This window comes from Bradyrhizobium sp. LLZ17 (assembly GCF_041200145.1).
Lineage (GTDB): Bacteria > Pseudomonadota > Alphaproteobacteria > Rhizobiales > Xanthobacteraceae > Bradyrhizobium.
Window position 1 is genome coordinate 3,584,621 of record NZ_CP165734.1, and the last position, 115,343, is coordinate 3,699,963.

The 115,343-nt window shown below is 59.5% G+C and carries 86 protein-coding genes and 23 pseudogenes (2 of these 109 running past the window's edge); 40 read left to right on the top strand and 69 right to left on the bottom strand.

Features of this window, described 5'->3' with window-relative positions; all coding sequences use genetic code 11:
• The 3 genes from AB8Z38_RS17410 to AB8Z38_RS17420 all read left to right on the top strand — a co-directional run.
• A protein-coding gene (locus AB8Z38_RS17410) for an enoyl-CoA hydratase/isomerase family protein (RefSeq protein WP_369726249.1) crosses the window boundary here: on the top strand, positions 1 to 66 show its final stretch. 699 nt of this gene lie to the left of the window's left edge; only the last 66 of its 765 coding nucleotides appear in the window; the start codon falls outside the window, past its left edge; it ends in the stop codon at positions 64 to 66.
• A 169-nt stretch (positions 67 to 235) separates the two neighbouring features.
• Positions 236 to 727 (top strand): enoyl-CoA hydratase-related protein, encoded by a 492-nt coding sequence (locus tag AB8Z38_RS17415; RefSeq protein WP_369726250.1) that lies wholly within the window; start codon positions 236 to 238, stop codon positions 725 to 727.
• A 232-nt stretch (positions 728 to 959) separates the two neighbouring features.
• On the top strand, positions 960 to 1,112 hold the full coding sequence (locus AB8Z38_RS17420) for a hypothetical protein (RefSeq protein WP_369726251.1): 153 nt from the start codon (positions 960 to 962) through the stop codon (positions 1,110 to 1,112).
• 314 nt (positions 1,113 to 1,426) lie between these two features.
• Here AB8Z38_RS17420 and AB8Z38_RS17425 read toward each other — a convergent pair whose 3' ends face one another.
• A complete protein-coding gene (locus tag AB8Z38_RS17425) occupies positions 1,427 to 2,287 on the bottom strand; it encodes an acyl-CoA thioesterase (RefSeq protein WP_369726252.1) in 861 nt (286 codons plus the stop codon).
• 752 nt (positions 2,288 to 3,039) lie between these two features.
• Between AB8Z38_RS17425 and AB8Z38_RS17430 the strand changes: the two genes are divergently transcribed.
• The 4 genes and pseudogenes from AB8Z38_RS17430 (at position 3,040) to AB8Z38_RS17445 (ending at position 6,678) form a co-directional block, all read left to right on the top strand.
• Positions 3,040 to 3,915, top strand: a complete 876-nt coding sequence (locus AB8Z38_RS17430; protein ID WP_369726253.1) for a CmcJ/NvfI family oxidoreductase — start codon at positions 3,040 to 3,042, stop codon at positions 3,913 to 3,915.
• A gap of 662 nt (positions 3,916 to 4,577) precedes the next feature.
• Positions 4,578 to 4,880: pseudogene (locus AB8Z38_RS17435) on the top strand (IS256 family transposase); the annotation flags it as partial.
• Entirely contained in the window at positions 4,853 to 5,332 is a 480-nt protein-coding gene (locus tag AB8Z38_RS17440) for a hypothetical protein (protein ID WP_369726254.1), read from the top strand. The pseudogene AB8Z38_RS17435 and the gene AB8Z38_RS17440, both read left to right, overlap by 28 nt.
• A gap of 362 nt (positions 5,333 to 5,694) precedes the next feature.
• Positions 5,695 to 6,678: an IS630 family transposase gene (locus tag AB8Z38_RS17445; protein WP_369726255.1), complete on the top strand. Its 984-nt coding sequence runs from the start codon at positions 5,695 to 5,697 to the stop codon at positions 6,676 to 6,678.
• A gap of 461 nt (positions 6,679 to 7,139) precedes the next feature.
• On the opposite strand, the pseudogene dctA (AB8Z38_RS17450) reads toward AB8Z38_RS17445, so the two are convergent.
• The 4 genes and pseudogenes from dctA (AB8Z38_RS17450) to AB8Z38_RS17465 all read right to left on the bottom strand — a co-directional run.
• Positions 7,140 to 8,408 (bottom strand): annotated as a pseudogene (dctA, locus tag AB8Z38_RS17450) (C4-dicarboxylate transporter DctA).
• Between the two features lie 738 nt (positions 8,409 to 9,146).
• Complete coding sequence (locus AB8Z38_RS17455) at positions 9,147 to 9,467, bottom strand: hypothetical protein (protein WP_369726256.1); 321 nt, start codon at positions 9,465 to 9,467, stop codon at positions 9,147 to 9,149.
• Between the two features lie 45 nt (positions 9,468 to 9,512).
• Positions 9,513 to 9,836 carry a hypothetical protein gene (locus AB8Z38_RS17460; RefSeq protein ID WP_369726257.1) on the bottom strand — a complete coding sequence of 108 codons (324 nt, stop codon included), beginning with the start codon at positions 9,834 to 9,836 and terminating at the stop codon, positions 9,513 to 9,515.
• A 191-nt stretch (positions 9,837 to 10,027) separates the two neighbouring features.
• Positions 10,028 to 10,429 (bottom strand): annotated as a pseudogene (locus AB8Z38_RS17465) (IS256 family transposase); the annotation flags it as partial.
• A 634-nt stretch (positions 10,430 to 11,063) separates the two neighbouring features.
• On the opposite strand from AB8Z38_RS17465, the pseudogene AB8Z38_RS17470 reads away from it, so the two are divergent.
• The 10 genes and pseudogenes from AB8Z38_RS17470 to AB8Z38_RS17515 all read left to right on the top strand — a co-directional run.
• Positions 11,064 to 11,302: pseudogene (locus AB8Z38_RS17470) on the top strand (IS5/IS1182 family transposase); the annotation flags it as partial.
• A 103-nt stretch (positions 11,303 to 11,405) separates the two neighbouring features.
• Positions 11,406 to 12,254: pseudogene (locus tag AB8Z38_RS17475) on the top strand (IS256 family transposase); the annotation flags it as partial.
• Between the two features lie 78 nt (positions 12,255 to 12,332).
• A complete protein-coding gene (locus AB8Z38_RS17480) occupies positions 12,333 to 12,779 on the top strand; it encodes a transposase (protein WP_369726258.1) in 447 nt (148 codons plus the stop codon).
• On the top strand, positions 12,760 to 13,113 hold the full coding sequence (gene tnpB / locus AB8Z38_RS17485; protein ID WP_369726259.1) for an IS66 family insertion sequence element accessory protein TnpB: 354 nt from the start codon (positions 12,760 to 12,762) through the stop codon (positions 13,111 to 13,113). Before AB8Z38_RS17480 ends, tnpB (AB8Z38_RS17485) begins: the two co-directional genes overlap by 20 nt.
• Positions 13,114 to 13,238: 125 nt before the next feature.
• Positions 13,239 to 14,841: pseudogene (locus AB8Z38_RS17490) on the top strand (IS66 family transposase).
• 102 nt (positions 14,842 to 14,943) lie between these two features.
• A pseudogene (locus AB8Z38_RS17495) lies at positions 14,944 to 15,225 on the top strand (transposase); the annotation flags it as partial.
• Positions 15,226 to 15,418: 193 nt separating this feature from the next.
• Complete coding sequence (gene istA, locus AB8Z38_RS17500; protein ID WP_369726306.1) at positions 15,419 to 16,951, top strand: IS21 family transposase; 1,533 nt, start codon at positions 15,419 to 15,421, stop codon at positions 16,949 to 16,951.
• Between the two features lie 11 nt (positions 16,952 to 16,962).
• A complete protein-coding gene (gene istB / locus AB8Z38_RS17505) occupies positions 16,963 to 17,706 on the top strand; it encodes an IS21-like element helper ATPase IstB (protein ID WP_369726260.1) in 744 nt (247 codons plus the stop codon).
• 255 nt (positions 17,707 to 17,961) lie between these two features.
• Positions 17,962 to 18,156 (top strand): annotated as a pseudogene (locus tag AB8Z38_RS17510) (IS256 family transposase); the annotation flags it as partial.
• Between the two features lie 37 nt (positions 18,157 to 18,193).
• A pseudogene (locus tag AB8Z38_RS17515) lies at positions 18,194 to 18,328 on the top strand (IS5/IS1182 family transposase); the annotation flags it as partial.
• Between the two features lie 54 nt (positions 18,329 to 18,382).
• Here AB8Z38_RS17515 and AB8Z38_RS17520 read toward each other — a convergent pair.
• On the bottom strand, positions 18,383 to 18,985 hold the full coding sequence (locus tag AB8Z38_RS17520; protein WP_369726520.1) for a plasmid pRiA4b ORF-3 family protein: 603 nt from the start codon (positions 18,983 to 18,985) through the stop codon (positions 18,383 to 18,385).
• Positions 18,982 to 19,329, bottom strand: a pseudogene (locus AB8Z38_RS17525) (transposase); the annotation flags it as partial. The gene AB8Z38_RS17520 and the pseudogene AB8Z38_RS17525, both read right to left, overlap by 4 nt.
• 95 nt (positions 19,330 to 19,424) lie before the next feature.
• Between AB8Z38_RS17525 and AB8Z38_RS17530 the strand changes: the two are divergent.
• On the top strand, positions 19,425 to 20,708 hold the full coding sequence (locus tag AB8Z38_RS17530) for an IS256 family transposase (RefSeq protein WP_007606084.1): 1,284 nt from the start codon (positions 19,425 to 19,427) through the stop codon (positions 20,706 to 20,708).
• Between the two features lie 36 nt (positions 20,709 to 20,744).
• Here AB8Z38_RS17530 and AB8Z38_RS17535 read toward each other — a convergent pair.
• From AB8Z38_RS17535 to AB8Z38_RS17545, 3 genes and pseudogenes are all read right to left on the bottom strand, one after another.
• A pseudogene (locus tag AB8Z38_RS17535) lies at positions 20,745 to 21,974 on the bottom strand (IS66 family transposase); the annotation flags it as partial.
• 13 nt (positions 21,975 to 21,987) lie between these two features.
• Positions 21,988 to 22,410 carry an IS66 family insertion sequence element accessory protein TnpB gene (gene tnpB / locus AB8Z38_RS17540; RefSeq protein ID WP_369726261.1) on the bottom strand — a complete coding sequence of 141 codons (423 nt, stop codon included), beginning with the start codon at positions 22,408 to 22,410 and terminating at the stop codon, positions 21,988 to 21,990.
• Positions 22,411 to 22,473: 63 nt separating this feature from the next.
• Positions 22,474 to 22,770: a transposase gene (locus tag AB8Z38_RS17545; protein ID WP_369726262.1), complete on the bottom strand. Its 297-nt coding sequence runs from the start codon at positions 22,768 to 22,770 to the stop codon at positions 22,474 to 22,476.
• A gap of 77 nt (positions 22,771 to 22,847) precedes the next feature.
• Between AB8Z38_RS17545 and AB8Z38_RS17550 the strand changes: the two are divergent.
• A pseudogene (locus AB8Z38_RS17550) lies at positions 22,848 to 23,221 on the top strand (IS5/IS1182 family transposase); the annotation flags it as partial.
• 413 nt (positions 23,222 to 23,634) lie between these two features.
• Here AB8Z38_RS17550 and AB8Z38_RS17555 read toward each other — a convergent pair.
• The 11 genes and pseudogenes from AB8Z38_RS17555 to AB8Z38_RS17605 form a co-directional block, all read right to left on the bottom strand.
• Positions 23,635 to 25,122 (bottom strand): porin, encoded by a 1,488-nt coding sequence (locus AB8Z38_RS17555; RefSeq protein WP_369726263.1) that lies wholly within the window; start codon positions 25,120 to 25,122, stop codon positions 23,635 to 23,637.
• A 765-nt stretch (positions 25,123 to 25,887) separates the two neighbouring features.
• Positions 25,888 to 26,861, bottom strand: a pseudogene (locus AB8Z38_RS17560) (IS5 family transposase).
• A 642-nt stretch (positions 26,862 to 27,503) separates the two neighbouring features.
• Positions 27,504 to 28,718 carry an acyl-CoA dehydrogenase gene (locus tag AB8Z38_RS17565; RefSeq protein WP_369726264.1) on the bottom strand — a complete coding sequence of 405 codons (1,215 nt, stop codon included), beginning with the start codon at positions 28,716 to 28,718 and terminating at the stop codon, positions 27,504 to 27,506.
• Between the two features lie 111 nt (positions 28,719 to 28,829).
• Entirely contained in the window at positions 28,830 to 29,888 is a 1,059-nt protein-coding gene (locus AB8Z38_RS17570) for a phosphotransferase family protein (RefSeq protein WP_369726265.1), read from the bottom strand.
• Positions 29,889 to 30,230: 342 nt separating this feature from the next.
• Positions 30,231 to 30,371, bottom strand: a complete 141-nt coding sequence (locus AB8Z38_RS17575) for a hypothetical protein (RefSeq protein WP_369726266.1) — start codon at positions 30,369 to 30,371, stop codon at positions 30,231 to 30,233.
• A 48-nt stretch (positions 30,372 to 30,419) separates the two neighbouring features.
• A complete protein-coding gene (locus tag AB8Z38_RS17580) occupies positions 30,420 to 31,649 on the bottom strand; it encodes a CaiB/BaiF CoA transferase family protein (RefSeq protein ID WP_369726267.1) in 1,230 nt (409 codons plus the stop codon).
• Between the two features lie 704 nt (positions 31,650 to 32,353).
• Positions 32,354 to 33,217 (bottom strand): CmcJ/NvfI family oxidoreductase, encoded by an 864-nt coding sequence (locus tag AB8Z38_RS17585; RefSeq protein WP_369726268.1) that lies wholly within the window; start codon positions 33,215 to 33,217, stop codon positions 32,354 to 32,356.
• A gap of 638 nt (positions 33,218 to 33,855) precedes the next feature.
• The gene (locus AB8Z38_RS17590) at positions 33,856 to 34,905 is read right to left on the bottom strand and encodes a zinc-binding dehydrogenase (protein ID WP_369726269.1); all 1,050 of its coding nucleotides are present in this window, start codon (positions 34,903 to 34,905) and stop codon (positions 33,856 to 33,858) included.
• Positions 34,906 to 35,117: 212 nt separating this feature from the next.
• Positions 35,118 to 36,221, bottom strand: a complete 1,104-nt coding sequence (locus AB8Z38_RS17595; RefSeq protein WP_369726270.1) for a DUF2817 domain-containing protein — start codon at positions 36,219 to 36,221, stop codon at positions 35,118 to 35,120.
• Between the two features lie 121 nt (positions 36,222 to 36,342).
• Positions 36,343 to 36,864: a transposase gene (locus AB8Z38_RS17600; RefSeq protein ID WP_369726271.1), complete on the bottom strand. Its 522-nt coding sequence runs from the start codon at positions 36,862 to 36,864 to the stop codon at positions 36,343 to 36,345.
• Positions 36,752 to 37,132 (bottom strand): transposase, encoded by a 381-nt coding sequence (locus AB8Z38_RS17605; protein ID WP_369726272.1) that lies wholly within the window; start codon positions 37,130 to 37,132, stop codon positions 36,752 to 36,754. The genes AB8Z38_RS17600 and AB8Z38_RS17605 overlap by 113 nt, the downstream gene beginning before the upstream one ends.
• 985 nt (positions 37,133 to 38,117) lie before the next feature.
• Here AB8Z38_RS17605 and AB8Z38_RS17610 point away from each other — a divergent pair.
• Positions 38,118 to 39,727 (top strand): annotated as a pseudogene (locus tag AB8Z38_RS17610) (MFS transporter).
• Between the two features lie 187 nt (positions 39,728 to 39,914).
• Here the strand turns inward: AB8Z38_RS17610 and AB8Z38_RS17615 are convergent.
• From AB8Z38_RS17615 to AB8Z38_RS17645, 7 genes are all read right to left on the bottom strand, one after another.
• Complete coding sequence (locus AB8Z38_RS17615) at positions 39,915 to 40,646, bottom strand: SDR family oxidoreductase (protein WP_369726273.1); 732 nt, start codon at positions 40,644 to 40,646, stop codon at positions 39,915 to 39,917.
• 1,040 nt (positions 40,647 to 41,686) lie between these two features.
• Positions 41,687 to 42,517, bottom strand: a complete 831-nt coding sequence (locus AB8Z38_RS17620) for an ABC transporter substrate-binding protein (RefSeq protein WP_369726274.1) — start codon at positions 42,515 to 42,517, stop codon at positions 41,687 to 41,689.
• A gap of 47 nt (positions 42,518 to 42,564) precedes the next feature.
• On the bottom strand, positions 42,565 to 43,329 hold the full coding sequence (locus tag AB8Z38_RS17625) for an amino acid ABC transporter ATP-binding protein (RefSeq protein WP_369726275.1): 765 nt from the start codon (positions 43,327 to 43,329) through the stop codon (positions 42,565 to 42,567).
• Between the two features lie 15 nt (positions 43,330 to 43,344).
• On the bottom strand, positions 43,345 to 44,235 hold the full coding sequence (locus AB8Z38_RS17630) for an amino acid ABC transporter permease (RefSeq protein ID WP_369726276.1): 891 nt from the start codon (positions 44,233 to 44,235) through the stop codon (positions 43,345 to 43,347).
• A 1,001-nt stretch (positions 44,236 to 45,236) separates the two neighbouring features.
• Positions 45,237 to 46,052, bottom strand: a complete 816-nt coding sequence (locus tag AB8Z38_RS17635; protein WP_369726277.1) for an enoyl-CoA hydratase-related protein — start codon at positions 46,050 to 46,052, stop codon at positions 45,237 to 45,239.
• Positions 46,049 to 46,423, bottom strand: a complete 375-nt coding sequence (locus AB8Z38_RS17640) for a thioesterase family protein (RefSeq protein ID WP_369726521.1) — start codon at positions 46,421 to 46,423, stop codon at positions 46,049 to 46,051. Before AB8Z38_RS17640 ends, AB8Z38_RS17635 begins: the two co-directional genes overlap by 4 nt.
• 89 nt (positions 46,424 to 46,512) lie before the next feature.
• Complete coding sequence (locus AB8Z38_RS17645; protein WP_369726278.1) at positions 46,513 to 47,097, bottom strand: 3-hydroxyacyl-CoA dehydrogenase family protein; 585 nt, start codon at positions 47,095 to 47,097, stop codon at positions 46,513 to 46,515.
• A gap of 80 nt (positions 47,098 to 47,177) precedes the next feature.
• On the opposite strand from AB8Z38_RS17645, the gene AB8Z38_RS17650 reads away from it, so the two are divergent.
• Positions 47,178 to 48,734: an ISL3 family transposase gene (locus AB8Z38_RS17650; RefSeq protein WP_369726279.1), complete on the top strand. Its 1,557-nt coding sequence runs from the start codon at positions 47,178 to 47,180 to the stop codon at positions 48,732 to 48,734.
• Positions 48,735 to 48,840: 106 nt separating this feature from the next.
• On the opposite strand, the pseudogene AB8Z38_RS17655 reads toward AB8Z38_RS17650, so the two are convergent.
• From AB8Z38_RS17655 to AB8Z38_RS17675, 5 genes and pseudogenes are all read right to left on the bottom strand, one after another.
• Positions 48,841 to 50,413, bottom strand: a pseudogene (locus AB8Z38_RS17655) (IS66 family transposase).
• A gap of 52 nt (positions 50,414 to 50,465) precedes the next feature.
• Positions 50,466 to 50,816: an IS66 family insertion sequence element accessory protein TnpB gene (gene tnpB, locus AB8Z38_RS17660; protein WP_369726280.1), complete on the bottom strand. Its 351-nt coding sequence runs from the start codon at positions 50,814 to 50,816 to the stop codon at positions 50,466 to 50,468.
• Complete coding sequence (locus AB8Z38_RS17665) at positions 50,797 to 51,276, bottom strand: transposase (protein WP_369726281.1); 480 nt, start codon at positions 51,274 to 51,276, stop codon at positions 50,797 to 50,799. Before AB8Z38_RS17665 ends, tnpB (AB8Z38_RS17660) begins: the two co-directional genes overlap by 20 nt.
• A gap of 250 nt (positions 51,277 to 51,526) precedes the next feature.
• Positions 51,527 to 52,867 carry an aspartate aminotransferase family protein gene (locus tag AB8Z38_RS17670; RefSeq protein WP_369726282.1) on the bottom strand — a complete coding sequence of 447 codons (1,341 nt, stop codon included), beginning with the start codon at positions 52,865 to 52,867 and terminating at the stop codon, positions 51,527 to 51,529.
• A 791-nt stretch (positions 52,868 to 53,658) separates the two neighbouring features.
• A complete protein-coding gene (locus tag AB8Z38_RS17675; protein ID WP_369726283.1) occupies positions 53,659 to 54,852 on the bottom strand; it encodes a M20/M25/M40 family metallo-hydrolase in 1,194 nt (397 codons plus the stop codon).
• Positions 54,853 to 56,098: 1,246 nt separating this feature from the next.
• On the opposite strand from AB8Z38_RS17675, the gene AB8Z38_RS17680 reads away from it, so the two are divergent.
• Positions 56,099 to 56,743 (top strand): hypothetical protein, encoded by a 645-nt coding sequence (locus tag AB8Z38_RS17680; RefSeq protein WP_369726284.1) that lies wholly within the window; start codon positions 56,099 to 56,101, stop codon positions 56,741 to 56,743.
• Positions 56,744 to 57,796: 1,053 nt separating this feature from the next.
• Here the strand turns inward: AB8Z38_RS17680 and AB8Z38_RS17685 are convergent.
• A pseudogene (locus AB8Z38_RS17685) lies at positions 57,797 to 58,186 on the bottom strand (transposase); the annotation flags it as partial.
• Between the two features lie 229 nt (positions 58,187 to 58,415).
• On the opposite strand from AB8Z38_RS17685, the gene istA (AB8Z38_RS17690) reads away from it, so the two are divergent.
• Both istA (AB8Z38_RS17690) and istB (AB8Z38_RS17695) read left to right on the top strand, forming a co-directional pair.
• The gene (gene istA, locus AB8Z38_RS17690; RefSeq protein WP_369726522.1) at positions 58,416 to 59,927 is read left to right on the top strand and encodes an IS21 family transposase; all 1,512 of its coding nucleotides are present in this window, start codon (positions 58,416 to 58,418) and stop codon (positions 59,925 to 59,927) included.
• Positions 59,928 to 59,941: 14 nt separating this feature from the next.
• Complete coding sequence (gene istB, locus AB8Z38_RS17695; protein ID WP_369726285.1) at positions 59,942 to 60,694, top strand: IS21-like element helper ATPase IstB; 753 nt, start codon at positions 59,942 to 59,944, stop codon at positions 60,692 to 60,694.
• A 113-nt stretch (positions 60,695 to 60,807) separates the two neighbouring features.
• Here the strand turns inward: istB (AB8Z38_RS17695) and AB8Z38_RS17700 are convergent.
• From AB8Z38_RS17700 to AB8Z38_RS17720, 5 genes and pseudogenes are all read right to left on the bottom strand, one after another.
• Positions 60,808 to 61,971 (bottom strand): annotated as a pseudogene (locus AB8Z38_RS17700) (ISL3 family transposase); the annotation flags it as partial.
• 622 nt (positions 61,972 to 62,593) lie between these two features.
• Complete coding sequence (locus tag AB8Z38_RS17705) at positions 62,594 to 63,418, bottom strand: enoyl-CoA hydratase-related protein (RefSeq protein WP_369726286.1); 825 nt, start codon at positions 63,416 to 63,418, stop codon at positions 62,594 to 62,596.
• Between the two features lie 169 nt (positions 63,419 to 63,587).
• A complete protein-coding gene (locus AB8Z38_RS17710) occupies positions 63,588 to 64,352 on the bottom strand; it encodes an enoyl-CoA hydratase/isomerase family protein (protein ID WP_369726249.1) in 765 nt (254 codons plus the stop codon).
• A gap of 50 nt (positions 64,353 to 64,402) precedes the next feature.
• Entirely contained in the window at positions 64,403 to 65,611 is a 1,209-nt protein-coding gene (locus AB8Z38_RS17715) for a CaiB/BaiF CoA transferase family protein (protein WP_369726248.1), read from the bottom strand.
• 251 nt (positions 65,612 to 65,862) lie between these two features.
• Complete coding sequence (locus AB8Z38_RS17720; protein ID WP_369726287.1) at positions 65,863 to 66,888, bottom strand: CoA transferase; 1,026 nt, start codon at positions 66,886 to 66,888, stop codon at positions 65,863 to 65,865.
• Between the two features lie 495 nt (positions 66,889 to 67,383).
• On the opposite strand from AB8Z38_RS17720, the gene AB8Z38_RS17725 reads away from it, so the two are divergent.
• Positions 67,384 to 68,439 (top strand): extracellular solute-binding protein, encoded by a 1,056-nt coding sequence (locus AB8Z38_RS17725; RefSeq protein WP_369726288.1) that lies wholly within the window; start codon positions 67,384 to 67,386, stop codon positions 68,437 to 68,439.
• A 1,462-nt stretch (positions 68,440 to 69,901) separates the two neighbouring features.
• Here the strand turns inward: AB8Z38_RS17725 and AB8Z38_RS17730 are convergent.
• Together AB8Z38_RS17730 and AB8Z38_RS17735 are read right to left on the bottom strand one after the other, a co-directional pair.
• Positions 69,902 to 71,302: an aminotransferase gene (locus AB8Z38_RS17730; protein ID WP_369726289.1), complete on the bottom strand. Its 1,401-nt coding sequence runs from the start codon at positions 71,300 to 71,302 to the stop codon at positions 69,902 to 69,904.
• An 11-nt stretch (positions 71,303 to 71,313) separates the two neighbouring features.
• Positions 71,314 to 72,828: an NAD-dependent succinate-semialdehyde dehydrogenase gene (locus AB8Z38_RS17735; protein WP_369726290.1), complete on the bottom strand. Its 1,515-nt coding sequence runs from the start codon at positions 72,826 to 72,828 to the stop codon at positions 71,314 to 71,316.
• 151 nt (positions 72,829 to 72,979) lie between these two features.
• Between AB8Z38_RS17735 and AB8Z38_RS17740 the strand changes: the two genes are divergently transcribed.
• Together AB8Z38_RS17740 and AB8Z38_RS17745 are read left to right on the top strand one after the other, a co-directional pair.
• Entirely contained in the window at positions 72,980 to 73,456 is a 477-nt protein-coding gene (locus AB8Z38_RS17740; protein ID WP_369726291.1) for an Lrp/AsnC family transcriptional regulator, read from the top strand.
• A gap of 1,005 nt (positions 73,457 to 74,461) precedes the next feature.
• Positions 74,462 to 75,457, top strand: a complete 996-nt coding sequence (locus AB8Z38_RS17745; RefSeq protein ID WP_369726292.1) for a M24 family metallopeptidase — start codon at positions 74,462 to 74,464, stop codon at positions 75,455 to 75,457.
• A 942-nt stretch (positions 75,458 to 76,399) separates the two neighbouring features.
• On the opposite strand, the gene AB8Z38_RS17750 is transcribed toward AB8Z38_RS17745, so the two are convergent.
• Both AB8Z38_RS17750 and AB8Z38_RS17755 read right to left on the bottom strand, forming a co-directional pair.
• Complete coding sequence (locus AB8Z38_RS17750; RefSeq protein ID WP_369726293.1) at positions 76,400 to 76,645, bottom strand: hypothetical protein; 246 nt, start codon at positions 76,643 to 76,645, stop codon at positions 76,400 to 76,402.
• Positions 76,646 to 76,717: 72 nt separating this feature from the next.
• Positions 76,718 to 77,014 (bottom strand): hypothetical protein, encoded by a 297-nt coding sequence (locus tag AB8Z38_RS17755; protein WP_369726294.1) that lies wholly within the window; start codon positions 77,012 to 77,014, stop codon positions 76,718 to 76,720.
• Between the two features lie 420 nt (positions 77,015 to 77,434).
• Here AB8Z38_RS17755 and AB8Z38_RS17760 point away from each other — a divergent pair, with 420 nt between their 5' ends.
• On the top strand, positions 77,435 to 77,758 hold the full coding sequence (locus AB8Z38_RS17760; protein WP_369726295.1) for a hypothetical protein: 324 nt from the start codon (positions 77,435 to 77,437) through the stop codon (positions 77,756 to 77,758).
• A 404-nt stretch (positions 77,759 to 78,162) separates the two neighbouring features.
• Entirely contained in the window at positions 78,163 to 78,639 is a 477-nt protein-coding gene (locus AB8Z38_RS17765; RefSeq protein ID WP_369726296.1) for an Lrp/AsnC family transcriptional regulator, read from the top strand.
• Between the two features lie 435 nt (positions 78,640 to 79,074).
• Here AB8Z38_RS17765 and ald (AB8Z38_RS17770) read toward each other — a convergent pair whose 3' ends face one another.
• On the bottom strand, positions 79,075 to 80,187 hold the full coding sequence (ald, locus tag AB8Z38_RS17770; protein WP_369726297.1) for an alanine dehydrogenase: 1,113 nt from the start codon (positions 80,185 to 80,187) through the stop codon (positions 79,075 to 79,077).
• Between the two features lie 406 nt (positions 80,188 to 80,593).
• Between ald (AB8Z38_RS17770) and AB8Z38_RS17775 the strand changes: the two genes are divergently transcribed.
• The 3 genes and pseudogenes from AB8Z38_RS17775 to AB8Z38_RS17785 all read left to right on the top strand — a co-directional run bounded on the left by AB8Z38_RS17775 (position 80,594) and on the right by AB8Z38_RS17785 (position 81,966).
• Positions 80,594 to 80,986: an autoinducer binding domain-containing protein gene (locus tag AB8Z38_RS17775; protein WP_369726298.1), complete on the top strand. Its 393-nt coding sequence runs from the start codon at positions 80,594 to 80,596 to the stop codon at positions 80,984 to 80,986.
• 50 nt (positions 80,987 to 81,036) lie between these two features.
• The gene (locus tag AB8Z38_RS17780; RefSeq protein WP_369726299.1) at positions 81,037 to 81,240 is read left to right on the top strand and encodes a helix-turn-helix transcriptional regulator; all 204 of its coding nucleotides are present in this window, start codon (positions 81,037 to 81,039) and stop codon (positions 81,238 to 81,240) included.
• 95 nt (positions 81,241 to 81,335) lie between these two features.
• Positions 81,336 to 81,966, top strand: a pseudogene (locus AB8Z38_RS17785) (acyl-homoserine-lactone synthase).
• 334 nt (positions 81,967 to 82,300) lie between these two features.
• Here the strand turns inward: AB8Z38_RS17785 and AB8Z38_RS17790 are convergent.
• The gene (locus tag AB8Z38_RS17790; protein ID WP_369726300.1) at positions 82,301 to 82,519 is read right to left on the bottom strand and encodes a hypothetical protein; all 219 of its coding nucleotides are present in this window, start codon (positions 82,517 to 82,519) and stop codon (positions 82,301 to 82,303) included.
• Between AB8Z38_RS17790 and AB8Z38_RS17795 the strand changes: the two are divergent.
• Positions 82,513 to 82,682: pseudogene (locus tag AB8Z38_RS17795) on the top strand (IS66 family transposase zinc-finger binding domain-containing protein); the annotation flags it as partial. The gene AB8Z38_RS17790 and the pseudogene AB8Z38_RS17795 overlap by 7 nt on opposite strands.
• A 144-nt stretch (positions 82,683 to 82,826) precedes the next feature.
• Positions 82,827 to 83,072 carry a hypothetical protein gene (locus tag AB8Z38_RS17800; RefSeq protein ID WP_369726301.1) on the top strand — a complete coding sequence of 82 codons (246 nt, stop codon included), beginning with the start codon at positions 82,827 to 82,829 and terminating at the stop codon, positions 83,070 to 83,072.
• Positions 83,073 to 83,149: 77 nt separating this feature from the next.
• Here AB8Z38_RS17800 and AB8Z38_RS17805 read toward each other — a convergent pair whose 3' ends face one another.
• Both AB8Z38_RS17805 and ald (AB8Z38_RS17810) read right to left on the bottom strand, forming a co-directional pair.
• The gene (locus AB8Z38_RS17805) at positions 83,150 to 84,385 is read right to left on the bottom strand and encodes an acyl-CoA dehydrogenase family protein (RefSeq protein ID WP_369726302.1); all 1,236 of its coding nucleotides are present in this window, start codon (positions 84,383 to 84,385) and stop codon (positions 83,150 to 83,152) included.
• A gap of 772 nt (positions 84,386 to 85,157) precedes the next feature.
• Positions 85,158 to 86,264, bottom strand: a pseudogene (gene ald, locus AB8Z38_RS17810) (alanine dehydrogenase); the annotation flags it as partial.
• Between the two features lie 322 nt (positions 86,265 to 86,586).
• On the opposite strand from ald (AB8Z38_RS17810), the gene AB8Z38_RS17815 reads away from it, so the two are divergent.
• The 3 genes from AB8Z38_RS17815 (at position 86,587) to AB8Z38_RS17825 (ending at position 88,510) form a co-directional block, all read left to right on the top strand.
• Positions 86,587 to 87,309 (top strand): LuxR family transcriptional regulator, encoded by a 723-nt coding sequence (locus AB8Z38_RS17815; protein ID WP_369726303.1) that lies wholly within the window; start codon positions 86,587 to 86,589, stop codon positions 87,307 to 87,309.
• A 93-nt stretch (positions 87,310 to 87,402) separates the two neighbouring features.
• Positions 87,403 to 88,035 carry an acyl-homoserine-lactone synthase gene (locus AB8Z38_RS17820; RefSeq protein WP_369726304.1) on the top strand — a complete coding sequence of 211 codons (633 nt, stop codon included), beginning with the start codon at positions 87,403 to 87,405 and terminating at the stop codon, positions 88,033 to 88,035.
• Positions 88,036 to 88,099: 64 nt separating this feature from the next.
• Positions 88,100 to 88,510, top strand: coding sequence for a LysR family transcriptional regulator (locus AB8Z38_RS17825; protein ID WP_369726305.1), 411 nt, complete (start codon positions 88,100 to 88,102; stop codon positions 88,508 to 88,510).
• 221 nt (positions 88,511 to 88,731) lie between these two features.
• Here AB8Z38_RS17825 and istB (AB8Z38_RS17830) read toward each other — a convergent pair whose 3' ends face one another.
• Complete coding sequence (gene istB, locus AB8Z38_RS17830; protein WP_369726260.1) at positions 88,732 to 89,475, bottom strand: IS21-like element helper ATPase IstB; 744 nt, start codon at positions 89,473 to 89,475, stop codon at positions 88,732 to 88,734.
• An 11-nt stretch (positions 89,476 to 89,486) separates the two neighbouring features.
• A complete protein-coding gene (istA, locus tag AB8Z38_RS17835) occupies positions 89,487 to 91,019 on the bottom strand; it encodes an IS21 family transposase (RefSeq protein WP_369726306.1) in 1,533 nt (510 codons plus the stop codon).
• Between the two features lie 177 nt (positions 91,020 to 91,196).
• Between istA (AB8Z38_RS17835) and AB8Z38_RS17840 the strand changes: the two genes are divergently transcribed.
• A complete protein-coding gene (locus tag AB8Z38_RS17840) occupies positions 91,197 to 91,811 on the top strand; it encodes a LysR family substrate-binding domain-containing protein (RefSeq protein WP_369726523.1) in 615 nt (204 codons plus the stop codon).
• Here the strand turns inward: AB8Z38_RS17840 and AB8Z38_RS17845 are convergent.
• The 15 genes and pseudogenes from AB8Z38_RS17845 to AB8Z38_RS17915 all read right to left on the bottom strand — a co-directional run bounded on the left by AB8Z38_RS17845 (position 91,784) and on the right by AB8Z38_RS17915 (position 107,218).
• Positions 91,784 to 92,026 (bottom strand): DUF2274 domain-containing protein, encoded by a 243-nt coding sequence (locus tag AB8Z38_RS17845; RefSeq protein WP_369726307.1) that lies wholly within the window; start codon positions 92,024 to 92,026, stop codon positions 91,784 to 91,786. The genes AB8Z38_RS17840 and AB8Z38_RS17845 overlap by 28 nt on opposite strands.
• 5 nt (positions 92,027 to 92,031) lie before the next feature.
• On the bottom strand, positions 92,032 to 93,237 hold the full coding sequence (locus tag AB8Z38_RS17850; protein ID WP_369726308.1) for a TrbI/VirB10 family protein: 1,206 nt from the start codon (positions 93,235 to 93,237) through the stop codon (positions 92,032 to 92,034).
• Complete coding sequence (trbG, locus tag AB8Z38_RS17855) at positions 93,234 to 94,208, bottom strand: P-type conjugative transfer protein TrbG (protein ID WP_369726309.1); 975 nt, start codon at positions 94,206 to 94,208, stop codon at positions 93,234 to 93,236. The genes AB8Z38_RS17850 and trbG overlap by 4 nt, the downstream gene beginning before the upstream one ends.
• 2 nt (positions 94,209 to 94,210) lie before the next feature.
• Positions 94,211 to 94,891, bottom strand: a complete 681-nt coding sequence (gene trbF, locus AB8Z38_RS17860) for a conjugal transfer protein TrbF (RefSeq protein ID WP_369726310.1) — start codon at positions 94,889 to 94,891, stop codon at positions 94,211 to 94,213.
• A 47-nt stretch (positions 94,892 to 94,938) separates the two neighbouring features.
• Positions 94,939 to 96,153 (bottom strand): P-type conjugative transfer protein TrbL, encoded by a 1,215-nt coding sequence (trbL, locus tag AB8Z38_RS17865; protein WP_369726311.1) that lies wholly within the window; start codon positions 96,151 to 96,153, stop codon positions 94,939 to 94,941.
• 3 nt (positions 96,154 to 96,156) lie between these two features.
• Complete coding sequence (trbK-alt, locus tag AB8Z38_RS17870) at positions 96,157 to 96,534, bottom strand: putative entry exclusion protein TrbK-alt (protein ID WP_369726312.1); 378 nt, start codon at positions 96,532 to 96,534, stop codon at positions 96,157 to 96,159.
• Positions 96,534 to 97,268, bottom strand: a complete 735-nt coding sequence (gene trbJ, locus AB8Z38_RS17875) for a P-type conjugative transfer protein TrbJ (protein ID WP_369726313.1) — start codon at positions 97,266 to 97,268, stop codon at positions 96,534 to 96,536. Before trbJ ends, trbK-alt begins: the two co-directional genes overlap by 1 nt.
• A pseudogene (trbE, locus tag AB8Z38_RS17880) lies at positions 97,265 to 99,705 on the bottom strand (conjugal transfer protein TrbE). The gene trbJ and the pseudogene trbE overlap by 4 nt, the downstream one beginning before the upstream one ends.
• An 8-nt stretch (positions 99,706 to 99,713) precedes the next feature.
• Positions 99,714 to 99,978 (bottom strand): annotated as a pseudogene (locus AB8Z38_RS17885) (VirB3 family type IV secretion system protein).
• On the bottom strand, positions 99,978 to 100,304 hold the full coding sequence (locus tag AB8Z38_RS17890; protein WP_369726314.1) for a TrbC/VirB2 family protein: 327 nt from the start codon (positions 100,302 to 100,304) through the stop codon (positions 99,978 to 99,980). Before AB8Z38_RS17890 ends, AB8Z38_RS17885 begins: the two are co-directional and overlap by 1 nt.
• Positions 100,301 to 101,221: a P-type conjugative transfer ATPase TrbB gene (gene trbB, locus AB8Z38_RS17895; protein WP_369726315.1), complete on the bottom strand. Its 921-nt coding sequence runs from the start codon at positions 101,219 to 101,221 to the stop codon at positions 100,301 to 100,303. Before trbB ends, AB8Z38_RS17890 begins: the two co-directional genes overlap by 4 nt.
• A gap of 655 nt (positions 101,222 to 101,876) precedes the next feature.
• On the bottom strand, positions 101,877 to 103,172 hold the full coding sequence (dctA, locus tag AB8Z38_RS17900; protein WP_369726524.1) for a C4-dicarboxylate transporter DctA: 1,296 nt from the start codon (positions 103,170 to 103,172) through the stop codon (positions 101,877 to 101,879).
• Positions 103,173 to 103,715: 543 nt separating this feature from the next.
• A complete protein-coding gene (locus AB8Z38_RS17905) occupies positions 103,716 to 104,930 on the bottom strand; it encodes a TlpA disulfide reductase family protein (protein WP_369726316.1) in 1,215 nt (404 codons plus the stop codon).
• A 226-nt stretch (positions 104,931 to 105,156) separates the two neighbouring features.
• Entirely contained in the window at positions 105,157 to 106,404 is a 1,248-nt protein-coding gene (locus tag AB8Z38_RS17910) for a nitrate/nitrite transporter (protein WP_369726525.1), read from the bottom strand.
• Between the two features lie 151 nt (positions 106,405 to 106,555).
• The gene (locus tag AB8Z38_RS17915; RefSeq protein ID WP_369726317.1) at positions 106,556 to 107,218 is read right to left on the bottom strand and encodes a hypothetical protein; all 663 of its coding nucleotides are present in this window, start codon (positions 107,216 to 107,218) and stop codon (positions 106,556 to 106,558) included.
• A gap of 748 nt (positions 107,219 to 107,966) precedes the next feature.
• Here AB8Z38_RS17915 and AB8Z38_RS17920 point away from each other — a divergent pair.
• Both AB8Z38_RS17920 and AB8Z38_RS17925 read left to right on the top strand, forming a co-directional pair.
• Entirely contained in the window at positions 107,967 to 108,182 is a 216-nt protein-coding gene (locus AB8Z38_RS17920; protein WP_369726318.1) for a hypothetical protein, read from the top strand.
• Positions 108,183 to 108,328: 146 nt separating this feature from the next.
• Positions 108,329 to 108,535, top strand: a complete 207-nt coding sequence (locus tag AB8Z38_RS17925; RefSeq protein ID WP_369726319.1) for a hypothetical protein — start codon at positions 108,329 to 108,331, stop codon at positions 108,533 to 108,535.
• Positions 108,536 to 109,305: 770 nt separating this feature from the next.
• On the opposite strand, the gene AB8Z38_RS17930 is transcribed toward AB8Z38_RS17925, so the two are convergent.
• The 5 genes and pseudogenes from AB8Z38_RS17930 to AB8Z38_RS17950 all read right to left on the bottom strand — a co-directional run.
• A complete protein-coding gene (locus AB8Z38_RS17930; protein ID WP_369726320.1) occupies positions 109,306 to 109,860 on the bottom strand; it encodes an SDR family oxidoreductase in 555 nt (184 codons plus the stop codon).
• A 92-nt stretch (positions 109,861 to 109,952) separates the two neighbouring features.
• Entirely contained in the window at positions 109,953 to 110,138 is a 186-nt protein-coding gene (locus tag AB8Z38_RS17935) for a hypothetical protein (RefSeq protein WP_369726321.1), read from the bottom strand.
• A gap of 721 nt (positions 110,139 to 110,859) precedes the next feature.
• Complete coding sequence (locus AB8Z38_RS17940) at positions 110,860 to 111,321, bottom strand: CopG family transcriptional regulator (RefSeq protein WP_369726322.1); 462 nt, start codon at positions 111,319 to 111,321, stop codon at positions 110,860 to 110,862.
• A 10-nt stretch (positions 111,322 to 111,331) separates the two neighbouring features.
• Positions 111,332 to 113,312, bottom strand: a pseudogene (locus AB8Z38_RS17945) (conjugal transfer protein TraG).
• 1,305 nt (positions 113,313 to 114,617) lie between these two features.
• Positions 114,618 to 115,343, bottom strand: partial view of a relaxase/mobilization nuclease domain-containing protein gene (locus AB8Z38_RS17950; protein ID WP_369726323.1) — the final stretch only. The gene runs 1,002 nt beyond the window's last position; the window shows 726 of its 1,728 coding nt (coding positions 1,003-1,728); the start codon falls outside the window, past its right edge; its stop codon occupies positions 114,618 to 114,620.

Sequence of the window (115,343 nt, forward strand, 5' to 3'; positions counted from 1 at the left end):
GAGGATGGGAAGGAAGGACCGGCGGCCTTCGCAGAGAAGCGGGCGCCGCAATTCCGAGGCAAGTGAGGCGGCACCTTAGCCGCACGTCGCAGTCATCGTCGCCTTGGCTTCCGATCTCCCGCCGGATCAAGCATCGGGACGTCGGCAACACGAAACCTTAACGGTGGGCTCGTCCAAGGCTGGCAACCCTGGAGGCAAGTTGGTGGCCCTGCAGCAATGTACATGGAGAACAGGCATGTCTGAACCACTGGAAATCGATACGGGAACACATGAGTTGCTGGCGCAAATCCGCAACAGCGTAGCTATCGTCACGCTCAACCGGCCTGAGGCGCGGAACGCTTTTCCGAACCGCCTGCTTCCGGTAATGGGCAAGTTGATCGAACGCTTGGGCGAGGATCCGAAGGTTCGCTCGATTCTTATCACCGGTGCGGGGACCGCCTTCTGCGCTGGCGGTGATGTAAAAGACATGGGGCAGAGTTCGGCAACGCCCGAACCAGATTTCGAACAGCGCGTTATAGATCTCATCGTAGAAGGTCGAATGTTGACTGGTACGCTGGTCGCGACGAGGAAGCCGACTGTCGCGGCTATCCCAGGTCCGGCGGCAGGCGCGGGCCTTGCGCTAGCCCTAGCCTGTGACATCCGCATTGCCGCACAGTCCGCCTTTTTCACCACCGCGTTTAGCGCATCAGGCGATCGAGCAATCGCACAAGCGATTCTGGGACTGTGACTGGGCTTTGGACCTCGACATCCAAGGCTGTTCGACACGATCAATCATACCTTATCAGAGCGCGTCGGAAGCACTCTCAGGAGCCCTGGGTTTGCTCTACGTCGAACGATGGCTGACGGCTCCGGTAGAGATGCCCGATGGGACTATCCAAAAACCGAAAGCCGGAACACCGGTGGAGTGGTAAGCTCGCTGCTGGCGACTCTTTTTTCTGCATTACAGCTTCGATGCATGGATGCGTCGGACGTTTCCGCGCATTCCGTTCGAATACTATGCCGATGAGCCATCTGCCATTGCCGAACAGGCAGAACATCTCAAGGCAGCGTTGGAAAAGAGATTGGCCGAGTGCCATCTGATGCTACACCCGCAGAAAATCCAAGTGGTTTAGTGCAAGGACAGCAATCGAGGTGCGGCACATCCGCAGATCCACTTCATCTTCCTTGGCTTCACCTTCCGCGGCGAACAATCTTGAGGCAAGCTTCCTTCCCGCAGCTAGTCCGCAGGCGCTCGAGTGCATGCGGGAGCGGATAAGGAGCTGGCGCTTGCCACAGCACGCGCCACTTCATCCCCTCACCAAATACGACAGTGCTCGCCCATTCCCGGCTGCACGATCTCGCAAAAAAGAAGCTCATCGGCCGAAACCCCTCTTCCTCATACAAGATCCTTCGGAGTCTGCCGTGAGCAATCTGGGTGCGGATAACGTCAGCGTCGCTCGCGTAGCGAGCCTTCCTGCGCGACTGATGCTACCAGCGTTCCATCGGGTTTGAAGACTAGACCGCGTGTAAAGCCGCGTCCGTCTTGCGCACTCGGCGAATCTTTGGCGTATAGGAGCCACTCGTCGGCGCGGAACTGGCGGTGAAACCACATTGCGTGATCGAGACTTCCCGAAGTGATGCGGCCGTCGAACAACGTGCGGCCATAGCGCGCCATTACGACATCCAACAGCGAAAAATCCGAGGCATAAGCCAGCGCGCACATATGCAGCGCCGGGTCTTCGGGCAGCTTGGCGGCGCTCTTCATCCAGATATGAATCCGGCCGTCTTTGATCTTCTGACCGACATAACGGCCGACTTCGATGGGACGCAACTCGACGGGGCGATCAGTTTCATAGTAGCGATGGACAATTTCTGGCAGCTCTCGAAAGATCGGATGTTTGGACATTTCTTCCACGGAAACGTTCTCGGGCGGCGGCACATTGGGCATTATGTCCTGTTGGTCCAAAGGACTGCGTTCGTCAGCATGGAACGATACCATCAAAGAAGCGAGCGTGTTGCCGTGCTGGATCGCGGTTACGCACCGGGTCGAATACGTCATGCTCTCGAGCAGCCGGTCGACATGATAAATGATCGGGAACTGTGTATTTCCTGGCCGCATGAAATAGCAATGCACCGAATGAGGCAACCGGCGCTCTACTGTGCGGCACGCGGCGATCATTGCCTGGCCGATCAGCTGTCCGCCGAAAACCCGTTGCGAGCTGGTACTGGGACTATTCCCTCTGAATACATTTGCCTCGATTGGCTCGAGGTCGAGGATGGCGGAGACGTCGTTCGGGGTTTTAAACATTGATGTGTGTTCTGTGTATCATCGATGGATCGAATCTTTGGAGCCGTCTGGTAGTAATGCTATGAGCACTTCGGACCAATGTCTGCTGCTCTTTTTAGCAGGTAAGAAAGCGGCGACGCCGCAATCGGTGCGACTATCCTCGACACCGCGATATCTCATTGATCTAATGCGAGCAGTTTCGATTGAGCTATCAGACCGAGACAAGTTATGAGGAGGGGCGTACGTGTATGTCACGAAGCAATCGGCATGCCGCACACCAAATGGTCTTGGACCGGCCCGTAGGAGCGACAAACCAGGCGGTTTCATGGCGAGTCCGACGGGACACGACGAGCACTGTTGGGTACTGGACATAAGGCGTCCTCATCGGACTCAGGATGGGAACTTCGATGCGCAAAGGTCTGTTCTAGCCCAACGACAAGAATGCTCATAGAGCAGCATCTGGGAACGTACCAGAGGGATCTAGCTCGCTCCGGACGATTGAAGCTGTTGTCGCACGAGTGTCTCTCGGACTGTTCGTCCTACACGACATCTAAAGCATCGATGGGTAAGCGAGCGGAGACACTGAAACGTGATCTTCAAGGGGGGCCGTCTTGTCCATCGAATTGCCTCGCGGCTGCAAGCGAGCGTGATGTTGCATCCTCCCAAGAGTGGTAGTGAGATTATCTTACGTCTTGTTGTATTCTTCACGAACGTCTCGTGGGCGACAAAAGTGCGCTCACGCCACTCATCCCCTGATATCGAGACTAGCAGCCATGAGAAACAAAAAGCCAAGCGCACCATCAACGGAAGCAACTCGCGATTGCTTAGAGTACGTGAAAGGCCAGATTAATTTTGCTCGACGCACGTCCGATGAACCAGCTCCCGAAGCGGATTTGTTGAGACGCCTTCCAGACATGCTGTTTGGTCACATACACGAGCAGCCGCCGCTGCTCAGCTATGACATCACTATTCGCAATGCGCGTCCAATCGTGAACCAACTATCACTTGAGCGGGAAGGCTTCACCCTGGTTCAACGCGAGTTACGCTGTTTGACCGAACGTGATCCAGAGATTCTGTACGACAGGTATCTGGAAGAGATGGTTCCGTACATCAAAAAGTCCTTCGACGCCTCCTGGGTCGAGGTCCGCCGACAGACGCTCATTCTTCGTTCCGCCGCTGGGAGCTCCGCTCCCACAATGAAGGAGCCGATTGCGTTGGCTCATACTGATTACGCGCCGATCGCCGGCCCCGTCGTCGCAGCCATCGCGAGCCAATCGCAAGGAATTCCCGTGCGATCGTATTCTCGTTTGATGATCATTCAAACGTGGCATGCGTTGTCTCCGCCTCCGCAGGATTTCCCATTAGCGATATGCGATGGTGCCTCCGTTCGCGATAGCGATATCGACGTCGTGGACTACACGGTTCATAATTACAGTTTCAAGATGGGCATTGTGCGCTTCAATCCCGCTCAGCGTTGGTACTATTTTCCGGAAATGACCACGGACGAGTTCATCCTGTTTAAGAGCTATGATTCCGACGCAAGGTGCAATCCGCAAACGCCTCACTCGGCGTTCGACAACCGTCGCGCACATCCCAGTGCAAGGGCCCGTGAGAGTCTCGAGGCTCGGTTCTTCGTATACTACGCCTGACTGGAGCCACTGCCTCTGCCGTGAATTGTCAGACGGACTTTCCTAGGCATGGTTGCTTGGGTTCTTTGCTCTGTCCCGCGAACTGCCGAACGGTGATTCTGCCATATTCAACGCATTTCGCCATCATTTCACTTACCCAAAATACAGGTCTCTTTCCTGCTGCTGGGTTCAAGAAGCTGGCGGCTCGATCTCCCCAAAACTTGGACCGTTTAAGCGGCTTTTAGTTCCGTCTCGATCGAGCGCTATATCCGCCAAGGGCGGAACGGCCCCTGGTTCGTTCTAAAAGATCGAGGAGAGTCAAGAGCACTGGGTCAAAAAAGCTATCGGCTGGTTGCGTATCCGCGCGATCGTTCCACTGTAAACGGTACGAGAGGCCCACGGAGCGACGGACTTGGTGCGGACGGCCTACGCACCGCGCTTGAAGCGTATAGGCATCCAGAACTGCCGGAGGGCCTCGACGGTTGCTGGAATGTTGCGCCAGGCGTTTTGGATGATGGTTCCACTCGACTCATCCCGGCTCCAGCCTACCACGTTTACGCTCGTCGGCGGGAGCTATCGCCCAAAGTTGGTGACGGCGGGAATCGGGAAGGCGGCATATCGTGGGGGGCTTGACGCCTCCACTTCTCCACGAAGGAGTGATATGCCCTGTCTAACGACACGTCATCCAGCTGATTGAGCCAGGACTCTACGGCCATCAACTCACAGAAGTCTTGCGCGACGGGGCACCTGCCCTTCTCGCCAAGGCGATCGAAGCCGAGAGTGCAGACTTTCTCGGCCAGCATGCCGATTTGAAGACCGCGGATGGCCACCAGCGCGTCGTCCCCCATGGCCACCTGCCGGAGCGCGACGTCATGACCGGCACCGGTCCGGTCGCCGTCCGCCAGCCGGGGATCCAGGCTATCGCAACGACAGCGCCGGATCTGCCGCCAGTGCCGGCGTGTATGCGGCCTTCGCCCGCGATCATGAGTACAAACTTGACGGCACGCTCAGCCTGTTGGCGGCGATTGACCTGCTCACCATGAAGGTCCACGCGCTCGTCAAAAATCGCCACCGCAGCCAAGCGTTCATAGAATTCCTCAAGCTCCTCGATGCCGCCTCCGCCCACATATCGAGAGAAACCAGAGCCTGGCTCGACACACGACCGGCAGGCCCCTTTCTAGTTTACCTTCACGCCAGAGCACGGCTGCTGGCTCAATCTTTGGAGGGCTTCTTCTCCAAGTTCGCCCGCTCCATCCTGCCACATCCGGTTACATCAACTATGAACTCAAGGACCGCATCCGACAACGCCCCCCATCTCACCCTATCAACAGGGTGGCCGCCTTCCGTCGGAATCGGTGGCCGCTTTGCCTCGGATTCCGCACCTACAAACTCGTCGACGCCGCCTGATATGATTCGAACCAAGAAAACGCTGACCTAGTGAGCCACCAGGCGGATAATTCGCTCTCCATCAGAAAAGGATATATTCTCCCCAGTATCTGCAAGGTCGTCCGACAGTCGGTCGATCGACAATCGGCCATCCGGATGAGCATCACCTCGACGATTACCGGATCTTACAAATATCTGCGACCGCAAGCTCCAGCGCGGTCGAACCATACGCGCCCTGCGCAAGTTCGCCTCTAAATGAAAAGAATGGATCGTCACGATTGCGCCGCGCTGCTGAGGCGGCTTCGGCGCCTCATCTGAAGGTAAAAAAAGACAACCTCTCGCAACAAAGGGAATATGCCGTTCGCAGCCTAGTACCCCCTTTGCTTAGAGGGTGAGTCACGTTTCAAGATCGGGATGGTACCCGAAGCAAGAGAAGTCCACCCTTCGCGCAAAGACCGCAAGGTGCTTGAGGCGTGTTGTCGTTCACCGATGACGTTGGAGCGCGATTTGAAACGGGCGCGTATAGTTTTGTTGGCGGCGTACGGGCGCAGCACCCCGTCGATTGCCAAAGGAGTTGGAGTCCAGCCGCGGATTGGGAGCCTTTGGCGACACCGTTATGCCGATCATGGTCTTGAAGGGCTGCAAGACAAGCCGCGGCACCGCAAGCAGCCAATCTATACGAAGGCCACAGACGAGCGGATACTTAAGCAGCTGGACAAGCCAGCACCGCAAGGCTTTGTACGCTGGACCGGGCCACTGCTGGCCGAGGCGCTGGGCGATGTTGACGTCCAATATGTCTGGCGGTTCCTGCGCAACCACAAGATCGACCTCGTTGTTCGCAAATCCTGGCGCGAGAGCAACGACCCTAACTTTACGGCCAAAGCCGCCTACGTTGTCGGCCTCTACGTTGCCCCGCCCCAGAAGGATATCGTGCTCTGCGTGGACGAAAAAGGCTTTCTTGGAGCGAGCGCAAGGATATCTGAAGTTGCCCAATGGCCGCGCCTTGACCGGTCAGAGCCACGACTACAAGCGGCATGGCACGACAAGCTGTTTGCAGCGCTTGAGGTTGCGACCGGAAAGGTCATCGCGACGCATTCAAAACGGCGGCGCCGTGTCGAGTTCCTCGACTTCATGGACAGCATCACCGCGGTCTTTCCGGGTCGCCAGCTTGACCTCATTCTCGACAATCTCAATACCCATAAAAAGAACGAGCACTGGCTCAAACCCGCCCCCAATGTGGAATTTCATTTCACGCCGACAAGCGCGTCCTGGCTCAATCAGGTCGAGGTATGGTTCTCGGTCCTGCAGGGCAGTCCCTCCGCAGCGCTTCCTTCACGAGCCTTAAGCAGCTCCAGGAGAACATCGATGCCTACATCGACGCATACAACGAAAAGCTGAGCCCTTCGTCTGGACCAAGAAAAAAATTCGGCAGCGCAGATGATCCGGGTTTGCTATTTTACGTCTCTCGCCTGGCGATCTTTCCTCAGGCTCCGTTGCCCCTGAACCACTGTCGTTCGCTCACGAGTGCACGATTGAGATCCCGCATATTCTGAGGAAGGTCAGGCCCGGGATAGAGAACCACACCAGCCGGCGGGCTGCCGCAAACACCAATGCCGAAAGGCTCCGTGAGTGTTGCGCCCCTGCAGGACCATTTCTTGAATGAGGCCAGCCGAATACTGCACGACAATTGCCGAAGCAAATGCAGGAGTGCAACGAGTGATTTCTAGCCGCAATTGCAACAATTTGGGAATCTCAACGCCTTTATCTGTCGTTCCCGGACAGGATTAAACTGCGACTTTGCTGGCGCGCGGCATTCTGTCGGCCGCGGCGTTAGCCGTCGCCGAGCTGAGCTCGCACATCTACTTGAGCTGCGCGCGTAGCGAGACATGGTCGAGTTCGCCTTCCCACCAGGACACAAATACCACGGCAATACCATTCCCGATGATATTCGTAAGCGCGCGCACCTCGCTCATGAACTTGTCGATCGAGAATACGATCGCAATGCCCGGGACAAGCTCGGGACTGACCACCGTCAACGTTGCGGCCAGGGTGACGAAGCCGGCGCCGGTCACACCGCTTGCGCCCTTCGAGGTGAGCATTGCCCCAACGAGTATGGTGAGCTGCTGGCCAAAGTTGAAATCGACCCCGAGCGCCTGCGATGAACAAGGTCGCCAACGTCATGTAAATGTTGGTCCCATCCAAATTGAATGAGTATCCGGTCGGCACCACTAGGCCAACGACCGGCTTGGAACAGCCCGCCGTTCGAGCTTTTCCATCAACTGCGGCAGCGCGCTTTCGGACGACGAAGTTCCGAGTACGATCAGCAGCTCATCCTTGATGTAGACAATGAACTTTAGGATCGAAAAGCCGACCAGCCGCGCGACCAGTCCAAGCACAATGATCACGAAGAGCCCGGCTGTCACATAGAATAGCGCAACCAATCCGATGAGCTTACCGAGCGCTGACGGTCCGAATTCGCCGATGGTGTAGGCCATCGCGCCGAACGCTCCGATCGGCGCTGCCTTCATTACGATCCTGATGACACCAAACACCGCGTGCGCAGCATCGTCAACCAGACTGCGGCCGCTCGCCGAGCGCCATCAACGAGAAGCCAAATAGGATGGCAAACAGCAGCACCTGTAACACGTCGCCTCGCGCCAGGTTGCCAACCACGCTATCAGGAATGAGATTGAGGAGGAAGTGGACCGCCTTCTGCCCTTCCGCCCTTTTGACGTAGTTGACTACCGCCGCGGCATCAGCCCTGGGAGCGAGCCCATGACTGGCCTGAACGAGATTGCCCATCGCGAGCCCCCGGACGAGCGCGAAAGTTGATACGATCTCGAAGTAAAGCAGTGCCTTGACGCCGACTCGGCCGACCTTTCGTGCATCCTGAACATGCGCAATTCCGGACACAACAGTGCAGAAGATGATCGGCGCGATTACCATTTTGATCAGCTTGATGAAATCGTCACCAAGCGCTTTGACCCAGCTGCTCGTCCCCACAGCAGGCCACAACCAGCCAACGAGAATGCCAATCAGGATCGCGATGTGAGTACCTGGATGTAAAGAACGCTGTACCATGGGCCAGATGGCTGGAAGAGGGCGGCGGGCTTCACAGAGCAGCGCAGGGGTGAATGTCCATCATGCTCGACCTGGCGCCGTGGTATCAAAGAGGGATGACAATGAAGGTACGGCTTCGCTCAGTGTTCCTTCGGTGCGGGGCGTTGGGGAATCTGACCGCTCCAGATAGCCCCGTCCATTGCCGCGGATTGGTGCCTCTCCCGATCGGCTTGTGGTCGACGCGCAACGAAGCTCTGAATCGCTTCTGAAAGCAGCGATAATAACTTGAGAAAGCTTCCTTGAGAGCTGGAAAGCATCAGCGTCACCACCCATTTTTATTCGAAGATGCCATCCAGCATCTTCCAGGGCGCCAACCCTAGCAGCCGGCGACCACTCTTCACTTCGGTAGGCACTCTCGCCCCTATCGCGCCGGAGCGCGACGAATTTTGAGAAAACATTCGCCATAAAAAACTCGTCGTGGTGCGGCCTCGCCTGCGTTCACCGGCTCGCTCCTCCTGTCCTCACTTGATGTGAGTGCCCCGAGACTCCCAATAGGCATCGACTTCGATCCCAAAACCACGGCCGAGAAGATGGCAAGCAGCATTGCTCAGGCTGCGTCCCTTGGCGATCTCGGTTCCGGTTCTTCGGGAGCGGTGTTTCGCGGGGCTGAACAGAGTTTCTCACTCCTGTAGCTCGCCAAGGCGCGCAGAGGGCACTGCACGACATCCCGTTTCGCTTCACCCGAGACAGGCGCTGCATCCAGCCACTTCAGCGCCACCTCGGCCAATTCGATCGCGCGATCCCTTCTACCGGTCTCGTAATAGTACTGACCGACCGCCCCGTACGACAGGAACTTCGCGCCCTCGCTGCCTTGGGGGCAGGTTCGCCGCCAGGATGTGTTCGGAGAGGTCCTTGCCCATGGCAAAGCGCTCCGCATGCGGGAAACCGGAATAGTCTTTCGCGCCGTCGAACAGTTGGCGGATGGCCACGCTCATCCAAACGATCGATTTCTTTTCGATCGCGTCGCGAATCAATTGGCGCAATGCCGGCAGACCGGCCTCCAGGTCGCGTATCTTGTGAAGCAACAATTCCGCATGAAGCCCACGGAAGGTGACCTCATCCGGCATCGCAGCGATTGCCTCATCAACCGCTGAAAGGGCTGCCGCTCAATCCTACCGCTTCATGGCGGGTTCAAGCTTGGCAAGGATCCGCTCCACCAGCCCTCGGTTCTGCGATAGTTCGCTCTTTCTGCGTCGACCCCTGTTTATCCTCACCGCATCCAGCGCTTTGGCTTCATCGCTGACTGCCCAGGAGCCGTTCAGGATTTTGGCAACGCTTTCGCGTAGTTCAGATTTGGCAAGCTCTTTGTCAACCCAAGCGTCCAAGCTGGCTCGTGCTTCATCTGCCGTCGAAGCTTGTTGGTGAGCCGCGATGCCTACCACCACCTCAAGTCCGTTGCTCCTGTATTTGTCATGCAGGACCACGAAATTCGGCATCGAGGCGATACTTGTTCAGCACCACGTCGCCCAAAACTCGGTCATGTATACTTTCCCCGGCTCGAACTTTGTCACGGGCTGGCCACGTAGCCAGTCTTCAACTTTGATCGAGGGGGCTCGCGAACCGACCCTCAGCACGTTCGCCGCACCGACTTGATTTGCGCTCTCAGTCACACCGCTCATTGCTCAGACGGCAGCAGCGTCTCGATCGATTTCGAGCGGCGCATGTAGGGCGGTAGGATCGACGGAGAGAACCGGATGCGACCAGGATCGGTAGCGGCCGCCTCGCGATCGCGTACACGTGGCTGGCGGACGGCGACCGGACCGATGCCGGTCATCACCTCGCGTTCCGGCAGGTGACCGTGGCGCACGAGGCGCTGGTGGCCGTCCGCGGTCTTCAAATCGGCATGCTGGCCGAGAAAGTCTGCGACTTCGGCCTCGACCGCCTTGGCGAGAAGGGCACGTGCACCGTTGCGGAAGACTTCTGTGAGTTGATCGTCGAAGATTCCTGGCTGAATCAGCTGGATGACGTTATCGTTGGACACGGCATATCGCTCCTTCGGTGGAGAAGTGGAGGCGTCAAGCACCCCCACGATATGCCGCCTTCCCGATTCCGCCGTCACCAACTTTCGGCGATAGCTCTGCTCAGACTCGCTTACCTGGCTCTGCGGAGAAAGATAGCAAGTCGCGTGCCAGCCAGCGCTCATTGATATTGTGCTTTTTCTTGTCATTCCTGTCGACCTTGCGACGCATGTAGTATAGCCGACCAGTTGTTTGAAGCTTCTCAGGCAATTAGTCGACCGGATATTCTTGGCGCGCGTCTATAGAGGCGGAAAGTAAGCCAGCGCCAAGGCTTACGTCACTCCACCTCTTCATCAATTTTCCAGGATGACCATTTCGGCGCTCGGGATCACGACCTGAACTGACCTGCTTTGGCCGTCGACTTGCGCTTGAGGGCGATCTCAGATTTCCAGTTCAACTCTTTGCGCCCAGGGGCGATGAACCAGACCAGGGCGGCTACGCACTTCCATCTTGATTGCCGCGCCGCACGGCTGGAAGGGGGCAGCCGCAGTTAGCCGCACGGCGCCTTCTGGCGTTCCCCTTGATGGAGGCGCATTCGAAGCTGATGCAACTCCGCCTCCCTCACGATGCCGGAGCGCCAATCGTAAAGCCGCTCGCCACGCAATGAGCACGCCCAACACCGAGCAAAGTTCGGGATTGGCGATTCGCTCGTCGCTGACGCGCTGGCGGAACCGTATGGGCGAGGATCGGCTGCAGGTGCTGCTGCAGGAGAGCCTGTCGGTTGCACCGAGACCAAGGCGATCAAGCCGTCCGAGCTGTTACAGGTGATCGTCGACACCACTGTTCAGCCCAAGAACGTGACATTCCACAGCGATGCCAAGCTTCTGAACCGGGCCGGTGAGAAGCTGGTGCGGCTGGCGCAGCTGAATGGGGTGGACGCGCGGGTCGGGAGCTATCGCTGAAAGTTGGTGACGGCGGGAATCGGAAAGGCGGCATATCGTGGGGGTGCTTGACGCCTCCACTTCTCCACCGAAGGAGCGATATGCCGTGTCCAACGATAACGTCATCCAACTGATTCAGCCAGGAATCTTCGACGATCAACTCACAGAAGTGTTGCGCAACGGGGCACGTGCCCTTCTCGCCAAGGCGATCGAGGCCGAAGTCGCGGACTTTCTCAGCCAGCATGCCGATTTGAAGACCGCGGACGGCCACCAGCGCGTCGTGCGCCACGGTCACCTGCCGGAACGCGAGGTGATGACCGGCATCGGTCCGGTCGCCGTCCGCCAGCCACGTGTACGCGATCGCGAGGCGGACGCCACCGACCCCGACCGCATCCGGTTCTCTCCGTCGATCCTGCCGCCCTACATGCGCCGCTCGAAATCGATCGAGACGCTGCTGCCGATCCTTTATCTGAAGGGTATCTCGACCGGCGACTTCTCGGAGGCGCTGGCTGCGCTGCTCGGCAAGGATGCTGCCGGGTTGTCGGCTTCCGCCATCGGTCGCCTGAAGGACGGTTGGCTCGATGAACACACCGCGTGGCAGAGGCGCGATCTGTCGGCAAAGCGCTACGTCTACATCTGGGCCGACGGCATCCATCTCGAAGCCCGCCTCGAGGACGAAAAGCAGTGCATCCTGGTGCTGATCGGTGCGACGCCGGAAGGCCGCAAGGAACTGGTCGGCTTCACCGATGGTTCCCGCGAGAGCGCGCACGACTGGCGCGAGCTGCTGCTTGATCTGAAGCGGCGCGGGCTCGCCGTGCCTCCGCGGCTCGTCATCGCCGATGGAGCGCTCGGCTTCTGGAAAGCTGCCGGCGAGGTCTGGCCGAAAACGCGCGAGCAGCGCTGCTGGGTGCACAAGACCGCGAACGTGCTCGCCAAGTTGCCGAAGAGCCGTAAGCGCTCCTTTCTACGCACCTATGCAGTTGAGCGCGGGGATGGGATGAGGTGTCCACCATGAGCGAGGTGGACACCATCGATGATCACTCCAGAAGAACCTTTGAGACTTGAGACGGTCGGCGTGTTGCGCAATGGCCGGCGTCGCTATGATCCGGCCAGCAAACAGCGGCTGGTCGAGGCCTGTCTGCAGCCTGGCGTGTCGCTGGCGGGGCTGGCGTTACAACACGGCGTGAACGCGAACCTGCTGCGCAAGTGGGTGGCCAAGCGACAACTTCAGAACGGGGATGGCCAGCCGGAGGCGCGGGCGCCGATTGCGCCAGCCTTTGTTCCGGTGCGCGCGCCGTCGCCGTCGCCAACTCGATCTGCTGGCGCGATCGCGGTTTGTGCGACGGAGCGATCCTGTGCAGGGCGGCTGACGGCATCGATGCCCAACGGCGTGACGCTTTCGCTGGAAGGCGGCGACGCGCAGTTGCTGTCGGCGGTGATTGAAGCGCTGGGGCGTTGCGATGTTCCGACTGGCGTCTGATCTTCGGATCTACCTTCACCGCGAACCGATTGACTTCCGGGCGGGCATCAACAGCCTGGCGATCGTGGTCGAGCAGTCGATGGGGCTGGATCCGTTCCAGCACGCGGTGTTCGCGTTCTGCAATCGTCGCCGCGACCGGATTAAGCTGCTGATTTATGATCGGTCAGGATTTTGGATGCTGCTGAAGCGGCTGGAGGCCGACAGATTCCACTGGCCCCGAAGTCAGGAGGCGGTGCTGACGCTGACGACGGAGGAGCTGCACTGGCTGCTTGACGGCATCAACATCGCGGCGGTGCGTCGTCATCCGGTGCGGCAATATCAGAGCGTGGGCTGAGCGTGTTCGATGCGGGCGGCGTCATCGGGCTTCGGCATGGCCGTTCTCAGATGACGCCGCCGAAGACATGACGAAGACATGGGAGCCCGGTTGACGCGGCGGCATGACTTCGATTCAAGACTACGATGAGTCGCAAGTCCACGACGCACGAGCTGGAAGCCTTGATCACGGCGCACGCGGCCGAGATCGCGGCGCTGAAGGCCGAAAACGAGAAACTCGCACAACGCGTGCTGCATCTTGAGGAGCAGTTGCGCCTGGAGCGCCTGCACCGGTATGCGCCGAAGAGCGAAAAGCTCAAGGAGCGCATCTTCAACGAAGCCGAGCAGGCCGCCGCTGAAAGCCGGGACGACGACGATGTCGAGGCGGTCGCCGTGCCGGACACGGGATTGCCGGAGGCTTCAAAGCCGGCGCCGAAGACACGCGGCCGCAAGCCGCTGCCTGACGATCTGCCGCGCCAACGCGTCGAACATGATCTGGGTGAGGATCAAAAGGACTGTCCGTGCTGCCATAATCGGATGCATCGGATGGGCGAGACCGTCACCGAGCAGTTGCACGTCGAGGTGAAGGCGTCGGTGCTGCAACATGTGCGGTTCAAATATGCCTGCCGTCACTGCGAGCGCACCGCGCTGAACACCCCGATTGTGACCGCGCCGATGCCGGCGCAGCCGCTGCCGGGTAGTGTGGCCACGCCATCGACGCTGGCGCTGGTGCTCGCCAACAAATACCTCGACGGCACGCCGCTGTACCGTGTGGCGGACGCGCTGGGGCGCGCCGACGTCAGCATCAGCCGCGGCACGCTGGGCAACTGGGTGATCCGGGCGAGCGAGTTGCATCTGCATCGGGTCTATGACGCGCTACAGCAAAAGCTCAGGTCGCAGCCCCTGGTCCACGGCGACGAAACCTGGGTCCAGGTTCTTAAAGAGGACGGCCGTGATGCGCAGGCCAAATCCTTCATGTGGGCCTATCGCAGCGGCCAGGACTGCGCGCAGCCGGTCGTGCTGTTCGATTACCAGCCCGGTCGCGGCCAGCAACATCCTCAGGCCTTCCTGGCCGGGCTATCGCGGCTTGTTGATGAGCGACGGCTATGACGCCTGGCGCACGCTGACAGGCGCGACCCATCTCGGCTGTATGGCGCATGCGCGCAGGAAATTTACCGATGCGCTCAAGGCCAGGACAAAGCCTGGCGGTCCGCCATTGCAGGGGCTCAAGTTCTTCGAGGCGTTGTATGAGGTCGAGAGGGTGGCGCGCCAGACGCCGCCCGACGGCGAAACGCGCGCCGCATACACCTTGCGGCTGCGCCAGCAGCATAGCCTGCCGGTATTGGCCGCCTTCCGAACCTGGCTCGACGACCAGGCGCCGAAGTTCCTACCCGAAAGCTTGACCGGCAAGGCGATCGCCTATGCGCGCAACCAATGGGATTATCTGACCCATTACACCAGTGACGGTCTCGCCCCGATCGATAACAATGTTCTGGAGCGCGACATCAGGCCGTTTTGCACCGGACGAAAAAGTTGGCTGTTCAGCGACACCGTTGCCGGCGCCAAGGCAAGCGCCGTGATCTACAGTTTGGTGCTGACATGCCGGGCATGCGGCGTCGATCCCTATGCATGGCTACGTCACGCGCTCACCGAATTGCCCCAGCGCGCGCCAGACGCCGATATCGAAGATCTGTTGCCGTTCAACTGCACCGCTCAAGAAAACCTGCCAGCTGACAACGACAGCGGCTGACGGTCGAACGCTCAGGATCAATCAAGCCGTTCTGATGATCCCGCTGGGGCCCGGCATCAACCGCCGCGGTCACCCGCGCGCCCAGCCTGTGCAGTAAAATGCGCGCTTACGAAGAGCCAGCAGCCGAAAGCCAAGCGCGCGTTGCAGGAGATCTGGATGGCTGAAACGAAGGTCGCCGCCGAGCTGGCGTTCGACGCCTTCATCGAGAGCTACGCGCTGAAATACGAAAAGGCGGCCGACTGCCTGAACAAGGATCGGTACACGCTGCTGGCTTTCTACGACTTCCCGGCCGAGCACTGGAAACACTTGCGGACGACCAACCCCATCGAAAGCACCTTCGCCACCGTGCGCCACCGCACCATCCGATCGAAGGGTGCGGATTCCGATCGATGTCGCCCAGGATTCCGAGATGATCTCGCCCACCATTCCGATTTGAAGTCGCCCACCCGTTCCGAGATGATGTCGCCCACCATTCCGGGATGATGTCGCCCGGGTGACGAGGCCTCTTCTGGCTCCCATAGGATGAACCCTTTCGGCTTTGCGAAGGGGACCCTGGATGCCGACGGAGAGGCTTGCGATGCGCCGTGTGCGCGATGTGATCAGAATGAAGGCGGCCGGGTTGCCGAGCCGCGAGATTGCGCGACGGGTGGGCGCGGCGCCCTCGACGGTGCGGCTGGCGCTCCGGCGGTTCGAGGCCGCGGGCTTGAGCTGGCCGTTGCCAGACGACGTCACCGACACGGTTCTGGAACTTCGCCTGTTCGCGAAGACCGGCAATGGCAACCGTCAGGGTCACCGCCGCATTGCCGAGCCCGACTGGGCGACCGTGCACCGCGAGCTCAAACGCAAGCACGTGACGCTGTCGATTCTGTGGGAGGAATATATCGCCGCGGAGCCTGGCGGATACCGGTACTCGCGTTTCTGTGAGCTCTACCGCGCCTGGGAAGGCCGTCTGTCGGTGACGATGCGCCAGGCCCATGCGGCCGGCGACAAGTTGTTCGTCGACTATGCCGGCGATGGGGTGCCGGTGGTGGTCGACCGCCTGACCGGTGAGCGCAGAACGGCGCAGATCTTCGTCGCCGTGCTCGGCGCATCGAGCTTCACCTACGCGCAGGCGACGTGGACGCAGGGGCTCGCCGACTGGATCAGCGCCCATGTTGGCGCCTTCGCGGCGATCGGCGGCATACCGGCGCTGCTGGTGCCCGACAACACCAAGGTCGCGGTCATTAAGGCGAGCCTGTACGACCCGCAGATCAATCGTACCTACGCGGAGATGGCGGCGCATTACGGCACTGCCATCTTGCCGGCGCGGCCGCGCAAGCCGCGCGACAAGGCCAAGGTCGAGCAGGCCGTCCTGATCGTCGAGCGCTGGCTGCTCGGCCGCCTGCGCCATCGCACCTTCTACAGCCTGGCCGAGGTCAATGCGGCGATCGGCGAACTGCTCACGAGGCTGAACGAGGAACGGCCGATCCGGCGGCTCGGCGTGACACGCCGCCGGTTGCTCGAGGAGGTCGACCGGCCGGCGCTCAAGCCATTGCCGGCGTCCCCCTACGTCCTGGCCGAGTGGCGGATCCGCCGCGTCAGTCTCGATTACCACGTCGAGGTGGAGAAGCATTACTACAGCGTTCCGCATCGCTTCGCCCGCGCCGAGGTCGAGGTGCGGTTCACGGCCCGTACCGTCGAGATCTTCCACAAGGGCGAGCGGATCGCCGCGCATCAGCGCATGAGCGGCAATCACAAACACACCACCGTGCCGGAGCACATGGCCTCCAGCCATCGGCGCTACGCCGGCTGGACCATCGCACGTATTCGCCAGGACGCCGCCGCGATCGGGCCGGCGACCAGCGCGTTGTGCGACGTCATTCTCGACGAGCGCTCGCACCCCGAGCAAGGCTTCCGCGCCTGTCTCGGCATCCTCAGGCTCGCCGCCTCCTATGGGCGCGAACGGCTGGACGCCGCGGCTGCGCGGGCAATCGACATCGGCGCGCGCACCTATGGCTCGGTCAAGTCGATCCTCGCCAACAATCTCGATCGGCGTTCTGCTCACCAGCGTTCCGCGGACGATGCGCCGATCCTGCATGCCAACATCCGCGGACCGCGCTACTACAATTAGGAGATCATCCCTTGCTCACCCATCCGACCCTCGACCGCCTCAACGCCCTCGGCCTCCACGGCATGGCCAAGGCCTTCGCCGACATCGAAGCCACCGGTGAGGCCGCAAGCCTCGGTCACACCGAATGGCTTGCGCTGCTGCTCGAACGTGAAGCCTCGCTGCGGCACGACAAACGGCTCGCCACTCGCCTGCGCTACGCCAAGCTGCGCCAGCAGGCGTGCGTCGAGGACATCGACTACCGCACCCCGCGCGGTCTCGACCGCCCGCTGTTCGCTAAGCTTGTCGAGGGCCGCTGGATCGACGACCACGTCAATCTCCTGATCTGCGGCCCGGCGGGCGTCGGCAAGAGTTGGCTCGCCTCGGCGCTCGGCCACAAGGCCTGTCGCGACAATCGCTCCGTGCTCTATCAGCGCGTCCCGCGCCTGTTCGATGATCTGGCGCTCGCTCGCGGCGACGGCCGCCATCCACGCCTGTTGCGCGGCCTTGGCCGTGTCGATCTGCTGATCCTCGATGATTGGGGGCTAGAGCCGCTCGATGCCGGCGCCCGTCACGACCTCCTGGAAATCCTCGAAGATCGCTACGGTCAGCGCTCCACCATCGTCACCAGCCAGCTCCCGGTGGACCAGTGGCATCTGCTCATTGGAGATCCCACCTATGCCGACGCCGTGCTCGATCGCCTCGTCCACAATGCCCATCGGCTCGACCTCACCGGTGAGAGCCTGCGCCGAACCCGGCAATCCGCCCGAAAGACCTGAGCCCGTGGCGCTGTGGACATGCCGCTGCGCTTGGACAACGCAATCGCGTTGCCCACATGCCCACAGCAACGGCAGAAGAAGAAAAATAGGTTGAAGTCGCGATTCCAGATTGACCACGCGGCTTCACCGATGCCAGAGAACCAGCCGGCCAGAACGCCTCGCCGCTGGGCGAGATCAAATCGGAAAGGTGGGCGACATCGTCTCGGAATCCACGGGCGACTTCATATCGGTACGCCTGGGCGACTTCGTCGGAATCCGCAGAAGGGCTGCCTATCCAACAAGACCGCGCTCGCGATGGTCTTCAAACTGGTCGAGGGCGCGCAGAGAAGCTGGCGCCGCCTCGACGGTCATAACCAGTTGTCAAAACTCGTTCTCGGTGTGACATTCAACGACGGGATCGAGGTCATCGCCAAGTCGACCGACCGCCAGCCCACAACCGCCGCCGCCTGACCGGCTCAGGCCGTCACCAAAATTTGGCGATAGCTCGCGGGTCGGCAGGTTCGCCCTGATCCAGCGCTATGCCCATGCCAAGCAGTTCAAACACGCCAACCGGGTGCTGAAGACGCTGCGCACCTGTGTCGACCACGTCATCCGCGATATCGGTCGCAAGATCGAGGGCAATGGCGGGATCGAAGGTAAGCGTAGCGCTGCGGCCCTTTTGAATGACGCTTGACGTCTATTTTGTTCGCGTGGCGCGTCGCCGCGGTTTCCATGTGTCGGACAACGCGTTGACGGCGGCCTCGAGGGCCTTCCGGTCGATCACGTTGGGATCGAACCGCTCCGGGCCCCAGCGGCGCATATGTTCGTGCTCCGGATGAGCAGGGTCGCTGATGGCGTCGAGGTATTCGGCATAGCCTGGCGCACCGCCGACGTCTTCCGGAGGACAACGACCGGCGGCCTCGAGCAGGAAGGGCATGCCCTCCGTCGTGGTGTTGTCGAACCATTTTTCGAGCTTGATCACATGGTCCCAGCTGTCGCCGAAGTCATAGAGATAGTGGATCGTCTTGGCGCCGGTCTCTCGAACGATATCGCAAAGCCGCGCTTTACGGGCATCCATGGGCTGGTGGCCGTAATCATTGTCGGGGTCGGGAATCCCCCAATGTGCCTCACCAGCGAAGAACTCGAAGAGGTGACTGTTCGTCCAGCCGAATGCCTCGTGAAGCGTCAGATGCAGCCGATCAAGGCGCAGCGTGAGCGGCACGACAATGCGACGCATCACCTCCGGTTTTACGTCCTTGAGGGTCACCTTGATCCGGACCGCGGTCGTGTTCAGGCTCATGCCGCCAGCCTCGGATCGTGTGCATGCATCGTGTAGATCGATGCCCAAGGGAGCAGATCGTCCAGTCGCGCCGCAGGCCAACCATTGACGAGCTTCGCGAGAACATCAGCGAGCCAGTGCTCGGCACTGACGCCATTGAGCTTACAGGTCTCGATCAACGAAGCCAGAACTGCCCAATTCTCGGCGCCCTCGTCGCAACCGGCAAAAAGGGAGTTCTTGGCGTTGAGCTTGATCGGCCGCATCGCACGCTCGACAGCATTCGTGTCCATCTCGATGCGCCCGTCATCAAGATAGAGCGTCAAGCCGTCCCAATGACGCAGCGCGTAACGTAAGGCCTTCGCGAGCTATCGCTGAAAGTTGGTGACGGCGGGAATCGGAAAGGCGGCATATCGTGGGGGTGCTTGACGCCTCCACTTCTCCACCGAAGGAGCGATATGCCGTGTCCAACGATAACGTCATCCAGCTGATTCAGCCAGGAATCTTCGACGATCAACTCACAGAAGTGTTGCGCAACGGGGCACGTGCCCTTCTCGCCAAGGCGATCGAGGCCGAAGTCGCGGACTTTCTCGGCCAGCATGCCGATTTGAAGACCGCGGACGGCCACCAGCGCGTCGTGCGCCACGGTCACCTGCCGGAACGCGAGGTGATGACCGGCATCGGTCCGGTCGCCGTCCGCCAGCCACGTGTACGCGATCGCGAGGCGGACGCCACCGACCCCGACCGCATCCGGTTCTCTCCGTCGATCCTGCCGCCCTACATGCGCCGCTCGAAATCGATCGAGACGCTGCTGCCGATCCTTTACCTGAAGGGTATCTCGACCGGCGACTTCTCGGAGGCGCTGGCTGCGCTGCTCGGCAAGGATGCTGCCGGGTTGTCGGCTTCCGCCATCGGTCGCCTGAAGGACGGTTGGCTCGATGAACACACCGCGTGGCAGAAGCGCGATCTGTCGGCAAAGCGCTACGTCTACATCTGGGCCGACGGCATCCATCTCGAAGCCCGCCTCGAGGACGAAAAGCAGTGCATCCTGGTGCTGATCGGTGCGACGCCGGAAGGCCGCAAGGAACTGGTCGGCTTCACCGATGGTTCCCGCGAGAGCGCGCACGACTGGCGCGAGCTGCTGCTTGATCTGAAGCGGCGCGGGCTCGCCGTGCCTCCGCGGCTCGTCATCGCCGATGGAGCGCTCGGCTTCTGGAAAGCTGCCGGCGAGGTCTGGCCGAAAACGCGCGAGCAGCGCTGCTGGGTGCACAAGACCGCGAACGTGCTCGCCAAGTTGCCGAAGAGCCAGCAGCCGAAAGCCAAGCGCGCGTTGCAGGAGATCTGGATGGCTGAAACGAAGGTCGCCGCCGAGCTGGCGTTCGACGCCTTCATCGAGAGCTACGCGCTGAAATACGAAAAGGCGGCCGACTGCCTGAACAAGGATCGGTACACGCTGCTGGCTTTCTACGACTTCCCGGCCGAGCACTGGAAACACCTGCGGACGACCAACCCCATCGAAAGCACCTTCGCCACCGTGCGCCACCGCACCATCCGATCGAAGGGCTGCCTATCCAACAAGACCGCGCTCGCGATGGTCTTCAAACTGGTCGAGGGCGCGCAGAGAAGCTGGCGCCGCCTCGACGGTCATAACCAGTTGTCAAAACTCGTTCTCGGTGTGACATTCAACGACGGGATCGAGGTCATCGCCAAGTCGACCGACCGCCAGCCCACAACCGCCGCCGCCTGACCGGCTCAGGCCGTCACCAAAATTTGGCGATAGCTCGGCCTTCGCCGTGTCGCTCTTCTGTGCAAGGTGATCAAGCTTGGCCTCAAACCACTGCTTCAAGGCTGTAGCCAGAGGTCGGGCATGCGCCTGCCTGCCAGCACGGCGCTCGACATCTGATCGGCCGCGGAGCGCTTTTTCGACCGCGTAAAGTTGGGCGATGCGCTCGAGCGCTTCGCGGGCAACTGGAGCTGGCGCCGGAGCAGCCTCGCGCTCGATCTTCACAAACTGGCGCCGCAGATGGGCCCAGCAGAAAGCGAGCGTCCCGGACAGGGCGTCCGCACGCGTCTCTCGGGTCATGGTCTTGTAAGCCTGATAACCGTCGCAGTGGATGATGCCGCGATAGCCTTCGAGCAGTCTCAAGCCATGAACGGCCCCACGGCCCGGTGCATAGGCGTAAACCACACCAGGTGGGTCAGGTCCGGCCCAGGGCCTGTCATCGCGTGACAGCGCCCAGAAGTAGCCGGTTTTGGTCCTGCCGCGCCCCGGATCCAGTACCGGTGCTGGGGTCTCATCCACACAGAGCTTCGAAGAGGCGAGCAGAAGCTGGCGCAGACGATGCCACAAGGGCTTCAATTCCTGGGCGGCGTAGCCGACCCAGAAGGCGAGCGTGGAACGGTCGATGGCGATACCGTGCGTCGCCAGCATCTGCGCCTGGCGGTAGAGCGGCAAATGCCAATGATACTTGGCGTCGATCACATGCGCGACGAGCCGCTCGGTCGGCAGTCCTCCCCTGATCAATCGCTCGGGAGCAGCATGCTGGAGGACGACGCCGTGACAGGCGCGGCAGGCCAGTTTGGGGCGGCGGGTGACGATGACACGATACTGCGCCGGCACGACGTCCAGCCTCTGGCTCTCATCGTGGCCGATCTCAAAAAGGTCGCCTGCGCAGCACGGGCAGCAGGTTGCAGCGGGCATCAGGGTCTCGATGATGCGCGGCAAATGCTCCGGCAGCTTGCCACGATTGGCCCTGCGCTCGGCAGCTCTCTTCTCGCGCGTTTTGGGATTGGCGCGGTCCTCGGCTGCCTCAAGAGCCGCGACAGCCTGATCGATATCCTCCAGAACAAGCTGGAGCTGATCAGCGTCAAGCTTTTCCGAGGATCGACCGAACTGCGCGTCTTTTGCAAGCTTGAGCAACCGCTCGAGCCTGGCGCAGCGATCCAGCAGAGCCGCGGCAAAGGCACGCAACTCGGCTGGATCGCTCGGCAGCTCATCAGGCAAATCACTCATTGGCCCGAGTCTGTCATGCTTCGCGCCCCGATGCAGCGAAGATTTTATGTCCTACGCAAGCGCTTTCGGCTGCGGGATTCGAGGCGCATGCATGCGTGTCCAATCCATGCCGGCCAGAAGCGCGGCCAACTGCGCCGGCGTTCATTCGCATGACGCCGTCAACGACCGGCGGCCACTTGAAGGCGCTGCCCTCAAGCCGCTTCCAATACAGCACAAGGCCACTACCATCCCAGACAACAATCTTCACCCGATCAGCGCGCTTCGCACGGAAGACCACCGCCACGCCCTTCATCGGATCGTGGCCCAGCGTCTCCTTCGCCAACAGCGCCAGGCCATCTGCGCCCTTCCTGAAGTCTACAGGTAGGGTTGCAAATAAATCATGAGGCCAGCGGGAGCCGTCAGCATGAACGTGTCCGGCGCAACGCAACAAACACATCACTCAACACGGCAAGGCCAGGCGTCCCTCGCACCTCAACTCGTGCCCCATGGAGCTCAACCATCACAACGGCTGCTTCCGGCGACCCGGACGGAGCTGCAGCCGCCGATGGCGACCTTTCCGACACCAACGGCACAAACGACAGTGCTCCCGCCTCGCAGCCCCGCTTACGATCGAAGTGGTGTTCGCACAGGGCAAGCCATGGGGACGTGCGACATCTGTTACGATCGCGCCCGGCTCGAGACTGTCCGCGACAATCTGCGCCTTCAAATCATCTGGCCACTGTTTCCGGCCGCCGCCGGCGTACACTTCTATGCGCGGTGACAACGGTCGCCTTATGTCGTCCGAATGGTCGTCCATTGTGCGCACCCCTGCAGAAGATGACTCTTCTAACGGCGCTCACAGGTCTACGCACAAACAATCTGATGGGCCAGCTGTTATTGCTGGCACGGGGCGTGCGCGAGCAGCAGCAACGTCAACGCGGGCGGAAGGTCTATTCCCTGCATGCGCCGGAAGTCGAATGCATCGGCCAGGGCAAGGTCCATCGGCGTCACGAGTTCGGCGTCAAGCTCAGCGTTGCCGCCACCCTCAAGCAGGATACCGCGGCCACAATGCGCCGCCCGATCACAAGTTCGGGGTCTTCCTCTCCGGCCAAAACGAGGAGTAATGCCCGCGATCAAACGTGAACTCCGCCGCAGGTCCGCCATCGAGCCCGTCATCGGTCATCTCAAGGCCCGCATGAGCCGCAAATCTCTGGTTCCGCCGCGGTGACGCCGCCAACGCCGTCCTCACCGCCGCCGGCTACGACTACCGCCGCCCCATCCTGCCTCCACGCCGCTCACCCAGGGTACATCAGCTGGGAGGAGTCATGGCCAATCAGGGGCGACTGGCAGCTAACGGTGATCGCCGGCTCTGCGCAGAGGAGCGCTGAGGAGTTGGCGCAGCAAAATCCTGATCCAGCGGTGTCCGCTCGATCACGAACACCAGCCGGTGCTGGAAGAACTCCTCGCCGCAGAAGTATTGTCGAGTGGGCCGAGGGAGTTTCACCCTCAGCCCCTCACCAGAACCGGCTTTGTGGACAAGGTCCTTGGACGCAAGAACTACTCTAAGTCCGAACGCAAAAAGAGCCTCCGGGGGACATCCCGGAGGCGTGGCTGGAGGTCAATACTAGGAGCTTCGTAGCCGCTTCTTTTCTGTTATCCTTTCGGCGGTTTACTAAGAGAGTTAAAAGTTGCGCTGAGCCATGAGCATGAGGTTGAGGCTGTGCTGATTCCTCAGCTCATAGACAGCAGCCGGCTTCGCAATACCCGACTGAAGCGGCAGCGTCGCAAGACTTCCGCTTGCGTACTTCTGGTCCAGCATCGTGTAAGCGAGCTCGGCCGAGAAGGTCAGGCTCTTGACCGGGGTCCAGGTGTTGTAGGTACCCACAGTTGCGTAGTTGAAATCAGGGTTGCATCCGGCAATCCCGCTCGACAGCGCGAGGCCTGTGACGACGGCGCCGCAAATGTAGCCCTTTGCTGCGCTGTTATAGCGCACGGCGGCCCACCCACCAAAGATGCTGGTAGACCAATGCGGATCCCAGTTGTGGGTGTAGGCGCCGTTGATTCCGTAGGCCGTGGTCAGCTCCTGACCAGCGCCAGCAACGAACACTGAATCGGAAACACCAGCAAGCCCGATGCTTTGATAGGCCCCCGCCAAACCCGTTCCACCGTACATCGCGAAGTTGGTGGACATGAAATCATTAAAGACATATCGGCTTGCACCATTCGCATACACGCCTGACATGTTGATCGTGTCACCCGGACCGGTCGGGATATTCTTGATCGACAAGGCCAGTTGACCAGCCCAGCCCCATTTGTCGCCCGGATGGCCGGTGACTTCAGATGCGCCATAGTAGGCAGCATGGTTGTCATGCGCCGCCACCGATGCCTGGAATAGACCCCAAGCCTGGTCAACACGGAGCATGACGACGAGGTCAGGAGCGCGCGAACCACCAAAGTCATTGGCACCGTATATGCCGCTGGCGAGGCCTGCTGCCGTCGCGGCGCTCACGTTCCAGAGGTTGGTTTGATAATTCTGGACCTGATCTTGAGCGGAGAAAGAAGCCGTAATGCCTTGGCCGAAATCCGCTGTATACGTGACCTGATTCACGCGATCCCAGCCAGCAGCACCCGGCAATTCGCTAAAGTTCCCCGGATACTCGGCCCAAGGCGCAGAGAATTGCGACTGCGCCCTACCGAATGTAAAACCAGCGAACTGGATGAAGGCGTCGTACAAAGTAAGCTGAGCGCTGGCCGATGGGGTGGTCGTCGCCCCATTCCCCGCAGCCGACACGCCAGGTGTGGTGAAGCTAAACACCAGTTGGGCGTAGGTGCGGACCGACCCATACTCGGTCCCAGTGCGCGTATCAATGTTCAGCGCTTGACGCGCACGGCTCGTGTAGTAGTTGCTAAGTCGATTATGTGCACCAGCCACACCATTATTCGCAGTATCACCGATAACGTTGCCGGCGAATTCCGTTTGGGCACGCAAATATCCACTCACCTTGATGCAAGTATCAGTACCTGGGATATAGTAGAATCCCGCACCATAGAACGAGCAGATCTTCACGTACTCGATAGCCTTCGCATTCACCGGAAGATCGGCCGCCTGCGCGCCGGCACCCGCAAACGCTGCAGCAGTGCCGAGGATAATGGTCCTTGTCAGTTTCATCGATGTCCCCCTAGAGCGGATTTCTCCCCATCCGCTAAGTACCTATTAGCGGATCTCTCAGGCTGATATCCCTCAATGTAGGGCTCGCACCGTCGAAATTCTGCACCGAAACAAAGGATCTGACGATTCTCGACCGACTCCCAGCGGCAGGCAGCTTCGATCGCGCCGGCACGATACACCGACGCTCATCGATAAACACGCGCCCCACTGAAAGCGCCAGCCCAAGGAGACGCGCCATGAACGCGCGCTGAAGACCAGATGGTAGCGGCCCTCTTGGAGATATGCGATCGCCAGAGCCGTGTTTATCCTGATCCCGAGTAAATTCTCGTTGCCAAACGTACAGCGTAGGATTTTGCGTTGCGAGGAGCCATTGCTCCTCGCGTAAATGCGTATGTACCGCGCATCGCAGATAATACCGAGCGGGGCGCTTGGCACCGGCGGCGAGGCGCTACTAGGTTAGCAGGCCGTTGAACAAGTCTTTGAACGACGTGCGATGAATGGGGTGTTGTCGCCGTTAAGGCGGCATATCTCGCCTTCGAGTGAGCCGTCATCCCGCAGTTCGGCCCAGCCGTCACATTGGCTGCCTCCATTTCGTCGTTGCTCGGCCAGGCGAACTCGACGGCATCGCTGTCGCAGGCTCCATGAATGGACCCTGAGAGGCACTCGAAGATGAACTCGCCGCCGTCCTCACCGAACAGGATGTAGGAGCCCGCCACGGCCATATCGTAGCCCGGTGTCTCGAGGACGCGCCATCTGCCCGGATGCTCATGCTGGTGCCGACAGAAACTTGGGCAGCCGGATCAGATTATAGCCCGCAAGCGCCAGAACGAAGACAGCATCCACCGGGTCGCGGCCTCGCAGCTTGACCTTGGCCAAACCAGCGGAACTCTTGATTCAGCCAAAGACTTCTTCGACGCGTTTGCGGCAACGCTGGCTGATGTCATAGCCGTTGTGACGTCTGGTACGTGCGTCGATCGCCCTCTTGCGCCGCTTGCCGGTCTTACTCAGATGTCCGTCGATTGCAATTTGCGGGGTCACTAATCTATCTCTGAGGTCGTGCACGAACTGCGCGACATCATAGGCCTTGTCAGCGCCGCGAGTGATCCGCTTCGCGCACCCTAGCGCATCGATCCTGGCAAGCGCGATCTCCCGTTTGGCGGTGCCCGTCGCCGCCTCGGGATCGGTCGTGCTCGCATGGTTCTCGTTCGATCACTTCTTTTGTGGAAGCTGCGCTCGGCATCGCGTCCCGGACCGTCCTGATCTTTGTCGCTGCCATCCTTCCTTCGGAAGCTCTTGATCGAAGCCCAGGCTTCAATCAGCGTACATCCACCGAGGAGTGATCGCTCGATAGAAAACGCTTGACCTTCGGCTGCGCCAAAAGCGCGTTTAGGACCTTGGCCGCAATCTCCCCCTCAAGCAGCGGTCGCCGTTCTACGAGAAGGTCGAATGGTCCCAAACCGCATCGTCCACCCCAAATCCGAGGAACCAGCGGAACAGAAGATCGAACTCCATCCGTTCATCAGGTGCCGTTCCGAGCGAGCCCATAAATCGTCTGCAGGAGCAACGCCCGAAGCAGCTCTCCTGGTGCGATCGAGCGGCGACCGAAGTCGCATAGAGCTTGCCGAACTCCGCAGAAAGGTCGCTCCAGGATCACTCGTAAGGGGGGTCGACGCGAACCCGAGCCTCCAAGGCTCCACATAACTGAAGAGCGAGCCGGACCGTTCATCACTTCCCCGCATCGCGCCCCCTAGACAAAATGCCGTTCCTAGAGAATCACGATCCGAAGTGCTTTGGCACCGACTTCTTCAACAGCCTGCTAGGTCGATCTGTGGGACTTGCAGCTCGCGCAAGTTGCGGGATGACTCATCGCAAGTTCCTCGACCGGCCTGCAGCGCATTCCGTTCATGGACATGACGCAGCGACCCGACATGAATCAGAAATTAGCGCGTGCGTGATTCTCTTGCGGCCATGTTCGTGCCCCGTGCAATCGCCAGACGAGCATCCTGCATCCGTTGATGCGACTGGTGACGCGCCTTGATCAGTCGGAGCCTTCTTATCCCGACACTCTGCCTTATCCCGACACTCTGCCTTATCCCGACACTCTGCTCGAAAACTGCGAACATCGGGCGGTTTTCGCGCGCTTGGCGGCGAAGGAGATCCACACGGCTATAGCGCGTGAGACGGAGAGGTCAACTCCAATTCCATCAACCGTGCTTAGCGAAGCGCTTGCGACCTGTCGCGTTCTTGCCCCGTCGGGCTCGGACTTCCTCGCGTTAGGAGCCAAGCCGCTCCCCCGCGAAATCCGGACATCCACACCGTTCTCTGCGGAGTTGGGCGTCGAGGCCGAAATTAGTCAGGCGAGGTCGGAGCCAACTCAAGGTTCACGAAAACGCCTGGATGCCGGTAATCGCGCGGCCCAGGATCAGGGCGTGGACGTCGTGGGTGCCCTCGTAGGTGTTGACGGTCTCGAGGTTATGGACGTGCCGCATCACGTGGTATTCGATCGAGATGCCGTTGCCGCCGTGCATGTCGCGCGCGACACGGGCGATGTCGAGCGCCTTGCCGCAATTGTTGCGCTTGATGATCGAGATCATCTCGGGCGCGAATTTGCCCTCGTCCATCAGGCGGCCGACGCGCAACGACGCCTGCAGACCCAACGCGATCTCGGTCTGCATGTCGGCGAGCTTCTTCTGCACGAGCTGGGTCGCGGCCAGCGGCTTGCCGAACTGCTTGCGGTCGAGCGTGTACTGGCGGGCGCGATGCATGCAGTCCTCGGCGGCGCCAAGCGCGCCCCAGGAGATGCCGTAGCGGGCGCGGTTGAGGCAGCCGAACGGACCCTTCAGGCCGGACACGTTGGGCAGCAGCGCATCCTCGGGCACGACCACGCCATCCATCACGACTTCACCGGTGATCGACGCGCGAAGCGACAGCTTGCCGCCGATCTTCGGCGCGGAGAGGCCATTCATGCCCTTCTCCAGCACGAAGCCGCGGATCTGGTTATCGTGCGCGGCCGACTTGGCCCAGACCACGAACACGTCGGCGATCGGCGCATTCGAGATCCACATCTTGCTGCCGGTCAGGCGATAGCCGTCGGAGACCTTCTCGGCGCGGGTCTTCATGCCGGCCGGATCGGAGCCGGCGTCGGGCTCGGTCAGACCGAAGCAGCCGACCCACTCGCCGCTCGCGAGCTTCGGCAGGTACTTCTTGCGCTGGTTCTCGTCGCCATAGGCGTAGATCGGATACATCACCAGCGAGGACTGCACCGAATTCATCGAGCGGTAGCCGGAATCGACCCGCTCGATCTCGCGCGCAACAAGGCCGTAGGCGACGTACCCTGCATTGGCACAGCCATATTCCTCTGGCAGCGTAATGCCGATCAGGCCGAGTTCGCCCATCTCGTTGAAGATCTCGCGGTCGGTCTTCTCTTCGAGATAGGCCTTCGTGACGCGCGGCAGCAGCTTGTCCTGGGCGTAGGCGCGCGCGGTGTCGCGCACTATGCGCTCGTCTTCGGTGAGCTGCTCGTCGAGCAGGAACGGATCGTCCCACTGGAAAGAAGCCGCAGCCGGCTTATCCTTAGCGTGAGGGCGCGCGCTCATAAAACGTCCTTTCCGAGATTGTTTTTAGGAGAAGCGATCACACTTGGGTCGCCGTTGTGCCAAGCGCAAACTACTGAGAAACCCCGGCGAGTTGGCATCGGCACGGCCGCCTTACATCGCGCCCGCCTTCTTCGCATAATCCCACGACGCCTTCGCGAGCGGCACGGTGCGTTTGGCGGATTCGATCGCCTTGGCACTGGCAGCGGTGCCTTCGCGGATGCGACCGGCGATGCCTTGCATGATTCCCACGAGACGAAAGAGGTTATAAGAGAAATACCAATTCAGGTCGGGCAGTGCTGCGCCAGTGTAATCGCAATAGATCTCCGCAGCTTCTTCCATGGTGGGAAGGTTGAGAGCTTTGAGATCCGCGGCCTTCAACCCCGGCATGATCCATTGCATTAAGAGATAAGTAAAGTCGGCCAGGGGATCGCCGAGCGTCGACAATTCCCAATCCAGCACGGCGATTGCGCGCGGTTCGGTGGGATGAAAGATCATGTTATCGAGGCGGTAGTCGCCATGCACGATGGAGACGCGCGTCTGCTCGGGCACTGTCTTCGGCAGCCACTCGATCAGCTTCTCAACCTCCGGAATGTACTGCGTCTGGGAGGCCCGATACTGCTTGGTCCAGCGAGCGATCTGTCGCGCGAAATAGTTCCCGCGCTTGCCGAAATCAGCAAGACCAATTTTATTAGGATCGTGCATGTGAAGCTTTGCGAGTGTCTCAATCTTGCTCGTGAAGATCTGGCGTCGCGCTTCCGCCGCCTGGGCCGGCAGCGTGGGATTCCAAAACACCCGGCCCTCTTCCATCGACATGATGTAGAAGGAGGAGCCGATCACGCTGTCGTCCGTGCAAAGCGCATAAGCGCGCGCGACCGGAAATCCCTGCTTGCCGAGCGCGGAGATGACGCGAAACTCGCGGTCGACCGCATGCGCCGACGGCAACAATTTGCCGAACGGTTTTCGGCGCATCACGTACGAACGTTCCGGCGTATTAAGGCGGTACGTCGGGTTGGACTGACCGCCCTTGAACTGCAACACGGCTAACGGGCCGTCATAGCCCTCGACGTGCTCACGCATCCAATGGCCAAGACTGATCTCGTCGATGCGATGCCGCTCCTCCACGACTTTCGTTCCTGAAAACTCTTCATCCTGCCTGACATCGTCAGCCATGGCGACGCTCCTCGTTTCTCTCGGAAAGCTCGCGCGTGGCCGCTTCCCTATCTTTACTGACCGTTACTTTGCTTGAGATCTTTCATGTTTCTGGAGTTCGGGCATCGTGACGGCGCGGCAGTGAACTTCATGGGGATCATCCGACCGACGCATGGCGCCCAGCGACGCGCAATCGCGCGCAGGCCCAGTTCGTCGGAAACGCCCGCACCGCCGAACGCCCGGAGGGAGCGGCGCATATGTTCTAGATTGCTCAACCCTGCGACTCGGAATCATCATCTTCATTCGCTAGCGGAAGGAACATGTCCCACGAAGTTTACGAGCACCCCTTCCTGTTCAAGAGCTCTAATGCCGAATCACGATCCAGCAATCGCCTTCGGCGTCCTGTTGCTTGTAGGGTGGCACGGCAGGCCGGACATCCTTGGCCATTAACGACTGCACGCGATCCAGCCATTCCCCTTGTTTCTCCGACATGCTGAAATCCATATAGCGATTCCCTTTTAAAGTTCGGCTGCACTTTCCGCCGGCTCTTGGCTAAATCACCCCGGTCTGCTTCAACGTCGCGATCCTTGCGTCCTCGTAGCCTAGCTCGTCCGCCAAAATCTCGCGCGTATGCTCTCCCAGCCGCGGCGGATAACGATACTCCGTCAACGGCGTGTCGGAGAACGTCAGCGCATTGCGGATCAGCGAGAGGGAGCGCTCGAAGGGGTGATCGATCTTCACCTCCATCTGGCGCGCGCGCACATGCGGGTCGGCAAACACCTGCGCGAAGTCGTTCACCGGGCCGGAGGGCACGCCCGCTTTTTCGAGCTCCTCCAACAGGTAGGCAATCTTATTTCTTAAGAACAGTCCGGCGAAGATCGCCATGATCTCCTTGCCGTGCACGACACGGTCGTTGTTCTTGACGAACTTCGGATTGGTCGCAAGCTCCGGTTTGCCCAACACAGCGCAGGCGCGCGCGAATTGCGCGTCATTGCCGACTACCAGCATCAACTCACCGTCGACGCAGCGGAACACGCCGGCCGGCATGCCGCCATTGCCCCACGTGCCGCGCCGTGGCGGCGTTCTGCCGTCGACGAGATGGATCTGCGCGTAATGAGATAACGAAGCGATCACGGTATCGAGCAGGCAGACGTCGATGTGCTGCCCTGCCCCGCCATTCACCTTGCGGTGATAGAGCGCCGCTAAAATGCCGATCGAGGAATTCATGCCGGTCATGTAGTCGACGATCGAGGGGCCGACCTTCATCGGGCCTGCGCCGGGCTCGCCGTCGAGATGGCCGGTGACGCTCATGAGGCCGCCCATCGCCTGGAAGATCGCGTCGTAACCCGCGCGCGGCGCATAGGGCCCCGTCTGGCCGAAGCCCGTCACTGAGCAATAGATGATGCCGGGGTTGAGCTGCTTGATGGTTTCGTAATCGAGGCCGTAGCGCTTGAGATCGCCGACCTTGTAGTTCTCCATCATCACGTCGACCGATTTGGCGAGCTCGCGGACGATCTCCTGCCCTTCGGGCTTGGCGATGTTGACGGTGACCGACTTCTTGTTGCGGTTGGCGCAGAGGTAGAACGAGTTGTTGTTGTTGTGCTTGCCTTCGGGATCGATGAGGTAGGGCGGACCGAAGGCGCGCGCGTCGTCGCCGGTGCCAGGTCGCTCGATCTTGATCACGTTGGCGCCGAGGTCACCCAACATCTGCGCGGAGAGTGGCCCGGCCAGCACGCGCGTGAGATCAAGAATTTTGATGCCAGAGAGCGGCAGGGCCGACATGAAGATTCCTCCGATGGACACTTGAGCCGCCGATATACTCTTCGGCAATTTCTTCCGGTCTTTCCCGTAGCGCTCTGATCGAAAAGCCTGGTTAGCTCCTTGGTACCGCCACATCGGTTGCCGTGAAGTACCTAGCTTAAACTCAGGCTCGCCTCGATGTGCTCAATCAGGGACAACAAGGCTGGGCCGTGCTTTACCGATAGTTCAATACTGATTGAATGCAATTAATCACGGTTGACGATTAAATACGGCTTCCGATCCGCCTTTCTCAATGTATTTGAACGCCCAGCCTCGGTCGGCTCAGTGAAAGCCGCGAACGGGCTGGCGCTGTTTCCATTTCAGACTGCGAGCAGGTGTTTTCAGCACCTTGGCTCGACTGAATGAAGTTATGTGCTTTAGCTGCGCTCTTGGCGGAATCGGAGACTCGCCGTCATTGGCACGCTCTGCGCACTCCTTGGCCGTCTTCCGAACTGTTGAAGCCCTAAATGCCGCTGGCGAGGACTGTCGCCGCTGACAAGTTTATATCTAAACATCGTAGTCCCAAACAACTCGATGGTGAATCCATCATCGAAATCGTTCCAGCGTACCCACAACAGGCTCGCGCAAAGCAAGGAACCCCAGGAGCCAGTCTAAGCGCACCCATCCGGGCTCTGCGCATCCCAGAGAGTCCACCGGCAAACTAAACCGAGAAGCAGTTCGGGCACTTAGGCGTAGTACACGAAGAACCGCGCCTCGATACTCTCGCGGGACTTTGCGCTGGGATATGTGGCACGGTCGTCAAAGGCCGAGTGAGGGGCCCATCGGCCGTAGTGCCTTTCGGAATCATAGCCCTTGAAAAGAATCAGCTCGTCCGGGGTCATTTCCGGGAGGTAATACCAACGCTGATCCGGACTGAAGCGAACCACGGTACTCTTATATGCAGTACCATCATTTTGGCTATTTGCATTTAAAGCGTAGTCGTCCATGACAATGTCAGCGTCGAGAGTGGTGCTGGCATCGCAAAACGCCAACGGGAAATCCTGCGGCGGCGGCGATAGAGCACGCCAGGCCTGGATGATCATCAGTCGAGAATAGGGTCGAATTGGAAGTTTTTGGATCTGGTTCTCGGCGGCGGCGAGCATAGGACCGGCAACCGATGCGTAGTCTATGTGAGCCACGCTGGCCGGTGCTCTTACGGAGCCTGCGGCATTTGCGGCGCGACGAACAATCACGCCACTTCGTCGCGGCACGACCCACGAAGCATTGAAGTGGCTCTTGATGAACGATGTCATTTCTTCGAGATACTTTTCTGACATGATGCTTGGGTCGCGCACGTCTGCGCAGGAGATCTCATGCTCGATCCGAATGAAACCCTCCCGATCGAGGGACAGTTCGTCAACGATTGGCCGCGCATTGCGAATAGTGGTGCTGTGGCTCACCCAGTCGCTGTGCCGATGAGAAGGTACTTGAACCTCGGGCGCCGATCTTTCATCGGGCGAACGTCGAGCAAAAACAAGTTTACCTTGCACGCCCTCCAGACGATCGCGGTCTACTGATGCCTTCAACGACGCTTGTTTGGAAATTTCCATAGCTGCGTCTCTCCCTATAGCTACTAGCGCAGTGTCCCGTTGAGTCGCCGCCCAAAGACCGCGTAATGAGATTCAGTATGCAGATTTCCTGCAATCAAGCCCGTCTTTCGCCGGTTTGCATCCACATTGGCAGAAAGTCGATCCTCCCTTCGATCGACCACATCGAAAGCCAATTGAACAGCTGATCGTGTCTGCACTCATGGCCTGCTCAACCGCCTCGGCAAGAACTCTCATCTGAGTCGTTGATCGCTGATTTTCCCAGCTACTTCTGTCAGAAAGTGCTCGCTCCAATGATTGGACTGGACCGGGCGTACCACCAAGCGCGCTTGGGAATTGCCAGCCTTGCTTTCCTGGTTAAGTCACCGCGAGTAGTGTCGCCATACACCTTCTTGGCGCGCGCCCACGTGCGAAGCGTTGGGCCGCAACCGGCGCCACCGGCCGTACGGCATCCTCCTCTCCGCCAATGACGCATCAAACGCTGATATATGGGGCGGTGGGGCACGATGAAGTGTCGCGATAAGCTCGCTTCTTCAGCGCAGGCTTTCATGAGTTCGAGCCAGCAGGCATACCGCACAGCGGAAGCGAGCACCCCTTCGGCGCAAGAAGAGACGCCTCGAGTCAGTCGTATTTGCGAATGATTACTCAAGCGTCGGGTCGGGGCTCACCTGCACTAACATCTTACCGAAATTGTCGCCGCGCAGCATCTCGTTGAAAGCGATTGGGATGGTTTCCAAGCCGTGGCGGACGTCCTCGCGGTATTTGATCTTCCCTGCGGTTACCAGGGGCGCGATATAGGCCAGCATGTCATCATGGTAATCCAAGGCGAAGTCGCTTACGGAGAGATTTTTCACCAGCATATTTCGCGTTCTGAAAATCGGCTCGCCGAGCTTCATCAGCGCAGCTCGACGATCGATGCCGCCGTCCTCATCGCCGTAGTGGGCGATGAGGCCGCAGATTGTCATCCGAGCGGACTGGTTGAATAGTGGCAGCACCACCTCGAACACCTTGCCTCCCACATTCTCGAAATAAACATCGACGCCGGCGGGACAGACAGCGGCGAGGTCAGCCGGCAGGGTGGCCGAAAGATGGGAGACACAGGCATCAAAGCCAAGTTCGTCGGTTACGAACCGGCATTTGGCATCGCGGCCAGCAATTCCCACCACACGCGCATTCCGCTGCTTGGCGAGTTGCCCCGCAATCTGGCCGACGCCCCCCGAGGCTGCCGAGACCACCACAGTTTCACCCGCTCTCGGCGAAGCCAGCAGGTCCATGCCGGCATAGGCGGTCAGCCCCAGCATGCCGAGCACGCCCACAGCTTGCGAGATGCGGCCCAGCGACGGGTCAAGCTTGCGAGGAGCCATGTAGTCCGGTCGCCAGACCCCCTCGCCCATTAGCCCGTATTCCGTCCACCCATTGGTGCTGAACACGAGATCGCCAGCAGCGAAACCGTCGATCCGGCTCTCGATCACTCGCGAGACAGTGCGGGCATGGCACGGCGCGCCGGCTGGTGCCGTGCGTCGTCTATTGTAGTACCACTGATACGGATCGAGGGATACGTAGATGGTCTGCGTCAGCGCTTGCCCCAAAGCCGGCTTCGGGATCTCGCCTTCTTTCATTACGAACGTGTTCTCCTGTGGCCATCGTGGCATCGGTCCATCCGACAAGGTCCAGTACCGGTTACTCGTCATTGATTGCTCCCCTTCTGGCAAAGTGGAGATTGCCCATAGTCGTCTTCAGCGGATTCCGCGCGGTGTTGTCGTGATCGCGCAGCTGAAGAGATGGCTAGCGCTCGGCCGCGGATGGATGGCGCCAAAAGGTGGTACACGCCATCGGACCGCCTCTGAGCGGCATTCCATAGCGCGAACGAATATGTCACTGGATATGATCCTCTCTGGGGGAGTTACTCTGCAGATCCAAGCGCCTCGATTGCTTGTCGATGGACCAAGTGAGCCCTCCAAAGGATCATCTCCTTCCAATCTGCCGCCTGAGGATAGAAGTACAGTTTTGTGGCGTTCCGAATTTGACGACCTAGATCGGCATCGGCCGCCTCAGGTTGATACATGAACAACCAATGTTCGTTCCGGAGTATCTCTCGCCCGCGGGCAATATCGTACGTTCCGTATTCGAGACAAACATAGGTGTGCCGTTCCCCCAAAATACGCTGCCAGAACTCGTCTTGTGTGCCATGCAACATGATCGAGGATGAGGTTCCAAGATCTGACGACGTGACGGTCGCGCCGAAGATTTTTGTTGCTCGCTCATACCCGCCGAAACGGGAGGGCTGTTCGCATTGCAGCTCTCCGTATCCGTAAGGTCCAAGGCCGGTGTGGTAGTCGATGATGACGACCCTCTCGCGGGCCGCCACACGAAATTCCAGTGCGATTTTCTCGAGCGTTTGCCTGGCTTCCGTGGGTCCTGTCCCGCCATAGAACAGGCCACCCGGCCTGGTGTACTGGCCACGCACCCTCGCCGACCTGAGAGCCACCTCGCCGTGTAACGCGCGATACTTCGAGATCGCAGCTTCTGCGACTCGAATTTGCTCTGCTGTCCTGTTCGCCGGCACAAAATGCTCTGCCAAGTCCTCGTACTCGGGATTGGGGGGAACCGGCTTTGAAAAGTCGATGAAGTTCCGGTTTAGATCGCATCCTTCTGCTGTCCCCCTGCGATCCCAAGCAAAACCATAGCAATTCAGCGCGTGAATAAGGAGCACAGCGGTCGAGGGCGGAAGGGTCTCGTGCAGTTTGGCCTGCAAAAAAAGAAGTTGCGCCGCGGATCCGCAGTAACCTTCCGGGCCGTGCGTGCCGGAAATGAGGACCAACAGATTCTTAGCATCCGAAGGTCCGAAATAGACTGCGTCCGTGTAAAGAACCTCGCCCGATGGCCCGCTATTGCTGCACTGATGCGCGCTCGACGTCGTTGCCGCAGCCAGTAATTTCCGCCTGGCTTCCAGATAAGTGTCAGAAAACACGGCTGGAGCGATTTGCTTTGCGATATCAAAATTCACGCTGCTTGATCTCCACCTTCATCTGATCGCCGGACATGGACGCGAACAGCTAAAACTCCCGGTGAGCAATAGTCAGACCGCCGGGACGTGTGTGATGATTGCAATGTTAACGGCATCGGCGTCACAACGATGCTACACCCCCGCGGAGCTCAATTTCCTCAATATTGGGCTCCTTAGTCTCCAATTCAGCGTTTTCCAGGAGAATTGCGAAGGATTCCAAACAACGACAGTCTTTCACGGCGCGCATTGCGATGGGCTTGAATTCCTTGAGCTTGCCGAAGAGGCTTTCGACGAGACGCCGCCATTTGTACATCTCCTTGTCGATGGCGAGAGGCTTCGCCCGACGCGGATGCTGAGAGATGACACCCTTGGCGCCGCGGGCGTCGAGTTCGGCAATGATGGCGTTACTGTCGAATGCTTTGTCCGCAATCAACGCGTCGAAGGTCAATCCCTCGATGAGCGGCGGCACACCCACCGTGTCTAAGCGCTGTCCGGGCAGCAGCACGAAGCGCACGAGATTGCCAAGAGCATCAGTGAGCGCCAGGATTTTGGTGGTCATGCCACCTTTCGAACGGCCGATCGCTTGGTTTTGGGTCCCCCTTTTGCGCCCTGTCCGTGCGGTGGACCTTGACGATGGTGGCATCGACCATGGTGTACTCCATGTCGGGATCGTCGGAGACAGCGTCGAACAGCCGCTTCCAGATATCCGCCTTCACCCAGTCGCGGAAGCGCGTGAACACGCTGTTCCCAGTGGCCGACGAGGGCGGCGGATCCCGCCAGGGGCTGCCCGTTCGGGCGATCCACAGCACGGCGTCGACAAAAAGTCGGTTGTCCTTGCCACAGCGGCCGGGATCGCTCGGCTTGCCGAGACAAAGCCGCTCCATCTTCACCCATTGGGCGTCAGTCAACACGAATCGGTCCATCCCAAGCTTGAATCACAACCAAGCCCGGATGAGAATCCTGAATCCCAACAGACCCTATGTCATCGGTGAATGGTCGGGTCTCTGCTACCGCGTGTCAGCGAAGGCTTAAGAAGCTCCGTTCGGAAGGCATTATCAATGCCGACGTCTCTGGAGAAGGCCGTAGGAAGACAATTCAAATAAGTGACATTGGAGCGGGAGAGATCAAACATAGTGATAAGTTTCAAGAAGGTTATCAAATCGACAGCTGAAGTGATCAGCGGATTTTACGCCACTCGCGAAGCTGACTTTGGTCTGTTTATTTGTGCGCGCAGCATGAAGGAGTATCAGCAGTTTGCTCGCCAGTTTCCTCCATGAGAACCCGGGCATCAAGGGCATTAAGACCATCGTGATATTGGATCGAATGAAACGGGCTTTGCCGTTCCAATTGAGATTCCGCGCGAGATTGCCCCTTCAAGCTGCCTCAGCCCGAGATCGCATGCCTTTTTTCTTCGTTAAACTGCATACAATGCGAAAAACCCGCGCGGGCAACCTCTATTCTCCTGCTTTGCGACGCTTGAACTGACCATTGCAGGTAGCGATTGAGAGCGATCGAAGATTTGAGAACTTCGACTCAGGGCTCCAGCTTTGCCATGCCGGTCAATCCCTTGCGTGATCAATCTACTCTGGCGAAACCAGACAAAGCCATAGGATCCAATTTTTCGGTTGGCGACCTTACCTCATACAGTGTTCATTGCCTATCGCAGCTCATTTCGCAAATAACACTGCAGAGGAGGAGATGCCGTACGACACGATCGAATCTGCCTCGAAGCCGCACTGCAAGCCGGCTGCTAGGACACGATCAACCACCGAACGTGCGAACAGCTTCGCATGCACTCGCGGCTATCGACGCCCATCCGCGTCCGCGGCAGCGCGAACTCCAGCTTCGGCACCATAGCAGTTGGTTCGCGCTCAACCTGCTTGAGCAGGAGCCGATATGATCGATTGGCCCAAACCGACTTTCAACTTCGAGAGTATCATAACGCCGCTGCGCTTTGTTACGTTTCGCCGTATCTGGCTTGCAAGCCTGTTGTCAAACCTCGGCATTCCCATTCAAGGCGTTGGTGCGGCCTGGGCGATGACGCAGATGACTTCTTCTGCAGACAAGGTCGCGCTTGTGCAAACTGCGCTGACGCTCCCGGGCATGCTGATCGCGATGCCAGCCGGCGCGATAGCTGACATGCGTGACCGAAGGATTGTGGCGCTAATGGCGCTTTCGATCGCGTTTTGCGGCGCGAGCGCATTAACCCTGATCGACAGGTCGGGCCTTACGACGCCAAATGTCTTACTGATGCTTTGCTTCATGGTTGGCATCGGCACGGCACTCATGAACCCAGCCTGGCAATCCTCGATCGGTGAACAGGTGTCGCTGGAATTACTCCCCGCGGCGGTTGCGCTGACCGGGATCAGCTTCAATATTGGCCGCAGCTTTGGGCCGGCAATCGGAGGCCTAGTCGTTGCTTCTGCGGGCTCTAGCGCCGCTTTCGCAGTTAACGCGCTGCTCTGTCTGCCGCTGATGCTTGCGCTACACCTCTGGAAACGTGTGGCCAAACGCTCGCGGCTGCCGCGAGAGCATCTGAGGCGAGCCATAGTGTCGGGCATGCGATACATTACCAATTCGCCCTCAATCAAGATTGTGCTGGCACGCGCCATGGCGACCAATGTGATTGGCAGCGCGATCGCAGCGCTGATGCCGTTGATCGCGCGGGATCTCTTGCATGGAGGCGCGCAAACTTATGGTCTCATGTTTGGCGCATTCGGCCTCGGAGGTGTGATTGGGGCGCTTTGCGTCGGCCAGGCTCGCAATCGCACGATCGGCGAGGCAGCAGTGCGGTGTGTACGCTGCTGATGGGAGGCGCGATATCCGCCGTGGCGTTGAGCCACGATTCTTTCTTGACTGCGGCTGCGCTGGTCATGGCGGGTGCGATGTGGGTCATGACCAACACAGTATTCAATATTGCAGTCCAGCTCTCTGCTCCGCAATGGGTGGCGGGCCGGTCGCTTGCAGCCTATCAGGCCGCGAACTACGGCGGGTTTGCCGTTGGCGCGTGGGGCTGGGGCCGCCTCACCGATGCGACCAATGTCGAAGTCGCGCTCCTCATTTCCGCCGCACTGATGCTTCTGTCGCTGCTGCTGGGCCTGCGGATGCGCATATCCCACATCGGCGCTCGGGGCGAAGACGGCGAAGCCCTGGCCGATCCCGAGGTACGACTCCCGATCACCAACCGCAGCGGGCCCCTGATGGTGGAGATCGAATATCGTGTTGCGTCGGAAAATGCGCGTGCTTTTCACAGTTTGATGCAGGACATACAGCTGTCGCGCCAGCGCAACGGCGCCTATGGCTGGTCGATTGCACGCGACATCGGCGATCCCGAACTGTGGACGGAACGCTATCATTGCCCGACTTGGCTCGATTACCTGCGCCAGCGCAATCGCCCAACACAACCAGAACGTGCACTCGATCAGAAAGCTGTGGCTTTCCACGTCGGCCCAAACCCTGTGCGAGTGCGCCGTATGCTGGAGCGTCCATTTGGATCAGTGCGCTGACGTGCCCGACCGGGCCACGAGTCAACTTCTGACGTTTGACCTCTAAACTTAGCGGAAGCCAATTCAGAGGGTCATGACCCAAGGCGTTCCGCATCTGAGCACCACGAATGCGCACCTCTCGTTCGCCATAACCCTGTAGCCATAGGAGCCTGGCAGATCGGTTCGGGGATCTATTGAATTTTCGAGGTCACCAAGGGATGGGCTCACCCCAGAAACGCTGAAACACCCCGCTGGTTTCGGGGCCGAGTAGGCGGATACGGTCCTTGATACCCCGGGCGCTTTCGTCGGGCGAGATCGAGCTCGACGAACCGAGCGCGCTTTCGCCGGCCATGCCGGTCCGCACGAAGCCGGGGTCGAGAATTCCCACTAGCACACCATCGTCCGCCCAGTCCCGCGCCAGCCCACGCATGCCGTTGTTGAGGGCCGCCTTAGAAGCCCTGTAGGCATATCTATTGCTGGCGCTCGCATAGCCCTCACCGAAGTATTTTCCGCTGGAGCCGTAAGCGCTGCTGATTGCCACCAGCTTCTTTTCGGAGCCGCGCTTTAGGTTATCGATCAACGCTTGCGAAATGAGGATCGGACCGAGCGCATTCACACGCATAGTGGTGACCCAATTCTCCGGGTCGATACGAGCGGCTGATTGGTCCTTTGGCGTGCCATTGATGCCCGCGTTGTTGATGACTATGTCGATCGGCGCATCCCCGAGTGTGCTCTTGAGGGCTGTGATTGATGTTGGGCCGCCGACGTCGAGCTGCACGATCCGTACACGGCCACCGCTCGACTCGGCAAAGTCCTGCAGTTCATCCGCCTTCGCTGGTTCGCGGCAGCAGGCAATCACGTCGGATTCATCGACAGCGTATTGTCGCACCAAAGCCAATCCGACCCCCCGGTTAGCCCCCGTAATCAGGACTGTCTTCATCGCAGTACATCCTTCTTGATAAGCGCACTCTCGAGGCATGATAAGCGAGAGGCGGTGCTCGTGTCGCTAAACCCATGGGCAATACGCGGAAATTCTGCGAAGGACGCTCGCTTGGCGCCCGATTTTGATGCGCAGGTTCCCCCGCCCCAGCGGCTTCGAAAGCCAACTAGCAGATGCATTCACCGAATCCACTTGCGAGAGAAACGGCGCAAGAACCTGGTCCAGATCGGAGGGGCGGTGCTGTCCTGCGAGTCCCGCTGTCGCAGCGAGATGAGATAGCGATGGCTGCGCCAACCAGGGCTACGAGGGCCTTGCCACTTCCATGCTGCCGATCACGGCATGTTCTCGCTCACAGGTCCAGGACTTCGAGAAATGACGGAGTTGCGGGCGTCTATATTGGCAGTTATGTAGTGGAACGTAGCAGGGCCCTTTGGCGAACGAGCTCGCTGGCGTGACGCGCGCTTCTATGAATTGTCGATAAGCACAAAAACTGTCGATGAGGCCTCGCTCTTCTGGGCGCTGCGTATCAATGCGGCGCTTCACGAGATCACTGGCTGACGCGAGAGTAAGGCCGGCGCGCTAGTGACGGCTGCAATGATTGGCTCGGTCCCTGCCATCGACGCTCCATTCAGTCGGAGCGCAAATCGACGACCTCGATATGACTGTCGGAGCGAGGTCTTTTCCCGTGGCAGCGACCAGGTATCGAACGATGTTCGGATCGTCTCCGAACAGCCAACCAACTTGGCAACCATCGGGACTAGTTGACTCGTAAGTACTGTCAGCAAACGCGTCTCGTCCCCTTTTTTGTTGGTCCTGAAAGCCAGTGCGCGCTGCCACATCAGGAAGATGTGGGGGACGCACTCACCGGGTCGTGCAAATCGAGAGTTCGGTGCGACGACAGGAACTTGCGACCGGTACGATTATTCTAGCTAAGCTGTAGCCTGCCTTTCGCATGTCTCGCTCCGATTCTGCGCAAAGTCGTGTACAGTTGAGCTTCCACGCTTCAATGTCGTGGCGCGGCCAACACTCGTCGTTTGTCTTCAGGGCTGTCCGTTGATCAGGGGCCGTTCGATTGCGGTGCTATCCGGCAGCTTCCACTTGCGCAGTATCTGCCGGTAGGTGCCATCGGCTATCACTGCCGCAATCGCCGTCTTGATAGCTTGCCCCAACTCAGGATCATTATTTGAAAAGATGATCCCATCCATGAAGGGGTAGAACGGCTCTCCAATTTGCACGTAGTTGTTATTCTCGATCTGGTTCTGATGTACTATCCCGATAAGGTTGCCGGTGATGGCGTCAATGCGTCCTTGATTTAGCTGAAGCCGCGAATCGCTAGAGTGCTGTGTGCCTACCACGATGATCGCAGGTTTGCCCGCTTTGGTGCAATGCTCTTCACTCCATTTCGCGACCAACTCGCCCCGGTTTGTGATGCGCGGCGCACCTACCCGTTTGCCGCACACGTCATCGATGCTCTGAAAGCGAGCGGCGTTTGCACGTGTCGTGTAGAAGGCCGATCCGTCGTTCACGTAGTCGACAAGACTGACGCCCGCCCGTCCTTCCGGCGTGTCCTCCTTTGTGGACACCACGACGTCGGCGCGCTTCGTCTTGATCGACGAGATCTGCTCTTCCCATTTCGTCTCGATCCAGTTGGTTTTCGCGCCCATCTTCGCCGCGATCGCATCGAACAGGTCGATGTCGAATCCGATAAGCTTGCTGGATGTGAGATCTTTGTATTCCATCGGCGGATAGCTTGGATCCGTCGCAACGTTGATGAGCGTCCTTGTGCCCTGGCCGGAGGCAGCAGTTACGGCGAGCCCGAACGCGATGGCGAGGGCGGTCGTAACGGGACGAAGCGGGTTGCTTGAAAGCATGTCGATTTCTCACCTTGTTTTAAATGGAAATGGGTTGGCTAAGCGGGTCAACTCAGCACTGCCGAAATAAAGTCACGCGTGCGAGCCTGCGTTGGACTGCGGAGAACCTGCTCGGGAGACCCGGCTTCGATCACTTGCCCCTGGTCCATGAAGAGCACCCTATTCGCCACTTCTTTCGCGAAGCCAAGTTCATGCGTCACAACGACCATGGTCATTCCCGTTTGCGCCAGATCGCGCATGACAGCGAGCACCTCGCCGACCAATTCGGGATCAAGCGCGGAGGTCGGCTCGTCAAACAGCATCAACGATGGCTTCATGGCGAGCGCGCGAGCGATCGCAACACGCTGTTGCTGTCCGCCGGAAAGTTCGACCGGATATGCATTGCATTTTTCCAATAGACCAACGCGCGAGAGCAGGTCACGGGCTTCGCTCACCGCCCGGCTACGCTCGTGTTTGAGCACTTGAACCGGTCCTTCGACGATGTTCTCAAGCGCGGTCTTATGTGGAAATAGGTTGAACCGCTGAAAAACCATGCCCGTCCCAATTCGCTGTCGGGCAGCTTCGCGTTCTGAGAGTTCGTACAACTTCTGACCTACGCGACGATAGCCGACCAGTTCGCCATTTACCCACAAGGCACCGCCATCGATCTTTTCCAGTTGATTGATGCAGCGAAGGAATGTGCTCTTTCCCGAGCCTGACGGACCAATCACGCACAGCACTTCGCCACGGGCGACCTCCAGGTCAATGCCTTTGAGAGCCTCGAACCCGCCAAATAGTTTGCGTACGCCGACGGCGTTGACGATTGAATTCATGTTCAATCTCCCCTGTCAGCGTGATCGCCCTGGATGCCCAGCGCCGCGCGCGAAATGCCATTCAAGTCGTTTTTGCATCGCGGCAAATACCGTTACCACGACCAAGTACCAGACGGTCGCGACGGTCAGCAATTCGATGACGCGGTTATTTGCGAAGTAGATGTTCTCGGCGCTATGCAGCATTTCTGAATACTGAATCACGCTCGCGAGCGACGTCAACTTGACCATGCCGATGAACTCGTTGCCAATCGGCGGGAGAATCACGCGCATAGCCTGCGGCAGGATAATTCGCCAGAGCGATTGCAGCGGGGGCATCCCAATCGCCTTTGCTGCTTCGTACTGGCCCTGATCGACCGATAACAAGCCTGCGCGCACCACCTCTGACGTATAGGCACCTTGGCAGATGCCCAAGCCCACCAATGCGGCAACAAACGGTGTCATTACGTCGACGGTTCGAACTTCGAAGAGCCAGGGAACGCCGATGGTGGGAAATATCAGCGCGAGATTATACCACAGCAACAACTGAAGCAGCGCTGGCGCGGCGCGGAAGAGCCACACGTAACTGGCCGCCGCCCATTTGACGACCGGGTTGACCGAAAGCCCCATGATCGCAACGATCACCCCGATCACAATACCCAGCAGCATTGCTGAGACGGCCATTACCACGGTGTTGATGAGGCCAGTGAGGATGGTGCGCGCCGTGAGGAAGTGCGCAACGACCGGCCATTCGATCTGACCATGCGCGAACGCCATGGCAATCCATAGCACGAAGGCCAAGACAACGGTCCCGCTGACGTAACGGCCAACATGCTTCCGTCGTACATGCTCAAACCGAGAGATGCGTTCCGTGACATCTTCTCGCTCGTTGTCCGCTGACGTTTCGGTCAATACGCTCGACATGCTCATATATCCGGTGGCGCCACTGCGCGAACGCCCAGCGCGATGATGCAGGTTTCGATGCTTTCGCCGCGCTCTGGAGTCACGAGAATTCCGGGCGCAGTTTTTTCCGGCTCTTTCGTGGCGTTCACGTAGATTGCGAGAATACTAGATTTTTTGCGTGAATAAGTGAATGGACTCGGATGTCAAATACCGCTGCAATCGAGTCCTGTTGCAGAAATTCTGGTCCGTCCGTAGACCGCCGCGCCTTGCAGCCACGCGTCGCAGCACCGCTTCCCCATGGCTGCTCTCTCCCCAGTCGTGTTATTGCCTTCCCTGTGGAGCACACATAACCGACGGGCGACGCCTAATTGACGCGAAACTAAGCCGTCAGACGCCGAAATTCTGCAAAAGTTGGCAATTTTGTGCTTATTTTTGCCAGACGCGCCTCCATGCATGTCGCGGTCCGACGCAAGCCGTCGGTTCTGTTTGAGGCACGATCAGGGTCCCGGGCTGGAGGGGTTGGCACGTCGCAAGAGCGACACAATCGCACGCAACGACCACCGATTTGTGCCTTTGCGAGTGCACGGAGTTGCGGGCGATCACGCATCGCGTTGGTCACGCTGATCCCTCCGCGGGCAGGTGGCGCGCGCAAGAACGGGTACCTTCCTACAGACGTTTTGGATCTGCACATTCGAAAGCGACCGGCGCATTCTCTCGCTACTCGAGCGCCAGCCGGCACGCATGGGTGCAGGTTTCCCTCTGAGCTGCGCCCCTGCAAATACCGGCGTTGACAGCGGCCCGTCTCACGATCGTGGTGCGGCTTTAAGGAGGAAACGCTCTACAGAAAGCACGTCAAAGCGACAGTCACACCTCGGCAAACCTGCGGAGAAGATGTCGGCTCGACCACGCGGATCGCACTCACGTGGAAAAGAACAAATTGCGGACCGTTCACTGCAGGGGCATACTCAGGTGAGCGGCCGAGGAATCTCAGGAAGAGTGACGCCAAGTGCCTTCATAATGGGGCCCGCCTATCGCCCTTTCCAGATCGGCTCACGTTTCTCGGCAAAAGCGCGAGCACCCTCGAAAAAGTCCTCCGAGGAGGACATGCGCTCGTACATCGCCAAACCGGATTGACCGGGCTTCGTCAGCGCGAGCGCGGCTTGTGTCGGCATTGTCTCGATGTGCTTCAGCACCTCCTTCAGTGCCTGCAGCGCAAGTGGTGCGCCAGCAGCAACCTTCACGGCAAGAGCACGCGCGGCCTCGCGCAATCCGCCACCAGGGTGCACTGATTGGACGAGGCCCCAGCGCTGTGCCTCGGGCGCATCCATTCGCCGTCCTGAAAGCAGCATTTCGACAGCTACGTTGTAGGGCAGTCTGCGGGGAAGACGCTGTGCGGCGCCGGAATCGGCAAGGAAACCGCGTTGCATCTCGGGAAGCTGGAAGAAGGCGTGGTCCGCGGCGAGGATCAGATCGCATGCGAGTGCGATCTCGAAGCCGCCGCCCACTGCGGCACCATTGACAGCCGCGATCACCGGCTTCAACAGATCATGGTACTCGACAATTCCAGCAAACCCGCCGGGTCCGTGGCCTAGCACTGGGTCGGAATCGAGCCTTGGGTCAAACCCGGGTGCTGCCACTTCCTTGAGATCCCAGCCAGCCGAAAAAATGCGATCTCCCGCCCCGGTGATCACTCCGACGCGAAGCTCAGGATCCTGCTGGAGCTGACGGAGCGCGGCATATACCTCTCGGCTCGTCGCGCGGCTGATGGCATTGGCAGGTGGTCGATTGAGGGTGATCTCGAGTACTGGCCCGAGCCGTTCGATAATGACTGTTGGATCGCTCATGACCGAAGCCTTTCACGTCTGAGAGGAAGCTCGGGTCTCACATCGGGCGGTGGAGGGCCCATCGCTTTGAGCGCCGCCAGCACGTCGGGCTGGAAGGGCTGGACACGCCGTGTCGGCAAATGAAACGAGAGATTAACGGTTTCGATAGTCGCGGCGAGGCCGCGTCGTCCGATGATATGATGAAGCAGCTGGAAGCGCTTTTCGTCATAGGCGCAAAGCGCCGTTAGGACTTGGGTGGCATCGCCAAGGTGCAATTCGCCCAGGTAGCGCACCCGCGTTCCGGTTATTACAAATTCGTTGCCTTCGCGCTTATCGAAGCCCCGATCCCCGGAGAGCTCCTTCCACAGGCAGAGGGCGCCCTCATCGGCTATGCGTTAATAGACGAAAAAATTCACGTGGGTAAGTTCGTCGAGCCATCCGTCCTCAACTGTCCCCTCCCAGGTCACACGCCAGCCTTCCGTCATTGTGCCGCATGACCCTGAGACGGAGTCAGCACGGCCAAAGCAGCGCGGATGGAAGCTACACCCGCATCCCGTCTTGCGATCAGCTCATCCTGCCCGGCGGCGCCGATCCCGGAAAGAACCTCTTTGGCATAGCGCAGCAACAAAGCGGTATCAGGTTCGAATGAAGGAGGAGCGATGTAGCCGCTGCGCAATTCATTGGACAGGAGTTCCACGAACTCTGGATAGAGCGAGGTATCCCTCGCACCAAGGAAGAAAACGGCCGACGGTCCCATGACTGCCCAGCGGATGGCTGGCCCTGCCATGATCGCACGATCGAGTGTCGCCAAGTCAGCGATGCCCGGGCTCATCATATATAGAATCTCGCGGAAGACAGCGAACAGAACGCGATTGCCGATGTAGCCATCGATTTCCTTCTTCAACTCCACGACTTCGCAGCCTGTGCTACGGTAAATCGCGGCGGCCCGCGCAGCAGCCTCCGCGGCGCCGTCGCCGCCGGCGATCTCGACCAGCGGTACAAGGAAAGGGGGTTGAAAGGATGTCCAATCACGATCCGTTCCCCGTGACGGGCTTTTGCCTGTCAATCGGCGTTCAAATTTGGGTCTGACTCATTTCTGATGAAGTTTGCCAGGCGACTGTGGTTCTCAAACGGAGAATCAGCGTCATGCGGACGGGCTTTCAAATCTCATCGTTAGTACCGAGTGGTTTGGTGTTTGATGGTGTAAGTGATTCAATGGACTCGCTTATTCTGGCTGTTAGGTCGGCAGCTGCGGAGGCCCAGTGCCCTTTGTGCGCGACAGCATCGCGCCGAGTCCATAGCCGTTACATCCGGCACGTGGCCGATTTGCCATCAGCGGGCAGAAAGGTTCGCCTCCGATTGCTCACGCGGCGCTTCACATGCGAGGTGCCGCATTGCCGCCGACGTACCTTCGCGGAACGGTTCGGAGAAGACGTCGTTCCGCTTCGACGGCGTCGGACGGCACGGCTCGAACACATCGTCCATCACCTGGGGTTGGCGCTCGGCGGCCGGCCGGCAGCAAGCTTCGCCAAGCGACTCATGCTGCCTGTCAGCAACGATACCTTGCTGCGGGTGGTCCGACGGCGGACGGCGATGCCGATGGATCCATTGCTTGTTGTGGGTATCGATGACTGGGCGTTCCGGAGAAACCGTCGGTACGGGACCATCGTGTGCGATTTGGAGCGTCGGCGGATCGTTGCCTTGCTGCCCGACCGGGAAACGGCGACCGTTCAGGCGTGGTTGTCGAAGCACCCGGGCATCAACATTGTGTCGCGAGATCGCGGTGGTGGATATGGCGAGGCAGCAGCCAAGGCGCTGCCGCACGCCATCCAGGTCACCGACCGCTGGCATCTGATGGAAAACGCGAGCGCGGCCTTCCTTGATGCGGTGCGCCGCTCCATGAGCAAAATCCGAACCGCAATCGGGGCGACGACGATCGATCTTAAACTGCTGACCTGCGCGGAAAAGCTTCGCTATCAGGGCTATCTGCGGCGCCAGGACAGCCATGCCGCTATCGCGGCTCTTGTCAGCGACGGTGTGCCGCTCAAGGAGATCGTCCGCCGCACAGGACATAGTCGCAATCTGGTTCGCCAAATTAGTCGCGGCGGCGGTACCGATGTCTTCCGCACCCGTCAAAGCACCCTGCATGGGCACCTGCCGTTCCTGGACGCGCAATGGTCAGGCGGCTGTCGCAACGGTGCCGAACTCTGGCGCCGTTTGAAAGGGCAAGCCTTTAAGGGATCACTGCGCGTGGTGGCAGAATGGGCCACGCGACGGCGACGCGCCGAGACTATCAGCCGTCAACAATTGCAGAAGGTCCCCGCCGCCAGGACGATAGCGCAGTTGATGACGACGAAGCGCGACCACCTAACCAAGGCCGAGACCGTCACGGTTGCCGCTATTGAACAAAGCGTTCCTATGCTGGCCGATGCCCACGCTCTCGTTGGCCGCTTCCACGCGATGGTCCGAAAGAGGGCCGAGGTCGAGCTCGAATCTTGGATAGATGAATCCAAGCGGAGCCTCATTGGCTCATTCGCGAATGGCATCGCCAACGATAAGGGCGCGGTACACGCGGCAATCACGCAACCATGGTCCAATGGCCAAGTGGAAGCTCAGATCACCAAGCTCAAGCTGGTCAAACGGCAGATGTACGGGCGCGCTAAGCTCGATCTCCTTCAGGCTAGGCTGATTGGCGCGCCATAAAAACAAACACGATCATCGGATATGCGTCAGAGCCAAATTTGAACGCCGATTGACAGCCCGCGCTTTTGACGGATGGCCTTCGTATCGAGGGCGGCATCTGACCCGTTCAGGCAGCGGCGGTTTTGGGGAAGTTGAAGGGCAGCAGGTCGGTAATATCGGCGTCGCCCGCGCGCTGAGGCAATTCGGTGAGGACGTGGCGCAACCAGGCTAACGGCTCGACGCGTGAGGCGCGGCAGGTCAGCATCAGACTGTAGACGACGGCACTGGCCCTGGCTCCCTCGACGGTGTCGCTGAACAGCCAGCTCTTTCTGCCAGTGGCAAAAGATTCTGATATCGCGCTCCAGGAGATTGTTGTCGATCGGCATCCTGCCGTCTTGCGTGTAGCGCGTCAGATATTCCCATTGGTTCAGAGTGTAGGATACGGCATCGCCAAGCTTGCTGTCGGGCAAAGACCTTCGGGGCGATTTGATCGAGCCATTCCTTGAGGGCGTTCAGGACGGGAATGCTGTGTTGCTGGCGGAAGCGGCGAATGCATTGATCTGGCGTTTCGCCTCTGTCTGGTTTTTCGTCCCGCGCCTGCCTTTCAACCCGGTAAATCTGTTCGAAGAACCGCAGCGCCTGCTCGGGCGGACCGCCGCCCTTCTTCCTCGCCTTGAGGGCATCGACAAAGCGCCGTCGGGAGTGGGCCATGCATCCAATGTGGGTGGCCCCTTCCAGCGTGCGCCAGCGGTATAGCCGTCACTCATCACGATGCCACGGTAATCGCCGAGGAAGGCCTGCGGGTGGATCTGGCCGCGGCCCGGCTGATAATCCAGAAGAACGATGGGCTCGTGACTGCCCTGGCCGCTGCGATAAGCCCACATGTACGATGTGCTGGTGGCTTTTTTGTCCTTCTCCTTGAGGACCTGAACCGTCGTCTCGTCGCCATGGATGAGAGGTTGCAATCTGAGCCGCAGCTTCAGCGCGTCTGAGATGCGATGCAGATGCTTCTCGCTCGAGCCGATCACCCAGTGACCCAAAGCGCCGCGGCTGACAGGAACACCTGCGCGTTCGAAGGCCTGCGCCAGACGGTAGAGCGGCGTGCCATCGACATATTTGTGAACCAGCGCGAACGCCAGCGTTGAGGCCGTGGCAACGCTGCCCGGCAAGGGCTGCGTCGGCATCGGCGCGGTCACGACAGGGGCATTGATCCCGGTGCGATCGCAATGGCGGCACCCATATTTGAAGCGCACATTCTGTAAAACCTTCGCCTTCACCTCGATATGAAGTTGCTCGGTGACAGTCTCGCCCATGCGATGCATCTGGCCACGGCAGCAAGGACACGCCTTCTGATCGTCGGGCAGGTCATACTCGACCCGCTCACGCGGCAGGTTCGCCGGCAGCGGTCTGCGGCCGCGCTTCTTTCCCGTTGTGCTTTCGACGGGTGGCAAGCCCGTGTCCGGAAGTTCGACGATATTGTCCGTTTCGCTGCCGGCATCATCCTCGTCGGCGGCCTGCTCGGCTTCATTGAACAGACGGTCGACGTGCTTTTCGCTGCGCGGCGCAAAACGATGCAGGCGTGCCAGCGCCAGTTCTTCCTCGAGCCTGACGACGCGCTCCGTGAGCTGACGATTCTCCACCTGCAGCGCAGCAATGCGCGCCAACAGCGCTTCGACACTCGGTTCGCCGGTTCGATTCATCGGATTCTTGAATCTGAACCGTACCGACGCGTCAACCGCTCAACTCAAGAGCTCAGCCGGCAACCTGATATTGCCGCACCGGATGGCGGACCATCGCATCGATATCGATGCCGTCAAGTATCCAGTGCAATTGCTCGGTCGTCAGCGTGACGACCGCCTCCTGGGGCGCGGCCATCGGAACTTCCTCGGTCAGCCGCTTCAGGACCAGCACAAAGCCGGACCGGTCGAAGAACAGCAACTTCATCCGGTCGCTACGGCGATTGCAGAACGCAAAAACCGCCGGAGCGAACGGATCGAGCGCCATCGTCTCCTGGACCAGAACCGCAAGGCTGTTGATGCCAGCCCGGAAGTCGATCGGCTCACGGTGCAGATAGACCTGCAGGTCACCGCCCAGTCTGAACATGGCCCAGGGCTCCGATGATCGCCGTCAATGCATCCATATCGCCGCATTCCAGCGCGACCTTCACGCCGTTCGGCAGCGACGCGCTCACTTTGGCCGGAGAACAAAAAGCTGTAGTCCCCTTGGGTTCCGACACCCGCACTTCATCGCAAGCCGCCGGCAAACCCACCATCGCCACGCTGCTCCCCCGCGACAGGGCGCGATCGGATGCGGAAGCCCCCTCAAGTTGAACCGGGATGAACGCCGATGGGGAAGACCGCGGGAGAGACCTGGTCGCGGTGTGCTTCTTGATCCATTTCCGAAGCAGGTTCGCGTTGACCCCGTGTTCGAGCGCAAGTCTCGATACCGAAACGCCAGGCTCAAGACAACTCGCGACAAGACGCTCCTTCGATGCTGCCTCGTAGCGCCGGCGACCGCTCCGACCAACAAGCCTGACCTGCAGTTTCTGATCATCGTCTGCCATCACAAGGTGTCCACCTAATTTGGTGGACACCTCATGCATCAGAGCACTCAAAAGCAAAAGGTGCAGGGAAATTCGCGCTTACCATCAAACAATTGGCACGATACTGTGCCCAGCACATGCGCGAGACATGCAGGATGATGGGAATGCCGGCAGCTTATCGGGGATCGTGTGCATTTCGCGAACGCTGAGGTTCAACTCTGAGATCTAATTGTTGACATCGGCGATAGTCGCGAGGCGTGCACGAAGGGTGCTATATCTCCCGAGCTGCCTCCTCGGCCGCAGCAATTGTCGCGTCTACCACGGCATCGTCGTGCTCGGAGGACATCAACCATGTTCCTCTTTCAAGAGCTCTCACCCCGCGCCGGAGCAGCGCCGTCGTGAAGGCAACATAGCGTTTCTTGTTCGCCTTCGTCGCCTCACGATAGTCCCGAGGCGGCTCCGACATGTCGAGAGCCAGATTAAACATCTGCGGCAGGCCTGATACCACCGACGGCACATTAGCAGCCTGAAGCGCCTGCCGCAGTCCCTCCATGAGCCTTCGTCCCCGCCGCTCCATCGCTTCATAAACGCCGGGGTCGGCGAGTTCGTTCAGCGTGGCGACTACAGCCGCCATCGCGATTGGGTTCGCATTGTAAGTGCCGCCTTGGATGACGCCGCGTGCAAAATGGTCGAGGATTTCGGCACGACCAGCCACAGCGGCGACTGGGAAGCCACTCGCGACCGCCTTGCCAAAAATCGCTATGTCCGGGGTCACGCCGAAGCGAGATTGCGCTCCGCCGGCGGCGACCCGGAATCCCGTGACAACTTCGTCGAAGATGAGCAGCGTGCCGTTCTTGATGCAGGACTCTCGGACCCCCTCGAGATAGCCGGGCACGGGCAAGATGCCGCCCGAGTTGCACATTACCGGCTCCATTAGCACGAGCGCTACATCACCCGCCGCGAGACGCCGCTCAACCAGAGCTAAATCGTTCCACGGCAGCACAACCGTATGTTCTCCCGCCTCCGGATCTTGTCCACGGCTCCGTCCAACGCGGGTCGGCGCCTCGCGTGGGCCTACCTGGTCTAGCGGGGGCGCATTCGACCAAAGAATGTTGTCGCACCAGCCATGGTAGTGGCCTTCGAATTTGATGATGAAGCTGCGACCGGTAACGGCGCGAGCGAGGCGGATCGCAGCCTGCACTGCCTCCGTCCCTGATGAGGTAAAGCGCACGCGCGCGGCACACGGCACCATCCTACAGAAGAGTTCGCCTGCCTCGATCTCAGCGTCCGTCTGCCCCGCGTAGAGAATGCCCCGTTCGAGCTGTTCCGCGACCGCGGCCTTCACCGATGGCGGCGAGTGGCCGAGGATCATTGGCCCCAAACCGAGATAGTAGTCGATGAGCCGATTACCGTCGGCGTCAATCAAGTAAGGGCCTTCTCCCCGCTCGATCACAAGCGGCGTTGGCGAGCCACCAGCACGGAAGCTACTGTGAACGCCCTCGGGCGTCCAACGCGCCGCTTCCGCCATTCTGCGTTTTGATTCATCGAATTCGAGCGGCGCCCGTCCCGAAATATCTTCCAATCGACGTGCCAAATCTCCGCGATTAGCCATCACCGCCTCCCATTCCGGTCTGTGCCATGTGCCGGAAAGGCCTTAGAGCGCCAGTGCGGCTACACTTGGACAGCAGAGCGCCAGTGCGGCTACACTTCGACAGCTAGCCGCGTCATGCCCTACTGCATTCGCCAGTCCGATGGCACACGGCAAACGCGCCGGCCGCTGCGCCGATCTACAAGGCGGCATGCACCGAAACAAGGTAAATGGTATTCAAGAAGAATTTCGGCGATATTTTACTATTTCAAGCTTAAATTCTGCTTAAAACGGGGAAATGAGATGTTTTTCACGCAGGGTAGCCAAAATGGGGGCCTGCGTGAAGATAGACGATTGCAGATGCGCCGCGTGTTCGTCGTCAATTGGCGTCACGCGCTTCCTTCGATCGCATCGTCCCTTCCAGAACCCGGGACAATCATGCGCGCGATCCTGCGGAAACCACATTCAGCTTCTAAGCCCTCAAGCCGCTATTCGCTCGGAGATTTTCACCGACGAAAGCCAAGCGGCAACATCAACCCGGCGGGTGTTCTCAGGACCGCCTACCATACCATCCAAAGGCAGACTATCAACCCTGTTCAAAGTTGACCGAGCGGCAGGATCTTACGAAGCAAAGCGTCAAAAGAACAAGCCAGCGGAAGGCCGATGTAGGTCTAGATCGCACCGGGGGTCCGCAGCGACGCGCGCCGTTTGCGGGACGCGCGCCACATCTATGGTTCAAGCGCCGATCGAAACTATGCTCGCGAGCATTGTTCCCGAAAACGCCTGCCTTCGCCTTTGGACTTTGCACCTGAGGCTCAGGGCGTCCTTGCTAGCTGTAGTGCGAGCGCACACGCCCGGTCGTACTCGTCAAGATTGATCCATTCGTCAACCGTGTGCACTTCGTTCTGCCCCGCGCCGAACGTTACGGTCGGAACACCATGGCGGACAATCCAGTTCGCATCGAGCCCACCATTCGCGGACCGGATGTTCGGCGTTCCCCCGATGGCGGACACGGCCTCGATCGCGCGTTTGACTACCGGCAGGCTGTCCTTCATCCGGAACGGATAATAGTCGGTCTCTGCCTTGAACTTGACCCGTCCTGTCTTGCCGTCGCTGTTCTTGACGCGCTTCGCGGCTTTCTCGAACGCCGTCTTGTACGCGTTGGTGATCGCCCTGGCGAACTTCGCATCATGGCTGCGGCATTCTCCGCGCACATGCACGTAATCGGTGACGACATTGCTCGCTTCTCCGGCTGGGCGGCCGTCGCCGCCGGTAACGGGACCGACATTGCTCGTACCCTGCCGCTTGCCTTTCACCACCTTGCCGAACCAGCCGCCTGCCTTCACGTCGGCAAGAGCAAGCGCCAGGACCATGGTCGAACTGATCCCGCGCTCCGGCGCAACGCCAGCGTGCGAGGCGCGGCCAAAAATCTCGACCTGCCAGCGATCCGCGCCGACGGCGCCGATGCTCACGTTTGAAGCGGGGCCGCCGTCGTAGTTGAAGGCCATGACCGGCGAGCCGAGGTCCTCCGTTTTGACATGGCGCGCACCCCACAAGCCGCTCTCCTCCCTCACGGAGAACAGGATCGTGATCGGTGGATGATCGAGCTTCTGCCTCTTAAGCTCGGCCGCCAGCGTCACGAGAACGCCGCAGCCGCAGCGGTTGTCGCCGCCGAGCGCGGTCTTCGCCGCGTTGACGATCTTGCGCCCCGAGAGCTTCGGCTTCGCGCCGGCGCACAGCGGCACGGTATCCATGTGGGTCATGAACATGATCCGCGGATGGTTGTGCATCGCGCCGCGGCCGGGCAAATCGACAATGAGGTTGCCGGTCTCGGTCGGCACTGGAATGCGTGTGTTGGCGTCGTCGAGACGGATCGCGCCTGCCGGCACCCCGCTCTCCCGAAGCGCGGCAGCGAGCTCGCGCCCGATCGCTGCCTCCTTTCCGGTCACGCCTTCGATGGCGAGGAAGCGCATGAGGCGGTCCTTGGCAGCTTGAGTGTCGATAGGCATGATGTCTCCTCTTTGATTATCGGCGCTCGCAACCATGCTTCGCTGCACCGTGCTCTGCAAGGCTCGTTAACGCGAACTGCTGAACAATCTGGCACAGCGCGTTCTGCAACTCCTCCGTCGAGCTGCCGACGCTCGGACGAAGCGCTTGTCTCGGGCGAGCAACCGCGCGACATGTTTTGCGCCACGACTTCACCTCGTCACGTGCCGGTTGTCACGCGCGATCGCGGCGATCGACTGTAACCCGCGCGCTTTGAAATGCCGACGGCTTGGCAATCTCACATCGAGAAGGCGGCCTCAAATTCTTGCAGGCCGGCAGCTCGAGCCATGAATGCATCCGACGTCAAAATTCGTCGTGGACGAAAGTTCTTCGCAGAAATTGTGTATTCTCTGGCCGTTCTTCGCTGGTTTTGAGCTTTAACTCTCATTATGATATTTAATCAAAGAGTGGGAGCCATAGAGATGGTGAGAGCCTCAATAGCACGTGTGAACCGTAGTGCCGCAACGTCCGATCTCCCGACGTAATTCCAAACAATTTGGCTAAGCCAACCGTAAGTACACATTTCTGCTCAATAGCCGAGGCATTGGACCCGAGCTCAAGCGCGATGTAGTCTGAACGAACGACGCTTAATCGCGGCCCGCAGTTGTTTCCCTGCACGGAGTACCTGCGCAGGCTCGATGCGGTTAAATTGGAAGCGGCGCGTCGTGAGATTGATGCTCTAGTTGTGACCAACCAATCTCATGTCACGTATCTTACGGCGCCACACAGCCCGCTCATTCCTTGTTCGCGAAGGGCTCGTAATATCGATCAAGCAGGAGGAGCCAGTATTCTTTCTCCGTCGGATGGACGTGGCGGCAGCAATTTACCAGACGTTCTCGCCCGTTAGAAACTTGTCAGCTATTCGATCGGTAAGCCGTCCCATCGTCTACGTCGTGTGCACGAGGCGGAAGTCGCCGGTTTGGAGGCGGCGCTACTCGCGGACAGGGTGGGAGCAACTGCAGCGACCTCGCTGGAGCGTTCGATAGCGCGATCGGCAAATATGGGCTAGAAAAAAGAGAGTTGCTGTGGATTCGCCTTAGGCATTGGACAAAGCCAACTGCTAGCCTGCAAGGGCGGCGAACCGCTGACTAATGAACCCCGCAAACTGTTTGAGATCTAAATCACATGTCTTTGCTCAACCCCGCTTCTCTTGGAATCTTAGACCTCGAACGGGGACCTTCGCCGTGGACGCCACGACCAGGATCCCACATGCGTTCGGATACGTTTAATTTCCCGGTGATCCTAGAAACCGTTCCGGGCGCCTGGTCGGAAATCGTCATTCGTGGCGAACCCGCTCTTGAGCCCGCGTTCATCGCAACCGCGCGGCGCTTGGTCGAGCGGGGGGCCGTCGCAATAAGCGCAAACTGTGGCTTCTCAATTCGGCATCAGGCGGCCGTTGCTACGGCTGTGAATGTCCCTGTAGCGACTTCGAGCTTGCTGTTGTTGCCGATGTTGCTCAACCAGTGGCCGGCTCCGGCCAAAATCGCAGTGTTAACCTTCGACTCGAAGAATCTTGGGGAAGAACTGCTCGGCATCGACAACCCTGCTGAACGAACCAGGGTCGTGATCGGCGGCATTGAAGGTGGCGAGCTGTGGCGCAACGAGTTGAAACGCCCCCCCGTGCGGACGGATGTCGAATCCATTGAGAGCGATGTCGCTGCCTGCGTGACTCGGCTCCGCGCCGCGCACCCGGAGATCGCGGCGCTTCTGTTCGAATGCACAGCGTTCCCGCTGGTCACGCGAGCAATTCGCCGTATCACAAGGTTGCCCATCTACGACGTCGTGAGTCTCTGTCGGACGATGATTAGCGCCGTCGATGGTGTCACTTTGCCGGAGGCACCCCTGCAAACCTGAACGTCTTCGATGCTCGCACTGAGGAGGAAGTGCTCGTCCTCTTCGTCTACCCAGCTCGCTCATTTGTTGGGATGGATCGTCGCGTAGAGAAGGGGCGAGCGCTCCTAATCAAGAGGTTCCATTGCGCCTCAATGTAGCCGAAGAAGCCCATCGGAGAGCTTCCTCCGAAAAGGAGCGATTCGCGCGCAAACATTCAGGTCCACCCGGAGAGCAGCTCTGCCTGCCGCACTCAGGGCAAAACTGACTGCAGAGCGCATCGACCTCGCGCAGCATGAGAGCATCGGCTAAAGATGATCGCTGCCGTCGGCTGGAGCGGCGTCGGTTTTCCGGTCGGACATGGCGGCCCCGATTGGAGGACAGTCACTACTACCTTGTTCATGCGCCAACTGGGCTTGAGCCAATGCGAGCTCATCTCTACGTCTGCAGTGTGTTCCCACGCACGGGCATTGTCGATCGGAACGCTTTCTCGGGGCAGATTATCGCTGTGCGGCGTCGTAGCGTGGAAGCGGTCCGCGGCTTCTCGGCCGTGTCAAACTGCGCGACCCGAATAGGAATTTGGTGATCTTCCAGCCGTCCTTCTCGCGCACGAAGCTATTCCCGATCGGACCGGTTCGTGCTTGCCTCGTATCGCTGAGGACTGGACGGTGATGCCGGGCCGGTCCAGCTCTATGACCAGTCCGGTGACGCCCTGCTACTTGCGCGCGGCCTGGCCAGTCTCGATAGACAGAACGCACGGTCGGCAATAGCGGCGTTGCTGATGCAGATTTCGGATGCTGAAGGCGCTGAGACGCATGGAGACTGATGGCGTTGAGAAAACGCGATTGGAGCACCAAGGCGCCCTCCATTCCGGAGAGCAATATCTTATTCGCGTCCTCACTGAGGAGGTTGGGGGTAGAATCCATCTCGGGCGTAGCTCGGGTCATTTGGACGAGGTCGGCCGTCGGATGGCAGTGCGGAAGGCGCTTTTGACCCTTGGCACACACATCAATTCGTTTCGATGTCATTCGGCCTGCAATATTGGCTCTGACGCATATTCGATGATCGTGTTTGTTTTTAAGGCGCGCCAATCAGCCTAGCCTGAAGGAGATCGAGCTTAGCGCGCCCGTACATCTGCCGCTTAACCAGCTTGAGCTTGGTGATCTGAGCTTCCACTTGGCCATTGGACCACGGTTGCGTGATAGCCGCGTGCACCGCGCCCTTGTCGTTGGCGATGCCATTCGCGAACGAACCAATGAGGCTCCGTTTGGATTCATCTATCCAAGGTTCGAGCTCGATCTCGGCCCTCTTTCGGATCATCGCGTGGAAGCGGCCAACGAGAGCGTTGGCATCGGCCAGCATAGGGACGCTTTGTTCAATAGCGGCAACCGTGACGGTCTCGGCCTTGGTTAGGTGGTCCCGCTTCATCGTCATCAACTGCGCTATCGTCCGGGCGGCGGGGACCCTCTGCAATTGTTGGCGGCTGATGGCTGCGGATTCCGATTTATTCCGGCCGGGTATTCCGACTTGAAGCCGGCCACCGTTCCGATTTGAAGCCGGTGAAACCGGCCGGCATTCCGATTTGAAGCCGGCCGGGGTTTTGGAAGTCGGCGTTTTCGTTTGGGTCAGTCCCTCAGGCATCAAGTCCCTCGTTGATCAACGGGGGAAGCGGATGCCGGCCAAGAGAGAACTGACCATGCGACAGATACGACAGATGCTGCGGCTTGCCCGTGATGGGGTGAGCGCCCGGGAGATCGGGCGCACGCTCGGCGTGGCGCGCAGCACCATTCAGGACAATCTCAAGCGTGCCTCGACTGCCGGGCTGGCGTGGCCTTTGGCGGGCGATCTGACCGACGCCGTTCTTGAACAACGTCTGTTTGCCCATGCCGGCGTCAGGCGCGGCTTCCGCCGGCGAGCTGAGCCGGATTGGGCCTCGCTGGCCTGTGAGCTGAAGCGGCCTGGCGTCAATCTGATGGTGCTGTGGGAGGAGTACCGGGCGGTCCACCCGGAAGGATATGGCTACAGCCGGTTCTGCGATTTATTCCGGGAGTTCGAGCGGCGGCTGTCGCCGACGATGCGGCAGGACCATCCGGCCGGCGACAAGGTCTTTGTCGATTACTCCGGCAAGAAGATCATGATCGTCGATCGTGCAACCGGGGTCGTGCGTGAAGCGGAGATCTTCGTCGCCGTGCTTGGCGCCTCCAATTACACCTACGCCGAGGCGAGCTGGACGCAGACACTGGCGGACTGGATCGAGGCCCATGTCCGCATGTTCCGGTTTTTTGGCGGGGTGCCGCGGCTTGTCGTCCCTGACAATCTGAAGTCGGGCGTGCACCGGGCCTCATTCTACGACCCTGAAATCAATCGCAGCTACGGGATGATGGCGTCCCATTACGGCGTGGGCATCCTTCCGGCACGGCCAAGAAAGCCCCGGGATAAGGCAAAAGTGGAGGCTGGAGTGCGTTTTGCCCAGACCTATATCCTCGGGCGACTTCGCCGGCAGACCTTCTTCTCCCTGACCGAGGCGAACGCGGCAATCGCCGCCGCGCTGGAGCGCATCAACGCGCACGTCATGCGCCGGATTGGCGTCAGCCGCCGACAATTGTTCGAGACCGTCGAGAGGCCTGTCCTGGCGCCGTTGCCGGATGCCGACTATCAGGTCGCGGAATGGCTCTTGGCCCGCGTCTCGCTCGATTATCACGTCGAGGTCGACGGCTTCTTCTACTCAGTTCCACACGGCCTGATCCGGGAGCAGGTCGACGTTCGCGCCACCACCCGGACCATCGAGTTGTTCCATCGGGGTTTGCGTGTTGCGGCTCACCAGCGCCGTTATGGTGGCCGCCGGCACGGCACCGACCCCGATCACATGCCCAGTGCGCATCGGCGTTATGCCGAGTGGACTCCCGATCGATTCCGGCGTTGGGGGCGGTCAATCGGGCCCAACACCGAGGGGCTCGTCCTCGCCATCCTGGCCAATCGGCCTCATCCCGAACAGGGATTCCGGACCTGCCTGGGCGTGCTTCGGCTGTTCAAGGATATTGATCCCGAACGCGCCGAGCTGATCGCGGCCCGCGCGGTCGCAGTCCGCGCGCTGACCTACAAGAGCATCGCCTCCATCATCGCCAACAAGCTCGAACGCGGTTCTCACGACACCGAGGACGCGGTCATCGAACATCCCAATCTGCGCGGCCCCGGTTACTTCCATTGAAAGGATTATCCAGCATGCTCACCCATCCCACCCTCGACCTGCTGCATAGCCTCGGTCTCCACGGTATGGCCAAAGGCTTCAAGGACCTCGATGCCCAGTCCGAAGCGCGCAGCCTCGAACACGCTGAATGGCTGGCGTTGCTCCTCGAACACGAGAAAACGCTGCGCCAGCAAAAGCGGTTCGAAACCAGAGCTCGAGCCGCCAAGCTGCGCCATGCCGCCTGCGTCGAGGATGTCGATTACCGCGCTATCCGCGGCCTCGACCGCGCGCTCTTTCTAAAACTCGCCGCCGGCGACTGGATCCGGGCACGACATAATCTCCTTGTTACCGGGCCGTGCGGCGTCGGCAAGAGCTGGCTCGCTTGCGCCCTTGGCAACAAGGCTTGCCGAGACGACTTCTCAGTTGCCTACCATCGTGTACCGCGTCTCTTCGCCGCGCTCGCACTCGGCCGCGCCGATGGCCGTTACACCAAGATGCTGCGCGCTATCGCACGACTCGATCTGCTGATCCTGGACGACTGGGGACCAGAACCTCTCGACGCCGATCAACGCCGTGATTTGCTCGAAATCGTCGAGGATCGCTACGAATCCCGCTCGATTATCGTCACCAGCCAGCTGCCCGTCGATCGCTGGTACGAAATCATCGGAAACCCCACCATCGCCGACGCGATCCTCGATCGCCTCGTCCACAATCCCTACCGCATCGAACTCAAAGGAGAGAGCCTCAGAAAGCAGAAGCAAACCGCTCAAGATCAACCGGTCTCTTGACCTTCCCAGCCCTCAACGACATCATGAAATTGACCCATGCGAACGACGCCAAGGGTGGCCGGCTTCAGATCGGAATACCCGGCCGGCTTCGAATTGGAATGCATGGCCGGCTTCGTCGGAATCCGCATGATGGCCTCGGCGCGTCGCCGTCGCGTGGCCCATTCCGCCACCACGCGCAGTGATCCCTTAAAGGCTTGCCCTTTCAAACGGCGCCAGAGTTCGGCACCGTTGCGACAGCCGCCTGACCATTGCGCGTCCAGGAACGGCAGGTGCCCATGCAGGGTGCTTTGACGGGTGCGGAAGACATCGGTACCGCCGCCGCGACTAATTTGGCGAACCAGATTGCGACTATGTCCTGTGCGGCGGACGATCTCCTTGAGCGGCACACCGTCGCTGACAAGAGCCGCGATAGCGGCATGGCTGTCCTGGCGCCGCAGATAGCCCTGATAGCGAAGCTTTTCCGCGCAGGTCAGCAGTTTAAGATCGATCGTCGTCGCCCCGATTGCGGTTCGGATTTTGCTCATGGAGCGGCGCACCGCATCAAGGAAGGCCGCGCTCGCGTTTTCCATCAGATGCCAGCGGTCGGTGACCTGGATGGCGTGCGGCAGCGCCTTGGCTGCTGCCTCGCCATATCCACCACCGCGATCTCGCGACACAATGTTGATGCCCGGGTGCTTCGACAACCACGCCTGAACGGTCGCCGTTTCCCGGTCGGGCAGCAAGGCAACGATCCGCCGACGCTCCAAATCGCACACGATGGTCCCGTACCGACGGTTTCTCCGGAACGCCCAGTCATCGATACCCACAACAAGCAATGGATCCATCGGCATCGCCGTCCGCCGTCGGACCACCCGCAGCAAGGTATCGTTGCTGACAGGCAGCATGAGTCGCTTGGCGAAGCTTGCTGCCGGCCGGCCGCCGAGCGCCAACCCCAGGTGATGGACGATGTGTTCGAGCCGTGCCGTCCGACGCCGTCGAAGCGGAACGACGTCTTCTCCGAACCGTTCCGCGAAGGTACGTCGGCGGCAATGCGGCACCTCGCATGTGAAGCGCCGCGTGAGCAATCGGAGGCGAACCTTTCTGCCCGCTGATGGCAAATCGGCCACGTGCCGGATGTAACGGCTATGGACTCGGCGCGATGCTGTCGCGCACAAAGGGCATTGGGCCTCCGCAGCCTCTGACCGAACAGCCAGAATAATTGAATCCTCTGAATCACTTACGCCATCAAAGACCAAACCACTCGGTACTAGCGATGAAATTCGAAAGCCTGTCCGCATGGCGCCGATTCTCCGTTGAAGAACCACAGTCGCCGGCGAACTTCATCAGAAATGAGTCAGAGCCAATATTGCAGGCCGAATGACAGCGGGCGTCACCGTGGGGAGAAAATCGCGCTTACGTTTGATGAACAGTTCGCCTTCGTTTTGCGGTGGCCGATGAACTGGTCAAGAAACGCTCGCGTTGTACGCAGTGTTGAACACACAAGGTGCATTGACCCACAGCATACCCAAGCGTGTCGTGATGAAACCACGACGCGGCTTGTTTCTTCGGTACGTGAACGCGCCGATGACCCGCTGCTATTCTTGGCGCGACTTCCACACTCGCCTTACAGCTTGCACGAATGCGTCATAACGAACGAGGCGGGTCTGGCGCGCCGCTTTCTTGCCTGCAGCAAAGTCATCGCTCGAAACTACGAAACAACCCGAAAAGCCACCGCACCACCCCAAGCCTTCAGCCTCCAAACAAAAGATCGCGAGCTCAGCATTTCTATCGGCGCGAAATTCACTTTCGTGCGGTGGATGAAGCAGCGCCGACGGAGGTCGATCTGTGCAAGCTGGGTGTTTCTGCGGTCGGGCGCAGTCAGTATTGCCGACCTGTCCAGACTACAGGATCGTGAACTAATTAATGTCCCTCGAAAGAGGGGCTTCGCTTATCCGCGAACGCACGCACGCCCTCCTTATGGTCAAGGGTTACTTTCGTCCTGATTAGGTTCCCGGCCTCATATGCGACCGACTCAAGAAACGTGGAGGTCATGGCGTGATCCAGATTATCCTTAATAAAGCCGAGCGCGACCGGAGGACCTTCTGCAAGAGAAGCCGCAAGCGCAAACGCAGTCTCGCCCAAATCTCCATCTGACACCACGCGGTTGACAAGGCCGAGCGCTTCCGCCCGCCGCGCATCAATGCGCTCTGACAGAAACATAAGTTCGCGCGCGCGGGAGAATCCGACCACTCTCGTCAGCAGCCAGGCCAAACCGCAGTCGCCCGACAATCCGATGCGCGCAAACGCGGTGGTGAAAAAGGCGGACTGTGCGGCAATGCGGATGTCACAGGCTAGGGCTAGCGCAAGGCCCGCGCCTGCCGCCGGACCTGGGATAGCCGCGACAGTCGGCTTCCTCGTCGCGACCAGCGTACCAGTCAACATTCGACCTTCTACGATGAGATCTATAACGCGCTGTTCGAAATCTGGTTCGGGCGTTGCCGAACTCTGCCCCATGTCTTTTACATCACCGCCAGCGCAGAAGGCGGTCCCCGCACCGGTGATAAGAATCGAGCGAACCTTCGGATCCTCGCCCAAGCGTTCGATCAACTTGCCCATTACCGGAAGCAGGCGGTTCGGAAAAGCGTTCCGCGCCTCAGGCCGGTTGAGCGTGACGATAGCTACGCTGTTGCGGATTTGCGCCAGCAACTCATGTGTTCCCGTATCGATTTCCAGTGGTTCAGACATGCCTGTTCTCCATGTACATTGCTGCAGGGCCACCAACTTGCCTCCAGGGTTGCCAGCCTTGGACGAGCCCACCGTTAAGGTTTCGTGTTGCCGACGTCCCGATGCTTGATCCGGCGGGAGATCGGAAGCCAAGGCGACGATGACTGCGACGTGCGGCTAAGGTGCCGCCTCACTTGCCTCGGAATTGCGGCGCCCGCTTCTCTGCGAAGGCCGCCGGTCCTTCCTTCCCATCCTCAGTCGCCATCAGCACACGGTTGAACATCTGTTCCATGCGCAGAGCCGTCGCCAGATCGGCGTCGCGGCTGCGCAGCGCGAGCTCCTTCGCCGCCTGCACCGCCAGCGGTGCGTTGAGGGAGATGTGGCGCGCGTAGTCGATCGCAGCCTCCATCAGCTGCGATTGCGGGACCACCTTGTTTACAAGTCCCCAATGCGCCGCGCTCCTTGCATCTATCGAATCCCCCGTCAGGAACATTTCCATGGCAATCGCATGCGGCAATTGACGATACGCGTGCGACGTGACCCCAATTAGGCCACGCTTGACCTCCGCGAAGCTGAAAGTTGCGTTCTCCGATGCAATGCGTATGTCGGTCGCGAGCATCAGCGTCATGCCGCCCCCCAAACAATAGCCGTTGATTGCAGCGATGATGGGCTTCCAGACCTCGATCCCATGATCAAGCCGCTGATCACGTTGCGTCAACCACATCTCATCATAGCCCGGTGGGTCCGTGAGCACGCTCTTGATGTCGGCGCCCGCAGTGAACGAGCGGTCGCCCGCACCAGTAACGACGGCAACGCGGATTTCCGCATCGTCCCGCACGCGGCACCATGCCTCTGCCAGCGCATGGTAATGCTCGGCGTCCAGAGCGTTCAACCGCTCTGGGCGGTTGATCACGATGGTGCAAATACCCTTTTCGACCGCGACATCAATCGGCATCTAATCATCCTTTCACGTGCCTCGGATGCAATTTCAAGCGCTATTATCGTTCACGTTAGTGCGCCGGTTTCTTTCAATGCCGCGATCCGATCCGACGAATAACCCAGAAGCTCACGCAGAACATAATCATTATCGCGGCCAACAGTGGGAGCGCAGAGATCATAGCGGGCGGGCGTATCCGAAAGCTGGTAAGGCGCGGATTCGATTACTGCCTCGCCCATAACCGGGTGCGGTAGGCGGACGAGATAGCCCCGGGCCTTCAGCTGGAGATCGGATACAATCTCAGGACTCGAGGCTACGACATGTGCGGGAATGCCGTGTCCCTGCAACTGCTCTTCGATGACTTCTGCGTGGTGGTGTCGGGACCAATCCGAGATGACAGCTTCTAGTGCATCTTCATTCGCTTTGCGCGCGGCTAGTGTATTAAAGCGAGGGTCCTGCGCCAGATGGGCCTGCCCCATGAGGGCAGCCAACCGGTTCCATTCTACATCGTTGCGCGCGACGATCGCCACCCAGCGATGATTGCCGCGGGCTGGGAACACGCCATGTGGCGCAAAGGCGGGATCGCGATTCCCAATTGCCCCGGCAACGTGTCCACTTTCGCAGTAATGCGCGATCTGGGGTGCAAGGAATTCGATGGTCGCTTCGGTTTGTGCGATGTCGATCAGCATCCCCTCCCCGGCGCGTCTTCTATGATCGAGGGCCGCCAGTAACATGAAGATCGAAAAGCGGGGCGCGACCAAATCGGTATAAGGTCCAAATTGTCCGATGGGAGGCTCGCCCGGATTTCCGGTCAACGACAAAAAGCCCGTAAAGGCTGCGCCGGCGCTGCCGAACCCCGCGGTCTTGCCTAACGGCCCGCTTTGTCCCATCAGCGACGTGCTAAGCATGATGACGCGCGGGTTGAGCGCTCGCAGGGCTTCATAATCCAGGCCCAAGCGGGTCATCGTTCCTGGTGAAAAGTTTTCGACGACCACATCGGCCCATGTTGCGAGCTCGCGCGCGACGGCGCGCCCCTCGTCGCGCGAAAGATCGAGAGCAAGGCCCAATTTTCCAGCGTTGTAATTTTCAAAGCTGGTGGATTGTCGCGCGTCGAACTTGCCGTTCGGGTATGGGCCGTAGTAGCGTGAGAAGTCCAATCGCTTGGCCGACTCGACCCGAACGACGGTCGCGCCGAAATCGGCGAGCGCTCGTCCGATCATGGGTCCCGCTACGACCCAGGCAAAATCGAGTACCCTCAAACCCTCAAGTGCGCGCATCAGACGACCCCATCGCGTCTCAGTTGCGCAATGCGCTCCGGCGCGAGTCCGAGGAATCCCTCGTAAACTTCGTCATTGTGCTCGCCCAAACGAGGCGCCGGGCTCGTCCGTACGTGACTCGGAATTGAGGTCAGGGCAAAACGACCTGGCAGCGTGCGTTGTCGGCCACTCTCGTTGAGGGTGTCAAAAAAAGCCTCGTGCGATCAGATGCGGGTTTTCGCTCACCTCGGCAACTGTGAAGGCCGGCGACATCAAGATCCCTCACCCGAGGCAACCTCCATAAGTTCGCGTTTGGTATAACAGGCGAAGCAGGCTACGATCGCCGCGCGCGCCTGCTCGACCTGTCGCTTGCTTACTTTTCCGGTTTCAATTAGCTGCGGCAATTCGATCCAATCCCATTCAGCCACCCCTGAAGGAACCACCCCGTTGCCGCGCATCCATTTGAAAAGATTGTTCGTGAAGCGGCCCTCGGATCCATCGCGGAGATACATATGCACAACTCCGTCTTTCACCTGCCAGATGACTCGCCGTCTGCGCAAGCCGCTCAGATGCGGTTCCACCGCCTCCAAGGGAATGTCGATCGAGTAATTCTCATGGCCAACGGCAGCCGCCAAGTTGGCCGAACACGTAGTCATTGCAACGCTTTGCTGTATTGAGATGTCCACATGCTGGCCTTCTCCCGTTTTGTTGCGAGCAAAAAGGGCAAGAAGCGCGCCCGAGGCCGCATCGGCGCCAGCGTGTAAATAAGATTGAGGCACGCTGATCCTGAGGGGTTTGCCGCGATCGTCGCAATTGGGCCCAAGCGGTCCGGCCGCCGCCCAGACGATCAAGTCGCTATCCAAATATCTTGCCTTGGGACCATTCGATCCGAAGGGTGTGATGGTGACGTGCACGAGGCGCGGATTGATCTCTTTTAGCGCATCGAAGCGGAGCTCTGGGTGTAGCGCCGCGCCTTGGCTTTCGAATAGCACATCGGCCGTGGCAACAAGCTGATGCAAAAGCGAGCGTCCTTCGGCGCGATCGAGCGCACACGTCACGCCACGCTTTCCAGACGCATAGGCAGACCAGTAGAGAGAATTCTCGCCCACCGGCGCATCTTGCGCGAATGGCGGGACATTTCGGCCCGGCGAACCCCGCGGCGGCTCAACCTGGATGACGTCGGCGCCGAGACGACCGAACATCGCGCCCGCTATGAGGCCCCGCTCGTCGGTAAGATCCAGCACGCGATAGGGCGCAAGAAAGCCCACACTCTTGGTCGACGTTATATTCTCCGTCATGAGCCCTTTACGATTCCGCAGTCCGAACGTTAGTGAAATGCTTTTGAGTGATACTAATCTTCCCCTGCTTTGATAAACTGCGTTTAATCCGCTGAAGTCGCCGAAACTCTGCTTTCTTTCGGTGAAATTCGAACATTTCGTACCCTGCCAAGATGCCTCATTGTCGTAAAGTTTGCCGCCGTGTTCCGATTTCCTGGCTTCGACGTCTAAGCAGATGTTCACAAGTCGGACGGTCAGCGTTGGCCGAAATGTCCCTCGCGGATGCGAGTCACCCGTTCGGCGGAGCCTTTGGGGTGGCGACGCCAAGCGAGGAACCAGCGGTTGCCGCTCACGATGGCCCTGACTTATGCGGAACTATTGGACGGTTGAACCAGCGCAATGCGCCGCTTAGATTGCAGAGTTTCTGCGGCTTGAGCGCTGTTTTCGCTGCCTTTGAGCGCCGGGTCCCCTCATAATTTCCAAACGTGATGCTTGCGTCTGGGAGACTAAACGGCCATGGGAAAAGCGAAATCCACATCGTTCGCTGACGATCAAGTGCGGTGTGCGGGCGCCTCCGGCGTAGACAGTGTTCAGACCATCACTGCATCGGAATGGGGCGGAGTCCATATCGAGTCAATCAAGAAGATTGCAGACGAGCAGTCGGACGTAGACATTAACTGGCAAACCATCGCTGGCGCCATCAATATTTTGCCCAAAATTAGGGCCGCGTGGCCGCAGCCTGGCATAGATTTGGTGGCAGGGTACGAGGCTTCGTTTCAAGAAATCGCACGCCAAAACTGGGCCGAGCCAGTCACCGCGGCGAACGTTCCGAACATCGTGGACGTTCCAGAGAAGCTACTGATGAAAGATAGCGGCGGCAACATCATAAACATTCCCCGAACAATAACCGCAACCTTGTGGTTCTGCCGACAGGATATCATGCCTTTCGAGATCACTCAGCTAGACGATCTTTTGGACCCTCGGCTCAAAGGTAAGATTTGTTTTCCAGCCCTCACCATCAACTCTGGTCTTCAATTACTATCCTTGGCTCTCTACCAAGGCGGCGACGAGAGAAACATCGAGCCGGCGTGGGAGTTCATCAAAAAGTTAGCGCGCAGTGGGAATATCGGTCGCGTCGCAAAATCAGGCTCCGAGGTCGTGAACACAATCAGTTCAGGCGAAAGCTGCCTAACCTTTGAATGCGGTACCCACGCTATCGAATTGGCCCGCAAGTTCAAGATCCGATACCTGATCAAGATGGATCCGCAGAAGACGGGGTTCTGGACATACCTCGCTCACCACGGATGGTGCGTCCTGAAAGGTGGGAACACGGATGCCGCGTTCAAGTTCGCAAATTTCGTCATTGGTCCGGAGCGAAACGCGGAGTTTAATCAGCTCGTCGGAGGCATACCTGCCAACATCAAATCGAAAGTCTCTGACGAAGCCAAGCTCCTAGCGTTCAACAACGAGGAAATCGAGCGATATACATATATCCCCGATTGGTCTTATCTAACAGAACAGTCGGGTGCCTGGTTGGATCGCTGGGAACAGGAAGTTGCGCCCCTGCTCTAGCCGAAGAGATCCAGGTACGTTCCGAGGCGTGCGGCTGGGAAGAATAGGTGGCAGCGCGGGACGGACTTGGTATTTCGTGCTCCTCATCCCTTTTCGCACTCTGCCGAAAAGCCGACTTCAGCCGCGAGCCGACATCTCTGCCGCCAGGACTTGGACGACGGGCAAGACAGGTACTCAGATTGAGGCTCTGGCCTTAGAAGCGGGGACATGAGTGTGTTCGGAATCTTGTAAGGCACATCCAGGCGAGCCTTGGGCGCGCTCAGAGTGCAATCTGCGTAACCTCACCAGACCGAGATGCATTCTTCTGGTCCTGATTTGACATCGGAGGAACATCCGGAGCTTCGTGGAGAGGAGCTCAAGAATTCGAGCTCTTTCGGCTCTATTCGATATTCGCAACCGATCGCGCCTAAGAAAAAACACCCGCCGATCATCCACCTCAGCTTTACCATGGTGTGCTTGACATCGCTGGTCGCTTCCAGTGTCGAGCTGCGAGCCAGCCACATCGCAAGCTACGCCGATTGTCCGTAACAGCACAAGGGGGGCCGCATGTTCAAGGAGAGCACAGCCTTCCCTGTCAAGCGATAGTTCATTTAGCGATTAGACGCGCGTTATGAATAGTGACGTCGTAGCTGAGGATCCGAAGGTCTTCATAATTCGGCACACTGCGGGAGCTTGTTCGTCAGGCGAGCGTCCAGCAAAGGCCATTTGACCTTGCGCGATCTCCAGGTGATCGCGGTCTATTTGGGCTGTCGATAAGGCTCGTTTCGCATTTTCCACGGCCGTACTCTCCCTCTTAGCGTTTCAAGAAAGATACCGAAGACCCGACGTCTGAACGCGGCGGAAACCGCCTAGAGTTGCGGAAGTTCTGCGGCCATGATCGTTCCTGGAATCCCATGCGCATTGCTCGCCGGGATAAATCATCCTGCAAAGCCCGACCAGACTGCCACGCAGTGGTGCGTTGAAGCACTGCCCCATTGAACTTGGTTTGTTCACCTACCCGCGATCCGTCAGCCCGGACTCACCCCGACGCCTTGGTCTTCAACCAGGAGGAGACGCTGAGTAGGAGCTGGCAACTTTCCCCCGTTCGTGCGTGTTGCTACACATCGCAAGAATTGCCGCCTAGCCCGCAAGACAACTGGGCGGAAGCAGGACCCAGAGCTTCAGGGAAATCAAACGGACGTCGGAACGTGGGCGGCTGCCGCGGTCATGCCGATCCAGCTTTTAGCAGCCGCGACTTCTTCCCTTGTTCCCGACGCAGCGAGCTTCAGGAGCAGATCTTCTTCTCCTCGCGGCAGAACGCAACGCCCGGGCAGAATCGCGTCGGTCGCGGTGAAGCAGAGCCAATAGGTTCTGTATTCCTCGGTCGTGAGCGGGTATTTCGTTCTAGCGATTCCGAGCAAACGCGCACCAAGCGCTTGGATAGCTACAGGCGGAGATCCGACATGGCACTCTAGAACCCACTTTAATCGATTGATGATTCTCTCGTGAGTTCGTCAATTACCTGCTTCGTTGCTTCGTAAGCCAAGTCGACGATCTCGTCTACTTCGGCTTCTGACACAACCAACGGCGGAGCAAAGCCAAGAATTTCTCCATGCGGCATTGCTCGTACAATGAGCCCAAGATCACGGGCAGCCTTAGAGATGCGGGCACCCACCTTGAGCTCCGGATCAAACCGCCGCTTCGTGTGGCGATCCGCAACAAACTCGACAGCGCCGAGCAACCCCACGGCTCGCACCTCCCCAACGATTTCTAGTTGCGCAAACCGTTCATTGAGGCGCTTATGGAAATGCGCGCCAACAATCCTTGCGCGGTCACTCAAGCGCTCCTTTTCCACGATATCGAGAACCGCATTGGCAGCAGCGGCCGCAATCGGGTGGCCGGAATAAGTATATCCATGCGAAAACGCCCCGACACGATCCGCTGCTTCCTCCATAACTCCGTAAACCCTTTCGCCAACGATGGCTCCAGATAGCGGCACGTACCCCGACGTCAGACCTTTGGCGACTGTCACCAGATCGGGCTCGATTCCGTACAACGTGCTACCGAAGTCAGCGCCGGTGCGACCGAATCCGCAAATCACCTCGTCTGCGATCAGAAGAACGTCGTAACGCCTGAGCACAGCCTGAATTTCACCCCAATATCCAACTGGGGGCGGCGTGATCCCTCCCGTCCCCAGCACCGGCTCAGCAATGAAGGCTCCAATCGTTTCGGGACCCTCTTGCACGATGAGTTGCTCAAGCTCGGCTGCACGTCGGCGAGAAAACGACTCTTCCGTCTCGCCCGGCTCGGCGCCCCAATAGTGGTGCGGTGCGCCTGTGTGCAAAATACCCGGAACGGGGAGGTCCACGTAATCGTGGTAAAATGACATACCGGTCATCGAACCGGAAATTACCGAGCAGCCATGGTAGCCTCGCTCGCGCGAGATAATCTTTTTCTTCTTAGGTTGACCACGTAGATTGTTGTAATACCAAACTAGCTTAGCCTGAGTTTCGTTGGCGTCAGATCCGGACAAGCCAAAGAACACTTTGCTTGGCTTACCTGGCGTCATACGTACGAGACGATCCGATAAAACGGCGAGCTCTTCGGTCGTGTGGCCCGCATATGTGTGGTAGTAAGCCAACTTATACGCTTGGCGCGCGATAGCCTCAGCCACCTCAGTCCGGCCATACCCAATATTTACGCAATAAAGGCCAGCAAATCCGTCAATGTAACTACGTCCCTGCGCGTCTTCGATTCGGACACCCTTCCCCCCAGAAATGATGGTGGGATCACCAAGCTTGCCTGTGGCGAAGTCTTTGAGCTGAGTGAAAGGGTGCAGAACGCTCGAGCGATCTAACTCGGCGATCCTCTTAATGTCAGTCATAGCGGTTTCTCCTAACGCGCCAGATCGCCGAAGCAGACGTACTTCAGTTCCATGTATTCCGCGATGCCGTGTCGTGAGCCTTCGCGACCGATCCCGGACTGCTTCCACCCACCGAACGGAATAGGAGGGCCTGTAAATGAAGCCGTATTGATGCCCAGCATGCCGCATTCGATCTGCTCAGACACTCGGAGCGCTTGACGCAAGCTGTCCGTATAGACGTAGCCGGCCAGACCCATTTCACTAGCGTTGGCTCGAGCAACGACTTCTTCTTCAGAGTCAAACGGCAGCACAGCGGCAACTGGCCCGAATGTTTCTTCGCGTGCAACAAGCATGTGTTCGGTGACGTCACTGAGCAGGCTCGGAAGAATGAAGTTTGGACCCAGGCATTCATCCTGCTTTATAGAAAAGACTTGTGCTCCTTTTGTCACCGCATCATCGATTTGCATCCTACACTTGTCGGCCACCGATGATTTCGTCATAGGCCCTATGTTAGTGGCAGGGTCCAGGCCGTGACCGACTTTGAGTCGAGCCATCTTCGCGGCAAACGCCTTAACGAAAGCGCTATAGATGCCCTTTTGTACGTAGATGCGATTGGCAGCCAGACAGTCCTGGCCCGATGTCGCAAATTTTGCAGCCATGGCTCCTTCGACAGCCTTGTCAACATCGACATCGTCAAAAACGATGAAAGGCGCGTGCCCCCCTAGTTCGAGCGAGACTTTCTTTACTGTTTCGGCCGCCGCTTCCAGAAGTAGACGTCCAACTCTGGTAGAGCCCGTGAACGAAAGAGCGCGTATTCTTGTATCGCGTAATAGAGGCGCCGAAAGTTCGACGGGATCACCAACAAGCACTTGAAACACACCGCACGGCACGCCGGCCTCTATAGCTAACCTGGCCACAGCAAGAGCGGAGAGCGGGGTCTCCGGAGCAGGTTTCACAACGATCGGACAACCGGCTGCAAGAGCCGCCCCAGCCTTTCGGGTAATCATCGCGACAGGAAAATTCCAGGGCGTGACGGCCGCCGCGATGCCGATTGGCTGCATCCGCACATGAAGCAGACTTCCGAGCGTGTGGCTCGGAATCGTCTCGCCGTAAGCACGCTCGCCCTCTGCAGCGAACCACTCGAGAAATCCAGCACCATAGGCGATTTCTTGGCGCGCCTCGGCTAGCGGCTTGCCCTGCTCGCTCGTCACCAAAATGGCCAGCTCCTCTGAGTGATTGAGCATCAATGATGCCCAAGATCTAAGAACGACCCCGCGTTTGGCCGGCAGCAGCTCTCGCCAAGCGGGAAAAGATCGCTCAGCCGCCGAGATCGCTATCTTCATATCAGCGGCGTCACAACGAGCGACGGTCGCGATCTCCTCCCCGGTAGCCGGATCGAACACAAAATCTCTTTTCTCGCCGGCAACCCAGCGACCATCAACGAGAGCCGCTCCCGAAACAAAATCGCGACGCCGCAAAGACTCGAGGCACTTCCTAGCCAGACCGGTCGAATGCGAATGTTTGGGTCGAGAAATCTGTAAGTCCATTGACAGTCTCACGCAGTCGCCTGTTGAAATCGCTGGCGCATTCAGCATATTGCTATCGCGAGGTTATTTGTGTCGCATTTTTCTGTGGCCTGAATGATTTCCTGCATGACATGGGCATTTCGCGGCGAAAATCACTAACGGGGGGGCCGGTGTGCAATACGATCGAATAGACGCCCGTATTCTTGGGATCGTGCAGAAGAACAACCGTCTAACGTCCGAGGTGATCGGCGAAATGGTCGGACTTTCTGCTACCGCGTGTCAACGAAGGCTGAAGAGACTCCGTTCGGAACGCATAATAGAAGCTGACGTGTCGATCTTGTCGGCAAAAGCAGTAGGACGACCAATTCAAATGCTCGTTATGGTGACGCTGGAGCGGGAGCGTTCGGATATTATCGATAAGTTCAAAAAGGCCGTCAAATCCTCGCCGGAGGTCGTGAATGGATTTTACGTCACCGGCGACGCTGACTTTGTCCTATATATTTCGGCGCGTACTATGGAAGACTACGAGCAGTTTACTCGCCGTTTCTTCTACGAGAATTCGGACATCAAGGGCTTCAAGACCATGGTGGTGATGGATCGAGTAAAGGCCGGCTTTGCCGTTCCAGTTGAGATACCGCACGAGGAGTGAAAGCCGGGCGCCATGAGCTTGCGCGTTTTTTCCATTGCTCCCCTCGAATCGGACACGAAAGGCCCGCGCTATCGCGTCCTACAGCAACCATTCGAGAGGCAACCGTTCTGATTCTCATCCCGGCCAGCAAAACTATCGAGTTGGCGGAACTATTTTTTTCGTAGTGATCTCGGAACGAGAACAGCAGGAGGCAACGGAAATAGAGCCTCGAGCACTTGGGATCATCCTGTAACCGCCACATCGCTGTCCAAATACGACGTCAACACTCCTTAATGGACAATGACGCATATCCAATTGCAAGCCGGCTTGCCACACATTGGCGCATCTGTCTTCAAAGGGAGTGCTCCTAACTTGCCGCCGCCGAACGGGTGAAAAAAGGAACCGCCGAGACCGGCGCAGGCCTTTCGCGATGGCGACGCCCGCTTGTGTGAAAGCCCGATTGTAGCGATTCAGGCCTGATTCTACGATGCTTGCCAACTCAGAAGCCTTTCGTCCAGCTCACCGCAGCTGGTCCACGTTATTCCGGTGAAGGTCGCCATAACTGCCATGACGCCGTCGTTCTCGTCGAATTGCTCAGGGATCGACCAGAACCGCAGCTCAATGACTAATCAGAGTATATGATCTTGCGCGGTCAAAGTCGGAATTGCGGACGAACGGACAGGAGAAGATTGGGCTCGTAGTCATTAAGTTGCACCACATGGCCAGCTACGCATAATTTCTGCGAATTCGGCGGCAACAGAGATGGAACTAGGCAACGAACGCGCGGTAAAGGCTATCAGCGCGCCGTCCATTTCCGGTATATAGGCTATTCAACAGGAGTTGAGAAAATGGCGATCAGCAAGGGCCCGCAGGTGTTTCCCCGGACAGAATATCTACGTAGAGTAAATGCCGTAAAAGCTGATATGGCAGAGCGTGGGATAGACGCGCTCGTTATTTCGAGATCTGCGAAATATCACTTGGCTAACCGGCTATACGGCTCGCACAGCATATGTTCCGCAGGGGGTGGTGATTACGTGCCAAAATGAGGAACCCACATTCATCTTGCGCAAAATGGATGCGCCTGCAGCGATTCACCAGTCGTTCCTGTCGCGCGATAGCATCATAAGCTATCCTGAGAGCCTCATCGGGACACCGGGCAAAGATGGCTACGACGGTGTAATTGATCATGTGCACAAACTCGGCTTGGCGAATAGATCTGTCGGACTCGAGATCGGCGATCTCACTGTGTATACTGTCGAAAAGTTCAAAGCACGACTGCCGGCCGCAACTATTGTTGACTGCACTAAAGCGGTCGCTTGGATCCGTGGCGTCAAATCCGAGCTTGAAATAGCCATCATGCGAGAAGCTGCAGCCATCGCTGATGCAGGTATCATGCGTGCCGCCGAAGTGATCCGAGCTGGCGTGCGTGAAGCGGATGCAATGGCCGAAATCTCCGCAACGCTTGCGCGGGGTGCAAATGGCAAAGTTGGGACGGATATTGCGGGCAACTTCTTTTGTTCCTCGCCACGTACGGGGACTTCCCATATTCGTTGGAGCGAGGACAACATTCGTGACGGATCTCAGATCAACCTCGAGCTTGGTGGCGTACGCCATGCTTACGTTTCAGCTATGAGCCGCACCTTCTCTGTGGGCGCTCCCTCGGATCAGTTACGTCGCATCAACGATGCACAACTAGCAGGCATGGAAGAAGCGCTCGCCAGTGTCCGGCCCGGCGTCCCTTGCAGGGACGTAGCCAACGCCTTTTATCGAACGATCGAAAAGTATGGCTACAAGAAGGAATCTCGCTGCGGCTATGCTATTGGCATCGATTGGACCGAGCCGACAGCGAGCTTCGCGAGAGGCGACGAAACATTGCTCAAGACGAATATGACCTTCCATCTTATGCTCGGAAACTGGATAGAAGAGGATTTTGGGTACGTGGTGAGCGATACAATTCGTGTTACCGAAACGGGTGTCGACGTTTTGACTCTGGCGCCTCGCAAGCTCTTCGAATTGAGTTGACCTTTTTGCCGACGCTTCCGCTGGGGCGCTTGTCCCGCGATCGCCCGTGGCGAAACTTGTTGCGACGATTGTCTGTACTCAGCCAGAAGGGCGACGGTAGCAGCGAAACGCCCTCAACCTCATCTTATCGAGAAGCATGTATGGCTGGCGGAGTGTCGCCCGCGAATCGGGGGTTCGAGACCGTCTGCTTGCCTCGCATCCATTCGGCAGGATCCAGGCGTGGCTGCCTTAGTTGTGCGTTGCAGCTTCTGAAGGCGTTGTCGCGCTAACCCGATTGTGCTTCCGCAGCCTCTAATCTTCCCCGAAAAAGTCGACGGGTTTAGGCGGCTTTTAGCTCCATTTCGATCGGGAGATATATCCGATCCCGCAATTGAGCCGGGTCGGATTGTAGAAGCCCTCGATGAAGGCGAAGATTTCGCGCTGGGCCTCGGAGCAGGGTCTGATACTGGCGATGATGAACGAGCTGGGTATTCAAGCCATGGAAGAACCTCTCCATCGGGGCATTGCCGAAGCAGTCGGCCTTGCGGCTCATGGATGCGGTGATGTCAGCCGCTGCAAGGACCGCCCGTATTCGCGTGACGCATACGCCGCGATCGGAATGATGGATCAATCCGGCCCGATGGATCAATCCGGCCCCAGGGCCGCTGCTGGCGGAACGCCATCGTCAGCACGGACGAGACGAGTTCGACCCGCATGTGATCCCGCATCGCCCAGCCGACGATCTTGCAGCTGCAGGGGTCCACTATGGCGGCACCAGGTACAGCCAGCCCTCCGTGGTTGGAGTGTAGGCATATCGGTATATCGGCGAGCCAAATCGGTTCAAAGCTGCGGTGGTGAAGTCACGCGCGATCAGGTTTGGCGCGATCGGCAGATGGTGACGACTGTCGGTGGTGCGAACCCGGCGGCGCGGCGCCATGATCGCCCGAATGCGAGGCCGACGCATCAACCGTTCGGTCCCGCCGCGGCTGGCACTACGTCCCTGCGTCCGCAGAACTGCATGGACCGTGCACTACCATAGCGCTGACGCTGTCGCTCGGCAAGAAGCGTCGCGTTGGCGGTCGCGCGAGCGCTCTGCAGACGGCCGCGCCAAGCATAATAGCCGGCCGGCGAGACCTCGAGCTCGGCGCACATCAGCCGTACCGGATAGGCATTGCGGTGGCCCTCAGTGAAGCGCAAGCGGAAGCTCATGTCCGGGGTCCGGCAAAGATCGCGATCGACTTCCTAAGAAGCAGCCGGATTGGCGCCGGCCGGAATAGCCTGTTACACGAAGCTCAACGATTTTGCCCTGGGCTGACGGCTTGCGATGACGCGGTTTCGATATTGTTGCTCATAGTGGTCGGCGCCTGGATCCCCGTAGCTCACGCCGTGCCTAAGTGTGTTGTAGAACAAAACCGCAATCTTGCGGGCGGTCACCGCCTTCGACTTGCCCGCACGTGAGGACAGGCGGCGATAGAATGCGCCTGGCGCCGTATCGCCGCGCCCCACGGTTGTGGCTGCCCACCGCAGCAGCGCAGCCGCCCGGCTTGCGGCGCGGCAATCAGGATGGAAGCTTCCCATCCAGATTGTCGCGCTACAGCCGGCTGCACGATCTCCGCGAAGACAGCACCTTGCCGCCCGAGGTCTTGTTGCCCGGTGCGAGTCAGAGCCAGGAAGTGAAGTGCGTGGCGCTCGGCCATGCCCTTAGATCCGTGCCGCACTCGCCGACGAGCTTCAATGCGAGCGACGAACCCAACCCATGGATCTCAGCCAAATCGACCCCGGGCACGCCCTACGGCGCGTCTGATCATCGAAGGTAGGTGTGTTGAGCTGCTTCTCGTGGCTTGGATAGCGTTCCGACCGGTCTAGTTGTTGTTTAATGAACTGATCAGGACTGCGAGCTTGCGATCACCGTCGAGCATATTTGCCTGGAGTCAAGGCTAAGACATGTGCGCGCCGGTCATTGTCTACGAGAGCTGGGCGGATCGTCTCGATGCATGAATGGAAGCGCACGTCCTGCGTTCGGGCGGCCCCGACGTTGATCGGCTTCAGTTCCGGGCTGTCACCGGTCGTCCTCTTGGGCAGGGCAATCCTCTCTTCAGCGACGTAGTGGAGGGTCTGGCCTATGCCAACCGTCATCTTCCTAATCGGGATCGCAGCCAGGGCGACGTCACCACTCTGCAGTTCGCACCCAGGCATCGGCAAATAAGGATTGATCTTGTGTCAGACGTGCCGGCCGATCAGTACGGCCAGCCGGCTCCTTCTTCGTTATTGTCGTGCGACGATTGCTACCCCACCACGCCACCGACGCTCGCCTTGCGCTGAAAACAGGCCACGCTGCGCACAGGCGGGGATCGCGATTCCGCGCCTTGGTACGTTGCTGCTCTCCCAATATGCGCGAGCGGCAGCTCCGCCTGGAATTGGATGATCGCTTCGGTTTACGACACTCAACATCTCGTGGCCGCCGGTCTTCCAAGATCGAGCGCCGCCGAGCCTGGACCTCCAATTTGAAGTCACACTTTCGAAGGTTGTCGCTGGCTGGCAGGGCAGGGCTTCCTTGCCACACCCTATGCAACGGCATATTGACGGGGCTCACTTATTGAAATTGCCTATAAAATTAGCGATACTCGCACCACTGGGATGTTTTCGTCGCATTCTGAGATAACAAGGAGGATTTCCTGCGCGACAGCCCTCTTTGGGGCAGATATCCATCAGGACTGGAGCAGCTCATGCAATACGATCGGACAGATGCCCGCATCCTAGAGATCGTGCAAAGGAACAACCGTTTAACTTCTGAGGTGGTCGGTGAAATGGCAGGGCTTTCTGCTACAGCCTGTCAACGACGACTAAAGAGGCTCCGCACAGAGGGCATCATCGAAGCAGATGTCTCTATCGTTTCCCCAAAGGCAGTAGGAAGACCTATTCAGATGCTAGTGCTGGTCACTTTAGAGCGAGAGCGTTCGGATATAATTGATAGGTTCAAGAAAGCCATCAGATCGTCAGGTGACGTAGTGAACGGATTTTACGTGACCGGCGACGCTGATTTTGTTCTATATCTCACAGCGCGCACCATGGAAGAATATGAGCAGTTCACCCGCCAGTTCTTTTATGAGAACTCGAATATCAAGGGCTTTAAGACGATGATCATAATCGATCGCGTAAAAGTAGGTTTCGCCATTCCGATTGAGGTTCCAGAGAAGGACTGACCGGCCCCGACGGTGGTCTCGGGCCCTCTTCAGTTCACGCCGTTTCATGGGTGAACGGCCCAAAGCGAAATAGCGTTTCTCTGAATACTGCTGTCGGCTCCCAGAGCAACGTTTGTCGATAAGTTTACGGGCGGTTGCACTTTGCCTATTGACTGGACTCAGCTGTCAACCGACTTGTTTGAAAGTTCGGCTCACAAAACAGCAGCTCGCCCCCTGGTGATCACGTCAATATCAGGTTTGCCTGTCACGCGAGCCCCACTTACGAACAGAGCATGTTTGCTATCATAGCTTAAGATCTGGCGCAGGCTGTTTTGCGATCGCGGCCCTCTCCGCTCTCTCAGAGGCGCCTGATCAGATTGAACGTGATAAATAAAAAAGGCACCCCATAAAAGGGTGGCCCTGGGTCAGGGAACGTCCCTGGAAGACCTCTGGAGATCAGCCCGCTGCCTGTTCGATTGGTGAGAATGGCAGGCCGAGGCTGTCCGCCACAGCCTTGTAAGTCAGGCGGCCACGATACACGTTCAGGCCCGCGCGCAGATGCGGATTTTCAAGCACAGCCGCAAAACCCTTGTTCGCTAGAGCCAAACCGAAGGGCAGCGTGGCGTTATTCAGTGCCTGGCTTGAGGTCAGCGGGACAGCTCCCGGCATATTGGCCACGCAGTAATGAATGACGCCGTCGACTTCATAAGTTGGATCAGCGTGAGTCGTCGGACGCGATGTCTCGAAGCATCCGCCCTGATCGATCGCTACGTCGACCATAACGGAGCCTTTGCGCATCGAGCCCAACATGCCGCGGCTGACAAGTTTAGGCGCGCTCGCGCCTGGGACGAGAACGGCGCCGATCACGACATCCGCCGCGAATACTTCCTCTTCGACGGAGGCTATGGTCGAGAATCTGGTGCGAACTCGCCCTTCGAACAGTTCATCCAGCTCGCGAAGTCGGGGAATGGAACGATCGAGGATTGTGACCTCGGCACCGAGGCCCGCCGCCATGCGTGCGGCGTGAGTGCCGACAACGCCCCCTCCGATGACCACGATTCGAGCGGGTTGAACGCCCGGCACGCCACCAATCAGCAGTCCGCGCCCGCCAGCGTACCGCTTCAGCGCCGCACCTGCTGCTTCGATCGCAAGTCTTCCTGCGACCTCGCTCATTGGGGCAAGCAGCGGAAGCCCACCCTGGGCGTCAGTCACGGTTTCATAGGCAATTGCCGTGCAGCCAGACTTGATGAGACCCTTAGCCTGTTCCGGGTCCGGCGCCAAATGCAGATAAGTGAAAAGGATTTGACCTTCTCGCAACTGCGTCCATTCGGACGGCTGAGGCTCTTTGACCTTCACGATCATCTCGCTGGACGCGAATACCTCGCGAGCGCAGGCGGCAATCGCAGCGCCAGCTGTGCGGTAATCCTCATCGGTCGCACCAATTCCGGCCCCGGCCTTGGTCTCGACCAGTACGGTATGCCTAGCGGACACATATTCGCGGACGGCCCCAGGCGTCAGGCCGACGCGGTATTCGTGCGTCTTGATTTCCTTGGGAACACCGACCTTCATTTGCAATCTCCTTGGCGAGCGGCTCTTTGTAATCGGAAGAGCGGTACGAACCTGCAACTCGGAACGGCAAACGGCGCAGCATTCCGGCGATCTTCAGCCACCGTCTGCAGGAATTCGAATAAGACCGCAGAGCCGAGTCTGGTGGTGATGATACCACAACGTAACGCCAGGAAGGCCGAGCGATAGCCTGCACAACCAAGCCCTCGCTCCCTGCAACACGATAGACCCACGCCAGGGTAGGTCGGGTGTTTTTCCTTGTTTCGCCCCATTCGCAGCGATGCTCGGCCTGATAATGCGAGTAGCGCTTGCGAGGGAGCCCCGCGGGTTCATCAAAGATGGATCGGGTTTTTCAACGATTTGCTGAGCGATTGACCGAAAGCACCACCGGGATGCCGCTCAGCAGAGCATGGCCGATGTCACCGCGGCGCTGAACTTGTCTTGCTTCGCATACCTTGCGTTACCAAGCCGGCCCGGGGGTACCCCGAACCTAATATCGACATATCCATCGTGCTGGATCGCTCTTTATTTACAGCGCGGGTACGAGTCGATCGATCCCGTGGTGCGTCGGGCGATCCGCCAGTCTAAACCCTTCCGATGGGGCCTTGGATTCGAACCAGGAATTCGATCCGAGTCCGAACGCGCTTTGTTCGAAGAAGCCGCCAAATTTGGAATTCGCTGCGGATTTACATTCCCAATCCACGATGACCAGGGCGGGATCGCCGCTTTGAGCTTTGCCAGCCACGAGCATCGCATCGGCTTCGACGCTCGCTATTTGAGCACGCTCAGAGCCTGCGGCTAATCGCAAGCTTTTTCCATGCACATGCAAGACGCTTTTGGACGATTGATCGGATGGTCAGTGGGGTGGTTCTGTCTCCTCGCGAGTACGAGTGTCTCGAATGGTCCGCGCGCGGCAAATCAGCCGGGGAGATCGGGACCATTCTAGGTATCTCGGAACCCGCGGGATTTCACCTGGATAAAATCCGTGCGAAGCTCGGCGTTAGCTCGCTTCGTCAAGCCATCGTGCTGTTGACCGAGGCAAAATCTCGAAAATAATATCCAGGCGCTTCGCAGACACCTGTGCGACTGCACAGGATGCGCTTGCCCGGGCTTCTCTGCTTGACTGTCGGAATAAAGCAGGGAGGGCAAGAATGATGCAGCTCATCACGCCGGAGTACTATGGCGAGTTCGTCCACGATCTGGCCGAAATGCACAGGCTGCGCTATCGGGTGTTTAAACAGCGCCTGGATTGGAACGTCGCCGTCAGCGGCGATATGGAGGTCGACGAGTTTGATGTCCTTCGACCGGTGCACCTCCTGAACCGCTCGAACGCTGGAAGTATTCAGGGTTGCGTCCGACTCCTGCCTTCGAGCGGCCCAACCATGCTGAGAGACACCTTCCCGATCCTTCTGGACGGGCAGCCGGCGCCACGAAGCGACAGGATTTGGGAGAGCAGCCGATTCGCGCTCGATCTTCCTCAGGATGCGCCGAAGTCAAGTGGTGGAGGCTACCGCTACCTACGAGTTGTTTGCGGGCACGATTGAATTCGGCCTTTCGATTGAATTGACCGAAATCGTTACCGTCACTGATGCCCGGATGGAACGGATCCTTCGGCGCGCGGGCTGGCCGCTCCGCAAAATCGGAAAGGCTCGTCCTCTCGGAAACACCACGGCCATTGCTGGATACCTGGAGGTCTCGCCCGAAGCGTTGCAACGCATCCGCAAAGGGGGACACATCTCAGGTCCGGTGCTCTGGGCTCCAGTCATCGAAGCGGCCGCCTAGGATCTGGAAGCAAGTTGCAATCCGGGGCATTGCTGCGCATTGGAGCGGAAAGCCCATCTGCTTAAGACTTACGATGCACAAACCACGTCGATCAACACCCTCCCTTCAAGCCAGCAAGGCAATCGAACTGAAACACCTGCAATCGGTCGTGGCTGCGGCTGATTGTGGCAGCCTCCGTCAAGCGGCGGAATTGCTGAGCATTCACGATCGTCACCCGAGCCGAGATCATCGCCGTCTATCGTCCCAACCTACCGCGGTTCGCCACCGCGATCGAAAGCTGGGCTTCCGGCCGCAAACGCAACGGGGACCATCGGGCAGAAGGACCGCGAAAAGCTCATAGTGGCGGGACGAGCTTCGTCGTCTGCTCGATGCCGAGATCGCCTTCCTCGGCGGGCTCCGAACACCGGGTTGAAACGGCGGCCGAAATGGCGGCATTTTCGAGTGATTTGAGGCGCTCCAAAGCCACAGCCGAGCCACTGGTCCAGAAGCTGTAAGCCGTGAAATGGAGAGTCCGGCCGACCTTCGAAGCGAGGTCATCGGGTCGACCGGCCATCGCGCCAGCCGTTCCCGGAGCGTCTGCCTCGCGAGCGGGTGATCGTGCCGGGACGTGGGCGTGCGCCTGGTGTGGCGGCGCGCGGTTGTCCAAGCTCGAAGAGGAGATCACCGAGATGCTGGAGGTGATCCCGAGATCCTTGAAGGTGATCCAGTCCGTCCGCGCGACCAGCGCCAGAGCCCACATGCGTCTCGAGTAGCTTCGGCGTGGGTGGCTTCTCCACGACGACCAGATCCGGTTGACGATAATCCGCTTTCCTGCGCTCCATGCTCGTTTCCTCCGCGACGTGACTCGTCGCGCAGAAGGCTTGACATACATCGAGTTCGGAGCCGAGATCGCGCAGGTCAAGAAAAAGGAGGCGCGATACCTCATGCACGTCCATCGCCGTCGCGCCGTCCTGGATCATCCGGGCCGGCACCGCTGCCATCAGGGCGTCCGGCTGCCGGATAGCGAACGACACCTCACCACAGACAATAATGGCCGCTTCGCTGCAGCGAGAACGAAAGCAATAGCGGATGATCGCGATCGCGCCGTCCTCATACCGGCAGTATGAAGCTGCTTCCGTGCCGGAAAACTCCTCTCCGTTCCTGACGGGTCAGAGCTCTCTCGGAGCACGATTGGTCGCCGCTATCAATTGACCGGACAGTTTACAAACTTCCTGAGCTCAAGTCTGGCGATCGCGCGGCAGTGCACTTCGTCGGGGCCGTCCGCCAGACGCATGGTCCGAGCCGACGCATAGTCGCGAGCAAGGCCGGCCTCGTCGGACACGCCGGCACCGCCAAAAGCCTGGATCGCCTGATCGATGATATTCAGGGCCATGCGTGGCGCCGCCACCTTTATCATGGCGATTTCAAGTTGGGCCGCCTTGTTGCCGACCTTGTCCATCATATCCGCGGCCTTCAGGCACAACAGCCGGTTCATCTCAATATCGATGCGAGCCTCTGCGATCCGCTGTTCCCAGACCGAATGCTCGAGGATCCTCTTGCCGAAAGCGACGCGCGAATTGAGCCGCTTGACCATCTTCTCTAGCGCCTCCTCGGCCTTGCCGATGGTGCGCATGCAGTGATGGATGCGGCCCGGACCCAGCCTGCCTTGCGCGATCTCAAAGCCCCTGCCCTCGCCCAACAACAGATTGCTTGCGGGCACGCGAACGTTTTCGAGCAGCACTTGGCCGTGCCCATGAGGCGCATCGTCATAGCCGAACACCGATAACACCTTTTCGATCTTGATGCCGGGCCGGTCGAGCGGCACCAGGAGCTGCGATTGCTGCTGATGGCGCGGTGCGTTGGCATCAGTCTTGCCCATAAGGATTGCAATCTTGCAGCGAGAGGCGCCAAGGCCCGACGCCCACCATTTGCGACCGTTGATGATGTAGTGATCTCCATCGCGCTCGATCTGGGCCTCAATGTTGGTAGCGTCTGATGAGGCGACCGCTGGCTCCGTCATAAGGAAGGCGGAGCAGATCTCACCATTCATCAAGGGCTTCAGCCATTGCTGTTTCTGTTCCTTGGTGCCGTACCGCATTAAGACCTCCATGTTGCCGGTATCGGGTGCGGAGCAGTTGAACACTTCTGAAGCCCAGGCGATGCGACCCATCTCTTCTGCAACCATCGCATATTCCAGATTGCTCAATCCCGCACCGCGAAATTCATTGTCCTCATGTGAAGTCGGTGCCAGAAACATGTTCCACAACCCTTTAGCGCGCGACTTCTTCTTTAGCTCTTCGAGGATCGGAGGAAGTTCCCAGCGGTCGCCCGCAGCGCGCTGCTGCTCATATACGGGCAAGGCGGGCCGGACGTGCTTAGCGATGAAAAACTTCACGCGATCCAACCACTCATTTTGTTTCGCTGACATCGTGAAATTCATTAATGTTCTCCTGACTTTTCGGGTGGGCATTTTTCTCCCGCCCCGCCGGCTCAGAGCCTGTTAGCGCTCCTCGCGACGACTGACGCATGACGGGTCTTGTCACCGCAAAATGCGGAATGACAGTTGCCATCCTTCAAACCCTCCATACCAGAGTCTGAAGTGCAACTCCCAAAGTTGGGAGGGATCCATGTGGTCGTGGTCACCACCTGGCTTTGCCGTAACAGATCCGGGCGGGCCGCTTTTCTTCCCGAGAGCAACCCGCGTAATATCCGCGCCTGCTAAGCGTGCGGTCACGAAGTCGAACTCCAGCCAGCCGATGCGCCGACCCTTCTGGCTGCGCCGTCTCCCACAGCACAGCCCTGTCCCAGGCATTTCGCCGGAGAAGCCGTTGAGCTCCGAACAATTGTGCGGCCTGCCAAGCTAGCGCACCGCAGTGCCCGCGCAGATGTTTACGTACGGTCGATCGTCTGTATCCGCTGCCACCCAGAGATCAGGGGCGCCCCTTACCTGTAAGTACCCGCCGGATGAGACGGCATCTACCATCCGTTGTCGGCTGGAGGCTTTTCTCGACGCGTCGACAGCGGGAAACTCGCAAGGGGAGAGCCGACCGCGGTTTTGCTGAGGTGGGCCGTGGATATTCTGTGGAGCCGCCGACGTCCAAGCCATGGCGAGTGCATGTTGTTTGCGATGCCGCCCTTAAAAAAAGGGGCCACTCCCGAAGGAGTGGCCCGCCAAGTCAGGGAGGAAAACGCCCCTACGGAGGCCTCTGGGATCAGGCCGCAACCTGTTCGATCGGTGAAAAGGGAAGGCCGAGACTCTCGGCGACAGCCTTATAGGTTAGCCGCCCTCGATAGACGTTCAGACCTGCTCGCAGGTGAGGATTTTCGAGCACAGCCGCAAATCCTTTGTTGGCGAGTGCCAAACCGAAAGGAAGCGTGGCGTTGTTTAACGCCTGGCTTGAGGTGAGCGGGACAGCCCCGGGCATATTTGCAACGCAATAGTGGATAACGCCATCCACCTCGTAGGTTGGATCGGCATGCGTCGTAGCCCGCGAAGTCTCAAAGCATCCGCCCTGATCGATAGCTACGTCCACGATCACCGCGCCTTTGCGCATCGAGCTCAGCATGCTGCGGCTGACAAGTTTCGGCGCGTTCGCGCCGGGAACGAGAACGGCGCCGATGACGACGTCCGCCGCAAATACCTCCTCTTCCAGGGATGCTATAGTTGAGAATCTGGTACGAACTCGCCCGTTGAACACGTCGTCGAGTTCGCGAAGCCGAGGAATCGAACGATCCAGGATGGTAACCTCAGCTCCGAGCCCAACTGCCATCCGGGCGGCGTGAGTGCCGACAACTCCCCCGCCGATCACCACGATGCGCGCGGGTTGCACCCCGGGCACGCCGTCAATCAGCAATCCTCGTCCGCCAGCGGACCGCTTCAGCGCCGCACCCGCTGCCTCAATCGCAAGCCTCCCCGCAACTTCACTCATCGGAGCAAGCAAGGGAAGCCCACCCTGCGCGTCAATGACCGTTTCATAAGCAATTGCGGTGCAGCCCGATTTGATGAGGCCTTTGGCCTGCTCCGGATCTGGAGCTAGATGGAGGTAAGTGAAGAGGATCTGGTTTTCGCGCACTTGTGTCCATTCGGACAGTTGTGGTTCCTTGACCTTCAATACCATTTCGCTCGACGCGAACACCTCGCGAGCAGATGCCGCGACGGTAGCACCAGCTTTGCGATAGGCATCATCTGTCGCGCCAATCCCCGCACCGGCATTCGTTTCGACCAAGACGCTGTGGCCTGCCGCAACGTATTCGCGAACGGCCCCAGGCGTCAGCCCCACGCGGTATTCGTGTGTCTTTATTTCCTTGGGAACGCCGAGCTACATTGCAATCTCCTTGGCAAGCGGCTCTTTGTAGTCGGAAGAGCGGTACGAACCTCCAACCCGGCCCGCTAAATAGCGCAGTAATCCATCAATTTTCTCGGTAGCGCTGCAGGATTTCGAACAGTGGACCCGGAGCCGGTCCAAATTAGCAGAGCTAGCAACTCCGTGACCGCCAGGAGATGGCTGATCACACCTCGCGATCACACTAATCTACGCTCGAAGGCACCGACTTAGTCCTTGTTTTGCCCCTTTCGCAGTAATGCTCAATTCTGATACTGCGAGTAGCGCTTACGAGGGAGGGCCCGCGGGTTCATCAACGATGGATCGGGTTTTTCAGAAGTTTGCTGAGCGATTGACCGAAAGCTCACACCCAGATGAAGCTCAGCAGAGCATGGCCGATGTCACTGCTGCGCTCAGTTTGTCTTGGTTCGCATATCTTGCACTACCGAGTAGGCCCGGCGGCCTCCCGAACCTAATCTCGACATATCCATCTTCCTGGACCGCTCTTTATCTGCAGCGTGGGTACGACTCCGTCGATCCGGTGGTACGCCGGGCGATCCGCCAGCCTAAACCGTTCCGGTGGGGCCTTGGAATCGAAGAGCAAAATCGGTCGGATTCAGAACGCACGTTGTTCGAAGAGGCTGCCGAATTCGGGATTCGCTGCGGATTTACATTCCCGATCCACGATGGCCGGGGCGCCATCGCCGCTTTGAGCTTTGCGACGGACGAGCGTCGAACCGTTTTCGATCGCTCGTTACTCAAGCACGCACACAGCCTGCGGCTCATCGCATGGTTCTTCCATGCACACGCGAAGCGGTTTTGGACGATTGATCGCATGGTCGGCGGGGTGGTGCTGTCTCCTCGCGAGTACGAATGTCTCGAATGGTCCGCGCGCGGCAAATCTGCCGGAGAGATCGGGATCATTCTTGGCATCGCCGAGCGAACGGCGGGATTTCACCTGGACAACGCCCGTGCGAAGCTCGGGGTCAGCTCGCTTCGTCAAGCCATCGTGCTGCTAACCGAATCAAAATCTCGAAAATAAAAACTCCGCCCGCCATAAACACCTGTGCAACTGCACAGGTACGCTTGCTTAGTCCCCTTTGCTTATTTCTCCATGCAAAAGAGGGAGGCCAGTATGATTCAGCTTATCACCCCCGAGTACTACGGCGAGTTCGTTCACGAGCTCGCCGAGATACACCGGCTGCGCTATCGCGTCTTCAAACAGCGCCTTGACTGGAGCGTCGAAACCAGCGGCGACATGGAGATCGATGAGTTTGATGTCCTTCGACCGGTACACCTCCTGAACCGCTCGACCGCGGGACACATTCAGGGTTGCGTGCGCCTTCTGCCCTCGACCGGCTCAACGATGCTGAGAGACACCTTCCCCATTCTTCTCGAGGGGCAACCGGCGCCACGAAGCCGTCAGGTCTGGGAGAGCAGCCGATTTGCGCTCGATATTCCTCCGGACGCGCCGAAAGCGAGTGGCGGATTTGCTGCCGCCACTTTCGAGCTGTTTGCGGGCATGATTGAGTTCGGCCTTTCCATCGAACTGACCGAAATCGTCACTGTCACCGACGCGAGGATGGAACGCATTCTTCGGCGCGCAGGCTGGCCCCTCCGCCCGATCGGGAAAGCTCGTCCTCTCGGAAATACCATAGCGATAGCAGGATACCTAGAGGTGTCGATCGGGGCTTTGGAGCGTATCCGCAAGTTGGGGCGCATCGCAGGTCCGGTGCTCTGGGCTCCAGTGATCCGAGCGGCCGCTTAGGCCTTTCGAAGGAAGTCCAGTTGCGGCATTGCTCCCTATCCGGATCTCCGCTTGAGCTCTAGAGATGCACAATTTCTTTCGATCAACACCTTCTACTCAGGCCTACAAAGCGATTGAACTGAGACACCTGAGATCGGCCGTCGCCGCGGCCGATTGTGGCAGCTTTCGTGGAGCCGCGGAGTTAGTGAGGTCGCAGCAGTCGAGCCTCAGCCGGAGAATTGCCGAGCTAGAACACCACTTGGGTATTGCTCTTTTTGAGCGGCATAGCGGAGGTGTCCGCCCAACGCGGGCCGGCTGCAACGTTCTTCGGCTGGCGAGAACTATTCTGGAAGAATTCGACGCACTCATCGCCATTGCGAGATCCGCTGACAACAGCGAAAGCGGACGGCTGAGTGTTGGCTTCTGCCCTTTGCTTTCGCCAGGCAGTCTGCAACGCTGCGGATTCCGACGAAGTCGCCCAGGCGTACCGATATGAAGTCGCCCGTGGATTCCGAGACGATGTCGCCCACCTTTCCGATTTGATCTCGCCCAGCGGCGAGGCGTTCTGGCCGGCTGGTTCTCTGGCATCGGTGAAGCCGCGTGGTCAATCTGGAATCGCGACTTCAACCTATTTTTCTTCTTCTGCCGTTGCTGTGGGCATGTGGGCAACGCGATTGCGTTGTCCAAGCGCAGCGGCATGTCCACAGCGCCACGGGCTCAGGTCTTTCGGGCGGATTGCCGGGTTCGGCGCAGGCTCTCACCGGTGAGGTCGAGCCGATGGGCATTGTGGACGAGGCGATCGAGCACGGCGTCGGCATAGGTGGGATCTCCAATGAGCAGATGCCACTGGTCCACCGGGAGCTGGCTGGTGACGATGGTGGAGCGCTGACCGTAGCGATCTTCGAGGATTTCCAGGAGGTCGTGACGGGCGCCGGCATCGAGCGGCTCTAGCCCCCAATCATCGAGGATCAGCAGATCGACACGGCCAAGGCCGCGCAACAGGCGTGGATGGCGGCCGTCGCCGCGAGCGAGCGCCAGATCATCGAACAGGCGCGGGACGCGCTGATAGAGCACGGAGCGATTGTCGCGACAGGCCTTGTGGCCGAGCGCCGAGGCGAGCCAACTCTTGCCGACGCCCGCCGGGCCGCAGATCAGGAGATTGACGTGGTCGTCGATCCAGCGGCCCTCGACAAGCTTAGCGAACAGCGGGCGGTCGAGACCGCGCGGGGTGCGGTAGTCGATGTCCTCGACGCACGCCTGCTGGCGCAGCTTGGCGTAGCGCAGGCGAGTGGCGAGCCGTTTGTCGTGCCGCAGCGAGGCTTCACGTTCGAGCAGCAGCGCAAGCCATTCGGTGTGACCGAGGCTTGCGGCCTCACCGGTGGCTTCGATGTCGGCGAAGGCCTTGGCCATGCCGTGGAGGCCGAGGGCGTTGAGGCGGTCGAGGGTCGGATGGGTGAGCAAGGGATGATCTCCTAATTGTAGTAGCGCGGTCCGCGGATGTTGGCATGCAGGATCGGCGCATCGTCCGCGGAACGCTGGTGAGCAGAACGCCGATCGAGATTGTTGGCGAGGATCGACTTGACCGAGCCATAGGTGCGCGCGCCGATGTCGATTGCCCGCGCAGCCGCGGCGTCCAGCCGTTCGCGCCCATAGGAGGCGGCGAGCCTGAGGATGCCGAGACAGGCGCGGAAGCCTTGCTCGGGGTGCGAGCGCTCGTCGAGAATGACGTCGCACAACGCGCTGGTCGCCGGCCCGATCGCGGCGGCGTCCTGGCGAATACGTGCGATGGTCCAGCCGGCGTAGCGCCGATGGCTGGAGGCCATGTGCTCCGGCACGGTGGTGTGTTTGTGATTGCCGCTCATGCGCTGATGCGCGGCGATCCGCTCGCCCTTGTGGAAGATCTCGACGGTACGGGCCGTGAACCGCACCTCGACCTCGGCGCGGGCGAAGCGATGCGGAACGCTGTAGTAATGCTTCTCCACCTCGACGTGGTAATCGAGACTGACGCGGCGGATCCGCCACTCGGCCAGGACGTAGGGGGACGCCGGCAATGGCTTGAGCGCCGGCCGGTCGACCTCCTCGAGCAACCGGCGGCGTGTCACGCCGAGCCGCCGGATCGGCCGTTCCTCGTTCAGCCTCGTGAGCAGTTCGCCGATCGCCGCATTGACCTCGGCCAGGCTGTAGAAGGTGCGATGGCGCAGGCGGCCGAGCAGCCAGCGCTCGACGATCAGGACGGCCTGCTCGACCTTGGCCTTGTCGCGCGGCTTGCGCGGCCGCGCCGGCAAGATGGCAGTGCCGTAATGCGCCGCCATCTCCGCGTAGGTACGATTGATCTGCGGGTCGTACAGGCTCGCCTTAATGACCGCGACCTTGGTGTTGTCGGGCACCAGCAGCGCCGGTATGCCGCCGATCGCCGCGAAGGCGCCAACATGGGCGCTGATCCAGTCGGCGAGCCCCTGCGTCCACGTCGCCTGCGCGTAGGTGAAGCTCGATGCGCCGAGCACGGCGACGAAGATCTGCGCCGTTCTGCGCTCACCGGTCAGGCGGTCGACCACCACCGGCACCCCATCGCCGGCATAGTCGACGAACAACTTGTCGCCGGCCGCATGGGCCTGGCGCATCGTCACCGACAGACGGCCTTCCCAGGCGCGGTAGAGCTCACAGAAACGCGAGTACCGGTATCCGCCAGGCTCCGCGGCGATATATTCCTCCCACAGAATCGACAGCGTCACGTGCTTGCGTTTGAGCTCGCGGTGCACGGTCGCCCAGTCGGGCTCGGCAATGCGGCGGTGACCCTGACGGTTGCCATTGCCGGTCTTCGCGAACAGGCGAAGTTCCAGAACCGTGTCGGTGACGTCGTCTGGCAACGGCCAGCTCAAGCCCGCGGCCTCGAACCGCCGGAGCGCCAGCCGCACCGTCGAGGGCGCCGCGCCCACCCGTCGCGCAATCTCGCGGCTCGGCAACCCGGCCGCCTTCATTCTGATCACATCGCGCACACGGCGCATCGCAAGCCTCTCCGTCGGCATCCAGGGTCCCCTTCGCAAAGCCGAAAGGGTTCATCCTATGGGAGCCAGAAGAGGCCTCGTCACCCGGGCGACATCATCCCGGAATGGTGGGCGACATCATCTCGGAACGGGTGGGCGACTTCAAATCGGAATGGTGGGCGAGATCATCTCGGAATCCTGGGCGACATCGATCGGAATCCGCAGCAACGCTCGCTACTCGAGTTCAAACGGGCAGTCCCGCAGATCGAACTTGTCACAGTCGAGCGATCACGCACTCGCCTGGCGGCGGCACTTCGCAACGGCGGTCTCGATGTCGTGATCGTCACAGGGAAGCTGCCGTTACTCGACAACAAGTCAATATCGTTATGGAGCGAGCGTGTTCTGGTCGCCTTACCCCATGATCATCCCCTCGCCCCGCACGACACCATCTACTGGACGGACCTGCGCGGCGAGACGGTGCTGCTGAGCCATGACGATCCCGGAAGCGAGCTAGAAAACCTGTTGATTTCCAAGCTCGTGTCGCCCGAGGATCGTCCTAAAATCGAGCGCCATGACGTTAGCCGCGGAATGATCAAGGGGCTGATCAGCACGAACACAGGAGTCAGTCTTGTGCTAGAATCTGAGATGGGCATCAACTATGCTGGCCTCATCTACCGCGAGCTGCGTGACGGCGCCGGTCCGAGCCGCTTCGAGTTTTCGGCATACTGGCGAGCCGACAATGAAAATCCTGCTCTGGCCGCCTTCCTGAAGTTGCTCTCCGAACGCTATCCCTCACCTCCGCTCGGCCGCTGACGTGCCCTTCGAGCCTTCCGGAAGTTTCTGTCGGCTGCCATGAACCGCGCCAACATGGGTGCGATCAGCTTGGCAGGATCCCCGACCGGTTGTTCTGTCTCTTTTGCGAGGATATCGGCGTAGGCCACGAGATCCCGGTGGATGCTCGCCGGCAGTTCATGCGTGACCTTAACCGGCTTGTCATCTTCGATTGCTCCGAGCTTCAATTTCGGCATAGTCCTCATCCTCTGTATGGCTCGAGCACCAAGTCGCGGTTTACAATCACGCGCACCGGAAATCCCGGACGGACGGTCAAGGTGGGCCGGATGTTGAGATTGCGACGGACCACCTGCTGGCCCGTCTGATTGATCGAATCGCCTGCCCCGCGACGAAGCGCGGCGACGAGGTCGCTATTGGTGTTACCGGTATCCGCGCCGGAATTCACCTCGGTGCCTACAGCAAGGAGGGTCGATAGCGCAGCCGCTCCCAACAGTTCCTTCCAATGGCCGTCGACCTGGTCCTCAAGGCCGGAGTAGCCCGCCGCATCGGCACCGGGCTGGCGCTCCAGCACGATCGATCGTCCATTCGGCATGATGAGCCTCGTCCAGACCAGGAGCACGCGCGACTGTCCGAATGCAACCTGGCTGTCGTAAGTGCCGATGAGCCTTGCTCCCTGCGGGATAAGGCGAGCCCGCCCTGTGGGACTATCGTACACCGCTTCCGTCACCTGCGCCGTGATCTGACCTGGCAGATCGGAGCGGATGCCCGTGATGAGGGCAGCTGGAATAACGGTGCCAGCTTGAACGACAAAAGGCGAGGCCGGCTTCACCAAACGGTCGGAGCTCGTTGTGCGCTTATCGACAGGTCCATTGACGAAAGCGAGTTTTCGATCCTGCGCGTTCTGGGCGAAGGCCTCATCGGAGGAGCTCGACGCCGTTGAAGGCGCCTCTCCCGGCGATGTCACGGCTGGTGAGGGCCGGACGTTGGTGCTGGCAAAGACCTTGCTGATGCGCGCCGCCTCCGATTCCTGATTGACCCGCTGCTGTTCGGCGTCAAGGCCAAGGGCACTCGATGAGGACGGGCCTTGGGCCGCAACGATTGGCCGCCCAAGATCGCCCGGCAAAGGCGGTCCAAGCCGTGGCACGTCCTTAGGCAACGCGGCATAGTCTTTGGGTAATGTCGTAACTTCATCGGCGACGTTGTGGTGGTCGGTCGAGTAAAGCTCTTCCGGAGCAGGCGCTTGCGATCTTTTGCTCTGCAGCGCCCAGAACGCGGCACCGCAGATGAAAACAAGAGCCACAGCGCTGCCCCCTGCAAGCGCTTTGCGGGACAGGCGCGCAACTTGCGGCGGCGCGGCGCGGAGCCTCAGGCGTTCACCCAACTCTTCCGACGTCGCGGGCCGAGCAGCATTGTCACTTTGTCCATTCCCCTGATCAGTGTCGGTCACGAGGACCTCCCGTCAGTTCGCACAATCCGGACCTTCTGCTGGTGTTCCCCGCCCAATTTCAGTTCGGCGCCTGAGAAGAGACGGTCGACGATCAGCACGTTTCCGAAAGCGCGATAGTTCACGAGTTCGGTGTCGCCGTCAGTCCCGATGACAAAGAGTGGCGGCATTTCGCCTTGCGCTATTCCGGCGGAGAATTCGATATAGACCTTGCGGCCGTCATCATAGGCATTGACGGGACGCCACGGCGGACTGTCTCCTTCGATGCTGTAACGGTACCGACGCTGTGTCAGATCCGGAATCATGGGAGTGGGCGGCAGAGTTTTGCTACGCGAACCTCTGTCCTCGGGATAAAACCACGCGACCGATGGCATGTAGGGCTTCTCGCGGGAGCGAAGCTCGATCAGGTAGGTGCGCCTGTCGGTGTTGACCACGAGGTTGGTCTCGATCGTAGGACGGGTCGGTTTCACCATGATATGCACACGGCGCGTATCGCCGCTGCCGCTCTCGGTGTCGCCAACGACCCAGCGCACGGTATCTCCGGCGGCAACCGGCCCCGAGCCGATCAGCTGCTCGCCGGGCTGCAGCGCAATATCAGTGATCTGCCCGGGCGCGGCGTAGATCTGGTAAAGCGCGCCCGGACTGAAGGAAAACACCTGCACAGCATTGAAGTAGCCGGCCTTTCGGGGCTGCACCCGTGCGGCATCGTTTGCTGTTTCGATCCGCTCGATGGGCTCTTTGGCCTCCGCATTTTTTCCGCCTTGTGCTGGCCGCCACGCGGGCGGAACATGCAGCGGTCGCGGACGATCCTCGGTAAGCGCCGGCAGGTCTGGCAGCGGCGGGGCCTCGCTATCATAGCTGATCTGTGGAGGCCTGAAGACGGTGCAGCCGCCGAGGGCAGACACAGAGACCAGAAGAGCGAGCGCCAGGCTTGCCCGGACTTTCTCTATTACAAATACAAGATCTGACAGCATGGCTAGCCGAGCTCCTTCGACCAATTGATTGCGTTGACATAGATGCCGAGGGGGTTCTTCCGCAGGCGATCGAGGTCGCGCGGCACTTCCACGATGATAGTGATGATCGCGCTCCACCGCTCAGTTGTGGCAAGCTGACCGTTGTCATACCGGCGCTCGATCCAGGCCAAGCGAAAACTCTCGGGTGAGGCCCTGATGACGCTTGAGACCTCGATGGCAACTTGTGTTTTTCCAAGCTTGTCGAAGGGATTGTTGGTGCGGGCATAGTCATTGAGCGCGGCAGCGCCGCGGTCGGTGACAAAATCGTAGGCGCGCAGCCAGTCCTGTCGCAGCACAATGGCGTCCAGCGGCAGGCCGCGTACATGCTCGACGAACCGGGCCAGATGAAACGCGATTTGCGGATCGGTCGGTCGATAGGTGGCATTCGCGGGCGCAACCGTTTTTGCTTCACCCAGCTGGTCGACTTCCACGACCCATGGCGTGACGGTCCCCTGGGCCGACTGCCAGACCAGCGCGCCGGCAAAGCCTGCAAAGAGAAACAGACAGGCAAAGGCCATCAGGCGCCAGTTCTTGGCCTGGACGCGCGCTGAGCCAATGCGGTCATCCCAGACTTGCGCGGCGCGCTGATACGGCGTGACCGGTTCCGGCGTGCGGCCATAGTGGACGGCCGATCGTTTGAACATGATTTGAACCTCAAGATGTGACTGAGATTGGATTTGAGAAGGACGCGTCAGCGGTCCTCTTGCGAAAGATCGACCGACCCACCGCTGCTACCGTGCTCGCCTGAGCGAACCGCCTGCGTCGCAGCTGATGCTCCATGACTGATCGTCTGGGCGCGCTTCATGCGGCGAACCCATGAAGGTGGACTTTCAGATGAGGATGAGCCATTGCCAGTACCACCAGCTCTGGCAAAACGAGCGGCGAGGGAGCGCAATGGGCTTGCTGCAGTCGAGGTACCCGCCGCCGTCGCACCCGACAGTCCACCTCCGCCAAAGGCGCCGCTCGTAAAAGCTCTCGCCCCGTTGGCGGCACCAGCCGCCGCAGTGCCGGCCAATGCAGCGCCGGCGGAGGCAAGTCCGGCTCCGGCCGCCATCACACCACCAGCCGCAAGGCCCGCACCAATGGCTGAGCCCGCACCGAGTTGCGGCCCGCCGGAGACGATGCCGTTGGCAATACCAGGGCCAAAGATGCCGATGCCCAATAAGGAAAGAGCGCCTAGTACCAAAGCCATCGCATTCTCGATTGTGGGCTGGTTGCCGCCAAAGCCGGCCGTGAACTGCGAGAACAGCGTCGAGCCAATGCCGACGATCACGGCGAGAACCAAGACCTTCACGCCTGAAGAGATGACGTTTCCCAAGACCCGCTCCGCCGCAAAGGCTGTCTTTCCGAACAGACCTAAGGGGATCAGCACGAAACCTGCAAGTGTCGTCAGCTTGAACTCGATCAGAGTGACGAAGAGCTGGATTGCCAGAATGAAGAAGGCCAGCAGCACGACAATCCAGGCGAACAGCAGAACCGCGATCTGGACAAAATTCTCGAAGAAGCTGACGTAACCCATCAGGGAGGAGATCGAGTCCAGGATTGGACGCCCGGCATCCAGCCCAACTTGCGCAATGCGACCTGGCCTCAAAAAATCTGCTGATGAGAGACTCGTGCCTGAGGCCTTAAGGCCTAAAGAGGCAAAGCTTTCGAAGACGATGCGCGCGAGGCTGTTCCAATTGCCGATCAAATATGCAAACACACCGACAAACAGGGTTTTCTTGACCAGACGGGCAATAATGTCCTCATCGGTTCCCAACGACCAGAACAGGCCCGCAAGCGTCAGGTCGATGGCGGCAAGCGTGGTCGCGAGATATCCGATTTCGCCGCCCAAGAGACCAAATCCGGAGTCGATATATCGGGTAAAAGTCTCCAGGAATTGGTCGATGACACCGGTGCTGCCCATCGGTTACTCACTTTGCGTAGGAACGGTGGGGTAGCCGGAAGGCAGGCGGCTATTGTCCTTTGGCGGCACGGATGATGACGGCCCAGCGCTAGGCGGCTCACTATCCGAACGTGGCGAAAACCCATCCTTTTGATTGAGGAATTGCAGGCGCTGCTCGGCCCAGATCTTCTGGCATTCAAGAATAGCGTCCCGCTGCTCGTAGGTGACGGCGCGGCAACGCTCAAGCTTCGCCGCCACAGGATTTTCAACGTCATCTAGCGAGGCATGCGACTGAGCTGTTTCGGTTTCGTTGCCACGGAGCTGGATTGCGCAGGCGGCAACGACGAGGACAGCGAGCGCCAAGGCGATCGCGCCAGGCAGCCGTTCAAATCTACTTGCCATTAGTGGAACATCTGCACGGTTGTGGGTTGATAGGCTTGGCCTCGGCGAAGGAAGCGCCGGAGCTGCTCCCTGCCCTGATCCTGGGCCGCAGCGCGTTGGGCCGACTCAAGAGTTTGCGAGCGCCCTTGGGCTGCGACGGCGGCCGTCAGATCGGCAAGCTGCTGCGCCTGAATTGCGATCAGCTGATTGCCGGCCTGGCTTGCCTGCAACGCGCCTGTCGCACCCTGGCTGGCGGTCACGAGCGCCGACAATTGCGTGCGGTTGGTGTCGAGATTGCCAACAACGGTGGCCTGAACCCGCATGGCGTCTTGGAAACCGGCCACCGAATTTTGCCAGCGCGCTTGGGCGTTACCGATCAGCATCTGGTCGGACATGCTCGTCGATGACGGGGCGTACGTGGTTGAGAATGCGCTGTCGATTTGCTGGACCTGGTAGCCAATTCTCTGCGCCTGAGCGAGAAGCTGCTGGGTGCGCTGAATCGATTGCTCGAGCTGCTGCAAGGACGAGTATGGCAGTTTTGCGAGATTCTTGGCCTGATTGGCCAGCATCTGCGCCTCGTTCTGGAGCGAAGTGATCTGGTTGTTGATCTGCTGCAATTCGCGCGCGGCGGTCAGCAAGTTCTGTGCATAATTATTCGGATCAAACACGATCCACTGCGCGCTGGCTTGCCGAGGCGCCTCCGAAACAGCAATGGCGATCAAGCTCGCCGCCAGCAGGAGACCGAACCGACTCATGAGCTTCCTCCATGCCTGGCTAGCTGCGGAATAAGGTCGCAGGCCCAACCAAGATCGCGCGCCTGCAGCCAACCCCTGACGAATTTCTCCGTTCCCTTCTCGGCCAATACCCGCTCGATGAGCGCCTGGTCGGTCTTGGAAGAGGCGGCCGTAAAGGCGAGCGCTATTTCGCCAAGGCCGAGCTCGAACAACCGATTGCCGCAGCGCGACTGGCAGTAGTAATCACGCTTGGGGGTCGCGCGGGCGAGGATCTCGATCTGGCGGTCGTTCAGTCCAAAGCGCCGATAGATGGCGGTGATTTGTGGCTCGATGGCGCGGTCGTTCGGAAGCAGAATTCGGGTTGGACAGCTCTCGATGACCGCGGGCGCTATTTCCGACCCATCGATGTCGGCAAGCGATTGGGTCGCGAAAACGACGGAGGCGTTCTTCTTGCGCAGAGTCTTGAGCCATCCGCGAAGCTTGCCCGCAAACCCGGCATCATCGAGTGCGAGCCAGCCCTCATCGATGATAAGCAGCGTTGGACGGCCATCGAAACGATCCTCAATCCTGTGGAACAGATAACTGAGGACTGCCGAGGCGACGGGCGTCCCGATCAATCCGTCCGTCTCGAAGACCTGCACGGATGAATCCCCAAGCTGCTCACCTTCGCCATCCAAGAGCCGCTCATACGGCCCACCCAAGCAATAAGGGTGTAGCGCGCGCTTTAAGGCATTGGATTGGAGAAGAACGGAAAGCCCAGTGAGAGTACGCTCTTGAAGCGGCGCCGAGGCGAGCGACGTCAGGGCCGACCACACGTGATCCTTGGTTTCGGGACTGACGTCGATCCGTTCACGGGCGAGAATCGAGGCAATCCATTCGGAGGCCCAGGCGCGCTCCGCGATGTCATCGATACGGGCAAGAGGCTGGAGAGCGACAAACTGCCTACGTTCGCTACTAATCGCGCCGCCGAGATCATGCCAGTCTCCTCCCATGGCGATGATGGCTGCCCGGATCGACCCGCCGAAATCGAAGGCAAAGATCTGCGCATCCTCATACCGGCGGAATTGCAGCGCCATGAGCGCGAGCAGAACCGATTTTCCCGCCCCCGTCGGCCCTACAACCAGCGTGTGCCCTACATCTCCAATATGCAGTGAGAACCGGAACGGGGTCGATCCCTCGGTCTTGCCGAAGAAAAGCGGCGGCGCCTTGAAGTGGTGGTCCCTCACCTCACCGGCCCATACGGCCGAAAGCGGGATTAGATGGGCGAGGTTCAAGGTGGAAAGCGGCGGCTGGCGGACGTTGGCGTAAGTTTGCCCCGGCAGGCTGCCGAGCCAGGCTTCCACCGCATTGACTGTCTCCGCCATGCAGGTGAAGTCCCGCCCCTGGATCGCTTTCTCGACGAGCCGCAGTTTTTCGTCGGCGGCGCCGCCATCCCTGTCCCAGACCGTGACCGTCGCTGTGACAAAGGCCTCACCAATCTGATCCGAGCCCAGTTCCTGAAGCGCGCTATCTGCATCAATCGCCTTGTTGTGAGCATCACTATCGAGAAGACTTGAAGCCTCGTTCGTCATCACCTCCTTCAGGATCGCGGCGATCGACTTCCGCTTGGCGAACCATTGCCGTCGGATCCGTGTCAGAATCCTTAAAGCATCCGCCTTGTCGAGCATGATGGCCCGGGTCGACCAGCGATATGGAAACGGCAACCGATTGAGGTCGTCGAGAATCCCGGGGGTGGTCGCGGTCGGAAAGCCCACGACCGTCAGAACGCGCAAATGCGCCCCCCCAAGATCGGCTCGAGCCCACCCGTGAGTGGCTGATCGGCAAGTAGCGCGTCGAGATACATGGGGATCTCAGGGACACGCACCCGATGCCGCCTGGTCGAGATCGTCGAGTGCAGGTAGGTCAGCGTTGCCTCATCATCAAGCCAGCTGCATTCCGGCATAAACCCCTCGACAAGCTGCAGGACGCGGTTGGTCCGGTCGATGAAGCCGCCCAGCACCTCTCGTGCATCGGCGGCGCCCGTGCGATGACTGCCCTCGTACAGGAGCCGCTCAGCCATGGCGGCCCCCTCCGCCGGCGGCAAATAAATGAAAGTCAGGTAATAGCTTGATTCAAAATGAGCGCCTGCCTCTTCAAATTGCGCTTTCCGCTCCGCGTCGACGAGGCTTGACGCCGCATCCGGAAAAGTACTCGCAGGGTAAGCTCCGGCCGAATGACGCTGAGCCTCAACGAAAATCGCCCAGCCAGAGCCTAGCCGCCGGAGCGCATTGTTGAGCCGCCCAGCGACGGCGACGAGTTCAGCCGGAACAGCACTATCGAGATCTGGTCCACGGAACCTTGCCGTCCGCTGGAACGAGCCATCCTTGTTGAGAATGATGCCCTCATCCACCAGGGCCGCCCAAGGCAGGAAGTCGGCAAGGCGCGTGTTTGAACGGCGATATTCGGCAAGATTCATCATAGGCGACTCTAGGAGCTGAGGTGGCTTGGAATGCGGACGTGCCGGCGCACGACTTCCACGAAATCGGGATCGCGTTTTGCGGCCCAGACGGCGGCCATGTGGCCGACCAACCAGAAAAAGAAGGCCGGCAACCCACAGGCGCAGCCCAAGACCGAGTGCAGCCGCTAACGTGCCATTGGCGATCGCCACGGCGCGCGGCGCACCGCCCATCAGGATCCGCTCGGTGAGCGCACGATGTACGGGCGCGATAAAGCCTGCGATAGGCTCCTCCATCAGATCACCACGCCGCCGCCGAAGGAGAAGAAAGACAGAAAGAAGCTTGATGCCGCAAAGGCGATGGACAGACCGAACACGATCTGAACCAGGCGACGAAAGCCACCAGACGTATCGCCAAATGCGAGCGATAACCCGGTCACAATGATAATGATGACGGCGATAATCTTGGCGACGGGACCCTCAACCGATTGCAAAATTTGATTGAGCGGCTGCTCCCACGGCATGTTTGAGCCAGCGGCCCAAGCCGGGACATTGCTCAGCCAGAGAGTCATAATGGCCGCGGCCGGATTGCTGGCGCGGCGGAGAGATGAAGGCATGGTCATGACCGGTCTCCAATTGCAGATAGGCTGTAATCACCTGATGTTCCTAAGCCGGTGACGCGGGCGAGCTCGCTCAAGCGGCGTTCGGCGCCGCGGCCGCTGAGCACCGCGATCACGTCAATTGTTTCGGCGATAAGCGGCCGGGGGACTGTGACGACAGCTTCCTGGACGAGCTGCTCGAGCCGGCGTAACGCCCCGAGCGCGGTTCCGGCATGGATCGTGCCGATTCCGCCCGGATGTCCTGTGCCCCAGGCCTTGAGCAAATCGAGCGCCTCAGCTCCGCGCACCTCACCAATGGGAATTCGATCGGGGCGCAGACGAAGCGACGAACGGACCAGGTCGCAGAGCGAGATCAAGCCGTCCTTCGTGCGCAGTGCCACGAGGTTTGGCGCCAAGCACTGAAGCTCGCGCGTATCTTCGATGAGAACGACGCGGTCAGTCGTTTTCGCGACCTCGGCGAGAAGGGCATTGGCCAATGTCGTCTTGCCGGTCGAGGTGCCGCCGGCGACAAGAATGTTCTTGCGCGCCCGAACTGCATCGCTCAATGCACCGGCCTGGTCCGGCGTCATGATGCCGACTGCGACGTAATCCTCGAGACTGAACACCGCAACCGCCGGCTTTCGGATCGCAAATGTTGGGGCGGCAACGACCGGCGGTAGCAGCCCTTCGAACCGCTCCCCCGTCTCAGGCAGCTCGGCAGAAATCCTTGGGCTGCGCGGATGAACCTCGGCACCCACGTAGTGAGCCACCACGCGGATAATTCGCTCTCCATCAGAGGGGGATATATTCTCGCCAGTATCCGTAAGGCCGCTCGACAGTCGATCGATCCACAATCGACCATCGGGATTGAGCATCACCTCGACGATTGCCGGATCTTCCAAGAACCCGGCGATCGCAGGCCCGAGCGCGGTACGCAGCATGCGCGCTCCGCGCAAGTTCGCCTCTGAATCAAAAGAATGGATCGGCACGATTTGCCCCGAGCTGCTGAGGCCGCTTCGGCGCCTCATCTGGAGGCAAATAAAAGGCAGCTCCGGTATTACCGCAACAAAGGGAATACGCCGGTCGCAGCCTAGCGTAGAATAAGAAGGATTTGAAAAGAGCTGGCTTGACGCGCCGACCTGTCGCGGGGAGGCGAGAACTCAGCAATGCCCTATGATCCGGGTTTACTTCTTTACGTCGCTCGCCTGGCGATCTTTGGCTCCGTTGCTTCTCCAGAACCATCGTCGTTCGCCCACGTGGGCGAGGAAGGTCGGGCTTGGGATAGTGAACCACACTAGCCGGCGGGTTGCCGCAAACACCACTGCCGAAAGGCTGGTCTGGTACACCACCGCGAGTGTCGTGCCCCCTGCAGGACCATTTCCTCCCAACCAGGCCGGCCCGATACTGCACCACAAGGTGCCAACGCAAAATGCAGGAGTGCTAAGAGTGATTTCTAGTTCGCAATTGCAACAAATTCTGGAACTCTCGAGGCCTTTGCTGACGCTCTCGGATAGGATTGAACTGCGACTTTGCTGGCCCACGGGATTCCGTTAGCGACCGTGTTGGCCCGTCGCAGGTCGAGCTGAGCTCGCAGATTTACTTGAGCTGCGCGTGTAGCGAGACGTGGTCCAGTTCGCCTTCCCACCAGGACACAAAGACGGCGGCAATACCGTTCCCGATAATGTTCGTAAGCGCGCGCACCTCGCTCATGAACTTGTCGATCGAGAATACGATCGCAATGCCCGGGACAAGCTCTGGACTGACCACCGTCAACGTTGCGGCCAGGGTGACGAAGCCGGCACCGGTAACACCGCTTGCGCCCTTCGAGGTGAGCATCGCCACAACCAGTATCGTGAGCTGCTGGCCAAAGCTGAGATCGACTCCAAGCGCTTGTGCGATGAACAAGGTCGCCAAGGTCATGTAAATGTTGGTCCCATCCAAATTGAATGAGTATCCGGTCGGCACTACTAGGCCCACGACCGGCTTGGAACAGCCCAGCCGTTCGAGTTTTTCCATCAGCTGCGGCAGCGCGCTTTCGGACGACGACGTTCCGAGCACGATCAGCAGCTCATCCTTGATATAGACGATGAACTTTAGAATAGAAAAGCCGACCAAGCGCGCGATCAGGCCAAGCACAATGATCACGAAGAGCCCGGCTGTCACATAGAACAACGCAACCAATCCGATGAGTTTACCGAGCGCGGAGGGTCCGAATTCGCCGATAGTGTAGGCCATCGCGCCGAACGCTCCGATCGGCGCGGCCTTCATTACGATCCTAATGACACCAAACACCGCGTGCGCAGCATCGTCAACCAGAGCGCGCATCCGCTCACCCCGCTCGCCGAGCGCCATCAGCGAGAACCCGAATAGGATGGCAAACAACAGCACCTGTAACACGTCGCCTCGCGCCAGGGCGCCAACCACGCTATCGGGAATGATATTGAGGAGGAAATCGACCGCCTTCTGCCCTTCCGCCCTTTGGACGTAATTGGCCACGGCCGCGGCATCAGCTCTGCGAGCGAGCCCATGACCAGCCTGAACGAGATTGCCCATCACGAGACCAAGGACGAGCGCGAAGGTTGATACGATCTCGAAGTAAAGCAGCGCCTTGACGCCGACTCGGCCGACCTTTCGTGCATCCTGAACATGCGCGATTCCGGACACAACAGTGCAGAAGATGATTGGCGCGATCACCATTTTGATCAGCTTGATGAAACCGTCACCAAGCGCCTTGACCCAGCTGCTCGTTCCTACAGCAGGCCACAACCAGCCTACGAGAATGCCGAACAGGATCGCGATGAGTACCTGGATGTAAAGAACTCTGTACCAGGGCCCGGTTGGCTGGAACAGGGCGTCGGGTTTGGCAGAGCGGCGGTGGCGGTGAATGTACATCACGCTCGACCCGCAGCCGTGGTACCGAAGAGGGGGTGACAATGAAGGTACGGCTTCGCTCAACGTTGCTTCGATGGGGAGCGCAGGGGACTCTGACCGCTCCAGATGGCCCCATCCGTTGCCGCGGATTGGCGCCTCTCCCGAATCGGCTTGTTGTCGATGCGAAATGAAGTTCTGAATCGCTTCTGAGAGCAGCGATAGAAACTTGAGAAGGCTTCCTTGAGAGCTGGAAAGCATCAGCGTCACCACCCATTTCTATCTTTTTGGTTGTTCGAAGATGCCATCCGGCATCTTCTAAGACGCCAACCTTAGTAGCCGGCGACTACTCTTCACTTCGGCAGGCACTCTCGCCGCTATCGCGCCCGAGCGCGACGAAGCTTGAGAAAACATTCGCCATAAAGAACTTGTGGTGGCGCGGCATCGCCGCGTTCACCCGCTCGCTCGTCCTATCCTCACTTCATGTGAATGCCCCGACATTCACAACAGACATCAATTTCGATCGCAAAACGACGACGCCGAAAGGACATGGCAAGCGCGCATTTCTCACGCTGCCTCCTTTGGCGATCTCGGTTCCGGCTTCTCGGGAGCCGTGTTCTGCGGGGCTGAACAACACTCCTCGTAACCGAGCTTCTCACTCCTGTAGCTCGCCAAAGTCTGCAGAGAACACTGCACGATATCCCGTTTCGCGACGTCCGAGGCAGGCGCTGCATCCAGCCACTTCAGGGCCACCTCGACCAGCTCGATCGCGCGGTCCCTCTCACCGGTCTCGTAATAGTACTGAGCGACCGCCCCGTACGACAGGAACTTCGCGCCCTCGCTGCCTTGGGGCGGATTCGCGGCCAGGATGTGTTCGGAGAGGTCCTTGCCCATCGCAAAGCGCTCGGCGTGCGGGAAATCTGAGCAGTCTTTCGCGGGGTCAAATAGTTGACGGATCGCCACGCTCATCCAAACCACGGATTTCTTGTCGATCGCATCGCGAACCAATTGGCGCAGCACCGGCAGGCCAGCCCGCAGGTCGCGCATTTTGTGAAGCAACAATTCCGCATGAAGCCCACGGAAGGTGACCTCGTCCGGCATCGCAGCGAGCGCCTCCTCAATCGCCGAAAGAGCTGCCGGCCAATCCTTGCTCTTCATCGCGGGCTCAAGTCTGGCAAAGATCGGCCCGACCAGCGCTTGCTTCTGCGACAATTCGAGCTTTCTGCGTCGACCCGTGTTTATCCTTTCCGCATCCAGCGCCTTGGCTTCATCGCTCGTTGCCCAGGAACCGTTCAGGACTTTGGGCAAGGCGATATCGAGCTGTGTCGGATGGCCGACAAAGGCGATGCGGCCGTCACGGTCGACCACGAATGACGCGGGAATCCCGACAGAAAAGCTGGGATCCATCCAAAGCTTGTCCATTTGGCCGGCGTAGTCGAATGCGATCGCGAAGTTCAGATTTGGCAGACTCTTCGTCAACCAAGCGTCCAAACTAGCTCGCGCTTCATCCGCCGTCGAAGCTTGTTCGTGAGCCGCGACACCTATCCCCTCAACTCCGTCGCTCCTGTATCTGTCTTGCAGGATCACCAAATTTGCCATGGAGGCAATACATGGTGCGCACCACGTTGCCCAAAACTCGATGATATATACCTTCCCAGGCTCGAACTTTGTAACGGGCCGGCCACGTAGCCATTCCTCAGCTTTGATCGAGGGTGCCCGCGAACCGACGCTCAGCACGTTCACCGCACCGACTTGATTTGCGCTCTCAGTCACACCGGTCATGGCTCAATTCGCTTACCTGGCTCTGCGGAGAAAGACAGCAAGTCGCGTGCCAGCCAGGGCTCATTGATATTGCGCATTTTTCTTGTCGTTCTTGTCGAGCTTGCGACGCATGTCGCATGTCCGACGAGTTGCTTGAAGCTTCTCAGGCAATCAGTCGGCCGGACATTCTTGATGCGCCCCTGTAGATCGACGAGACGGGGCAAGTCAGCCAGCGCAAAGGCTGAGATTACCACTCCACGTCTTCATCGATTTCCAGGATGATCATTTCGGCGCTCGGGACCGCGAGCTGAACTGACCTGCTTGGGTCCGTCGACTTGCGCTTGAGGGGGATCTGAGAATTCCAATTCAACTCTTTGAGCCAAGGGGTGATGAACCAGGCCAGCGCAGCCAGCTGCAGCACAAGATTAATGCTGAATGCGATCTGATAAGCGATTGTGGGGTAGTGTCCGTCCTTTGCCGGCCATTGCTCGAGAATTAGCGCCGTCCCGTACTGGATGAGGAAAGCCCACCCGAAATGCAGAACGTTGAGCGCGCCGTTTGCGCGGGCGATCAATTCGGCCGGAAAGTAATCTCCGATGATCGCGTAGCTGATGGCGATTGCTGATCCGACCACCGCCACAATCATCCATGACGGTAACGACAGGAACGGTGGATGCAAGATCAGCGCGAGTTCGGCTGCAATGAACGCAGCAGCTATGATCGCGAGCAACATTTCAACGTTATTGCCATGCCGGCGCAGCCAATCGGCGACCAGACCGAGCAGCAATGCGCCTATGCTCAGGGCTATCGCCATGACGAGCAATTGTGTGACCAGGCTTGTTCGATCCAACCCTTCCACATCGCTCAACCAAGATGCCGCCCACAAGGACTGCAGGGCCCACGCAGACCCGATACATGTTGAAGAAATCGGCGCAATTCTCCAGAACCGCCCGTCCGTATAGACCGTCTTAAGGCTGACTGTCCCTGAGGGGCTCTTCCCAGTTACCTCTTGCTCTGGGACCAAAACATAGATCGCGACGGCTGCGGTGGCGCTGGATGCGGCAAGCACCTCAAACAGGCACCGCCAACCTATCCAGTCAAGCAATGCCTCGGCTGGTGCGGTTGCCGTCACCGCGCCCAGTGCACCCAGCATGATCATGCATCCGTTGACGAGCGCCACGCGCTCTCTCGGAAACCAGAGCACGACCGTTTTCAGCCCGGACATGAGGGAAGCTGCGGTGCCAAACGCTATCATCGCGCGGCCAAGTAGAAGCGACAGGAATCCGCTCGATAATGCGAAAAGCGCCGCGCCTGCGGCTGCCAGCAGCAAGAGCGCACTTTGGACCCGGCGCGGACCGAAGCGATCCAAGAGAATACCGAGCGGAATCTGGCTGCCGGTAACGACCAGAAAGTAGATCGAGGCCAACAGCCCCAAATCGGCCGTGCCAAGATTCAGTTCAGAGGCGAGGCGGCCGCAAATGAGCGTATTGATCATTCGAAACAGGTAAGAAAGATAATATCCCGCAGCAAAGGGAAGGAACACGCAACAAATGATCCGCCAGCTCCAACGCCGCTTGACGGGCTTTTCGCATGATATCTGCCCAGCGGCATCGACGCGCGTGCTTCTCCGTGCGCGGCTGTTGGCTTTAACAAAAGGCGTTTGGCAACTGTCGAAAGTTGATATTGCTGCCGCCCTCCTCGGCGACAGCACACAGTTCTGATTCTTCAGCTACGGCGGGAACACAGTGGCGTTCCTTTTCAATTGGCTCTCGTGCAACGGCGCGTGACGCCCCGCGGCCCATATCAGACCCGGATCGGCTGGAATTTCCCAGGCGATCAATCGTCTCCTGCAGCAAGGGCCGGCCAAGCCGTACGCGATGGTCGACCTGCTCGGCAAAGGCCTTGAAGCGCTCAAGCCCGAGTACGCACGCCTCGTCCTGCTTGGATGGCGGCATCGGCGGCGTCAGAGTGAGGTGGTATCGCGCATGGAGAGCCACTATTTCCGCGATCATCGCGATGTCCGTACGCAGACTAAGCACCTGCTCATTCGTTCGCTCGATGGCCTCGTATACAAGACCCTCTATAGGCGGCGCCGGATCCAGGAAGCGCTCAAGAGCCGCGTCTACGACGACGCTCTTGCTCATCCCTTGGCGGTCAGTCGCGGCTTCAAGTCGCTGGAAAATGCTCTCAGAAAGTTGAATCGTGATCTTTCTGGTCCGCTGAGCTTCGCTTGGACTCGGCTGCGCGCCCACTTCAGCTTCATTTCGACTTGAGCTCGGTTCATCCCGGCGCTCGCCGCCAATCTGCATACTCCAGCTTCCTTCTCTCTGCGACTGCACACCGCCCGCGCTTGCACGCGCGTGGTCTGGACGTTTGGTCGAAACGGATGAATCGCCCTGCGATGACGACAAAAGCTCCGAGGCCGCATACCGCTTCAACCGCGGGGACATTCCGGTCGCAGTCTGGCGTACCAAAAGAAAGAAACGGCGGAGTCCTAAAGACCAGCGCCAGACGTCTCGTAGCCTCTTCTCCCTCTAGAGAGTCAGGTCGTCGACAGACGAGCGATTTCGTGGACGTGCACCCTTGGTTGGCGAGAAAACTGCCTATTCGAAAAAGAGGTCCAGCGCGATCTGGATGGCGCGCTCGCGGCGGGAGGTGGCGAACGATCGACGCGGATGCGCCGCCATCATTTCTTCAGGCGTAATGCGCGACCACTCACTTGATCGGGAGGCTTCAGGGGTACTGTCGGCCCCATTTGCGGCCGATTGGATCGCGCAGCGGATCCGCCTCCGTGTGGCTGCACGTAGCGCTCGTTGTGCCCGTCCTCGCAGCCAGGAGATTCATCGGTTCCCCCCTTCCGGGCATCGCTTCCGGATCCGATGGGAGGACTGTCATGTGAATTGCCGCTGCCGACGCCGAGCTTCGTTGCGCCAGACCGGCTGCTACAGGCTCGTCGCCGAAAATTCTGCAGCGGGCCCACACTGCTCACCCGCCTTGACGTCGGAGCCGTCGATGTACTTAAGTGCGACCCCGGTACGCGTCGAGTGGGGGCACATCATGGATGTCGAGTTCTACAGGGGCTTTGCACAGCGAGCCCGCGATCTGGCCGATAAGGCCGACCCGTTTACGCGAAAGCGGCTTCTGGTGCTGGCCGAGAGATATGATGCCAAGCTCGGCAAGCCGTCGCCGGCCAGCCGCAACCTTCAACGCACGCTGCCGCTTCCCCGCACCGTGCCAGCCGTGAACTCCGTCTCCGATGCTGGCGAGGCTTGACGAAGAGCGCCGGCAGCGAGGTCGACTGCGACGTCTGCAGCGGCAGCAAGCATCAGCCCTCGCATGGGGGCTCCAAGGCGCTGGATTTTCCAGGGACGATACACGACCTACACCGGGAAAGGATGCGCACCCAAACCGGAGTGAGCATGCCGGATGTCACGGGTTGGCCGCAGTCACCGCACTTCGGAAGCACTGCGGTCGCCGAGCAGCTTGCCGGTGGAGGCATTCACCAAATGGACCGACGAGCATGCCGGACAAACGACCGGCAGATGAGTGTCGAGACCGATCTGCTCCAGTCCTGTCAGCAGGTGCTGCACGTTTATGCCGGTGCGCGGGCACCTGAAAAGTACTGATTGCTCCATCCGGCCAGCATAGGCCTGGATACTGAGCCCTGAAACTGCGGTTGTTTACTGAGGGCGGGCGCGCACCTCCCGGAGCACCGTGCGGCGGCAGTAATGAATCTTGATGGCGTCTGGAGGCCGGCTCTGCGACAGGGCTTTGCGTATTCTTTGGCCCCAGTGCTCAAGCCGCGCGGCCGGGTCCGCATCGTTGATCGAGCGCGCAAGCGGGGGTACCTTCTCGCCGGCATTCTGTTTTATCGTCCTCAATGGAATTCCTAACCCGAAATGGGCGCTCGTGTTGCGCGCTCTTGCATGGAGATCACATACCTACAGTGCGCTTCACTTTCAGCCACCAGCTTGCCCGGCGAGGATCGCCCGGACCTGATCTCACGCCGGTGGGGCGCCGCTCGGTGAGACCTGCCAGGACGAGCCGTCTCGAGCCGACGATGTGGACTTCCGATATGAGCGGATCCTCATCCGAGGCAACATCCAGATCTCAAGACGAGGCGCCGCAAGGATGGACAATGCGGCCGCCAGCGTAACAGTCCGGACACCTAAGCGGACTTGCCGCTGCAGTGACGAGATGCGGTGTAGCCTGGCGGTTGGCGAGGCTCCGCAGCAGGGCGTTTCTCCAATGGAGAACCGGCCTGGATCATGCGAGTGTCCGCACGCCCCGCTGCAAACTAGTTCTTCTCTTTGCCTATCCGTTACCCCTATCCGGCCGTTGGGGTCGAAGCCGGAATACGCCCTGTCGCGGCCCCGGCGGGGAAGACCATTGAGGCCTAAGCGGCGTCGCCAGCACGGTTCTCACGGCGTTCGAGCACACCGGTAGGGCTTTCTGGAGTCTGGGATGCGTGCTGCGTCCGCCATCGACAGCCACGTCGATGCCGGTGATGCCGGATGCGAGAAACGTCAGCCGTCGCGATCTTCCGCGGCTTTCCGAAGTGTTTCGTGGATATCTGTTCCAGCAGGGCCTTTCCGTGTCCTTGCACGCGGACCTCGGAAATGCCGACCCTCCTAAACAGCGGGCCTTCGATGACGCCTGAGCTCTCGGCGCTTACCCGGACGCTTCGGCGGATCCGCTTGGCGCCATGCCTTCGTGTGAAGTTGCGCGGTACAGCCTTCGATGCCGGTACGGTCGATGTGACCGCGATTTCGGCCTGATCGGACAAAGAAGACGTGAAAACGATCGCGCTGGCGCTGTGCATCAGACGCAACACCTTCTGAACGTTGAAATGGGATCCGCGGAAACTGACAGACAAGACGTCAAAGCTCTGCTGCGTTGTCGATCCGAGCTCGGCATTGGCGTCGAAACGGGCTATGATAGTTTCGCGCATTCGTTCGAAGCGGGATAGCCGGCGCGAAAAGCGGCAACAGCCAAGCCTCGCTGTCCGGATAGCTGCGCAACGCCCTGCAGGACTTTGGCTCATCACGTGTTTGCGCATCGCTCGGCTTGTGCATTGAGGGAGAAGGACTTTCTGTCGGCTCTGTGGGTCGTCGCGTCGGCTACTGCCGTAGTCGAACCATGCCCCATCATGTAGTACGCGGTGAAGTGGCCGCTCTTGCTGGCGATCTTTTCTTGCGACTGACTTTGTCCGTCCTCACGTTTGGTCATCAGCTGCATCTTGCATCGCTAGCGATCAGGGGCGTCGGGACAAGCTTCCATCCCGTGGCCTTGCGCAACTCTGTCTGCGTAACGCCGTCTGGCCGCGAGGCCAGAGGGTTGATCAGATTGCTCTTGGTGTTGATGCTTGCCATCGTCGCCACCCGCGGGAATTGGACCTAATTGAACAGCTCCAGGCCAGTGTGCTTTTCTTGGCCCAGTTGTCCCTTTCATTGAGAGGGGACGATCTAGTTTCCACCCCTCTGGAATTGCCGAAACATATTGCAGGCGGTCTCAGGGACTGGCTGATTGCAATCTGACGTAAACGGGTAGCGTCGCACCATTTCGCTGAAGTTTGGGGCAGTGCACGTTTTCGCATTTTTTCGACACGGTGCTCGCGAGTCAGGCCCGACAATGTGGAGTGCTAACACAGAGGACCTGGCGTGCAATCCGCAAAGACTGGTAGGGGCACTACTGGGAACGCCTTGGCTGGAGAGGCTTGCGCGTATTCATGCAAGCAGCCTCACTCCATTTGAGCGGCAGCTCGGATCGAGGCCGGCCCTTTCTTAACTCGCCATGCAGTCTGTCCCCTCAGATATCCGTCCTCGGTCCTGATCAAACGCGCTCGCACGACTCGATCTGGCCGCATTATTGTTTGCGGCCGAATGCACTCGGCGCGACGTACCTTCGCAAGTTCCCTTGTGGTCCTCGCGCGCAAATCGCAGCCTGTTCTCTAACAGCATGATCCGCCCGCTCCGACCGTCGATCGACTTACCTCCGGAATTCCGGCGTTCAAATCGAAGCTCACCTCTTTCAGAACGGTTGATCCGCTGGAAAGCCTTCGCCCGAGCGCTTCAACGAATCGATCATAACGTTCGGCGCCTTTGGCGCGAGCGGCTGGACTGGATTGTTCTGGTAATGCTGGCACCGATGTCAACCAGAAGCGGATGAACAGGGCGAGCGTCTCGAGCGTGATGCTGTCATTGCGTTCGAGACGCTCGAGCAGCCGTGCGATCCGATCCAGCCGCTTGGCAACAGCCGCCTCGCGTCGGTCGGAATCGTCAGGCGAAAGAAATGACGCGATCGCGGCCTCTGCCACAAGCGACTTCGGCTGGCCACGACGCTCTGCGAAGACATCAAGGGTTCTGAATGTCTGCGGATCAAGGTAGACACTGAGCTGAATCTTTTTCACCATTTTGCCCCGCTCACAGGTCCATGCCATCGTCAGGGTCGAGGCTGGTCGCGCGCGCTACTCCCTGCATTGCGCGGCTTAGGGCTCGTGCCTGGACCGCATCTGCGTCCGGCTCATCGGGACCAGCATCGAACTCATGTTCCGCGAGCGGTGCCTTGATTTCGATCTCCTCGTGCTGCGGCAATTCTGGCTCGCGCCGCAGCCCCCCATTCGGATCGCTACCTTTTCGCTGCCGGGGCGCAAGCAGTTCGATCGAGGGCGCAGCGGTTGGGTGCCCTGACCAGTCCTCATCCGGGCGCGTGGACAAGAGAATCGTTCCTGTTCTGGCGGGCTTGAAGATTCGCTTCTGAAATTGCGGGTCCTCATAGTAGCGAACCTTGGTGGCCCGCAGGGGATGGAGGCCCGACACCATCACAATCGCCTCCTTTGATGAGAGCTGCATGACTTCGCCGGGCGTCAGGAGCGGACGGGACGTCTCTTGGCGGCTCACCATCAAGTGTCCAAGCCAGGGGCTTAATCGGTGCCCGGCATAGTTTTTCATGGCGCGCAGTTCGGTCGCGGTCCCCAGCGCGTCCGAGACGCGCTTAGCGGTGCGCTCGTCATTCGTGGAGAAGGCGATCCGGATGTGGCAATTGTCGAGGATCGCGTGGTTCGGCCCATAGGCGCGCTCTAATTGATTCAAGCTCTGAGTGATCAGGAAACTGCGAATGCCATAGCCCGCCATGAAGGCAAGCTGGCTCTCGAAGAAGTCGAGCCGGCCAAGGGCAGCAAACTCGTCGAGCATCAGGAGGAGCTTTTGGCGGCGCCGGTCGGGATCCAGGCTCTCCGTCAGGCGCCGTCCGATCTGATTGAGGATGAGCCGCATCAGGGGTTTTGTGCGGACGATGTCGGATGGCGGTACGACAAGATAGAGTGAGACGGGCTGCGGTCTGTCGACGAGATCGCGAATGCGCCAATCGCTCCGCGCGGTGACCTTAGCGACGACCGGATCGCGATAAAGGCCCAAGAAGCTCATTGTGGTCGACAGCACGCCCGACCGCTCGTTCTCGCTCTTGTTGAGCAGCTCTCGCGCAGCTGAAGCAACGACAGGATGAACGCGATCACCAAGATGAAGAGTCGCAAGCATCGCATTCAGCGTGGTCTCGATCGGGCGGCACGGGTCCGAAAGGAATCTGGCAACGCCGGCAAGCGTCTTGTCAGCTTCAGCATAGAGGACATGCAGGATCGCGCCGACGAGCAGAGAATGGCTGGTTTTTTTCCCAATGATTGCGGCGCTCGAGCGCTCCTTCGGGATCGACGAGGATATCCGCCACGTTTTGGGCGTCTCGTACTTCGCAATCACCACGGCGAATCTCAAGAAGGGGATTGTAGGCCGCGCTTGCCGCGTTTGTCGGGTCGAACAAGAGTACATCTCCAAGGCGCGCGCGCCATCCCGAGGTCAACTGGAAATTCTCGCCCTTGATATCGTGGACGATCACCGAGCGCGGCCAAGTCAAAAGAGTTGGAACGACCAGGCCGACCCCCTTGCCCGAACGGGTAGGCGCAAAGCAGAGCACGTGCTCAGGCCCATCATGGCGAAGATATCGACCATCGAAACGCCCGAGCACGAGGCCATCGACACCTAGCAGCCCCGCCCGTTTGACCTCGCGCGTATCGGCCCAACGCGCTGATCCGTAAGTCGTGACATCGCGAGCCTCATGCGCGCGCAAGACCGAAAGCACCATTGCTGCGGCGACTGCCGCGATCCCACCGCCCCCGGCAATGGCGCCCCCTTGGAGGAATATCGTGGGCGCGTAAGCGTCGAATTCAAACCACCAGATGAAGAAGGCAAACGGCTCGTAGATGGGCCAGGCCCCCAGCCTGAACCAGGCCGGTCCAAGCTGCGGCTGGAACGCAAGCTGATAGGCCGTCCATTCGGTCGCTGCCCACACGAAGGTGAACGCGATCAGGCAAACCAGGATCACCTGATGCCAAATGATTTTCGTCGCAGACATGGCTTGCGGATATCGACACCATCGACCTGTTGGCCGCAATCAGGGGCTTACGTTTCCCGTAGTCGGGCGCGCCCTAGCGAAGGGATCGGCGGGTCAGATCGGGAAGCGGCGTTTGGACCGAAGAAGTTCGCTCGGCCTAGTAGAACAGGCTTCCTCGGCGAACCGTCCAAACCAGCTTCGCGTGATCGGCGCTTGGATGATGACAGGATCAACTCGCATCGTGCTGCCGCTCGAGGCGAACCGAGCGGCCTTCGCAGCGACGCTCCGGGTTATAGATTCCTGCGAAGGCTAGCTCGCCTCTTCCCCTAAGCCCTCCGTCAAGCGCGCGGGATCCAGAGAGCGTGCGGCGTGCCACAACTCCTTGTTGATGAGGCGGACGTTCGCGGATTAAATCGGTAGGAGGCGGGGTTCGCTGAGTTGGAGATAATGCTCACGCGGGAAGCGTCTCGGCATGAGCGCTTATTCCCGACGGGACGACACTGCCGGGCCGACCGTCGAAATGCTCCCGCAGATCGGTATCGAGCGAGTCCCTCCTCCAGTCGCCTATGGCGCCCTATTGTTTTGGCCCGCTAGATGCTTGGAAGTTGCACATCAGCTGTTGCGGACTCTCTGGAGAGAGGGACAGGCGACTAGCGTTCGCCAAATTATCATTGCGCGAATCGGTTGCAGTTCGCCTATCCACTCCTCAAGCTGCTTGCCGGCCCGGAGTTGTCCGATTGCTCGCCGGCCTGCATACACGGATAATCTCGCGCGAATGCCTCCACAGCCGAGCAGATCGAATCGCGATTCGCCCGCTCGATGACACCAACACAACCGGGTCCAGCAAACCAGGCTCTCGCGGACGCAAAAGCGTTGAGCGAAGCGGCGCAGTCTTCTGCAGAACATCTGAGCATCGGCATCCGAGACCAGCACGCACGGAGGTATCGTCACCGCGATCAAGCCACAGCCAGACACCTTGCGATCACTTCAAGATCGAAGGTCCCTTGCGGTTTGCGCGCACGGGAGGGCCGTCTAGATTCGAAGGCCCTGCTAGCCGATTTTACCGCAAGAGGCTGACGAGCCTCAGTAAGCTCACCGTGAACGGCGCTTTTATTTCCACACGGCTGCGTCCAGCCGACCACCGAGCGCCACCAAGGTCGAGGGAACCCAGAGGCGATAAAGAGATACGTCCAGAACGGTGGAACCTCCATTTGCCATTCGCTGCTCACTGTCCCTCCTCTCCCATTTTTCCGTCTTGACCCGTCCACGTGCGGGCAACCAAGTCTCGCCCCCCCTGCAATTGGCGTGCGGCGCCAGGACCTCAGGTCAGAGCGATAGGCCGCGCTTGCGCCCGAAGTCCCAGTCGACGCTGCCTGGACCGGCGATGCCGGTGACCTGTTTGCCCAATTCCCGCTCGAGCGAAGGCGACCAGGGCACAAGCTGAAAGCCGAGGCCGTTGTCGATCATCGCGAAGCGCCCCGACGCCAATGACAGGCGCCGACGATAAACCCCCGAAATCTGCTCACCTGCATCAGATGACAAGTGCGGAAGGCCCGTTTCCTCGATGAGGCGTCGTGTGACGACCTCGAGTTCGCGATCCCGGAGGGTGTCGATCAGATTGCGGCTTAGCCGGACCTTGTTGCCATCGCGCTGGGCGAGCCCTTGGTCGGCCAACACATCGATGCGCTGTTCGAGTGCCGCACGAACCTCGGCGCCAAACGCATTGCGGGAGAGCTCGGCAGAATGTCGCGCGACGAGCTGCCGGTCTAGCCACGTGGCTCCGTCCGCCGCGACCTGCTGATCGAGAACGAGTTCCGAGCGAACCGCGAGCGCAGTACGTGTCCGACCACGGGCATCCGCAAACCGGCGCAGTTCCACAATCCCACCGATCGGCCCATCACCCGCCGCCTCGAGGTCAGGGAGCTTCACATGATGCACGCGCCCGTCAATCCCATCGACAATGGCAAAGGCTGTGCCCTTCAGTTCGTCATCAAGCCCGCGCGCGATGAGACGGCCAACGATCGGTTCGCCATGACTTTCGCCCTCCAGTGC

Excerpts from the sequence above, each read along its gene's own strand:
- AB8Z38_RS17415 (WP_369726250.1), top strand. The coding sequence starts at position 236 with ATGTCTGAACCACTGGAAATCGATACGGGAACACATGAGTTGCTGGCG.
- AB8Z38_RS17420 (WP_369726251.1), top strand. The coding sequence starts at position 960 with ATGCGTCGGACGTTTCCGCGCATTCCGTTCGAATACTATGCCGATGAG.
- AB8Z38_RS17425 (WP_369726252.1), bottom strand. The coding sequence starts at position 2,287 with ATGTTTAAAACCCCGAACGACGTCTCCGCCATCCTCGACCTCGAGCCA.
- AB8Z38_RS17430 (WP_369726253.1), top strand. The coding sequence starts at position 3,040 with ATGAGAAACAAAAAGCCAAGCGCACCATCAACGGAAGCAACTCGCGAT.
- AB8Z38_RS17445 (WP_369726255.1), top strand. The coding sequence starts at position 5,695 with ATGGTACCCGAAGCAAGAGAAGTCCACCCTTCGCGCAAAGACCGCAAG.
- AB8Z38_RS17455 (WP_369726256.1), bottom strand. The coding sequence starts at position 9,467 with ATGCCGGATGAGGTCACCTTCCGTGGGCTTCATGCGGAATTGTTGCTT.
- AB8Z38_RS17460 (WP_369726257.1), bottom strand. The coding sequence starts at position 9,836 with ATGCCGAATTTCGTGGTCCTGCATGACAAATACAGGAGCAACGGACTT.
- AB8Z38_RS17480 (WP_369726258.1), top strand. The coding sequence starts at position 12,333 with ATGATCACTCCAGAAGAACCTTTGAGACTTGAGACGGTCGGCGTGTTG.
- tnpB (WP_369726259.1), top strand. The coding sequence starts at position 12,760 with ATGTTCCGACTGGCGTCTGATCTTCGGATCTACCTTCACCGCGAACCG.
- istA (WP_369726306.1), top strand. The coding sequence starts at position 15,419 with ATGCGCCGTGTGCGCGATGTGATCAGAATGAAGGCGGCCGGGTTGCCG.
- AB8Z38_RS17520 (WP_369726520.1), bottom strand. The coding sequence starts at position 18,985 with ATGAGCCTGAACACGACCGCGGTCCGGATCAAGGTGACCCTCAAGGAC.
- tnpB (WP_369726261.1), bottom strand. The coding sequence starts at position 22,410 with ATGTGTTTGTTGCGTTGCGCCGGACACGTTCATGCTGACGGCTCCCGC.
- AB8Z38_RS17545 (WP_369726262.1), bottom strand. The coding sequence starts at position 22,770 with ATGGACGACCATTCGGACGACATAAGGCGACCGTTGTCACCGCGCATA.
- AB8Z38_RS17555 (WP_369726263.1), bottom strand. The coding sequence starts at position 25,122 with ATGAAACTGACAAGGACCATTATCCTCGGCACTGCTGCAGCGTTTGCG.
- AB8Z38_RS17565 (WP_369726264.1), bottom strand. The coding sequence starts at position 28,718 with ATGAGCGCGCGCCCTCACGCTAAGGATAAGCCGGCTGCGGCTTCTTTC.
- AB8Z38_RS17570 (WP_369726265.1), bottom strand. The coding sequence starts at position 29,888 with ATGGCTGACGATGTCAGGCAGGATGAAGAGTTTTCAGGAACGAAAGTC.
- AB8Z38_RS17575 (WP_369726266.1), bottom strand. The coding sequence starts at position 30,371 with ATGGATTTCAGCATGTCGGAGAAACAAGGGGAATGGCTGGATCGCGTG.
- AB8Z38_RS17580 (WP_369726267.1), bottom strand. The coding sequence starts at position 31,649 with ATGTCGGCCCTGCCGCTCTCTGGCATCAAAATTCTTGATCTCACGCGC.
- AB8Z38_RS17585 (WP_369726268.1), bottom strand. The coding sequence starts at position 33,217 with ATGGAAATTTCCAAACAAGCGTCGTTGAAGGCATCAGTAGACCGCGAT.
- AB8Z38_RS17590 (WP_369726269.1), bottom strand. The coding sequence starts at position 34,905 with ATGACGAGTAACCGGTACTGGACCTTGTCGGATGGACCGATGCCACGA.
- AB8Z38_RS17600 (WP_369726271.1), bottom strand. The coding sequence starts at position 36,864 with ATGCCACCATCGTCAAGGTCCACCGCACGGACAGGGCGCAAAAGGGGG.
- AB8Z38_RS17615 (WP_369726273.1), bottom strand. The coding sequence starts at position 40,646 with ATGAAGACAGTCCTGATTACGGGGGCTAACCGGGGGGTCGGATTGGCT.
- AB8Z38_RS17620 (WP_369726274.1), bottom strand. The coding sequence starts at position 42,517 with ATGCTTTCAAGCAACCCGCTTCGTCCCGTTACGACCGCCCTCGCCATC.
- AB8Z38_RS17625 (WP_369726275.1), bottom strand. The coding sequence starts at position 43,329 with ATGAATTCAATCGTCAACGCCGTCGGCGTACGCAAACTATTTGGCGGG.
- AB8Z38_RS17630 (WP_369726276.1), bottom strand. The coding sequence starts at position 44,235 with ATGAGCATGTCGAGCGTATTGACCGAAACGTCAGCGGACAACGAGCGA.
- AB8Z38_RS17635 (WP_369726277.1), bottom strand. The coding sequence starts at position 46,052 with ATGAGCGATCCAACAGTCATTATCGAACGGCTCGGGCCAGTACTCGAG.
- AB8Z38_RS17650 (WP_369726279.1), top strand. The coding sequence starts at position 47,178 with ATGCGGACGGGCTTTCAAATCTCATCGTTAGTACCGAGTGGTTTGGTG.
- tnpB (WP_369726280.1), bottom strand. The coding sequence starts at position 50,816 with ATGTTCAGACTGGGCGGTGACCTGCAGGTCTATCTGCACCGTGAGCCG.
- AB8Z38_RS17665 (WP_369726281.1), bottom strand. The coding sequence starts at position 51,276 with ATGGCAGACGATGATCAGAAACTGCAGGTCAGGCTTGTTGGTCGGAGC.
- AB8Z38_RS17670 (WP_369726282.1), bottom strand. The coding sequence starts at position 52,867 with ATGGCTAATCGCGGAGATTTGGCACGTCGATTGGAAGATATTTCGGGA.
- AB8Z38_RS17675 (WP_369726283.1), bottom strand. The coding sequence starts at position 54,852 with ATGCCTATCGACACTCAAGCTGCCAAGGACCGCCTCATGCGCTTCCTC.
- AB8Z38_RS17680 (WP_369726284.1), top strand. The coding sequence starts at position 56,099 with ATGCGTTCGGATACGTTTAATTTCCCGGTGATCCTAGAAACCGTTCCG.
- istA (WP_369726522.1), top strand. The coding sequence starts at position 58,416 with ATGCGACAGATACGACAGATGCTGCGGCTTGCCCGTGATGGGGTGAGC.
- istB (WP_369726285.1), top strand. The coding sequence starts at position 59,942 with ATGCTCACCCATCCCACCCTCGACCTGCTGCATAGCCTCGGTCTCCAC.
- AB8Z38_RS17705 (WP_369726286.1), bottom strand. The coding sequence starts at position 63,418 with ATGTCTGAACCACTGGAAATCGATACGGGAACACATGAGTTGCTGGCG.
- AB8Z38_RS17710 (WP_369726249.1), bottom strand. The coding sequence starts at position 64,352 with ATGCCGATTGATGTCGCGGTCGAAAAGGGTATTTGCACCATCGTGATC.
- AB8Z38_RS17715 (WP_369726248.1), bottom strand. The coding sequence starts at position 65,611 with ATGCGCGCACTTGAGGGTTTGAGGGTACTCGATTTTGCCTGGGTCGTA.
- AB8Z38_RS17720 (WP_369726287.1), bottom strand. The coding sequence starts at position 66,888 with ATGACGGAGAATATAACGTCGACCAAGAGTGTGGGCTTTCTTGCGCCC.
- AB8Z38_RS17725 (WP_369726288.1), top strand. The coding sequence starts at position 67,384 with ATGGGAAAAGCGAAATCCACATCGTTCGCTGACGATCAAGTGCGGTGT.
- AB8Z38_RS17730 (WP_369726289.1), bottom strand. The coding sequence starts at position 71,302 with ATGACTGACATTAAGAGGATCGCCGAGTTAGATCGCTCGAGCGTTCTG.
- AB8Z38_RS17735 (WP_369726290.1), bottom strand. The coding sequence starts at position 72,828 with ATGGACTTACAGATTTCTCGACCCAAACATTCGCATTCGACCGGTCTG.
- AB8Z38_RS17750 (WP_369726293.1), bottom strand. The coding sequence starts at position 76,645 with ATGAGCTTCCGCTTGCGCTTCACTGAGGGCCACCGCAATGCCTATCCG.
- AB8Z38_RS17755 (WP_369726294.1), bottom strand. The coding sequence starts at position 77,014 with ATGGGAAGCTTCCATCCTGATTGCCGCGCCGCAAGCCGGGCGGCTGCG.
- AB8Z38_RS17760 (WP_369726295.1), top strand. The coding sequence starts at position 77,435 with ATGGAAGCGCACGTCCTGCGTTCGGGCGGCCCCGACGTTGATCGGCTT.
- AB8Z38_RS17765 (WP_369726296.1), top strand. The coding sequence starts at position 78,163 with ATGCAATACGATCGGACAGATGCCCGCATCCTAGAGATCGTGCAAAGG.
- ald (WP_369726297.1), bottom strand. The coding sequence starts at position 80,187 with ATGAAGGTCGGTGTTCCCAAGGAAATCAAGACGCACGAATACCGCGTC.
- AB8Z38_RS17775 (WP_369726298.1), top strand. The coding sequence starts at position 80,594 with ATGGCCGATGTCACCGCGGCGCTGAACTTGTCTTGCTTCGCATACCTT.
- AB8Z38_RS17780 (WP_369726299.1), top strand. The coding sequence starts at position 81,037 with ATGGTCAGTGGGGTGGTTCTGTCTCCTCGCGAGTACGAGTGTCTCGAA.
- AB8Z38_RS17790 (WP_369726300.1), bottom strand. The coding sequence starts at position 82,519 with ATGGCCGGTCGACCCGATGACCTCGCTTCGAAGGTCGGCCGGACTCTC.
- AB8Z38_RS17805 (WP_369726302.1), bottom strand. The coding sequence starts at position 84,385 with ATGAATTTCACGATGTCAGCGAAACAAAATGAGTGGTTGGATCGCGTG.
- AB8Z38_RS17815 (WP_369726303.1), top strand. The coding sequence starts at position 86,587 with ATGGATCGGGTTTTTCAGAAGTTTGCTGAGCGATTGACCGAAAGCTCA.
- AB8Z38_RS17820 (WP_369726304.1), top strand. The coding sequence starts at position 87,403 with ATGATTCAGCTTATCACCCCCGAGTACTACGGCGAGTTCGTTCACGAG.
- AB8Z38_RS17825 (WP_369726305.1), top strand. The coding sequence starts at position 88,100 with ATGCACAATTTCTTTCGATCAACACCTTCTACTCAGGCCTACAAAGCG.
- istA (WP_369726306.1), bottom strand. The coding sequence starts at position 91,019 with ATGCGCCGTGTGCGCGATGTGATCAGAATGAAGGCGGCCGGGTTGCCG.
- AB8Z38_RS17845 (WP_369726307.1), bottom strand. The coding sequence starts at position 92,026 with ATGCCGAAATTGAAGCTCGGAGCAATCGAAGATGACAAGCCGGTTAAG.
- trbG (WP_369726309.1), bottom strand. The coding sequence starts at position 94,208 with ATGCTGTCAGATCTTGTATTTGTAATAGAGAAAGTCCGGGCAAGCCTG.
- trbF (WP_369726310.1), bottom strand. The coding sequence starts at position 94,891 with ATGTTCAAACGATCGGCCGTCCACTATGGCCGCACGCCGGAACCGGTC.
- trbL (WP_369726311.1), bottom strand. The coding sequence starts at position 96,153 with ATGGGCAGCACCGGTGTCATCGACCAATTCCTGGAGACTTTTACCCGA.
- trbK-alt (WP_369726312.1), bottom strand. The coding sequence starts at position 96,534 with ATGGCAAGTAGATTTGAACGGCTGCCTGGCGCGATCGCCTTGGCGCTC.
- trbJ (WP_369726313.1), bottom strand. The coding sequence starts at position 97,268 with ATGAGTCGGTTCGGTCTCCTGCTGGCGGCGAGCTTGATCGCCATTGCT.
- AB8Z38_RS17890 (WP_369726314.1), bottom strand. The coding sequence starts at position 100,304 with ATGACCATGCCTTCATCTCTCCGCCGCGCCAGCAATCCGGCCGCGGCC.
- trbB (WP_369726315.1), bottom strand. The coding sequence starts at position 101,221 with ATGCTGCGTACCGCGCTCGGGCCTGCGATCGCCGGGTTCTTGGAAGAT.
- dctA (WP_369726524.1), bottom strand. The coding sequence starts at position 103,172 with ATGTACATTCACCGCCACCGCCGCTCTGCCAAACCCGACGCCCTGTTC.
- AB8Z38_RS17905 (WP_369726316.1), bottom strand. The coding sequence starts at position 104,930 with ATGACCGGTGTGACTGAGAGCGCAAATCAAGTCGGTGCGGTGAACGTG.
- AB8Z38_RS17910 (WP_369726525.1), bottom strand. The coding sequence starts at position 106,404 with ATGATCAATACGCTCATTTGCGGCCGCCTCGCCTCTGAACTGAATCTT.
- AB8Z38_RS17915 (WP_369726317.1), bottom strand. The coding sequence starts at position 107,218 with ATGCAGATTGGCGGCGAGCGCCGGGATGAACCGAGCTCAAGTCGAAAT.
- AB8Z38_RS17920 (WP_369726318.1), top strand. The coding sequence starts at position 107,967 with ATGGATGTCGAGTTCTACAGGGGCTTTGCACAGCGAGCCCGCGATCTG.
- AB8Z38_RS17925 (WP_369726319.1), top strand. The coding sequence starts at position 108,329 with ATGCCGGATGTCACGGGTTGGCCGCAGTCACCGCACTTCGGAAGCACT.
- AB8Z38_RS17930 (WP_369726320.1), bottom strand. The coding sequence starts at position 109,860 with ATGCGCGAAACTATCATAGCCCGTTTCGACGCCAATGCCGAGCTCGGA.
- AB8Z38_RS17935 (WP_369726321.1), bottom strand. The coding sequence starts at position 110,138 with ATGACCAAACGTGAGGACGGACAAAGTCAGTCGCAAGAAAAGATCGCC.
- AB8Z38_RS17940 (WP_369726322.1), bottom strand. The coding sequence starts at position 111,321 with ATGGTGAAAAAGATTCAGCTCAGTGTCTACCTTGATCCGCAGACATTC.